The sequence below is a fragment of the Corynebacterium intestinale genome, assembly GCF_023574125.1.
Taxonomy (GTDB): Bacteria; Actinomycetota; Actinomycetes; order Mycobacteriales; family Mycobacteriaceae; genus Corynebacterium; species Corynebacterium hesseae.
In genome coordinates this window covers 57,672-156,149 of sequence record NZ_JAMKFF010000008.1, presented here as the reverse complement: position 1 = coordinate 156,149, position 98,478 = coordinate 57,672, and the positions used below count along the sequence as shown (strand labels likewise).

At 60.9% G+C, this 98,478-nt stretch carries 85 protein-coding genes, 1 tRNA gene and 3 pseudogenes (1 of these 89 cut by a window edge); 39 read left to right on the top strand and 50 right to left on the bottom strand.

Translation table 11 applies throughout. The features are described 5' to 3' along the window. Nucleotides 1–123: 123 nt before the first annotated feature. Nucleotides 124–778, top strand: a pseudogene (locus M5J06_RS09760) (IS3 family transposase); the annotation flags it as partial. 509 nt (nt 779–1,287) lie between these two features. Here M5J06_RS09760 and M5J06_RS09755 read toward each other — a convergent pair. Together M5J06_RS09755 and M5J06_RS09750 are read right to left on the bottom strand one after the other, a co-directional pair. Next, nucleotides 1,288–1,364: transfer RNA gene (locus M5J06_RS09755), tRNA-Met, on the bottom strand. A 157-nt stretch (nt 1,365–1,521) separates the two neighbouring features. Then, nucleotides 1,522–4,503, bottom strand: coding sequence for a UPF0182 family protein (locus tag M5J06_RS09750; RefSeq protein WP_250224541.1), 2,982 nt, complete (start codon nt 4,501–4,503; stop codon nt 1,522–1,524). Nucleotides 4,504–4,626: 123 nt separating this feature from the next. Here M5J06_RS09750 and M5J06_RS09745 point away from each other — a divergent pair, with 123 nt between their 5' ends. Together M5J06_RS09745 and M5J06_RS09740 are read left to right on the top strand one after the other, a co-directional pair. Then, nucleotides 4,627–5,217: a PPA1309 family protein gene (locus tag M5J06_RS09745; RefSeq protein WP_250224540.1), complete on the top strand. Its 591-nt coding sequence runs from the start codon at nt 4,627–4,629 to the stop codon at nt 5,215–5,217. 77 nt (nt 5,218–5,294) lie between these two features. Continuing rightward, nucleotides 5,295–5,975, top strand: coding sequence for a beta-N-acetylglucosaminidase (locus tag M5J06_RS09740; protein WP_250224539.1), 681 nt, complete (start codon nt 5,295–5,297; stop codon nt 5,973–5,975). Between the two features lie 21 nt (nt 5,976–5,996). Here M5J06_RS09740 and M5J06_RS09735 read toward each other — a convergent pair whose 3' ends face one another. Further along, on the bottom strand, nt 5,997–7,073 hold the full coding sequence (locus M5J06_RS09735) for a YlbL family protein (RefSeq protein ID WP_250224538.1): 1,077 nt from the start codon (nt 7,071–7,073) through the stop codon (nt 5,997–5,999). Between the two features lie 93 nt (nt 7,074–7,166). Here M5J06_RS09735 and M5J06_RS09730 point away from each other — a divergent pair, with 93 nt between their 5' ends. Beyond that, the gene (locus M5J06_RS09730) at nt 7,167–8,585 is read left to right on the top strand and encodes a zinc-dependent metalloprotease (protein WP_144014372.1); all 1,419 of its coding nucleotides are present in this window, start codon (nt 7,167–7,169) and stop codon (nt 8,583–8,585) included. Here M5J06_RS09730 and M5J06_RS09725 read toward each other — a convergent pair. Next, entirely contained in the window at nt 8,582–9,079 is a 498-nt protein-coding gene (locus M5J06_RS09725) for a M48 metallopeptidase family protein (protein WP_101735979.1), read from the bottom strand. The two genes, M5J06_RS09730 and M5J06_RS09725, sit on opposite strands and share 4 nt — an antisense overlap. A gap of 73 nt (nt 9,080–9,152) precedes the next feature. Here M5J06_RS09725 and M5J06_RS09720 point away from each other — a divergent pair, with 73 nt between their 5' ends. Beyond that, on the top strand, nt 9,153–9,983 hold the full coding sequence (locus M5J06_RS09720) for a TOMM precursor leader peptide-binding protein (protein ID WP_070564942.1): 831 nt from the start codon (nt 9,153–9,155) through the stop codon (nt 9,981–9,983). Here M5J06_RS09720 and M5J06_RS09715 read toward each other — a convergent pair. From M5J06_RS09715 to M5J06_RS09680, 8 genes are read right to left on the bottom strand one after another with little or no spacing between them, the layout of a single operon-like run. Further along, nucleotides 9,980–12,034, bottom strand: coding sequence for an ATP-dependent DNA helicase UvrD2 (locus tag M5J06_RS09715; protein WP_367615200.1), 2,055 nt, complete (start codon nt 12,032–12,034; stop codon nt 9,980–9,982). The two genes, M5J06_RS09720 and M5J06_RS09715, sit on opposite strands and share 4 nt — an antisense overlap. Then, nucleotides 12,003–12,737, bottom strand: coding sequence for an NAD(+) diphosphatase (locus M5J06_RS09710; protein WP_250224537.1), 735 nt, complete (start codon nt 12,735–12,737; stop codon nt 12,003–12,005). The genes M5J06_RS09715 and M5J06_RS09710 overlap by 32 nt, the downstream gene beginning before the upstream one ends. Then, nucleotides 12,737–13,849: a potassium channel family protein gene (locus tag M5J06_RS09705; protein WP_250224536.1), complete on the bottom strand. Its 1,113-nt coding sequence runs from the start codon at nt 13,847–13,849 to the stop codon at nt 12,737–12,739. The genes M5J06_RS09710 and M5J06_RS09705 overlap by 1 nt, the downstream gene beginning before the upstream one ends. 42 nt (nt 13,850–13,891) lie before the next feature. Next, nucleotides 13,892–17,104 carry an ATP-dependent helicase gene (locus tag M5J06_RS09700; protein WP_250224535.1) on the bottom strand — a complete coding sequence of 1,071 codons (3,213 nt, stop codon included), beginning with the start codon at nt 17,102–17,104 and terminating at the stop codon, nt 13,892–13,894. Then, the gene (locus M5J06_RS09695) at nt 17,097–20,273 is read right to left on the bottom strand and encodes an ATP-dependent helicase (protein ID WP_250224534.1); all 3,177 of its coding nucleotides are present in this window, start codon (nt 20,271–20,273) and stop codon (nt 17,097–17,099) included. Before M5J06_RS09695 ends, M5J06_RS09700 begins: the two co-directional genes overlap by 8 nt. A gap of 3 nt (nt 20,274–20,276) precedes the next feature. Beyond that, complete coding sequence (locus M5J06_RS09690) at nt 20,277–21,050, bottom strand: hypothetical protein (protein ID WP_143334752.1); 774 nt, start codon at nt 21,048–21,050, stop codon at nt 20,277–20,279. 32 nt (nt 21,051–21,082) lie between these two features. Continuing rightward, on the bottom strand, nt 21,083–22,024 hold the full coding sequence (locus tag M5J06_RS09685) for a DUF3152 domain-containing protein (protein ID WP_250224533.1): 942 nt from the start codon (nt 22,022–22,024) through the stop codon (nt 21,083–21,085). 32 nt (nt 22,025–22,056) lie between these two features. Next, on the bottom strand, nt 22,057–22,278 hold the full coding sequence (locus tag M5J06_RS09680; RefSeq protein ID WP_070520196.1) for a DUF3107 domain-containing protein: 222 nt from the start codon (nt 22,276–22,278) through the stop codon (nt 22,057–22,059). Nucleotides 22,279–22,382: 104 nt separating this feature from the next. Here M5J06_RS09680 and M5J06_RS09675 point away from each other — a divergent pair, with 104 nt between their 5' ends. Both M5J06_RS09675 and M5J06_RS09670 read left to right on the top strand, forming a co-directional pair. Beyond that, complete coding sequence (locus M5J06_RS09675; RefSeq protein WP_250224532.1) at nt 22,383–23,771, top strand: DEAD/DEAH box helicase; 1,389 nt, start codon at nt 22,383–22,385, stop codon at nt 23,769–23,771. Next, the gene (locus tag M5J06_RS09670) at nt 23,768–25,069 is read left to right on the top strand and encodes an Rv3212 family protein (RefSeq protein ID WP_143334754.1); all 1,302 of its coding nucleotides are present in this window, start codon (nt 23,768–23,770) and stop codon (nt 25,067–25,069) included. The genes M5J06_RS09675 and M5J06_RS09670 overlap by 4 nt, the downstream gene beginning before the upstream one ends. A gap of 10 nt (nt 25,070–25,079) precedes the next feature. On the opposite strand, the gene M5J06_RS09665 is transcribed toward M5J06_RS09670, so the two are convergent. Then, nucleotides 25,080–25,535: a hypothetical protein gene (locus tag M5J06_RS09665; protein WP_250224531.1), complete on the bottom strand. Its 456-nt coding sequence runs from the start codon at nt 25,533–25,535 to the stop codon at nt 25,080–25,082. A 577-nt stretch (nt 25,536–26,112) separates the two neighbouring features. On the opposite strand from M5J06_RS09665, the gene M5J06_RS09660 reads away from it, so the two are divergent. Both M5J06_RS09660 and M5J06_RS12545 read left to right on the top strand, forming a co-directional pair. Then, nucleotides 26,113–26,370, top strand: a complete 258-nt coding sequence (locus M5J06_RS09660) for a WhiB family transcriptional regulator (protein ID WP_010189168.1) — start codon at nt 26,113–26,115, stop codon at nt 26,368–26,370. An 85-nt stretch (nt 26,371–26,455) separates the two neighbouring features. After that, nucleotides 26,456–26,530: a 50S ribosomal protein bL37 gene (locus M5J06_RS12545; RefSeq protein ID WP_100227335.1), complete on the top strand. Its 75-nt coding sequence runs from the start codon at nt 26,456–26,458 to the stop codon at nt 26,528–26,530. A 78-nt stretch (nt 26,531–26,608) separates the two neighbouring features. On the opposite strand, the gene rsrA is transcribed toward M5J06_RS12545, so the two are convergent. After that, nucleotides 26,609–26,881: a mycothiol system anti-sigma-R factor gene (rsrA, locus tag M5J06_RS09655; protein ID WP_070520186.1), complete on the bottom strand. Its 273-nt coding sequence runs from the start codon at nt 26,879–26,881 to the stop codon at nt 26,609–26,611. Beyond that, nucleotides 26,881–27,486, bottom strand: a complete 606-nt coding sequence (locus M5J06_RS09650) for a sigma-70 family RNA polymerase sigma factor (protein ID WP_070564913.1) — start codon at nt 27,484–27,486, stop codon at nt 26,881–26,883. The genes rsrA and M5J06_RS09650 overlap by 1 nt, the downstream gene beginning before the upstream one ends. A 37-nt stretch (nt 27,487–27,523) precedes the next feature. Here M5J06_RS09650 and ybaK point away from each other — a divergent pair, with 37 nt between their 5' ends. Next, a complete protein-coding gene (ybaK, locus tag M5J06_RS09645) occupies nt 27,524–28,027 on the top strand; it encodes a Cys-tRNA(Pro) deacylase (RefSeq protein ID WP_250224530.1) in 504 nt (167 codons plus the stop codon). Between the two features lie 935 nt (nt 28,028–28,962). Here ybaK and M5J06_RS09640 read toward each other — a convergent pair. Next, nucleotides 28,963–29,544, bottom strand: coding sequence for a hypothetical protein (locus M5J06_RS09640; RefSeq protein WP_080986250.1), 582 nt, complete (start codon nt 29,542–29,544; stop codon nt 28,963–28,965). 574 nt (nt 29,545–30,118) lie between these two features. Between M5J06_RS09640 and M5J06_RS09635 the strand changes: the two genes are divergently transcribed. Beyond that, nucleotides 30,119–30,382, top strand: a complete 264-nt coding sequence (locus M5J06_RS09635; protein ID WP_101735968.1) for a hypothetical protein — start codon at nt 30,119–30,121, stop codon at nt 30,380–30,382. A 703-nt stretch (nt 30,383–31,085) separates the two neighbouring features. On the opposite strand, the gene M5J06_RS12540 is transcribed toward M5J06_RS09635, so the two are convergent. Continuing rightward, a complete protein-coding gene (locus tag M5J06_RS12540) occupies nt 31,086–31,172 on the bottom strand; it encodes a helix-turn-helix domain-containing protein (protein ID WP_238996185.1) in 87 nt (28 codons plus the stop codon). A gap of 119 nt (nt 31,173–31,291) precedes the next feature. Between M5J06_RS12540 and M5J06_RS12535 the strand changes: the two are divergent. Beyond that, nucleotides 31,292–31,587: pseudogene (locus M5J06_RS12535) on the top strand (transposase); the annotation flags it as partial. A gap of 89 nt (nt 31,588–31,676) precedes the next feature. On the opposite strand, the gene M5J06_RS09625 reads toward M5J06_RS12535, so the two are convergent. Beyond that, nucleotides 31,677–32,339, bottom strand: a complete 663-nt coding sequence (locus M5J06_RS09625) for an SOS response-associated peptidase (RefSeq protein WP_250224529.1) — start codon at nt 32,337–32,339, stop codon at nt 31,677–31,679. Between M5J06_RS09625 and aroA the strand changes: the two genes are divergently transcribed. Next, entirely contained in the window at nt 32,338–33,642 is a 1,305-nt protein-coding gene (gene aroA / locus M5J06_RS09620) for a 3-phosphoshikimate 1-carboxyvinyltransferase (protein ID WP_250224528.1), read from the top strand. The genes M5J06_RS09625 and aroA overlap by 2 nt on opposite strands. Beyond that, on the top strand, nt 33,635–34,657 hold the full coding sequence (rsgA, locus tag M5J06_RS09615) for a ribosome small subunit-dependent GTPase A (protein ID WP_250224527.1): 1,023 nt from the start codon (nt 33,635–33,637) through the stop codon (nt 34,655–34,657). The genes aroA and rsgA overlap by 8 nt, the downstream gene beginning before the upstream one ends. A gap of 69 nt (nt 34,658–34,726) precedes the next feature. Here the strand turns inward: rsgA and M5J06_RS09610 are convergent, their stop codons facing one another. From M5J06_RS09610 to M5J06_RS09595, 4 genes are all read right to left on the bottom strand, one after another. Continuing rightward, on the bottom strand, nt 34,727–35,332 hold the full coding sequence (locus tag M5J06_RS09610) for a hypothetical protein (RefSeq protein WP_250224526.1): 606 nt from the start codon (nt 35,330–35,332) through the stop codon (nt 34,727–34,729). Nucleotides 35,333–35,385: 53 nt separating this feature from the next. After that, nucleotides 35,386–35,727 (bottom strand): hypothetical protein, encoded by a 342-nt coding sequence (locus tag M5J06_RS09605; RefSeq protein WP_250224525.1) that lies wholly within the window; start codon nt 35,725–35,727, stop codon nt 35,386–35,388. Between the two features lie 85 nt (nt 35,728–35,812). Beyond that, nucleotides 35,813–36,319 carry a DUF6912 family protein gene (locus tag M5J06_RS09600; RefSeq protein WP_186312152.1) on the bottom strand — a complete coding sequence of 169 codons (507 nt, stop codon included), beginning with the start codon at nt 36,317–36,319 and terminating at the stop codon, nt 35,813–35,815. 12 nt (nt 36,320–36,331) lie between these two features. Continuing rightward, a complete protein-coding gene (locus tag M5J06_RS09595; protein ID WP_070522579.1) occupies nt 36,332–36,742 on the bottom strand; it encodes an HAD-IA family hydrolase in 411 nt (136 codons plus the stop codon). A gap of 123 nt (nt 36,743–36,865) precedes the next feature. Here M5J06_RS09595 and M5J06_RS09590 point away from each other — a divergent pair, with 123 nt between their 5' ends. Beyond that, nucleotides 36,866–37,387, top strand: coding sequence for a hypothetical protein (locus M5J06_RS09590; RefSeq protein ID WP_246818414.1), 522 nt, complete (start codon nt 36,866–36,868; stop codon nt 37,385–37,387). On the opposite strand, the gene M5J06_RS09585 is transcribed toward M5J06_RS09590, so the two are convergent. The 9 genes from M5J06_RS09585 to M5J06_RS09545 all read right to left on the bottom strand — a co-directional run bounded on the left by M5J06_RS09585 (nt 37,384) and on the right by M5J06_RS09545 (nt 47,380). Next, a complete protein-coding gene (locus M5J06_RS09585) occupies nt 37,384–37,710 on the bottom strand; it encodes a hypothetical protein (RefSeq protein WP_232748448.1) in 327 nt (108 codons plus the stop codon). The two genes, M5J06_RS09590 and M5J06_RS09585, sit on opposite strands and share 4 nt — an antisense overlap. Before the next feature lie 179 nt (nt 37,711–37,889). Beyond that, nucleotides 37,890–40,442, bottom strand: a complete 2,553-nt coding sequence (gene secA, locus M5J06_RS09580) for a preprotein translocase subunit SecA (protein ID WP_250224524.1) — start codon at nt 40,440–40,442, stop codon at nt 37,890–37,892. A gap of 275 nt (nt 40,443–40,717) precedes the next feature. Beyond that, nucleotides 40,718–41,362, bottom strand: coding sequence for a ribosome hibernation-promoting factor, HPF/YfiA family (gene hpf / locus M5J06_RS09575; RefSeq protein WP_070522571.1), 645 nt, complete (start codon nt 41,360–41,362; stop codon nt 40,718–40,720). A gap of 171 nt (nt 41,363–41,533) precedes the next feature. Beyond that, entirely contained in the window at nt 41,534–42,214 is a 681-nt protein-coding gene (locus tag M5J06_RS09570; RefSeq protein ID WP_250224523.1) for a ComF family protein, read from the bottom strand. Nucleotides 42,215–42,235: 21 nt separating this feature from the next. Then, a complete protein-coding gene (gene lpqB / locus M5J06_RS09565; RefSeq protein ID WP_250224522.1) occupies nt 42,236–43,945 on the bottom strand; it encodes an MtrAB system accessory lipoprotein LpqB in 1,710 nt (569 codons plus the stop codon). Continuing rightward, nucleotides 43,942–45,615, bottom strand: a complete 1,674-nt coding sequence (mtrB, locus tag M5J06_RS09560; RefSeq protein WP_256485939.1) for an MtrAB system histidine kinase MtrB — start codon at nt 45,613–45,615, stop codon at nt 43,942–43,944. The genes lpqB and mtrB overlap by 4 nt, the downstream gene beginning before the upstream one ends. Before the next feature lie 69 nt (nt 45,616–45,684). Beyond that, nucleotides 45,685–46,371, bottom strand: a complete 687-nt coding sequence (gene mtrA, locus M5J06_RS09555) for an MtrAB system response regulator MtrA (RefSeq protein ID WP_070522560.1) — start codon at nt 46,369–46,371, stop codon at nt 45,685–45,687. Nucleotide 46,372: 1 nt separating this feature from the next. Further along, nucleotides 46,373–46,993 carry a dTMP kinase gene (locus M5J06_RS09550; protein WP_070530849.1) on the bottom strand — a complete coding sequence of 207 codons (621 nt, stop codon included), beginning with the start codon at nt 46,991–46,993 and terminating at the stop codon, nt 46,373–46,375. A gap of 33 nt (nt 46,994–47,026) precedes the next feature. Beyond that, nucleotides 47,027–47,380 (bottom strand): DUF4259 domain-containing protein, encoded by a 354-nt coding sequence (locus tag M5J06_RS09545; RefSeq protein WP_070522555.1) that lies wholly within the window; start codon nt 47,378–47,380, stop codon nt 47,027–47,029. Between the two features lie 377 nt (nt 47,381–47,757). Between M5J06_RS09545 and M5J06_RS09540 the strand changes: the two genes are divergently transcribed. Beyond that, nucleotides 47,758–48,690, top strand: coding sequence for a DNA-directed RNA polymerase II (locus tag M5J06_RS09540; protein ID WP_070564893.1), 933 nt, complete (start codon nt 47,758–47,760; stop codon nt 48,688–48,690). A 50-nt stretch (nt 48,691–48,740) separates the two neighbouring features. On the opposite strand, the gene manA is transcribed toward M5J06_RS09540, so the two are convergent. Both manA and M5J06_RS09530 read right to left on the bottom strand, forming a co-directional pair. Continuing rightward, nucleotides 48,741–49,970 carry a mannose-6-phosphate isomerase, class I gene (gene manA, locus M5J06_RS09535; protein WP_250224520.1) on the bottom strand — a complete coding sequence of 410 codons (1,230 nt, stop codon included), beginning with the start codon at nt 49,968–49,970 and terminating at the stop codon, nt 48,741–48,743. Between the two features lie 9 nt (nt 49,971–49,979). After that, nucleotides 49,980–50,933 (bottom strand): exopolyphosphatase, encoded by a 954-nt coding sequence (locus M5J06_RS09530; protein WP_250224519.1) that lies wholly within the window; start codon nt 50,931–50,933, stop codon nt 49,980–49,982. A gap of 29 nt (nt 50,934–50,962) precedes the next feature. Here M5J06_RS09530 and cobA point away from each other — a divergent pair, with 29 nt between their 5' ends. Continuing rightward, nucleotides 50,963–51,691: a uroporphyrinogen-III C-methyltransferase gene (gene cobA / locus M5J06_RS09525; protein WP_250224518.1), complete on the top strand. Its 729-nt coding sequence runs from the start codon at nt 50,963–50,965 to the stop codon at nt 51,689–51,691. A gap of 22 nt (nt 51,692–51,713) precedes the next feature. Here the strand turns inward: cobA and M5J06_RS09520 are convergent, their stop codons facing one another. Genes M5J06_RS09520 through M5J06_RS09505 form a run of 4 tightly spaced genes read right to left on the bottom strand, consistent with a single transcriptional unit; the run spans nt 51,714 to nt 55,351 of the window. Then, entirely contained in the window at nt 51,714–52,730 is a 1,017-nt protein-coding gene (locus M5J06_RS09520; RefSeq protein ID WP_250224517.1) for a sulfite exporter TauE/SafE family protein, read from the bottom strand. Further along, the gene (locus M5J06_RS09515; protein WP_250224516.1) at nt 52,723–53,415 is read right to left on the bottom strand and encodes a sirohydrochlorin chelatase; all 693 of its coding nucleotides are present in this window, start codon (nt 53,413–53,415) and stop codon (nt 52,723–52,725) included. Before M5J06_RS09515 ends, M5J06_RS09520 begins: the two co-directional genes overlap by 8 nt. 20 nt (nt 53,416–53,435) lie before the next feature. Next, nucleotides 53,436–53,684 carry a hypothetical protein gene (locus tag M5J06_RS09510; RefSeq protein ID WP_250224515.1) on the bottom strand — a complete coding sequence of 83 codons (249 nt, stop codon included), beginning with the start codon at nt 53,682–53,684 and terminating at the stop codon, nt 53,436–53,438. Next, a complete protein-coding gene (locus M5J06_RS09505; protein ID WP_250224514.1) occupies nt 53,681–55,351 on the bottom strand; it encodes a nitrite/sulfite reductase in 1,671 nt (556 codons plus the stop codon). Before M5J06_RS09505 ends, M5J06_RS09510 begins: the two co-directional genes overlap by 4 nt. A 229-nt stretch (nt 55,352–55,580) precedes the next feature. Here M5J06_RS09505 and M5J06_RS09500 point away from each other — a divergent pair, with 229 nt between their 5' ends. The 3 genes from M5J06_RS09500 to M5J06_RS09490 all read left to right on the top strand — a co-directional run bounded on the left by M5J06_RS09500 (nt 55,581) and on the right by M5J06_RS09490 (nt 58,413). Next, on the top strand, nt 55,581–56,933 hold the full coding sequence (locus M5J06_RS09500; RefSeq protein ID WP_250224513.1) for an FAD-dependent oxidoreductase: 1,353 nt from the start codon (nt 55,581–55,583) through the stop codon (nt 56,931–56,933). 182 nt (nt 56,934–57,115) lie between these two features. Beyond that, on the top strand, nt 57,116–57,700 hold the full coding sequence (locus M5J06_RS09495) for a hypothetical protein (RefSeq protein WP_250224512.1): 585 nt from the start codon (nt 57,116–57,118) through the stop codon (nt 57,698–57,700). A gap of 41 nt (nt 57,701–57,741) precedes the next feature. Beyond that, nucleotides 57,742–58,413 carry a hypothetical protein gene (locus M5J06_RS09490; protein ID WP_250224511.1) on the top strand — a complete coding sequence of 224 codons (672 nt, stop codon included), beginning with the start codon at nt 57,742–57,744 and terminating at the stop codon, nt 58,411–58,413. 82 nt (nt 58,414–58,495) lie between these two features. Here M5J06_RS09490 and M5J06_RS09485 read toward each other — a convergent pair whose 3' ends face one another. Genes M5J06_RS09485 through M5J06_RS09475 form a run of 3 tightly spaced genes read right to left on the bottom strand, consistent with a single transcriptional unit; the run spans nt 58,496 to nt 61,042 of the window. Then, nucleotides 58,496–59,125 carry a DUF2625 family protein gene (locus M5J06_RS09485; RefSeq protein WP_250224510.1) on the bottom strand — a complete coding sequence of 210 codons (630 nt, stop codon included), beginning with the start codon at nt 59,123–59,125 and terminating at the stop codon, nt 58,496–58,498. A gap of 57 nt (nt 59,126–59,182) precedes the next feature. Next, nucleotides 59,183–60,550: a phosphomannomutase/phosphoglucomutase gene (locus tag M5J06_RS09480; protein WP_070530873.1), complete on the bottom strand. Its 1,368-nt coding sequence runs from the start codon at nt 60,548–60,550 to the stop codon at nt 59,183–59,185. Nucleotides 60,551–60,598: 48 nt separating this feature from the next. Then, the gene (locus M5J06_RS09475; protein ID WP_083299235.1) at nt 60,599–61,042 is read right to left on the bottom strand and encodes a DUF3499 domain-containing protein; all 444 of its coding nucleotides are present in this window, start codon (nt 61,040–61,042) and stop codon (nt 60,599–60,601) included. A gap of 93 nt (nt 61,043–61,135) precedes the next feature. On the opposite strand from M5J06_RS09475, the gene M5J06_RS09470 reads away from it, so the two are divergent. Then, nucleotides 61,136–61,606 (top strand): metallopeptidase family protein, encoded by a 471-nt coding sequence (locus M5J06_RS09470; protein ID WP_070564863.1) that lies wholly within the window; start codon nt 61,136–61,138, stop codon nt 61,604–61,606. Between the two features lie 127 nt (nt 61,607–61,733). Here M5J06_RS09470 and M5J06_RS09465 read toward each other — a convergent pair whose 3' ends face one another. The 3 genes from M5J06_RS09465 to M5J06_RS09455 all read right to left on the bottom strand — a co-directional run bounded on the left by M5J06_RS09465 (nt 61,734) and on the right by M5J06_RS09455 (nt 64,498). Next, complete coding sequence (locus M5J06_RS09465) at nt 61,734–61,982, bottom strand: WhiB family transcriptional regulator (RefSeq protein WP_005528147.1); 249 nt, start codon at nt 61,980–61,982, stop codon at nt 61,734–61,736. Nucleotides 61,983–62,471: 489 nt separating this feature from the next. Then, the gene (manB, locus tag M5J06_RS09460; RefSeq protein WP_250224509.1) at nt 62,472–63,566 is read right to left on the bottom strand and encodes a mannose-1-phosphate guanylyltransferase; all 1,095 of its coding nucleotides are present in this window, start codon (nt 63,564–63,566) and stop codon (nt 62,472–62,474) included. Nucleotides 63,567–63,622: 56 nt separating this feature from the next. Next, complete coding sequence (locus tag M5J06_RS09455; protein ID WP_250224508.1) at nt 63,623–64,498, bottom strand: glycosyltransferase family 2 protein; 876 nt, start codon at nt 64,496–64,498, stop codon at nt 63,623–63,625. Nucleotides 64,499–64,587: 89 nt separating this feature from the next. On the opposite strand from M5J06_RS09455, the gene M5J06_RS09450 reads away from it, so the two are divergent. The 3 genes from M5J06_RS09450 to M5J06_RS09440 are packed head-to-tail and all read left to right on the top strand — an operon-like array spanning nt 64,588 to nt 67,731. Next, nucleotides 64,588–66,240: an LCP family protein gene (locus tag M5J06_RS09450; RefSeq protein WP_250224507.1), complete on the top strand. Its 1,653-nt coding sequence runs from the start codon at nt 64,588–64,590 to the stop codon at nt 66,238–66,240. 45 nt (nt 66,241–66,285) lie between these two features. Then, nucleotides 66,286–66,984: a TIGR03089 family protein gene (locus M5J06_RS09445; protein ID WP_250224506.1), complete on the top strand. Its 699-nt coding sequence runs from the start codon at nt 66,286–66,288 to the stop codon at nt 66,982–66,984. Between the two features lie 24 nt (nt 66,985–67,008). Further along, the gene (locus M5J06_RS09440; RefSeq protein WP_250224505.1) at nt 67,009–67,731 is read left to right on the top strand and encodes a sulfite exporter TauE/SafE family protein; all 723 of its coding nucleotides are present in this window, start codon (nt 67,009–67,011) and stop codon (nt 67,729–67,731) included. An 88-nt stretch (nt 67,732–67,819) separates the two neighbouring features. On the opposite strand, the gene M5J06_RS09435 is transcribed toward M5J06_RS09440, so the two are convergent. Further along, nucleotides 67,820–68,770, bottom strand: coding sequence for an endonuclease domain-containing protein (locus tag M5J06_RS09435; protein ID WP_250224504.1), 951 nt, complete (start codon nt 68,768–68,770; stop codon nt 67,820–67,822). A gap of 155 nt (nt 68,771–68,925) precedes the next feature. Continuing rightward, nucleotides 68,926–69,807, bottom strand: coding sequence for a LysR family transcriptional regulator (locus tag M5J06_RS09430; protein WP_230308014.1), 882 nt, complete (start codon nt 69,805–69,807; stop codon nt 68,926–68,928). 130 nt (nt 69,808–69,937) lie between these two features. Between M5J06_RS09430 and M5J06_RS09425 the strand changes: the two genes are divergently transcribed. From M5J06_RS09425 to M5J06_RS09415, 3 genes are read left to right on the top strand one after another with little or no spacing between them, the layout of a single operon-like run. Then, nucleotides 69,938–71,584, top strand: a complete 1,647-nt coding sequence (locus M5J06_RS09425) for a thiamine pyrophosphate-dependent enzyme (protein WP_250224503.1) — start codon at nt 69,938–69,940, stop codon at nt 71,582–71,584. 12 nt (nt 71,585–71,596) lie between these two features. Continuing rightward, nucleotides 71,597–72,931 carry an aromatic amino acid transport family protein gene (locus M5J06_RS09420; protein WP_250224502.1) on the top strand — a complete coding sequence of 445 codons (1,335 nt, stop codon included), beginning with the start codon at nt 71,597–71,599 and terminating at the stop codon, nt 72,929–72,931. A 13-nt stretch (nt 72,932–72,944) separates the two neighbouring features. Beyond that, nucleotides 72,945–73,985 carry a histidinol-phosphate transaminase gene (locus M5J06_RS09415; protein ID WP_070523317.1) on the top strand — a complete coding sequence of 347 codons (1,041 nt, stop codon included), beginning with the start codon at nt 72,945–72,947 and terminating at the stop codon, nt 73,983–73,985. Here the strand turns inward: M5J06_RS09415 and M5J06_RS09410 are convergent. Continuing rightward, nucleotides 73,982–74,749: a TetR/AcrR family transcriptional regulator gene (locus M5J06_RS09410; protein ID WP_083304516.1), complete on the bottom strand. Its 768-nt coding sequence runs from the start codon at nt 74,747–74,749 to the stop codon at nt 73,982–73,984. The genes M5J06_RS09415 and M5J06_RS09410 overlap by 4 nt on opposite strands. Nucleotides 74,750–74,797: 48 nt before the next feature. On the opposite strand from M5J06_RS09410, the gene M5J06_RS09405 reads away from it, so the two are divergent. The 6 genes and pseudogenes from M5J06_RS09405 (at nt 74,798) to M5J06_RS09380 (ending at nt 83,445) form a co-directional block, all read left to right on the top strand. Continuing rightward, complete coding sequence (locus tag M5J06_RS09405; protein WP_250224501.1) at nt 74,798–76,309, top strand: flavin monoamine oxidase family protein; 1,512 nt, start codon at nt 74,798–74,800, stop codon at nt 76,307–76,309. 2 nt (nt 76,310–76,311) lie between these two features. Further along, entirely contained in the window at nt 76,312–77,256 is a 945-nt protein-coding gene (locus tag M5J06_RS09400) for a universal stress protein (protein WP_070523323.1), read from the top strand. Beyond that, nucleotides 77,253–78,807: pseudogene (locus M5J06_RS09395) on the top strand (APC family permease). Before M5J06_RS09400 ends, M5J06_RS09395 begins: the two are co-directional and overlap by 4 nt. Nucleotides 78,808–78,832: 25 nt before the next feature. After that, a complete protein-coding gene (locus M5J06_RS09390; protein WP_193629798.1) occupies nt 78,833–80,209 on the top strand; it encodes an NAD-dependent succinate-semialdehyde dehydrogenase in 1,377 nt (458 codons plus the stop codon). 549 nt (nt 80,210–80,758) lie between these two features. Further along, complete coding sequence (locus M5J06_RS09385) at nt 80,759–81,943, top strand: class II histone deacetylase (protein ID WP_250224500.1); 1,185 nt, start codon at nt 80,759–80,761, stop codon at nt 81,941–81,943. Next, nucleotides 81,940–83,445, top strand: a complete 1,506-nt coding sequence (locus M5J06_RS09380) for an APC family permease (RefSeq protein ID WP_070530906.1) — start codon at nt 81,940–81,942, stop codon at nt 83,443–83,445. The genes M5J06_RS09385 and M5J06_RS09380 overlap by 4 nt, the downstream gene beginning before the upstream one ends. Nucleotides 83,446–83,647: 202 nt before the next feature. Here the strand turns inward: M5J06_RS09380 and M5J06_RS09375 are convergent, their stop codons facing one another. Together M5J06_RS09375 and gabT (M5J06_RS09370) are read right to left on the bottom strand one after the other, a co-directional pair. Then, complete coding sequence (locus M5J06_RS09375) at nt 83,648–84,877, bottom strand: aromatic amino acid transport family protein (protein ID WP_420869340.1); 1,230 nt, start codon at nt 84,875–84,877, stop codon at nt 83,648–83,650. A 78-nt stretch (nt 84,878–84,955) separates the two neighbouring features. Continuing rightward, nucleotides 84,956–86,284 (bottom strand): 4-aminobutyrate--2-oxoglutarate transaminase, encoded by a 1,329-nt coding sequence (gabT, locus tag M5J06_RS09370; RefSeq protein WP_250224499.1) that lies wholly within the window; start codon nt 86,282–86,284, stop codon nt 84,956–84,958. Nucleotides 86,285–86,402: 118 nt separating this feature from the next. On the opposite strand from gabT (M5J06_RS09370), the gene M5J06_RS09365 reads away from it, so the two are divergent. Beyond that, the gene (locus tag M5J06_RS09365; RefSeq protein WP_250224498.1) at nt 86,403–87,848 is read left to right on the top strand and encodes a PucR family transcriptional regulator; all 1,446 of its coding nucleotides are present in this window, start codon (nt 86,403–86,405) and stop codon (nt 87,846–87,848) included. Between the two features lie 4 nt (nt 87,849–87,852). Here M5J06_RS09365 and M5J06_RS09360 read toward each other — a convergent pair whose 3' ends face one another. After that, nucleotides 87,853–89,262: a helix-turn-helix domain-containing protein gene (locus M5J06_RS09360; protein ID WP_250224543.1), complete on the bottom strand. Its 1,410-nt coding sequence runs from the start codon at nt 89,260–89,262 to the stop codon at nt 87,853–87,855. A gap of 228 nt (nt 89,263–89,490) precedes the next feature. Between M5J06_RS09360 and gabT (M5J06_RS09355) the strand changes: the two genes are divergently transcribed. From gabT (M5J06_RS09355) to M5J06_RS09340, 4 genes are all read left to right on the top strand, one after another. Further along, nucleotides 89,491–90,816 carry a 4-aminobutyrate--2-oxoglutarate transaminase gene (gene gabT / locus M5J06_RS09355; protein ID WP_070530915.1) on the top strand — a complete coding sequence of 442 codons (1,326 nt, stop codon included), beginning with the start codon at nt 89,491–89,493 and terminating at the stop codon, nt 90,814–90,816. 35 nt (nt 90,817–90,851) lie between these two features. Further along, on the top strand, nt 90,852–92,300 hold the full coding sequence (locus M5J06_RS09350; protein ID WP_250224497.1) for a flavin-containing monooxygenase: 1,449 nt from the start codon (nt 90,852–90,854) through the stop codon (nt 92,298–92,300). Nucleotides 92,301–92,315: 15 nt separating this feature from the next. Continuing rightward, nucleotides 92,316–93,296, top strand: coding sequence for an alpha/beta hydrolase (locus tag M5J06_RS09345; protein WP_070530920.1), 981 nt, complete (start codon nt 92,316–92,318; stop codon nt 93,294–93,296). A 99-nt stretch (nt 93,297–93,395) separates the two neighbouring features. Then, nucleotides 93,396–94,706, top strand: coding sequence for a YkvI family membrane protein (locus tag M5J06_RS09340; RefSeq protein WP_070530923.1), 1,311 nt, complete (start codon nt 93,396–93,398; stop codon nt 94,704–94,706). Nucleotides 94,707–94,766: 60 nt separating this feature from the next. Here the strand turns inward: M5J06_RS09340 and M5J06_RS09335 are convergent, their stop codons facing one another. Next, complete coding sequence (locus tag M5J06_RS09335) at nt 94,767–96,233, bottom strand: helix-turn-helix domain-containing protein (RefSeq protein ID WP_250224496.1); 1,467 nt, start codon at nt 96,231–96,233, stop codon at nt 94,767–94,769. 191 nt (nt 96,234–96,424) lie between these two features. On the opposite strand from M5J06_RS09335, the gene M5J06_RS09330 reads away from it, so the two are divergent. Further along, on the top strand, nt 96,425–98,478 hold the 5' portion of the coding sequence (locus M5J06_RS09330; RefSeq protein ID WP_250224495.1) for a hydantoinase/oxoprolinase family protein. Its footprint extends 4 nt past the window's final position; only the first 2,054 of its 2,058 coding nucleotides appear in the window; it begins with the start codon at nt 96,425–96,427; its stop codon lies beyond the right edge, outside the window.

Here is a 98,478-nt window from a genome sequence, read left to right as displayed (position 1 = left end):
GCGCCGCACCCGAGTGGTGCGGCTACCGGAAGTATCACCCCGAGCGCCGCGAGCTGCTACCAGATACTCACTGAAGCGCTACCAGATAGTCACGACACTGCTACCAAATAGCCGGTCGCAACAATTACCGCAGAACTTGCCGAGCGCTACCAGATCACCTTGAATCACAAGACTGTGGCTAAGCGGATGCGTGTGATGGGCATTGAAGGGATTTCACCGCGTGCCTTTGTCCCAGTGACAACAATCCAAGCCAAGCGTAAATCCACGCTTCCTGACCTAGTCAAGCGCATGTTTGATACCGGTGAGCTCAACCGAATGTGGATGTCGGATATTACCTACCTGCGCACCGGTGAAGGCTGGTTGTACTTGTGCGCGGTCCGCGATGGCCATTCCCGCAGGGTATTAGGCTGGGCTATGGATAGCGTTCAAGATACCTACCTGGTCGAACGGGCCCTGCGGATGGCACATACACTGCGTGGAGACGTTCCTGAAGGCCTGGTGTTTCACGCTGACCGTGGAACACAATTTACCAGTGAGAAGCTCTGGGAGGTCTGCCGCAGCCTGGGCATTGCTCAGTCCGTGGGGCGTACTGGTGTGTGCTTCGATAACGCGATGGCCGAGTCGTTCTGGTCGACGCTTAAAACTTAAGTTCTACGACCGCAAGCGCTGGGCGACCCGTGATGCCGCACGCAAGGCCGTTGCCTACTGGATTGAAGTCGTCTACAACCGTCGGCGCCGGCACTCCGCACTGGGGATGGTTAGCCCCGTCGACTTCGAGAACCACACAGGTTCAACCATCAGCAGAAAAGAAATAGCTGCCTAACCACTAGGTAGCTCCACTACGTGTCCACGATTTGCGGGCAACCCCATGATGAGATTCCGCTATTTATAATTATTGTTGAATGCATATAATTTTGATGGAGGAATGTCTATGACCTAGTACGGCAACCTTTCAATCCCCTCGGTCAGATCCCAGTATCTGACATGTTGATTGCCTGCTGTGTGCCACAACAGTGTGATTCCCCCTTTTTAAAAGGCCCTTCCATACTCTTTCGCAATTAGGCTACCTTTGTTGCAATTGTGGTGACTCGCAAGCACTTACCTTCTTCCGCAGTACGTTCCACCCCCACGAGCGAATTTCTACCCCCGCCCCTGAAAATCCGGCTTAAGGGCTTAAGGGACACGCTGCAAATCCACACGAACCCTTAACCCCTTACCCCTGGCCGCCCCGAGGACAGCAAAGCAAAGCCCCCCACCAGCCGAAAGGGCTGGTGGGGGTTTGGAAGTTGGTAGCGGGGGCAGGATTCGAACCTACGACCTCTGGGTTATGAGCCCAGCGAGCTACCGAGCTGCTCCACCCCGCGTCGAGATGTACTTCCGAACATCAAGCGCTTCAGCACACTGTGGTTAATCACTAGGATTGTTACCCCGTGTGCCGGCGACTCATGTAACTATACAGACGCCATGGCGCCTACCCAAATCCCCTGGGCAGGCGCCATTTCTCTGGACTACGTGGAGCTACTACTGAGACTGCAGCGAGCGGTACTCCTCCACTGCCTTATCCAACTCGTCCAAGGCCTTGCCGTACTCCTCAAAGGAACCGTTCTTTGCCTTGTCGACGCCATCGAGAGCCTTGTTGATGGCGTCGATAGCTTCGCCTTCACTCGATGCCTTCGGAGCGGAGGCCGGTGCGGAAGCGTCGGAGTCCTTAGCGTCCTCTGTATCCTTCTTCTCGCCATCGGTGGATTGCTCATCCTTCTCCGTCTGCTTGCCGGAGTCACCCTCAATTTCGGTGATGTCCTGGGCGGCCTTCGGGTCAATGCCGACCTGCTCTAGGGCCTCACCGATGGTCGGGGCATAGCCCACACGGCCCTTGTAGGAGACCAGCACGCGCAGCAGCTTCGGGAACGCGGACTCTTGACCCTTGCGCTGCGAGTAAATCGGCTCGAGGTAGAGGATCTCCCCATCCCCCACCGGCAGCGCCAAGAGGTTACCGTTCTTCAGGTCATTCGACCCCTGCCACAGCGTGCGGTCACGCGCCACCTGGTCGGAAGACATCATCGCGTCCTGTGCCTGCTTCGGGCCCTGGGTCTGGGTATTCGTCGGCAGCACGCGCACGGTGATGTTGCCGTAATTGTCCGGGTCCGAGGACACCGCCATGTGTGCGGAGAGGAACTGACGGTTCAGGCCACGGTAGGAGGTGATGAGCTGGAAGCTCGGCTTCTTGGTCTCCGGGTCGGCTGCCAACACGTAGTACGGCGGCTGGTTCAGTCCCTGAGATTCACCGGCGGTGGGGTCCTCCGGCACGGACCAGAAGGCATCGTTGTTGAAGAAGACGCCCGGGTCATCCACGTGGTACTTGGCCAGCAGATTGCGCTGCACCTTGAACATGTCCTCCGGGTAGCGCAGGTGCTGGCGCAGTTCGTCGGAGATCTCCGACTCTGGCTTGACGACGCCCGGGAACACACCCTCCCACGCCTTGAGCACGGGGTCTTCGGTGTCGAACTCATAGAGTTCGACGGTGCCATCGTAGGCGTCGACAGTCGCCTTGACCGAGTTACGAATGTAGCCCACCTGGTCGTTGACCAAGCGCTGCGTCGTGCCCGTCGGGTTCTGCGTGTCCTGAGTGGTCTCCGTCAGGGAGGTGCGCTGCGAGTACGGCAAGGAATCCAGCGTGGTGTATCCGTCCACGATCCACTTGACGCGGCCGTCGATAACCGCCGGGTAGGTGGAGGAATCCGTGGTCAGCCACGGGGCGACCTTCTCCACGCGCTCGCGCGGGTCGCGGTCATAGAGCAGCTTGGACTCCGGCCCCACACGGTCCGACAGCAGGAAGTTGAGTTCCTGGTACTTCAGCGCAAAGGCAGTGCGGTCAACAATGTTGCCGATGTCGACGCCACCCTTGCCGTCATAGGTGTAGGTGGAGGTATCGGTGTCATATTCGACGTCCTCATCACCGGTCTTGCCCACGATGGCGTAGTCCATCCCGTCCTGGGCGCTGGCGATAACCGGGCCGAAGTAGGTTCGCGGCTGGTCCACCTTGATACCGAGGGATTCTTCAGCGTTCTTGGTCTCACCCTCGCCTTCGGCGTCCTTGCCCGCCTGGGTCTGCAGGTCCGCCACCGTGAAGATGGGGAAACCACCACGGGCGGAACCGGCATCACGAGCCACCTCATCGACGGTGTTGGCCTGCGCGGCAATAAAGCCATTGCCGTGGGTGTACACGGTATGGCGGTTGATCCAGTTCTGCTGGTTCTCCTGCAGCTCATTCGGATCCAGCTCGCGGGCAGCGACCACGAAGTCACGCAGCTCGCCGTCGATCTCGTAGCGATCCATCGCCAGCGTCTCCGGGAAGCCGTAGAAGTTCTTCAGCTGCTGCATCTGGGTAAACGTCGGCGCCAAAATGTCCGGGTCCAGCAGGCGCAGGTTGGAAATGGTGGAATCATCGGAGGCGACCTTGTCATCGGAGACGTCGTCAGCACCCCAGTTCTCCTCGTAGGTCACCTTGTCATCGGTGAGGCCATAAGCAAAACGGGTGGACTCAATGTTGCGAGAGATGGACTCCGCCTCTTTAGCCTGGCGGTTCGGGTTAACGGAGAAGCGCTCCATAATGAGAGGCCAGCCCTGACCAATAACCAAGGAGGACAGCACCATGAGCACCACAGCGAGGCCCGGGATGCGCAGGTCCTTGATCACGACCGCCGAGAAAATTGCCACGGCCACGAACACGCCGATGATCATGAGAATGATCTTCGCCGGCAGGTAGGCGTTGATATCCGTGTAGGAACCACCCGTAAACAGCGAGTGCTCGGTGTAGAGCAGCTGGTAGCGGCCCAACCAGTAACCAGCCACCTGCAGCAGCATCCACAGGCCGGCGGTCACGGCAAGTTGAGTACGCGCCGACTTCGATAGCGAACCACGCACACCCGCAGCGCGGTTGCCCAGGCGGATACCGCCGAGAATGTAATGCCCCACGAGTGCGATGAGGAAGCACACGGCGACCAGCATGGAGCCAGCGCTGACCAACATCGTCCACACCGGCAGGCTGAAGGCGTAGAAGCCGAGGTCGTGGTTGAACTGCGGATCCGTCACCCCAAAATCGTGGGAGTTGAGGAAGAGCATGATGGTCCGCCAGTTTGCTTGCCCCAGCAGGCCCGAGACGACGCCAACGAGGACCGGGATGACCTTGAGGAAGACCCTCATCGTGCTCTCAATGGATTTGCGATATTGATAAACCGGGGAATTGAAGTCCGCCATGTCCATCGAGTCCCCGCGCCCCCGCCACACAATCAGGCCCGCAACGTACGTAATAGCCGCTGCTACGAGGCCGAAGAGGATGAAGAGGACGATGCGCGTGATCAAGGTCTTGGTGAAGACCCCGCGGTACTCAATCGCGCCGAACCACTTCCAATCTGTATAGAAGCCCACCAACATGGGGCCAATGAACAAGAGGACCGCGATGATGGCGACAACCCACGAGAGAAATTTGGGCGGACGTTTCATCGGGGCGGTGGGTCGGTTGAGTCCGGAAGCCAACTCCAGCTCCAATCAAGTGTCGTGCGAATATAGAGGTATCAAGCTTCTAGTCTAGAGAAGCACTATGACCGTCAACGAACAAGGACGCTTATGAGTTCCCAACCTTCCTCCCAGCCCGCTGTACACCGCGCGCTCAACAAGGCCATGCGCGAAGCCGTGGACTTCATCCACGCCGAGGGTTGGGATGCACCTCCTACCCTTTTTGCTCTCGTCCCCACTGAGCTGGTGGCCGCCCAGCTTGGGGACGTGGACGACTCCTCTCCCCTCACCCTCGTGGTGCAAGAGTTGCCGGAAGGCATCGAACCGGGATCGGAGCACCTCGCGGACTACGTCTCGCGCCTGGCCTGGCCACAGGAGATCGCCGGCGTCATCCTGGCCCAGGAGATCATGTTTAAGGACACCTCGGACGCCGCGCTTGGCGACGCCCGCCCCGCCCGCCTCTTCTCAGGAGTCCTGCGAGCTACCGCCATGGACGGAAGCTCCACAGTCGATGCCGAGGAGCTCGACGAGAACGGCGCCGAGCTCACCCTGCTGCAATTGCGTCCGACCGAGGAGGAACTCGCTGAGGCCGGCCCCTTCGCGGAAGATGATATTCAGCTGCGCGGTGGTCCGAATGTGGCACCGGGGGTCATCGCTGCCCTACGCTACGGGTTGGAGCAGGATCCGGAAGAGATACTCTAATCGACTAAACTCAGAATGCAGTGGCCATTAGTGCTCAGCTCTCCGGGCTGGGCACGCAATTGATAGAGGAGTCTCTCGTGCGCTTGACATCCCGCTTCACCGCCGCAGCTTCGGCCGTGCTTGCCACCGGCTGCCTGCTCACCGCATGTGGGAAGGACGATGCGCCCTCCCCTGAGCCGGCACCTGCGAGCGAAGCAACCACCGCCGCGGAGAAGACCAGCGTGCCGGCCCCGGCCACCTCCGCCGAGGAATCCGAGACGACCACTCCCGCTGCGTCCGAGTCTGCAGACAGCTCGGAAGCAGAAGATGAATCCTCGACAGCAGGAAGCTCCGCTGCTCGGAAGGACAAAGACAAGGACGCCAGCGAGTCCGCTGAGCCCAGCGGCAAGTTCACCGACTCTGTGGAGCAGGCTTATGAGATCTTTGGCGGCCTCGTCCCAGAGGAGATCTTCGCTCAATTCGACCGCTGCGATCCCAACGGCGTGACGGATTCCTTCAACTGCTCCGGTTCCGAGGTGGGACAGTTCCAGTTCTTCAAGTCCAAGACCAAGGCTTCCCAGACCACTCAAGTTCTCACCGAGCTGCGCAGCTCCCGTGTCATCGAGGACAGCGGCAACCGCGTGGTGGGCTGGTCCATGCTGGGTAATACGGCCATCCTCACCGTCGTGGACAACGACGAAGGCCTCATCATGCAGCAGATGATCTCCACGGACCAGGACGATCCGGAAAAGCGCCTCAAGGAGCTCGGCCTGGTCTAAGGGCTGCAAATTCCTTTAGGTCTAGCCTTCGCAGGTCTCGACGGGCTTGCCCTCCGCAAAGTCGTGCATGGCCGTGATGGCGTCATCCAGCGTGTGGACCTTGGCCACCACCATGTCGCCGGTGCCACGGCTGACCGCCTCCGCGCAATTATCTGCAGGTGCGAGGAAGAGCTCGGCGCCCGCTTCCTGCGCGGCGTGCACCTTGTGGACGATGCCACCGATGGGGCCAACCTCGCCGTCCTCACCGATGGTGCCCGTGCCGGCAACAAACCGGCCGCCGGTGAGATCCTCATCAGACAATTTGTCAATCACCGCCAACGTAAACATCATTCCGGCCGACGGCCCACCGATGTCCTGTAGGTTGTAATCCACGGTGATGTCTTCGGTGGGCACTGAGGTCATGAGGATACCTAGCAAAGCTACGTCGTCGTGCTCTGGGTGTGCACCGAGGGTCACCGAGACTGTCTTTTCCTCGCCCTTGCGAATAATCCCCAGCTTCACCTCATCGCCGGGCTTAAGAGCGCGGATCTTCTCCTGTACCTGGCCAGGCTCCGTGACCTTGTCGCCGTTGACGGCGGTGATGATGTCGGCGTCGTCAAGCGCGCCCGCAGCGGGGCTGTCCTCAAGCACCTGTGCTACCTCGATACGCACGGGCTTGTGCAGGTAGTCCATGGCGGCGACGGTAGCCGCCGACTCAGACTGGGTAAAAGCCTGTTGATTGGCTTCCTGAACTTCCTCATCCGTCTTGCCTTGCGGGATGACGCTGCCGATGGGGACGATGGTGTCATCGGTGAAAAGCCACCGCCCCAAAGCTTGAGCCAACGTCATGTTGGTGCGAACAGAGACCGTCGTCATGTTGAGATGCCCCTGCGGCTGGAACGTTTCCGGGGCCTCGACGTTGACCACCGGCTCCCCTTCCACTTCACCCAATGTGTCCACGGTAGGGCCTGGTCCTTCGGCGGCGTACGGCACCGACAGGGTGATGTCGGTGCCGGGGATGTGGTCGACGCTGAGCAGGGCTCCCGTCAACACCACCGGAATGGCTCCCCACGTCAGGGTGGACAGGCGGCGGGATCGGGGGTTCTGCGAAGATTTCACGGAGGATCAGCCTACAGCCTCGTGATGCTTGTTCGCTCTCAGCGTTGCCGTGGTCCTAGAATCCGCGCTAGGAAACCTAGTAGATTAGGCCCCATGAGCAACGGATTCGGTTTTTCCTTCCCCAATAACGACGATGACGATGATAACGATCGTCGCGACCAGAACCCGTTCGGCGCCTTCGGCTTCAGCGCGGGCAACGGTGGCCTAGGAGACTTGTTGAATCAGTTTGGCCAGATGCTCTCCGGTATGGGTTCTTCCATGAATTCCCCGGAGGGTGCCGGCCCGGTCAACTATGACCTGGCCAAGCGCATCGCGCACCAGCAGATCTCCGGCGATAAAGAGATCAATGATAAAGACCGCACTGCAGTGCAGGAAGCCGTGCGGTTGGCGGAACTGTGGCTGGATGATGCCACGATTCTGCCCACCGCATCCGGCACCGTGACCGCGTGGAATTCTGCGCAATGGTTGGATGAGACTCTGCCGATGTGGCAGCGCATGGTCACCCCGGTGGCGGAGCACATGAACTCCGCGCAGCTGGAATCCCTGCCGGAAGAAGCTCGCGAGATGATGGGGCCGATGACCTCGATGATGAACTCGATGTCCGGCATGAATTTCGGCATGAAGCTGGGCCATGCCCTGGGTGACTTGGCCGCGCAGGCGCTCACCGGTTCTGACTTCGGCTTGCCGGTTTCCCCCGCGGGCACCACCGCACTCTTGCCACACAATATTCAGGCCATCGCACGCGATCTCAATGTTCCGGGCCAAGAAGTGTTGGTCTATATCGGCGCCCGCGAGGCTGCCCGCCAGCGCCTGTTCAAGCATGTGCCGTGGTTGGTTGAGCGCCTCGTCTCCTCCGTGGAGGAATACGCCATGGGCTTGGTCATCGACACTTCTCACATCGAGGAAGCCACACGCGAGCTCAACCTGGAGTCCGGTGACCCGCAGGCCATCCAGGATGCGATGAACAAGCTGCAGGGCATGGACCTGTCCCCGCGGATCACCTCCCGCAATGCGGGCGCGGCTTCCCGCTTGGAGACTCTCCTGGCGCTCGTCGAGGGCTGGGTCGAGCACGTAGTGACCGAGGCCCTGGGTGAGCGCATCCCGTCCACGAAGGCGATGAATGAGGCGTGGGCTCACCGCCGCTCCACCGGTGGTTCCGCAGAAAAGGCCTTCTCCCAGGTCGTTGGCATTGAGCTAAACGCGCCGAAGGTAGAGGCGGCAGCTGAGCTGTGGCGCCGCGCCACCGTCGCAGTGGGCGCCGATAAGCGTGACTCCGCCTGGGACCACCCGGACCTGCTGCCTACCGCAGAGCACCTGGAGAACCCGGCTTCCTTCATCGACGGATTGCTCGATGACACCCCCGACGAGGGCTTTGAAGAAGAGTTTTCCAAGCTGGAGGAGATGCTCCGCCAGCAGGACGCCAGCGCCAGCGATACCGCTGACGAGGACAAGAACACGGACGCCGGCGAGGATAAAGAAAACAAAAAGGACAAGCCGGAAGACGAGAACTAGCGGAAGCGCTGGTAGGCCTCGAGGTATCCCTTCGCGCGCTCGGCTTTGGGGGCTCGATCGGCCCACTCCCAAAATTCCGGGCCATGGCCCGGGATGAAGGTGTGCGTTAGCTCGTGGATAATGACAGCGTCGAGGACGTAGTCGGGAACATCCTGCAGCCGGTCAGAAATCCGAATATCTCCCGTTGAGGTAGTGCAACTACCCCAGCGGGATTTTTGGTTACTCACCCACCGGATGGATCCCACCGTGGCGCGGCCCTCTAGGAAACGAGCATTTAGAGTGCGGGCGCGGGCGGTCAGGGAGTCGTCGGAAAGCTGCGAAGAACTGTGCTTCTTGCGGACCTTCGCCACGATGCCATCCACTGCTTCGCGCTCCTCCGCCGCCGACATCCAGGCGGGGATGCGCACCTCCACGACGCCATCAACGACGCGGGCTTGGACAGTGCGGCGGCGCCGGGCGGAGCGGATGACGCGTACCTCGGGATTGCTCGACATGACAGGGCATTCTACCTGTGGTGCAATGGTGGCTAAACACAACTGGGGTGGGTTAAAGAACGGGGAGGAAAACATGAATGCTAAGACGTACATGTTGGCGCCAGAAACCGTGGTCATTGAACGCGAGCCTGGAATCCTCCAGTGTGGGATGGATGCCACGCGCGTTGGGGTCTTCGAAGCCCACCCGCAGCTGGCGGGGCTGCTCAACCGGCTGCGCACTCCGCTGACCCGGCAGACCATTGAAAAGTCCATCGAGAACACAGGCGTTAGCGCCTCCGCTGCTCGCAGTCTGGTCGATGATCTGATTAGCTACCGCGTTCTGTGGCCGGCTCCCCGTCCCCAGCGCGTGGCGGTTTTGGGAACCTCGGCCCTGGCCAATGAGCTGCGCGACGTCCTGCTTAGCGATTCCTTCCAACCCCGTTCCCCTCTCCACAGCGAAACCCCCGCCGAGTACATCGCGAACGTGGCCGGGCACCTGCCTATCGTGGCCGTCGATATGTTGGATGGCGCCACGGAATGGGCACAGGCACTGAGTAATTCCCCAGCGACCTGGCTGCCAGTGTCCATGCTCGATGCCCGCGGCATCATCGGACCGGTCCGCGTAGCTGGAGCCGGTCCCTGTCCGATGTGCGCGCACCTGCACCGCATCGAAGCTGACGAGCAGTGGCACGAGGTGGCTCACCGCGCCGCGGCGGTGGAGCCACCGGGTGATCCCATCGTGCGCACGGCGATAGTGATGCATGCGGTGGTGACCATTCGCCGGCTCTTGGGAAGACCCGCCCCACCTGGGGCACCCGGCGGTAAACCGCTAGCTGGTGAGCTCACGGAGATAGACCTCTACGGCATGGAGCAACGCCGCCTGCTCATTGAACACCCGCGCTGCGCGTATTGCGCCGGTGTTTAAGCGCGGGCAGACGCGATGATCTGCAGCACTTCCGCGCCATAGCGCTCCAGTTTGGAAGGGCCCACCCCGGAGATATCGAGCAGCTCCGCTTCGTTTGTGGGAAGCGCCTCCGAGATCGCTTGCAGGGTGGCGTCGGAGAACACGACATAAGCAGGTACCTGAGAGTCCTTCGCCACGGACGCGCGCCACGCGCGCAGTGCGTTGAAGACATCCTCATCGCCCTCGTATTCACACCACTCGTGGCGGCCTAAGACCTTTTCCGCTGGGCTGCTGAGCTGGCCCGAGCACACCCGGCAGCGGCGCGGGCGATAGCGGCGGTTGGAGGATTGGCTTTCTTCGATTCCTGGCACCACGCCATCCAAGAAACGAGTGCGCTCACGCGAAGCCCGCGAGCCGGTGGTCTTTGCCAGAGCCCACGACAAAGCTAGGTGCTCGCGCGCACGAGTAATGCCGACATAAAACAGCCGGCGCTCCTCCTCCACGTGCTCATCGCCGGCCTTGATGGCGTGGTTGATGGGTAGCAGTTTTTCGGTGAGACCAACGAGGAAGACCGCATCCCACTCCAAGCCCTTGGCTGCGTGGATGGTGGCCAAGGTGACGCCCTCCATCGTGGGGTTGTGCTTGTTTTCGGAACGGCGGTGTAGCTCACCGAGCACGCCGGGAAGATCGATGCCCTCGTGGTCCTCCACGATTTGTGCGATGAGATCCACCAGTGCGGTGAGCGACTGCCAGCGCTCACGGGCCTGCGCGCCCTGCGGCTCCGTGGCGGACAGTCCCAGCTCCACGAAGGCCGCGCGCGCCACGGCCACCGGATCGTTCGGCAGATCATCGCGGCGCGTGGCGGCGATGAGCACGCGGATGGCCTCCAAGATCTCTGGGCGGCGGAAGAAGCCTTCGCCGCCGCGGACCTGGTAGACCACTCCGGCGTCGGCAAGCGCCTGCTCAAACTGCTCCGACTGCGCGTTGATGCGGTAGAGGATCGCAATCTCCGAGGCCTTAACTCCCTGGTTGAGCAAGGTCAGAACCTGGCCCGCGACCTCCTTGGCCTCAATCTCCTCAGACTCATAGGCCTTAAACGTGGGCTCGGGGCCGGGCTCGCGCATACCCTGCAGCTCCAGACGGGTTCCCGCAGCGCGGCCCGAAGCCTTTGAGATAACGTCGTTGGCCAAGTCCGTCACCTGCGGGGTGGAGCGGTAGTCTCGCTGCAGCTTCACCACAGTGGCCTGCGGATAGGTACGGGAAAAATTCAGCAAGTACTCCGGTGAAGCCCCGTTGAAGGAATAAATGGTCTGGTTAGCATCGCCCACAACCGTCAGATCATCGCGCTCTCCCAACCAGGCTTCTAAGACGCGTTGTTGCAGCGGCGTGACGTCCTGGTACTCATCCACCACGAAGGTCCGGTACTGCTCGCGGAATACCTCCGCCACCGAAGGAACGTTCTCGATGGCACCGGCGATGTGCATGAGCAAATCATCGAAATCGAGGTACATGAGATCCGGGGTGGCCTTCATGTCCTCATAGCGACGGAAGACCTCCGCCACCTTGGCTGGGTCCCCCGGTGCCTCGCGGTCCGTGGATTCGATGATGCCGGGATAGCCCTCGGGGCTGATCAGCGAGGACTTTGCCCACTCGATTTCCCCCAGGAAGTCACGGATGGTGTCCTTGTTGTTGTCCAAGCCAAGCGAGCGCACCGCGCGGCCGACCAGGCTGAACTTGTTGTCGATGAGCTGCCAGGGCAGATCCCCCGCAACCTGCGGCCAAAAGTACTTCAGCTGGCGGCGCGCCGCGGCGTGGAAGGTTTGGGCCTGTACTCCCCCGACGCCCATGTGATTGAGACGCTCGCGCATTTCGCTTGCGGCACGAGTAGTAAACGTGACGGCCAGAACGCGTTGTGGGTTGACAAAGCCCTGGTCCACCATGTGGGCGATGCGATAGGTAATCGTGCGTGTTTTTCCCGTACCGGCACCCGCCAGGATGCAGACCGGACCGCGCGGCGCCGTGGCTGCGGCCCGCTGGTCTTCATCGAGCAGGGACAGATCCGGTCTCATCACCGTGGAACCACTCCATAATCATCGTGTGTGCAATTGAGCCCTTGCGGGCAATGGTCAGTTCTGGCAGCTCAGCGCGGGACACCCACCGCACCTCCGCGAGCTCCCCGTCAGTATCGCACACGGGCCGGACATCCTCCGTGACCGCGGAAAAGCCCACCATCAGCGAACCACTCGGTGGCCAGGGTTGCGAGCCCCAATAGGAAACTGACTCAACGCGACGGCCGGTTTCCTCAAGTGCCTCGCGGATCATCGCTTCTTCGAGGGTTTCGCCGGGATCAACATAGCCGGCGATGAGTGAAAAGAACCCTGAACGGTGCCGGTTGCGAGCCAGAAGAATACGGTCCGTTTCTGGGTGGCGGATGATGCCGATGACGGCCGGATCGAGGCGCGGGAAAACGAGGCGCTCGCCATCGTGGCCCACGGCCCCCGGGGCAGGATAGGACAGCTCACGTCCAGTTCGCGGATCAAAGCGCGCTTCACGACGGTTACGAATCAGGTGCAGTGCTTTGAGGATATCGCGCTGCCCGTTGAAGAAGGTGGCATCGCGCAACGTCCCGAGCCGCTCGGCGGACTCAGTGTCCACGAGGAAAGCGTGGATGGACCCGGCTGTCACCACGATATCTCCCGCCGGCTCAGCCAGGTAAACAGGTTGCCCTTGTGGCGTTACCGGAACGCGGCCGGCTTCGGTGACGGGCAGGAACATTAGTTGCCTTCGTCCTCGTCTTCATCGGTATCTTCCGCGGCTTGCTGCATCTCGTGCTTGATGTAGAGCAGGCGGTCACCGGGCTTGAGCGCGTAGGCATCTGCCGTGTCGACGCGGTGCAGCTCGTTATTACGCAGGACTGCCAAGACGATGTCCGCGAGGTGACGCGGGTTGGAGCCCACCTCGAATTCGCGTACCGCGCGCTCAGCCACGGAGAAGCCCTCATTCGGAGAGAGGAGATCCTCCATCATCTCCACCACCGTCGGCGTCACGGTGGCAAGCCCCAAAAGGCGGCCGGCAGTCTCCGCGGAGGTAACCACCGAGTCGGCACCGGACTGCAGGAGAAGGTGGCGGTTTTCGGATTCGCGCACGGAAGCGACCACCTTGGCCTTGGGGTTGAGCTCGCGCACGGACAAGGTACACAGCACCGCGGTATCGTCCGTGGACGGCGTCACCACCACGGAAGAGGCGTGCTGCGCACCGGCGATGCGCAAAACGTCCTGCTTAGTTCCGGAGCCGTAAATGGTGACGAGGCCGTGATGCTCGGCGCTGGCTAGGGCCGCACGGTTATTGTCTACGACCACGATTTGGGATGCGGGAACGTCATCGGCCATGAGCGCGGCGACCGCACCGGCGCCCTTGGTGCCATAGCCGATGACAACGGTGTGGTTACGCAATTGCTTTCTCCAATTCTGGATTTCAAAGGTGCGGCGGGCTCGATCCGTCAGAACCGACAAGGTAGCACCGACCAACAAAACAAGGAAGAGCAGGCGGGCCGGGGTAACGATAACGAGGTTGATGAAGCGCGCGGTGGGGGTGACGGGGACGATATCGCCATAGCCCACAGTGGTCAACGACACCGCTGAATAGTAGGCGGCATCGAGGAAGGACAGGTCTTCGCTGTAGCCATCGCCGTCGAAAAAGACAATGATGGTGACAAAGACCATCAGCCCCATAGCCCAGATAACTCGGCGCGCCAGTTGCTTCCACGGGCTGGTGCTCTGCGTGCGCGGAATCGTGATGACGTCGATCAGCGCATGATCTGGCTGCGAGGTCAGCTCAACCTGCGACAAGAAACGCGACGTAATGCGTTTGCCTATGTGCTTGGGCACGAAGCGCCAACCTCCCTAGATGATGCGGATTTCCTCGTGAGACTACCTTAGACTCAACCCCGGTGGCGTGGAAACTGCAGAGCTTAATAGCTCAGCCAACCGTGCGCCAGTGGGCAAGTTCTCCGGCTCCAAGAGATAGTTCTCATGCACGTAGAAAAACGCCGCGCGGACGGTCTCCACGCCGTGGATGCGCCGCCATGCTTCTGCGTAGACAGCCAGCTGAATCTGCGCCGAGGCCAATGCGGCGCCCTGTGGACGGCGGCCGGTCTTCCAGTCCACGATGAGCCAGGAGCCATCCGGCTGCTGGAATACCGCGTCCATGCGGCCGCGGACGACGGAGTCCCCAATGGTGATCTCGAAGGGCGCCTCGACATAAGCGGGAGTGCGCTGTGCCCACTCGGAGGCCAGGAAAGAATCCTTGAGGGATTCCAAGTCATGGTCCGGTTCGTCGTGAGAGCCTGGCAGCTCATCCTCCCCCAGCAAGGCTGGGGAACCGAAACGATCCTCCAGCCAGGCGTGGAAAGCTGTACCGCGCTTGGCATAGGAGTTGGGCTTGAAGGGAATGGGGCGACGCTGGCGGCGCGCGAATTGGGTGGGATCCGCCGACATAGCCACCATGTCGGAGGCCGTCAGCTCGCCGGGTAGTTCAACATCGACTACGGGAGCTTGAAGGGCCTTGTGCTCTTCGATGAGCGCACTCGCCTCCTGCTCCCAGAGCCCGAAGACTTCGCCATCACGCAGCGACGGTAAGTCCTCCATCGCCGCGCGCACCGCGTCTGCTGCTTTCAGCGCTTCCGCTTGCGGGGTCAGCGAGGGGAAAGACGCCTCTGCAACCGCGCCTTCTGCTTCTTCTTCCGGAACCTCGGGGACCTCCCAATGGACCACCAGATCTGGGTGTTTATCCGCCAGCAACTGCAGGTAGGAATAAGGGCCTTTCTTGCTCTTGCCCTTCTTCTTATTGGTCCCGGAGCCTGTCACCGTCAGCGTGGACTCGGTGCGGGTCATCGCCACATAGAACAGACGGGCCGCTTCCTCTGCCTGGAACTCGCGGTTTTGTTCTTTGAATGCCGTGCACGCCTTGTCGAAGTCGGTGCGTGTCACCGCATCCTCGGGGACATCAATGACGTCCTCATCGCCTGGGGCTTTCTCGATCTTGGTCAGGAAGGTTTCCGCCTGCGCCTTGTAGCTCGAGGAATCCGCATGTGCCACGCAGACGTGCTCCCATTCCAAGCCCTTGGCCTTGTGCACCGTCATGATCTGCACGCGGTTGCGCACGAGCGGGACCTCTCCCAGCTCGAGTCCATCTTCCTTCTCCTTAGCCAGCTCAAGGTAGTCCAAGAGGCCGGCCAGGCCATCCCCGTGGAAGCCCGCGACGAAGTCAGCGAAAGCGTCGAGGTGCGTAGTCCCACCAGCCTTGCCGGAAGCGAGGACTTCGGTGCGCAGGCCGAAGAGTAGCTCAATGTCGGCGATGATGTCATTCAATGACTTACCCAGGGAATAGGTGCGCAAGTAACGCAGCTTGGAGGAGACCTCCTCCATGCGTTCCAATCCTTCGGCGCTGTAGCGATCGCGTTCGCCGAGGTCTGCGAGGGCGTCGGCAAGCCCCAGCACCTGGTCCGGGCCCTCCGCAGTGATCTCCTCGACCTGGATAGCCAGGTGCTCCAAAGGATCACCGCCCTCCCACCGCGTGCGGCCCTCGGTGGCGCCAGCCAGGTTGCGCTGACGCGAATGCAGCGCCTGGATATCGGCGATCCCCAAGCCGCACATCGGACCGGTCAGCACACGCAGTGCCGCCGCGCTGTCCTGTGGACGCACCAAGAGCGTAGCCACCGCCACGAGGTCTTGGATCTCTGGTTGCCAGAGCAGGCCACCCAGGCCGAAGATCTCATTGGGCACGCCAGCCTCATCCAAGGCGGCGGAGATCAATGGCGATTGCCTATTGGTGCGCACGAGCACGGCGGCGCTGAAATCCTCGCCTTCCGGCGTGGACTCATAGAGCTGACGAAGGTGCTCAGCGATGAAGGCGCGCTCCCCGTCCTCAGATGCGAAGTAACCCAGCTCAACCGTGCCAGCCGGTGCCGTGGGCTTGGGCGACAGCTCATCCACGGGGCGCTCGCCGGGGCTTGAGGAGAAGAGCTCCGAAGCCACGTCATTGGCCAGCCCCAGCACCGTCGAAGGGTTGCGCCAAGAGGTAGTGAGCTGATCCTTCGGCGCCGGGGTGCCATCAGGCTGCGGAAAGTCCGTGACAAAAGCCTCCAGGTTTTCGGCCGTCGCGCCACGCCAGCCATAGATGGACTGCATGGGATCACCAACCGCTGTAACAGATAGTCCCTCGCGCTCGCCACCAAAGAGGGAGCGCAATAGGATGCGCTGCGCGTGGGAGGTGTCCTGGTACTCATCCAGCATGATGACGCGGTAGCGCGCGCTTTGTTGCTCACCCAAAAGCGGGAAGTTTTTGGCCAGGGTGGCGGCGATGGACATCTGCTCACCGAAGGTGATCACCCCGCGCTCCGCCTGTTCTTTCTTGAGTGCTTCCACCAAGGGCAGGTACTCCAAGCGCAGGCGCTGGATATCCAAGTACTTCTGCAAGTCTTTACCGAACTCGCCTTTAGTCCGCTTGCTCTTTTCTAGATCCTCAGCGGTCTTTCGGAAGATGTCCTCGTGCTCATAGAGATCCTGCGGATCCTTGAGCTCCCCGTCCATCGTTTCCGCGAGCTTGAGCAAGGTCGCGGTCACCGTGGCCACCGCGTTATCGGTGCTCAGCGAGCCCGTGTAGTTGCTGACCACCTCGTGGGCAATGGCATAGCGTTCCGCCTCCGTGATGATGCGGGCATTCGGCTCCACTGGCATGAGCAAGCCATACTCGCGGACGAGATCGCCTGCATAGGAGTCGTACGTGGACACGTTGGGGGCGATATTCTCCACCGCCTCAGCCGCCGGGCTGCCCGGGGCAAGAATTCCAGAAGATCGCAGCGTCAACAGCTGGCGGCGGATGCGCTGCTCCAGTTGCTGGGCCGCCTTGCGGGTAAAAGTGAGGCCGAGGACCTGCTCGGGCCTCACCAGACCATTCGCCACGAGTGAGACCACGCGGGAGGCCATCGTCTCCGTCTTACCGGCGCCGGCGCCGGCCACGACGAGTTTCGGACCGAGCGGGCCATTGATAACAGCGGCCTGTTCCGGGGTGGGAGGAAAAGGCTTGCCCAGCGCGGCAGCAAGCTCCTCAGGGCTGAAGTGTTGAGCCGGATTCTTAGGCATTGGTCACCAGACCTCCTTCATTCATCACGGGGCAAATAGAGCGGATTGGGCAGCGATCACAATCGGCATTCTCGCGCGCGGTCAGATCCGGTCCGCGCAGCTCAGCCACGAGTGCGGGCAGCATTTGTGCAAATTCCGCAAGCTCTTCTGGGGGCTTGGTGGCTTGTTCTCGGGTGGGCACGGAGGCAGCGCTCGACCGCGGGAACACCAGAACACCACCGCCGCGCGGCAGGCCATCACCGGTCCGGATGGACACGTCATGAGATTCGCTACCTGGTTCTGCTGCAGCCCCGACGAGCTGGCCGTGTGCTAGCGCCAGCTGATACGTCATGAGCTGAGTGTTGTCCTGAGCGCTGGTCGCCGACGGGACTTTTGTCCCCGTCTTGAGATCCACCACAACATAGTCCTCGCCGGCTTTTGCCAGCCGGTCGATGAACCCACGGATGGTGACATCAGGACCGATATCCACGGTGACGGGAACCTCGACGCCCACGGGCTCGAGCGAGACTGAACTCGAGAGCACCCAGCCATGGGTGCGGTCGATGAGGCGTTCAAAGTCCGCGCGTTCAGCTTCCCGGTGCCACGCGGGGCCTTCGAGGAGCGAGTCGAAGGCATCCAGCACCAGCTGCTTTGCAGGCTCAGCGGCCGCGCCGCGGCCTAAAGCCTCCAGGAAGGCATGCGCCAGGTTACCCCGCACGAGGTTGATGTTCGAGGAATCATCTTCCACCAGCTGCCCCAACACGGCGTTGAGCGGGCACGTGAGCAGGGCATCGACCCGGGACGGCGATACTGTGCTCGAACCACGCAGCGGAAGCTCGGAGGCCACGCCGCGCGCGGCCCACCAGTGATCCGGATGCGCCCCTGGGACCCCAGCCTTTGCCAAACGTGCCAACTGCCGTACCGCTTGGGAGCGCTCCGCCTCTCCGGTTTCCGGATCGGTAGCGCAGCGGCGTAGCTGCGCCACGAAGGAAGGCACTGACAACACCGAGACATCGAGGGGATCCACTTCCTCATCGCCACGTGAACCGCTATGCAGTGTGACCGGGCTCGGATCCGGAACCTCGAGGCCCAACTCGCGCGGCCAGGCCTGGCGCGCCAAGCGCTTGCCGGCTTCCCGGCGCGCTTGTGCACCGGGAACATCGACTCCGCGTGCAGAAAGGAATTCGTCGATGAAGCGGGAGGGCTCCTCCACCACATCGCCCTCCGGTGAATCCACGGCCACGATGAGCAGGCGGCTCAAGTGGCGGGTGGTAGCCACGTGGAAGAGGCGGCGCTCCTCCGCTAAGCGCCCGGACACGTGGCTCACCGGTGTGCCAGGCGTGATGTCGCGGTCGATGAGATCGATGAGGTCTTCTTGCCCAAAGAGGGAGCCGGTCTCCCCCACCGAGGGCCATGTGCCCTCTTGAACGCCCGCCACAATGACGGTGTCCCACTCGCGCCCCACCGCGCCGTGCGCAGTGAGGATCTCTACAGCATCGGGCAAGGCAGCGCGGCGATCGCGCACGCCGGTAGGCAGCTCCTGCTCCGTGATGTGCAGGATGAAGGATTCCAACGATGCCGCCGGACGGCGCTCGGCGTAATCACCGGCAGCGTCGAACAACGCCATCATTGCATCCAGGTCGCGGTCTGCCTGCGAGCCCGCGGCACCACCGCGCAGAGCCGCTGCCTGCAGGCGCGTGTCCAAACCGGTGGCCTGCCACACCTCCCAGAGGACTTCCTCAACGGCAGCTCCCGCGCGCAGGGCCGCACGCCCAGCAGACAGCACCCCGCGAATGCGCGCCAGAATCGCTTCTTCGCGCTCCGTGAGGAGGTTGTTGAAGTCCGGCAACTCACCGTCCAGCAGCTCACGCAGCGATTCCATTCCGCGCTGCTCCGGCTTCCAACGGCGCAGGCCGCGGATGAGTCGGCGCAATGTTACCGGGTCAGCTCCACCGACAGGCCCGGTAATTAGGTCCTCGAGCTCTGCAGGATCGAGTTCGTTCTCCAAGGCGCGCAATGCCAGGAGCACTGCTTTGACCAAGCGCTGCTCTGCAAGCACAACGTCCGTGGGATTGATATGTACCGGCACGCCAGCGCTAAGCAGTGTGCGACGGGCGGGACCAATATCCCCGGTGGAGCGCACTATCACCGCGATATCGCGCCATTGCACCCCGTCTTCGAGGTGGCGGCGGCGAACCGTATTAGCCAATACATCACGCAAAGTACCGCGGGAATCCACAACGCTGACGCACGCCGGGGAAGGCGTGCGGTGCGTAGAGCTCAGACGCAGCTCGTTCTCTGCCTCCCAGGTGGTGAGGAATTCCGAGTTGGCACCGCGGAAGGCAAAGACCGCTTGGTCGGGGTCACCACCAATCACTGTGAGGCGAGCGGTCTTTGCCAGCTCAGCAATCAATTGCCCTGAGGTCGGGTCCAGCAGCTGGGCATCATCGACCACGATGGTGTGCCATGGATGCTCACGCAGCAGCTCCGGGCGCAAAAGAACCTGGCTAACCAGCTCCGCAGCGGAATAGGAATGCGAACCCGCCAGCGCCTGGGTGCGCTCATATTCGCGCAGGAACTCGCCCGCGGCCGCCCACATGGGCCGGGAGTAGCGCTGTCCCAACTCCTCCAAATCTGAAGGCCCCAGGCCGCGTTCGATGGAGCGCAGCAACAGGTCACGCAGTTGGCGCGCAAACCCCACGTACTCAAGGGCTGGGCGCATCTCCTCCGGCCACGCGCCCCTGCCATCGGCAGCATGCCCCTGGAGCAATTCACGGATCACCGCATCCTGCTCAGCACCGGTAATGAGGCGCAGCTCTTCCTCGCTGCCTTGGCGCAGGAGCGCAAAAGCCAGCGAGTGTACCGAGCGCACCATCGAGGTCTGTGCGGCGTAGTCATCGAGGTTTTCAGCTAACTCGCGGCGCAGCAACGAGCCGGATTCCTTGGACGGGGCAACGACAAGGATGCCGGAGGCATCGGCGCCGGCGTTCAGTTGTGCCAAGACAACGTCGATAAGCAGGCTCGATACTCCCGACCCCGCCGCTCCCAGGACTCGCCACGTGCCCTGTTGCGGCAATGGCACGTCCCACGTGCGCGTGGCGGCACGACGTCTTCGGGGAATAAGGCGGACATCCGGCGAGGGGGGAAGCGTGACGCCGGTACGTGTGGGGGATTCGCTGCTGTACTTCACGCCCTACAGTCTGTCAGATGTTGCGGACACGAGGGCCGCTTCTACCCTTTCGATGTTCGAACGCACGGTCGCCTTTGACCGCGGGTGCAGGATATTGACGTAACGGCGGTATGCCACAGCACGCAAGAGCAACTGCTGTATACCGGGCACTGACGCAAAGCGAGCACAAATCTCATCGTCCACCGCCCCCGCAATGAGGCCATCCACCATGACCACCGCGGCGGACCAGCCCACCGGGCGCGGGGCCGCGGAAGGCACAATATCAGTCAGCGCCGGCGGGTTAGCCCCGGAGAACACCGTGGTCCCCAGGACATCCACGTGCGCGGTGACCAGCGGAAGCCCTGCAAGCTCAGTATCGGAATAGGCCTCACCGCTCTCCTCCCAGGCAGCCCTCTCCGCCCGCGCAAAAACATCTTCGCGCCTATCCAGCGTGGGCAATGGCGCCAGCGCTAGGGCCTCATCGAGCCGCAGCGCCAACTGGGCAGTCTCATCAATGCGCCCGCGCAACTGCCCCTCCACGAACTGCGTGGCCTTCCACCCGGCAGCCGTGTAGCGCCCATCCGCCGTCAGCACCGGGCGGGCAATGCGCGCTCCCGGCAGGCTTAGCTTCTCGCGCACCTTGGCGGACCAGCCAGTCCACGGCCGAGCCTCGGCAAAGACAATATCCCCGACGCGAATCCCGTTATCCCAGGCAGGCCCCACGAGCTCTCCCTGCGTTCTGCGGGGATGGAACTCAGCGTTAAAGGCTGCAAGAACGGGCTCAGGAGGCAGTGGCATTGGGGAAACAGTCCTTTTAGCTTCGGGCCGATTTACTCGGGTTTAGTGTGATCGGAACTTGCGGGAGTCGGATAGGGCCAGGGGTTCGGCTCACAGGCGACATCCTCATCCGGATAGATCTCGTTTGGCTCTTTCTCAAAGAGCTGCGCGTTATTCAAGCTCAGCGTCTGCTGCATCATGACCGGTGCGAGTTTACCGGCGCCGCCACAGGGCTGGTGCGCGGCGAATCCGATGGCGTGACCAAACTCGTGGTTGATCAAGTACTGGCGGTAATTGCCCACATCCCCCTCAAATGGTGCAGCGCCCCGGACCCAGCGGGACTCGTTGAGGTTCACCGTGGACTCCCCGGTAATGGTGGTATGGCACGAGGTTTCTGATTCCAACTGCGCGCCGCACAACTTCGCCGTGGTCCCCAGCGAGGTCAGGCGGATGTGCGTATCGGGATTGTCATCAGCCTTGACGTGGATGAACTCAAAGTCGCCGTTGGCGGTCCACCCGCGGGGGTCGGCCAGGGTGGCGTCGACCAGCGCTACGACGGCCCTATCGCCGCCATAGGCGGAGGTGTCCACACCATTTTCGATTTCGACTGAGAACCGGATGGTTTGCTTCCCGCCTTTACCCGCATGCATAGAGGATGGGCCCGCGTCGCGGTAGCTTTCGTCTCCTTGTTCAGTGAAATCACCGCCGGCGGGCAAGCCATCCTTGGCTGCGGCAACTGCGCTGGCATTGGCGGGATCAGGCCCCTTGCGCGAGGATGCGTCGGCAGCCGCAGTGCTTGCCGACGTCTCCCCTGCCGCCGAGACCTCCGCTTCCTGGGCCGGCGAACGAAAAACATCAACCACCACCCACACCGTGATGACGACCATGACGGGGATCGCCACCACTCGCCACCAGCCGTACTCGCGAGCGAAACGCTCCACCGCCGAGACGAACTGTGGGCGCTGCTTAAGTTCCGCGGGATTATCCATGGCCATTTAGGCTACCCGCTGAGGCAGCGAGCGCGTACTTAGCCTGCGAATCCAACGGTGTGGGCGCGCACGGTGCCGATTTCCACGTAGACCACACGCTCGGTCCGCACGATATAGGTGCGGCCCTTGGTGTCCTTCAATTCGAGAGTGGAGTTCTCCCCCAAGGCGTTGTTGATGGTCTGGGTCAGCTCTTCTCGCTCACCATCCGCGTGAATGACCAGTTCGCGGGCGGTATCGGCGAAGCCAAATTTGATGTCCATGTGGTGTCTACTCCCTTAGATCGTGTTCTTTAGTCTGTGCCGTGAGGCCTGCGCCCCCGGCGCTCTAATGGCCCCACTATAGCCACGTCCTCTACTATCAAGGTGTGCTTGCCCCGAAATCATCCCGCGATTCCCGCGAATCCCCTACCTTTGCCGAGCTCGGCGTCGCCGTAGAGATCTGTGATGCCCTCGCTGAGAACGGGATTACGCACACCTTCGCCATCCAGGAGCTCACCCTGCCCATCGCCCTGAATGGCCACGACCTCATTGGCCAAGCGCGCACCGGCATGGGCAAAACCTATGGTTTCGGTGTGCCGTTGCTGGATCGCGTTTTCGATGACGCCGACATCCCGGAGCTCGACGGCACTCCCCGCGCGCTGGTCATCGCGCCGACCCGTGAGCTGGCCATCCAGGTCAGCGGGGACCTCAAGGTTGCTGCCGCCAATCTTCCGCTCAGCATCGTCACCCTGTGCGGCGGGCGCCCCTATGAAGAGCAAATCACACAAATCAAGAGGGGCGCGGACGTCGTCGTGGGCACTCCGGGCCGCCTGCTCGATCTCTGCCAGAAGAAGCACCTGTCCTTCGAGCAGGTCAGCGTTCTGGTTCTGGATGAGGCCGATGAGATGCTGGACTTGGGCTTCCTGCCGGATATTGAGAAGATTCTCTCCCTCCTGCACGGCAACCCGCACCAGACCATGCTCTTTTCCGCCACCATGCCCGGGCCCATCGTGACGCTGGCCCGCACCTTCCTCACCAAGCCGGTCCACATTCGCGCCGAGTCCGGCGACGCCCAACAGACCCACTCCTCCACGCGCAAGGTCACCTTCCAGGCACACCGCATGGACAAAATCGCGGTCTTGGGAAAGATCCTGCAGGCAGAAGGCCGCGGGCGCACCATCATTTTCACGCGCACCAAGCGCTCGGCAGCCGCCGTCGCAGACGAGCTAGCGCAGCGCGGCTTTAGCGTGGGCGCGGTCCACGGCGATTTGGATCAAAAGGCTCGCGAGCGCTCGCTCTCCGCCTTCCGCGAAGGCACCGTGGAGATTCTGGTGGCCACGGATGTCGCCGCTCGCGGCATCGACGTCGATGATGTCACCCATGTCATCAACTATCAGGTGCCGGATGACCCCATGACCTTTGTCCACCGCATTGGCCGCACCGGTCGCGCTGGCCACACCGGCACGGCGGTAACGCTCGTTGGCTACGATGAGCTGAGCAAATGGCAGGTTATCAACGATGAGCTTTCTCTGGACCAGCCCGAGCCGCCACAGTGGTTCAGCACCTCTCCTGAGCTTGCGCAAGCGCTCGATATTCCCGAGGACGTTTCTGACACCGTTGGTCCGCCCACCAAGGTGCTGGGCGCAGCGAAGCGTTCGGGCTCGCGCAGGGAATCGCCGCGTGGAAGCTCCTCGCGTTCCTCTGCGGCTTCCGCCCGCGCCTCTCGCCGCACCCGTTCCCGCAAACGCAATCCCCATCAAGGAGGGCATCGATGAGCACCGAGCACACCCAGGAAACCCAGCTGGATAAGGCCCGGGCAAAGGTCGACTCGTCGAAGAAGGCTCCCATCCTGCGCTCCACGAAGGCGGACTGGATTGCCGTGGGCGCGATCAGTGCGGTCTGTGCCATCGCCATCGGCGGCGCGGTCATCACCGCACCTATCCACAAAGCAGAACTGACCCCGGCGGTGGACGCCGCGTCCGGCGATGAGCCGCCGCTTATCGACGCCACCCCGAGCTCCCTCACCGAAGCCTTCAGCCTTCCCAACACTCTCGTGCCGGGACAGGCTCGCGCGGTATCCTCCAACGGCCTGTTGATCACCCATGACGGCGATATGCTCAGCGCCTCGAACGCCTCCGGCGACGAAGTGTGGACCTACCAACGCCGCGATGCCGACCTGTGTTCGCTCACCACTGCGTGGAACAAAATTGTGGCTTCCTATGACGCAGGCAATGGTTGCGGCGATGTAGTGGCGATCGATGCTGCCACTGGCCAATACTCCGATACCCGCAGCGCCCGCAATTCCGAGGAGGTGGTCCCCATCATGTCGAATGACCGCGTGGGCACCGTTTCCGCAGAGCGCGTCGAGCTCTGGCGCTCGGATCTTGTGCGCTCGGTTGAGTACGGTGATGTCGACGCCAAACAGGAGCCAAACCTCCAGCCCCACGAGGACTGCGCCATCACCTCAGCGCTGACCCGCACCGAAACACTGGGTGTCACCGAAACCTGCCCAGATTCCCCGGACTCCACGTGGCTGCGCATTCAAAATACCACCCCTGAGGATTCCCGTTCTCCGGAAATTTCAAAGGACATCGATATTGAGGATCCCGGTGCGCGCCTCATCGCCTACGGCCAAGAGGCAGCCGCGGTCTTCCTCCCCGGCGATTCACCGCGCATCGTCTCCTATAGCTTTGAAGGTGAAACACTGTCGTCCACGGACGTTGAGCCTTCGAAGTCCATCACCAACGCCGCGTCCCCCTTTGCGCCCGCGATTGCGGATCTGCCGCACCACATGTCGTGGTTCGACGGCGAGCGTCTCTACCTCTTTACCCCTACAGAGCTCAAGGTGGATCACATTCTCGAGCAAGCGGTGGGAACCGGCGTCGCAGTCGACGAACGCCTACTCGTCCCCACTGAGGAGGGGATCGACGTGGTGAACTGGTCTACCGGGAAAACCGAGAAAACCATCCCCGTTGACCGTGACGGCTATTCCGGCCCGATTTCGCTAACGCTAGCGGGCACGGTCATTGTTGAGCAGCGCGGCGACACGGCTGTGGCGCTCACCGCCGCCTAGGCATGCCCTACTAAAAGTGGCTTTCAGCCCACTGCGCCGCCTCGGGCCGCGCCATAAGCAGGTATAGGACAAGCCCTGCGCTTGCCAAGGTCACGATGCCAAGCAGCACTGAGCCGCCACTAAACATCTGAAAAGCCATGGCGCCAAGAATGAATTCCACCAGCACGATGGCTCCGCGGCCCCAGCGTTTGCCTTTGACGAAGGCCCACGAGCCGACGATGACAAAGCCGAACACGGTAAAGATGAAGATGGCAGTGCCCAGGCCCACAAAGCTCGATGCGCCGGAATCGGACACCATGGAGCCATTCTCAGCGCCAGCAATCTCACGGACAATGAGGAAGATGCCGAAAATAATAACCGCGATGGATTGGACCACGGCGATGCCGGCAGCCGCCATCACCGTTCGCGGTGCACGGTTTCCGGCAGCTCGGTCAGGTGTAGTCGAGGGCTGGTTCTTCTTATTCACGGGCGTTTAGTCTACTTCCCTGCCCCATGGTTTAGGCAGTCTCCACGCCAAAGCTTCACCCACTGCCAATTCAGTTACCGCGGTACTCGTACTTCCTGTACTCAGCTTCGGCTTTCCTCCTGCTGTGTTTTCGGGGGCAGCGAGGAGGTTCTGGATTTGACGCGATCCAGGTCACCACACTCACCCCAATCTCCCTGTCGCCGCAGGTAGAGGAACTACTGACAGGCTTCTTACAGCCGCCCACCCATTAGAAAAGTGCAAATTGGAAGAATTTATTTAGTGACGTTGGACACTTTTACCCCTTTACCCCTAGCGGACTTTGAGTAAACGTGTCATTATTCTCAGGTAGCAAAAACAACGAGCTGTTAAATCAGTTCTTAACCCGGAGAATCCTTCGGGTTAACAGAAAGTGAACCACGGCGGCGTCGACGCTGGCCCTAACTCGAGACAGGGCCCCACTGACCGCAGACCAGTCCACTTACACCCAGTAGCACTCAGTTCAGTTCACCACCGTGGACTGCCCTTAGTGCGCCTACTTCGCCCACTGCTGTCAAAAATTTGTTAGGAGATTTCAATCATGGATTGGCGCCACGAAGCCGTTTGCCGCGACGAGGACCCAGAACTCTTCTTCCCTGTCGGTAACTCCGGCCCCGCACTCACCCAGATCGCTAAGGCCAAGCTGGTCTGCAACCGCTGCCCAGTTGCCTCTTCCTGCCTCAAGTGGGCCCTCGAGTCCGGCCAGGATGCCGGCGTGTGGGGCGGCCTTTCTGAGGAGGAGCGCCGCGCTATCAAGCGCCGCAACCGCAGCCGCGGCCGTGCCCGCGTATCTGCCTAAACAGACACACCCCCGATTAACACCCAGGCATACCCTGCCGCTACAGTTGAATAAGTTCATTTACCCTTAACAGAAGGAGTACGCGATGAGCAAGCGTGGCCGTAAGCGCAAGGATCGCCGCAAGAAGTCCGCTAACCGCGGCAAGCGTCCTAACGCATAACGTCAGCATTCAGGGCTCGTTCCTCACCCCAACACCGTGGGCGGGAACGAGCCCTTTGCTTATCCCCAGGTAATTTACCTATCCCCAGGTAATTTCAGTCCTCGTAATCTGCACGCTAATGCGCTGGCGCAGCGACTGCGGCGCAGCCTGTCCCCCACAGCACTTGCGTACGAGTGCCCGAACTACTTCCTCGCTCTCAAGGCGTTGCTGGCAGGCATCGCACTGCGCGAGATGCTCGCGGATTGCCATAGCTCGCGCGTAGCTCGTCGACTCATCGAACAGTTCCCTAAAGAGCGCTTCAACCTCCGGAGAGTTACACGCACCGCAATTGCGTCCTGTTGCGCGTTCCATTACTTCTCCTCCATCTCTGGGTGGTTGCGACCAATGCCTTTTTCTCGTGCTACGTCCTTCAACGCCGCGCGGAGCAATTTTCTTCCGCGGTGGAGGCGACTCATCACCGTTCCCAACGGTGTGCCCATCACGTCCGCAATTTCCTTATAGGCCAGACCCACTACATCCGCGTAGTACACCACCATGCGGTAGTCCTCCGGCAGGTCATTCATGGCCTCGGAAATCTCCGAATCCGGCATCTGCTTGAGGGCCTCCACCTCCGCCGATTCCAGGCCCGTGGAGTCATGTCCGGCCGTGGTGTAGAGCTGAAAATCGCTCAGCTCATCCGCTGAGGATTCCAGCGGACGGCGCTTGGCCTTCCGATAGGAGTTGATGTAGGTATTCGTCATGATGCGATACAGCCAGGCCTTGAGATTCGTCCCCTGTTTGAAGGAATCAAAATTGCTATAGGCCTTGAGGTAGGTCTCCTGGATGAGATCCTCTGCATCCTGGGGGTTGCGCGTTAGGCGCATCGCTCCGCCATACAGTTGATCCAGCAAGGGCAAGGCTTGCTCCTCAAACAATCGCTGTTTCTGAAGCGTCTCGCTCGTCGTTTCGGTGGCCATGCTCACCATCCTAGCGCTCCGGACTAGGGTGGATTCTATGGCCAAGAAGACCCCGCACGCCGCTACCCCCGCTCTCAAAATCCTCGAAGAGGCAGGAATCGGCCACAGTGTCTCCACCTTCGACGGTGGCCGCGAGCACTTTGGCGACGCAGCCGCGGCGGCGCTCGACGTCGAGCCTGAGCGCATCTTCAAAACCCTCGTCATCGACCTGAGCGCCGGCAAAGGCCCCAAACGCCAGCTCGCCGTGTGCGTCCTTCCGGTTACCAACCAGCTCAGCCTCAAGAAGGCCGCCGCTGCCTTCGGCGCTTCCAAGGCCACGATGGCCGCGCCTGCCGACGCCTCCAAATCCTCCGGCTACATCCCCGGCGGCATCTCCCCGCTGGGGCACAAGCACATCCTCCCGACAGTGGTTGATGAAACGGCACTACTTTTCGACACCATCTTTTTCTCCGGCGGCAAACGGGGACTCGACATCGAGATGAACCCGGAGGATCTCCCCCGCGTGCTCGACCTTTCCTTCGCTGACGTGCTCGCCGAATAGAACTCACACGCTAGGACTGTGATGTCTAGTGGCTTTTTGGACGTTTACGGCAGTGAAATAGCCGTACTAGTCAAAAATCTTGACATCACGGGGACGTGCCACCTATAGTCAGAGTCAGAAAGTAAGGACATGGTCCCTTGCTATGACTAAAAAGGGTCTTCTGGACGTATGCGCCAGATGGCTCTTTTTTATTGACCAGGACGCTTATTAAATAGGCCGGGGCTTAAGGGGGAAAGACGGGCGGCGTTCTTGCCAGCGGGGCACACAGGGAGCAATCCAGGGGTGTCGATTTGGGGTAGTTGGTACCGCGAGTCCGCGTAGTTGGTACCGGTGTTCCGTGTATCCGGTACTACAAGGGGTTTTCTTTCATAGTTGATGTTGGCGACACCACAATCCGCTGGTGTTGCGTCAACTTCTACTTGGAAGGAGCTGGTCCTTGTGGCCAACTTCAAGCAGATCATTGCGATGTGCCTTGATGATGCTAGCTAGGCGCAGATCACACACGCATTGGGGTGTTCACGACGGGAAGTATCCCGTGCAAAGAAAGTCATCTCTGATGAGGGTTTGACTTCAGAGATTTTCCGTCAGCTCCCGCCGGGGTGGTTTGATGATCGATTCAGTGATGGCCGGAGTAAGAGGTCTTTGTCCTATGACCTGCTGTATCTCGGCGGGGCATGTCGGCGTCAACGTCTAGGGGTATTGAGCAGAGTGATATTTAGCCCGCTGCGTTCGGCTTGGTCGATGTGGATTTGGTCAGGAAACCAGGATGAGGCCGCCGATCCAGCTAAGGAAACGGACGGGGCCTATCGGTGCCAAATGGTGCTAAATGGTGCCAAATGGTGCTACCCTAGTGTTATTGCCACCTGTTACGACAGGATCGGAAGAAGACCCTGGGACCCCAGCCGGACGACTGGACTCAGGGTCTTCGCCTGCCTCTAGAGGGAATCCGGGGTGGGACGGTTGAGGACCACTTTCTCGTGCAGCTTCTCCCAGTACTGCTCTTCCCCTAGATGGACGGAGTTCAGTGCTCCCAGAACGGCATCTGGAATCCAGAGCAGGGGATCATCGCCACCGCGTACGTGTCGCAGTCGGATGCCAGCACTTTGTCCTTGGCCCTGCAGGGCAACTATATGGGCGACGTCTCGCCTGTTTTGTGCTTCTTGCCGGCTTTCCAAAGTGACGTTGTGGACGTGCATCTCGGAGAGCTCGAAGTACATCTGCTCCAAGCATTTCCTGCGGTGTCTCTCCGTCTTCTTGCTCACTTCACTCTGGTGGGTGATGATCGCTTGCATGGAGTCGATCTCAGAAAGGGTGTCCACGATTTTTCGGCGTCGGCTATTACGTTCGTCGGTCCAGTGAAGTTTGACCTGGCCAGGAAGTCGTAGTGGACGCAGCTCCTCGCGTATTTTTTCCAAGTCTTGAGTGTCGATGATGGCTGCACACACCATGTACTCCTGCCGGTCTGGGGGTCTAAGGGCGGAGGACTCATCGATGTAGGCGACTAGCTGTGATTCCACCCTGAAATTGTAGCCCGTCCGGGCCGACGCACCCCTCGGCCCGGTACCAACTACCCGGAACACGGCAGTACCGAGTCCCCAGAACACCGGTACCAAAAACTCGCATCTGACAAGGGGTACATAATTCTCTCCCCCCTTGCCAGCACTACTGACTAGTTAAGAGCGTAGCGTTGCACTCACTATCCCGCAGGCCTACTGATTCGAGATGAGCTTCTCATAGTTGGCGAACAACAGCTCCTGGCGCTGACGCTCAGTAGTCAGCTTGCGGGGCGCACCAAACGCTTTGTCTACTTCTCGATTTTCCATTGCTCAATGTGGGCTAGCCACCGGAGTTTGAATTCGGTGAGGTTGTGGCGAATGGTAGCGCGGTCAAAAGCAGTCGTCGGGGCGATAACCGCTAAGCATATAAGCCCACACACTGTCTGCCCGCCCAGGCAAGCACTGTAGACCTCTTCCCTACTCGGGAGGCTAAATATCGCTTACGGAATTCGCCCCCTAATTTCTGAAAAATGCAGCACATAGGCTGTGCACACCCTCCCGATAAGATCAATCCCCACCCATAGAAAGGAGAAAAATGTACATAGTCATCATCCTGGCTGCGCTAATGTGCGCCACTGCTCTAGCCATCCAGACACTACGCTATGAAGACCCGCACGATCGTATGCAAGTGGCCCTGATTGGAGGCGGAATAAGCCTGGCAATGATCCTGGGTGCCGCTGTCATCTTCTCGCTCGCCGGACTCCGAGTAGTTTTTTCGGCCCTAATTATTTCCCTCGGTTTGCTCGCCCTGTGGACGCTCATTTTCGTAGCCTGCCTAACCGAAAAATCAAGCAGATAAAAGACTTTTACCAGTAGACACGCAACCGGGATCGTGGGTACGCGTAAGCCATGGCACACGACTACATAAACCTTCCGCCCGCAGCGGAGGGAAAGGGGGCTACGGCCCCAGTGCGGGAGTATTGCGAAACATTTGTGCGCGCATTAGCCTGAAATATGACAGCATGGTTCGTCCTTGAATTATCGCTGCACAATAAAAAGGGCCCCAACGAGTGCCAGCTCGTTGAGACCCTCGGGCCTTAGAGACCCTGGTGAAGCATCACCGCAATGAGCTTCACTGATGCGGTCGCAACGTTGAGGACTCCGCTCACCAGGTTAAGGATTACCGTTCCTTTGGTGGCGGGGTCTTTTCTTTTGCGACCGGGTGTATCCAATGAGTGTTTACCCATTGTCTACCTCCTTGTCTTGGAGTTGTCCCTTGCCAAACAAGATGCAACAGGACAGCCCGCACGTGACGCGCGGACCGCCGCGCACCGACAGAGGGAGCCACGCCCATACCCCACCACGACTGATGGGGCATGATTGTGAACCAGCCGTTACGTTAGCAGTAGCACAGGGCTGAAAGGGGGCCGGTGGTCTCCGCAGAGGAGTAAAAGGCAGGCAGCATCGAATTCCCATGCGGCCAGCCCAATCTGCGCATATTTACGCATACACACATTTCACCAGGTAAAGATGTGCATATTTACCCTCACGGCTGCGCTGCTTTAGGCGTTTTTCAATGCTCGATACACGGTAGGCCGGGTGACTCCAAACTCTCGCGCTAGTGCGGCTTTCGACTCCCCTGCCAGCACACGCTGCTTAATCTCCGTCACCTGCTGCGGGCTTAGGGCGGGTTTGCGGCCTTTGTACTTATTGGCCTTTTTCGCCAGCGCGGCGCGATCCCCTCTGCCTGGCGCTCACGGATAATGGCCCGCTCAAACTCCGCGTGAGCAAAGATGGCGTTGTACGCGTGTGCAACTTTGGTCTCTGCATTGGCCTGAGGTTTAAAACCGCAGGCTCTACTCCACGGTCACAGCCAATAACGTTGCGGAGTTCTACACGGCCCATGACGGGGGATTCCTCTTCAGCGTGCCACTGCCGATCACACTCAGCCACAGGCCACCAGGCGGTCAGATCAACATCAACCTCGTTGAAGGAATGAAACACCGCCAACCATCACGGATGAACCCAAAACTATCCAAACCACGGCCGAAACGCAGGCCATAACCATAAACCGCTAGAAATGTCCACAAACACCACGGACTCCGTGTCCAAAACCCTATGGACATAACACTCACACGCTAAAACAGGGTGAGTTAGAACAAGGTGGTCGACGGTGGTTCGTCGATAAGCTCTGCGTAGTCGTTGCGCACATTGCCCACTGCCGGGTCCGCGGGGCGTGCCTGAAAGCCCCGCACGGTGCTCGGCTCCAGAAGCGCCTCCCCCGCCAGCCAGGGCGCGATTTCCTCCGTGGCCAAAAACTTGGGCAGCCGGTGGTGCAGCCATGCCATCTCCTCCGTGGCATCCGTGGTCACCATCGTGGCCGACAGCCTATCCATACCCGTGGCCCACAGCCCTGCTGCCCACAGCAGGCCATCAGGGCTGGTGACGTAATAGGGCTGCTTCTTGGATTTCTTGTCCTCCCCAGCCTTCCACTCGTAATAGCCGTCCAGCGGGATGACGCAGCGCTGTGCTTTGAAGGCATCGCGGAAGGAGGGCTTCTCCGCCACGGTCTCCGCGCGTGCGTTGAATAGCGGCGGGCCGTCCAGATCTTTCTTCCAGTGCGGAATAAGCCCCCAGCGCGCAGGTTCCACGCGAGCGGTATGCTCCTCAACTCGGACGATGGCGATGGTCTGGGTTGGGGCGATGTTATACCGCGCCGGTGGCAGACCTTCCGGTGCGTGGACCTCCGTGATGGACTCCCACGCGCCTACTTGTTCCAGTAGGGACTCGGTGAACAGAACAAATCTTCCGCACATGCCCTTTATTATGGACTACATGTCTGATTTCTGGAGCGCACCCCAACCGTCTGGGCCCTTGTCCTGGACGCAAAACCTCCCCGGGTCAAAATCGATGACCAACCGCGCCCTCATCCTTGCTGCGCTGGCTGACTCCCCGTCTATCATCTATAACCCGCTGGTCTCCCGCGATACCAACCTGATGAAGGAGGCCTTGCAGGCCATGGGCGTGGGTATCTCCGAACAAGGCCCGCATCTTCATGTGACTCCCGGAAAGCTGCATGGAGCGAAGGTAGATTGCGGCCTGGCCGGCACAATTATGCGCTTTTTACCACCGGTGGCAGCGCTAGCGGATGGCCCCGTTGTCATCGACGGTGACCCTTATGCCCGCAATCGCCCCATGTCCACGATGACCGCGGCTCTGCGTGAGCTGGGCGTGGACATTGAGGGCGACAGCCTGCCGCTGACCATCACCCCCCACGGCGTTCCGGAGGGCGGCGAGGTCACCATCGATGCGTCCGCCTCCTCCCAGTTCGTCTCCGGTCTTCTCCTGGCCGGCGCACGCTACCGCAATGGACTGATCGTGCGCCACGAAGGCGGCACAGTGCCCTCCCAGCCACACATCCTGATGACCGTCGGTATGCTGCGCGAAGCCGGTGTCCACGTCGAGGTGGGCGAGGACACCTGGGACGTGCGCCATGGTGAGATTGAGGGCCGCGAGTGGCGTATTGAACCGGATCTTTCCAATGCCGCTCCGTTCCTTGCCGCTGCCGCCGTCTCTGGCGGCAGCGTGAGCATTCCGAACTGGCCGGAGGAAACCCACCAGCCGGGTGATGCCTTCCGAGGCATTCTGGAGCAGATGGGCGCGAAGGTCGAGTATGTCCCGCAGGCTCCCGGCGAAGAGTCTTACCTAAAGGTGACCGGCCCGCAGGAAGGCCCGCGCAGCCTGCGCGGCATCGACCTCGACATGGGCGATATCGGTGAGCTCACCCCCACTGTGGCTGCGCTGTGTGCTCTGGCCTCAACGCCGTCGACGCTGACTGGCATCGCACACCTGCGTGGCCACGAGACGGACCGCCTGGCGGCTCTCGCTGCGGAGATCAACGCCCTTGGTGGCAACGTCACCGAGCTTGACGACGGCCTCCGCATCACCCCTGCCCCACTCCACGGCGGGGTATGGCATTCCTACGCGGATCACCGCATGGCGACAGCCGGAGCCATTATCGGGTTGGCCGTTGACGGCGTCCAGGTCGAGGATATTGACACCACGTCCAAAACTCTGCCTGGCTTTGCTGATATGTGGGAGGCCATGATCCGTGGCTAGGCGCGCAAGCAGCTACGACGAATCCGATGTCCGCATCCGGCCTGGAAAGGGGTCACGACCGCGCACGAAGGACCGCCCGAAGCACAAGGATGCCAAGTTTGGCATGGTCATCACCAAAGACCGCGGGCGCTGGGGTGTCGCGCTTGATAACAACGGCCCCGTGGTTACCGCTATGCGCGCCCGCGAGATGGGCCGCACCCCCGTCGAGGTTGGTGATCGGGTCGGCGTCGTGGGCGATACCTCGGGTAAGAAGGACACCCTCGCGCGCATCGTGAAGCTCGAGGAGCGCCGCTCCGTCCTCCGGCGCACCGCAGATGACACCGACCCTTATGAGCGCATCGTGGTGGCAAACGCCGACCGCCTGCTCATCGTGAGCGCCGTGGCCGATCCGCCGCCGCGCTCCGGGTTCGTGGAACGCGCCTTGATCGCTGCCTTTGCCGGAAATATCCAGCCGGTGCTGTGTCTGACGAAGACAGACCTCACTGATCCCACCCCGTTTGCACAGGAGTTTGCGGATCTGGATGTCACCGTGGTGGAGGCTGGCGTCGACGACGGGCTGGAGCACGTCTGTGCAGCAATCGACGGCCACGTCACCGCCCTCATCGGCCACTCGGGCGTGGGAAAGTCCACCCTCGTGAACCGGCTTGTCCCCGATGCCAACCGGGAGACCGGCGAGGTTTCCGCCGTGGGCAAGGGGCGGCACACGTCGACACAGTCGGTGGCGCTGCGTTTACCCGCTGAAGGAAGCACACCACACGGCGGCTGGATCATTGATACCCCCGGCATCCGCTCCTTCGGCTTAGCCCACATTGACGCGGAGAACGTTATTGAGGTCTTCGACGATCTTGTCGAAGCCATCGAGGACTGCCCGCGTGGCTGCACGCATGCCGGGCCACCCGCGGACCCCGAATGCGGGCTCGACCTAAACATCGAAGAGGGCACGGCTTCTGCGCGCCGTCGCGATGCAGTGCGCACCCTGCTGGCGTCCCTGCGCACCAATGTTGACTGGGCTTAAGGCCCAAAGAGCCTTAAACCCGAAGCTTCCTAAAGGAAGGGGCTTGCGCGTTCTTAAGGCACCAAAGCTTTAGATCGGGAGCATTGCCGTCAGCTGCGGCGGCAGGACGGTCTTCAGGTAGGGGCCTGCCGCGCGAAGAGCCATGAGGAGCACGGCCAAGCCACCGGAAACCCCGAGGATGATAGCGCCGCCCGTGTCAATGTTGGAAGAGGTGTTGCCGCCGCCTTCCTGTTCCTTATTGAGCTCTTCTTTCTTCGCACACGCGTTGAGAGCTTTAACGTAATCAGGTGCAATCTTGCGGAAGGTCTCCACCACCGCAATGTTGTTCTTGGCGCGCTTGGCGGATTCTTCACCACCGAGTTCAGCATCTACCTCATAGCCAGCTAGGGCACGGTAGAGCTCTTCCGACTGATTCTCCACGTCACGTGCACGCTTTTCGGCGTCCTTGGGAAGAATCTTAAGGCCATCCTTCAACAGGCTGCTATCGACATCGTTGTCTTTCGACTCCGCGTTCTTAAGATCGCTCGCCTCCTCCTCGCTCAAGGTAATGGTGCACTTCTCATCCTTGATGGACGTGGTTACGGCTCCGGCCGTGGGGGCAACGACACCGCTGGCTAGGACAGCAACAGACACGGTAGAGGCGGCAACTACCCGGCGAAGACGAGAGGAAGACATGCTGAAGGGACCTTTCGATCAGGCTGACTCTTACCCCTGCAGGCTATCAGCATTTAGCCCAGCTTGGGCAGGTAATCACCGAACTCCTTGTACGCGGCCAGACCGATGCTCACGATGCCGAAAAGGATGGCGATAATAACGCCTGCCGGCCCCTGCGAAGAGCCCTCAAGAATTCGCAACCACGGAGTCTTAGGCATCACGGCCATGTCGGGGTCAGGATTGCTGGGATCCGGCTCGTTGTGAGCCGTTCCCTGAGCAGAGCTCCCCTGCGCAGTCTGAGTAGTCTGCGCTGTCGGCGCTACTGCTTCCTCAGCTCCGGCAGCTGGCGCTGAGACGAGAGATGCGGTGCTCAGGGCCGCAGCGGTGACAAGGCTAGCAAAGCGAGTTGCCTTCATGATGGTGCTCCTTTTCTGGCGACGACAATAAAGTCTCAGATTAGCACCATGCTTGAACCCACGGCGATGAAAGCCCAGAAAATACTTAGAGAAGCTCCACGAGGATAGGCAGTTCAGTCGGGTCATAGAAGGCCATGAAATTATCCAGGGCATCACCGACGGCGAGCTCAGCATCTTCGTCACCAAGGTCGGCGTTATCGATGGCGTCGATAGCCTTGGCAGTAGTGGCTTCGGACTCTTCGATGTCCACGTGGATGGCCTGAAGATTGTCCTTCGTGATGGTCGCGGGATCCAGCGCCACGACCGGTTCCCCCATGTCCGGCTTCGGGGTCACCACGGACTCGTCCACGTCGACGGAAATGACGACTCGGCGGTGCGGAAACTTCTCCTCATCACCGATAGCCAAGAGCCTCAGCGAAGCCATAGATGCTTCGAGGAAAGCGGAGTATTCGATCTCTTCCTCGTCACCCTCGGTGTAGAACTCGCGCAGCGCGGGGGTTAGCGCAAAACCCCAGCCGCTGCGGGCAGTAAGCTGGCCGGTTTCCTCGAGCTCAGCCAACATGGAAAAGGTTGCCGGCAGGAAGACGCGCACATCCTTCGACACTTAGAACTCACCTTCAATGTCGAAGACTGCCTGAACCTCTACGCTCGTGCGGTCGAAGACGGTGTAGAGCATGCCGACCATGCCGTTTTCCACCGCCGCACGTACGTTAACGATGGAGTCATCCACCATGACACAGTCATTAATCGGCAGATCAATGGCATCCGCTGCGGCTTGGAAAGCAGCGCGCTCCGGCTTCTCAGCGCCGACCTCACCAGAAAGCACAACGGCATCAACGATGCCGCGGTATTCCCACTCACGAATGTGCTCAGCGCCCGGGCCGCCCGGATCGTTGGAAAGGATTGCGGTGGCAACTCCGTTTGATTTCGCGGCGGCGAACAGATCCCGCCAGCGCTTGACGTCTTCTTCGGTGCCGTCAAGAACGCCTACAAAATCGACGATGAGTCCACGCATATTATCTACCCTTCGCATTGAACTGTGTTTATCGTCCGAAAGTATAGCGAACATACCGCCCGCCCGCTCTCACCGGCTTATGCACTGCAGTGCTCTGGCCGCATATAGGCCTACCGTGGCACAATGAACGTGCGTCCACCTTCCTTCACCGCGCCCGCCCCGAACCTAGCCTTCGCGCACTCCTCCGCCCCGCTTATCGCGGAAGAGGACGCGATCCCCATGTACACCCCCATCCCTGGGATGAGCCATTTGCAGCTGTATGTTGCCCCACAGCGTATCCGTTACGAGCGTCAACCTACTGCGGGTGACCTCGCTACGCGGAAAGAGATCCACGGGCTTGTAGTCATAGTTCTAGAAGTTGCCGCCGCGCTGCGGCCTTTAAGCCACCTCAACAACCCACGTTTTGCACCGGAAATTGCAAACCATGTCCGCGCTTGGCGGAAGGCCCAGGCGTCCTCGGAGTGGCGCGGAGGGATGGCGCTGCGTAGCTTGCATGCGCGCTCGAATGGCGAGTTCTTCGGCTCGGTGCTCATGGGATCGACGCGACGCGCCTTTACCGGCGCCGCCGTTGGACGGCACCTGAGTTCCTTCCGGTTGCTTTCAGTCGGCATACATCCCCACGGCAACGGGGAGCCGGAAGTTTAGAAAAGCGACCCCAGCTTGATCAAGATTGGCGTCCAGTCGATGCCCGCGAATGCAGCGGAAGCACTCACCAAAGCCAAACTGATACCGCCGAACATCGTGGCCCCCACTACCGGTGATTTCTTGGTGGTTTCTTCCGCACTTTCCGGCGTGGCCACTGCGCCACACTCGGTGGGAACAATGTCCTGGGAGCTGAGGACCGTGTCCTTGGCGGATTCATCTCCCTGCGAGCTCAAGACAGAAGAGAGCTGGCACTGTTCTTCGGGAGCAAGCTCCACAGCAGATGCAGCCGCGCCGCCACCCAGCAGGGTGGCAGATGCGAACACGGATAGACCTACTCGCACAGACAAGCGGCGCATACTCACTCAACCTCCGAAGAATAATAATTACTAATTTGCCAGTATATACCTAAGTGCCTCCAATAAAAAAGACGCCGCGGGGAGTACTTCCCACACGGCGCCTCGCTGCACCTCAGCGCTCAATAACGCTGTGGCGTTGGCATTTACTAGGCTTCCGCCTCGTCCGCGGCGTTCGCCTCTTCCTGAGCCTTGAACTGCTTACGCAACATAAACAGCTGGCGCACAGTTTCTTCCTTCACAGCTTCGTTCATGGCGTTGAACATGTCGCCGCCCTCCTTCTGGTATTCCACCAGAGGATCACGTTGTGCCATTGCACGCAGACCAATGCCCTCCTTGAGGTAGTCCATCTCATAGAGGTGCTCACGCCACTTCTGATCAATGATCGGCAAGATGATCATGCGCTCTGCATTGCGCATCTGGCTCTCGCCGCCGATGGCGCTGACAGACTCTTCAAGTTTGTCGTACTCGGAGTTGGCATCAGCCACCAGTGCATCGCGCAGCTGATCGGCGGAGATTTCGCCGGCGGAGCCGTACTCGGTACCGTCGACAAGCTCCTCATGCGTCTTGGTCGGCCCATACAGGGACTCCAAGGCATTCCACAGCTCGTCCAGGTTCCAATCCTCCACATAGCCGGTGGCCGTAGCACCCGCCACGTAGGCAGACACGGTGTCGTCGATCATCTCGCGGATGTTGTCCTTGATGTCGCTGGCCTCAAGGATGTCGTGGCGGGTAGCGTAAACCACCTTGCGCTGTTCGTTCAGCACCTCGTCGTACTTGAGCACGTTCTTACGCATCTCAAAGTTCTGGTTCTCAACCTGCGCCTGTGCGCCCTTAATGGAGTTGGACACCATCTTGGCCTCAATTGGCACATCATCTGGCACGTTGAGGCGGTTCATCATGTTCTCCATGGACTGGCCCACGAAGCGCACCATGAGCTCATCACGCATGGACAGGTAGAAGCGGGTCTCGCCCGGGTCACCCTGGCGTCCGGTACGGCCGCGCAGCTGGTTATCAATACGACGCGACTCGTGGCGCTCGGTGCCCAGCACGTACAGTCCGCCGGCCTCGCGGACCTGGTCACCCAGCTTCTTGGAGTGTTCCTTTTCGCGATCGATTTCGGCGTCCCAGGCCTCCTGGTACTTCTCTTCATCTTCGAAGGGATCGAGGCCGCGATCGCGCAGCTTTTCATCCAGGATGACCTCGGGGTTACCGCCGAGCACGATATCGGTACCACGGCCGGCCATGTTGGTGGCTACGGTAACGGTGCCGGGGCGGCCGGCACGGGCGACGATCTGGCCCTCTTCCTCGTGGTGCTTGGCGTTAAGCACCGAGTGCTTGATTCCGCGCTTGCTCAACAACTGGGAGAGGTATTCGGAGCGCTCCACCGAGGTTGTACCCACCAGCACCGGCTGGCCTGCGGCGACGTGTTCCTCAATGTCATCAACCACCGCGGCGAACTTCGCCTCCTGGGTCTTGTAGATACGGTCGGAGTGGTCGATACGTTGGTTCGGCTTGTTGGTCGGAATGGGCACCACATCGAGACCATAGATGGAGTGCAGCTCGGCTGCCTCGGTCTCTGCGGTACCGGTCATGCCGGAAATCTTCTCGTACAGGCGGAAGTAGTTCTGGAGCGTAACGGTGGCCAGAGTCTGGTTCTCGTTCTTAATCTCCACATTTTCCTTAGCCTCAATGGCCTGGTGCATGCCCTCGTTATAGCGACGGCCAGCAAGCACGCGGCCGGTGAAGCTATCCACGATGAGAACCTCGCCGTTGCGGACGATGTAGTCCTTATCGCGGGTGAAAAGCTCCTTGGCCTTCAGGGCGTTGTTGAGGTAGGACACCAGCTGGGAATGCTCTGGGGCGTAGAGGTTCTCAATGCCCAGCTGGTCCTCAACGAATTCCACGCCTTCCTCCAGCACACCGATGGTGCGCTTCTTGTGGTCCACCTCGTAGTGGATACCTTCGCGCATCTTCGGCGCCAGCTGGGAGAAGACGCCGTAGAACTGGGAGGAGCCGTCAACCGGACCGGAAATGATGAGCGGGGTACGGGCCTCATCGATAAGGATGGAGTCAACCTCATCCACGATGCAGAAATTATGGCCGCGCTGGACCGTGTCATTGAGCGAGCGGACCATGTTGTCGCGGAGGTAGTCAAAGCCCAGCTCGTTGTTGGTGCCGTACGTAATATCGCACGCATATGCTTCCTTGCGATCCGCAGGGCGCATCTCAGAAAGGATGACGCCCACGGTAAGGCCCAGCCAGCGGTGGACACGGCCCATCATCTCGGCGTCACGCTTGGCCAGGTAATCGTTGACCGTCACGATGTGCACGCCCTTGCCCTCCAGCGCGTTGAGGTAGGCCGGCAGCAAGGAGGTCAGGGTCTTGCCCTCACCGGTGCGCATTTCGGCGACGTTGCCGAAGTGCAGGGCTGCACCGCCCATGATCTGCACCTTGTAGTGCTTCTGGTCGAGCACTCGCCAGGCTGCCTCACGCACGGTGGCAAATGCTTCGAGAAGAATGTCATTCATCTTCTCGCCGTCCGCCAGGCGCTTCTTAAACTCGTCGGTCTTAGCCTTTAGCTCATCATCCGACAGCGCCGCGAATTTATCTTCTAGGGCAATAACATCATCTGCAATTTTAGCCAGGCGCTTGACGGTGCGTCCCTCACCGGCACGGAGCAGCTTGGAAAGTCCAAACACGTCTAGATAATCCTTCTTGTCGCGACAAATAAGTTAACTCGTCGCCATTGTACTCACTAGCTTTTCTGTAACGATTCGACACCCAACCCAAAGTGCGAATCCGGCCACTGCCCCGCGCCCCTCTTGCGGCCGCCTCCTCCCCACGCAGAGCGCGGGAGATGGGGATTAATGGATGTTAATAGAGACTTAAGAAAGCTCCCTGCCCCGCTGCGCGCGTGCGCTGCGGGGCAGGGAGCCTGTGGGCCGGAGAGCTAAGGCCCTTGAAGGATTAGGCCTTAAGCATCAGCATCCGTCAGGGAGATGAGACCGTAGTCGAATGCGTGGCGGCGGTAAACCACGGAAGGCTTGTTGTTCTCTTCGTTGATGAAGAGGTAGAAGTCGTGGCCAACCAGCTCCATCTCGCTGAGTGCATCATCAACAGACATCGGGGTGGCTGGGTGCTCCTTGAAGCGCACAACCTGGCCCGGGCGAACGTCCTCGACGGTCTCTGCGTAGGGGTCGATGTAGCGCTCTTCCTTGGCCGGCTTGGCTGCTTCAGCCTCGGCGACCAGCTCAGCAGCAATCTCACCAGTACCCTTCTGAGCGCGGTGGCCGGACTTCACGTTCTCGCGACGTACCTTGACCTTGCGCAGGGAGCGCTCCATCTTGCCCAGGGCTGTTTCGAGCGCCGCGTAGAAGGAATCTTCCTTGGCCTCGGCGCGTGCGATGTGGCCCTTACCAGTGGCGGTGATCTGCAGGCGCTCAGCCTCGGACTCGCGGCGCGGGTTCGGCTCGTGCTGCAGCTCCACGTGGAAGAACGTCAGGGTCGGATCAAGACGCTCGATCTTGGCCAGCTTTTCAGTGACGCGATCCTGGAAGTGCTCCGGAACCTCCACGTTGCGGCCGGTGATGGTGACCTGAGCGTTGGTCTGCTGGGACATTAAATGCCTCCCTATTCTCGTGGGGACTGAATGACTGCACATTCTGCGGACGCTCACAATCCTGTGATGAGGGGCTTGGCGCCCGCTTCCCTGTGACACCCCTCATGCTACCACTGGTCATAACCAACCCGGTCAGTGGCCCCCTCTGTGCATGCTTGGCGACGCCCCGCCCTACGCGTCTGCCAGCACAATCGCGCCGGCCACGTCACCCCCGATGGCCCACACGCGAGCGGCGCTGGCGCGAAGAGTCGCTCCGGTCGTGATGACGTCGTCGACAAGCAGCACACTGCGTCCCACCAGCTCGCGGGCGCAGGGCCGCAAGAGCACAGCATTGCGCATATTGTCGGCGCGTTCCACCGCGCCGAGCTGCGACTGGTCCGCACTACCTTCGGCCGTGCTCAAGGCATTGACCACGTCCCAGCCCGGAAGCCGGGCGGACGCCGCCTGGCACAGCGCAGCGACGGGATCACCACCGCGCTGGCGGGCCGACGACGCGCGTGTGGGCGCCGGCACGAGCAGCGCGGTCTCCGGAATATCGCCGCGTGCGCGCAGGTACTCGACGCCGGCAGCCAACACCGCACCGAGGTGAGCTCGCACCGCCTGGTGCCCGCGTTCCTTCATAGCGATGATGACCCCACGGCGAGTATCGGAATAGGGGCCAAGGGCCCAGGCCGGAAAACCTAGGGGTTGCGGGCGTTCCACGCGGCGTGGCACCTGTCGAAGGTGTTCCTGGCAGGCCGTGCACAGCACCCCGCCTGCGGTGGTCTCACCGCCACACCCCGCGCACGGGCGCGGCAGAAACAGTTCCAGAAGTGCGGCGGCGGCCTCCCCTATCCCCCGGTTTTTCGGCATGCTCCCCACTCTAGCGCGACTCTAGCGCGCGATGATGGGTGAGGAGCGCACGCCCTGCAGACCTTCGACCTCACGCCAATAGGAGCGCTCGGACCCGCCCGCAGGAAGCTGCAACAGGGCGTGCGCATCGGTGACGTAGTGCGTCGACAGTGAGGACGCCACCGCCACCACGGGCGCGGTGATGTTTCCGGTAGGCAGTGTTGTTGCCGAAGAACCATCTTGCTCGATGCGCCACACCGGAGAATTCGAAGCGGAGGTACCCACGAGCAGGGAGCCGTCCGTCTGCCACTCCACCGACAGCGCCGAACCGGTCAGCTCCGGGCCCACCTGGTGGACGTTGACTATGCGGCGCTCTCCCGACGTCGCGCGGGCAACCACGCCGGTGTACACGCTGCCGTCGATAATCATGGCGATGCGTGCTCCCGTGAGTGACAGACGGATGACCGAAATCTCTCCCTCCACGTTCTCCAACGCGGAGGTGTCAACCTCGGCGGTGCTCAGCTCTCCGGTGGCCGGAGAACGCGTCACGCGGACCACGTGTTTGCCGTCGACGACGGTCCACGCCACCTGGCCGCCCACCTCAAAAGTGGGGCGGGCCAAAGTCTCGCCCTTGATCGAATTCTCGAGCTCGTGGCCAAGCTCGCCCATCGTTAGCTGCGACTCCTTCTCGGAGCGCTTGCGCACGGCGGCCACCATCCCCTCATCGGAGATATCGGCGGACTGAATGTCATGAATCTGCCCGGCCATGCCCGGCACCTCGGCGCTGCCTTCACCCTTAACCTCAAGCAGCGAACCATCGTTGACTGCATAAAGCTTGGGCACCGATTGGGCGGCTACCTCGGGGTTAAACTCCGCGAAATCATCAATGGTCATCTCCTCCATGCCATCCACAAGCGGGCTGCCATCGATGGTGGCGCGGACGGAGTTCGTGATCTCGGCGTTGTTGAGGGTCCACACCAGTTGGGCGGCGAACTTAAGGCGCTCCTCCTGAGTCATCGAGGCCATGCCGCTGAACTCATAGACTCCATCATTGATTCCCAAGAAGGTGGCGTCCTTGGGGATCAGGCTGGAGGTTGCTGGCGCGATATCGGAAGATGGTCCCTGCAGCAAAAGCGTGACCAGCTCCGAGGCAATCGAATCCTTTCCCGAATAAAGCCAGCGACGATCCGCCACAAGCAGGCGTTGAGTCGTATCGAAAAAGTACAGCGACTGCGGCCGATAGCGATTGCGCAATTCGGTGCGCTCAATCACGGCACCGGTAGGCAGATCCGTAATGCGCCATTGCCCATTGAATTGGCGCAGTCGAACGGTCGCCTCAAGACGCGAGTTATCGGGGACATAGGCCCCGCCATTGGCCAGACGGCCGATGATATTGCCGCGCACCGAATACTCCAGGGCACCGTCCTCCATGTTCGAGGTCACCAGATCGATGGAATCCACCACGAGAACGGTGTCAGTAGGGTCCCACGAGTTGGCTATCTCAGAGGAAAGGAAGGTGCGTGCGGCAGCGTAGTTGCCGGTGGGAATCGCCACGGCCGAATAGAAGTCACGGACAAGCAAGTCAGGTTCGCTATCGGCGCGCGGCTCGACGACGGCATCGTCGGCCCGGTCATGCGGTTCGAAGGTACTAATAACCTGTGGATCGGTGTTATGCGGCAACGTCGAACAACCAACGAGAGCGGTGAGTGCGACGCAACTGAGTACTGCGAGCGGGCGGCGGGCTGAAATCATCGCTGAGCCTCCTCCTCGAAGTCGGGCACGCTGTCTTGGTTAAAAGGCGGCTCCACAGCGCGGGCCTCACGCTCGGAGGGCCACACAATCCCGTTGTCCGTTTCTGCTTTAACCGCAGGAGCCTCCGGATCAGCGCTCAGCTCAAGAGCGGATTGTTCCTCTGCTTCTATGGGCTTCGGTGCCCCCGGCACTTCCAGAGCAATGGGCTCGGACTCCACCTGCTGCCCCGGAGTGCGTGGAAGGATCAATCGGAAGCGCGAACCGACGCCGTAGTAGCCGATGGCGTCGAGCGTGCCGCCATGGAGCACGGCATCCTCGCGAGCGATGGCAAGGCCCAAGCCGGTTCCACCAGAATGGCGCTTGCGCGAAGAATCCGCGCGCCAGAAGCGGTTGAACACCAGCTCTTCTTGGCCTTCCTTGAGACCCACGCCGGAGTCGGTGACGGCGATGCCGACGGCATCCTCAGTCGCGCCGACGTCCACGATGACGGGATTGCCCTCAGAGTGGTCGATGGCGTTCGCAAGCAGGTTGCGCAGGATGCGCTCGACGCGACGCGAATCGCATTCCACGGCGACGGGTTCCTCCGGCACATGAACGACGACCTCCACTCCGAGCTCCGAGGCGAGGTGCTCCACTTGGCTTAGCGCGGAGTCCACGCAGGAGCGAATGTCGATGGATGCCGTGGAGAGGTCAGCCACGCCGGCATCGTGGCGAGAGATCTCCAACAGGTCCGCGAGCAAGTCCTCGAAGCGGTCCAGCTCCTTGATGAGCAGCTCCGCCGAGCGCTTGGTGTAGGGGTTGAATTCATCCGCATCTTCCGCGATGACATCCGCCGCCATGCGCACCGTTGTCAATGGCGTGCGCAGCTCGTGGGACACGTCAGAAGTGAACTGCCGCTGGAGATCGCCATACTCCTCCAGTTGGGTGATCTGCTTAGACAGCTTATCTGCCATGTCGTTAAAGGAGGAGGCGAGGCGGCCCATTTCATCGTCTGAGTTGACCACCATGCGCTCACGCAGGTGGCCGGCAGCAAAGCGCTGCGCAATACGCGAGGCGGAGCGAATCGGGACGATCACCTGCTGGGTGGCCAGCCAGGCGATGCCGACGAGGAGGACAACCACCACCACTCCGGCAGCCGAGAGCAAACCACGCATGAGCGCCATCGCGGATTCCTCAGATTCCATGGACAACACGAGGTAGACCTGGGTATTCGGGATGTCGCTTTCAATGGGCGTGCCCACCATCAGCGCGTTGTAGGTTGCTCCCGATTGCTGGTCCACCGTGGCGTATTGCTGCACGACTTGGCCCCGGCCAACGAGCTCGCGCATCCCGTCGGGGATGCGGTAGCCCTCCGGGGACGTCGTGGCCGTGCCGTCGGAATTCTCCACGACGATGACTGGTTCATACACGGCCTGGGCGTCGAGTTGTTGCGCCGATAATTGGCCCAAGGCGGCGCGTGCAGAATTGATGCGCACCTGCGTTGAGTTTGCCGTACCGGTGGCATCGATCTGCTGTTCCACGGCCACACGGGCGCGATCGAGCTCCTGTAGCGCCGTGTCCTCCTTCTGGCTCACTAGTTGCTGCGTCAGCACTGACACCAGCGCGTAGGCCAGGATGATCATGACCACCGTGGAAGCCACCAGCATCATGCCCAGGACACGTGTCTGCAGGGAGGTGCGCCAGCGCTCGACGACGCCATCCCGGACTCGCCTTAACCAACCAAAAATAGCGGCAGTCCTTTACTCGGCGGTTTTCCCGGTCTTATACCCCACGCCGCGCACGGTGAGGACGATACGCGGATCCTCGGGGTCGTGCTCAATCTTCGCGCGCAGGCGCTGGACGTGCACATTGACGAGGCGCGTATCGGACGCGTGGCGGTAACCCCAGACAGATTCAAGCAGCGCCTCGCGAGTATGCACCTGGCCGGGCTTGCGCGCCATCTCCAGAAGAAGGTCGAACTCCAGCGGAGTCAGCGAGATCTCCTCGCCGCCCTTGCGGGTAACGGTGTGCTCGGGGACGTCGATAAGCAGGTCCCCCACCTCAATAATTTCTCCCGTGCCCCCATCGATTCGACGCAGGCGCGCGCGGATACGGGCGATGAGCTCCTTCGGCTTGAAGGGCTTGGTGATGTAATCATCCGCACCCGATTCGAGGCCGAGAACCACATCAACGGTGTCTGTCTTCGCCGTCAGCATGACGATGGGCACCGAGGACTCAGTACGAATGGCGCGGCAAATATCCACGCCATTCATGCCCGGAAGCATGAGATCCAACAGGATCAGATCCGGGTCATGCTCGCGGAAGGCCGGGATCGCCTCATTTCCATCGTTAACGGCAATAGGCTCCAGCCCTTCTGCCTCGAGCACGATGGTGAGCATTTCGGCGATTGCCGGGTCATCATCCACGACCAAGATTTTCGGTGCCACTTTATTGTTCTCCTACAAGCTCCTTGACAGCTTGGATAATCATATCGGCATCCGCGGTGGCGATCCACCGCCCTGCCCACTGCTGCTCTGCTAAGCGACGGTAGGCGGCCGCCGTGCGAGACTGCAACGCGGCATCGCGCTCATAGCGGTCGCGGTTGCGCCCTTCATCCTCTGCTGCACGGGCCACGGCACGCTGACCGGCAAGGGCGACGTCGGTATCCAAAAAGATCTGCAGCTGCGGCACCGGCAGGCCGAAGCGTTCAAACTCGAGCTCATAGATCCAATCGACGATGAGCTCACCGCCGACCCGCGCGGCGGAATACGCAGCGTTGGACGCCACATAGCGATCCAAGATGAGCAGGCTATCCGTGGACTCAGCGGCGGCAAGGAGCTGCTCTTTGGCTCCGTGCCGATCCAGCGCAAAGAGCGTAGCCATTCCATAGACCGAATCGGTCAGATCCCCCATACGCCCATACAGGGCCTCCTGCGCGAGCTGCGCATGGATGGACTCTTCGTAGCGGGGAAAGCTCAAGACTTCGACATCGCAGGCTAGTTCTTCCCGCAGGCGCTGGGTAATGGTGTTTTTACCCGCGCCATCGATTCCTTCAATACTGATCAGCATGCTGTTATATCTAGCGTGTACCTAGTGCTGCCGTTAGGACAAGGCCTCGATGAAGGGCTCGAGGTCGTAGTCTTCCTCGACCTCTTCGAGCAACTCCAGGGCATGTTCGTTGAGGTTTTCGCTGCCGGATCCGGCGAGATCCCGGATGAAGGGATAGTCTTCGACGACTTCTCCGGCGCTGAACGGGGCGCCTGCCCAGATCGCGGCTATCGTGGCCGCCGCCAAGGCGTTACGCTGCTCCTCCTCGGTCTGTTCTTCGCCCGAGACCGCAAGCGCGCAGGCATCATCTACCGCGGCAACGATTTCTTCATCCTCAAGGTCTGCCAGTTCATCCAGGAAGTCGACGTTGACCTCGTCGGCGAAGATGTCCTCATCCCATGAGCTCATTGCTTTCTCCTTCATCCTTAAGTGAATTAGGGGTCTGTGTTTTTATCCGCGTTCGTGTATCCACGGTGGGCCGGTGCAGCTTCGCGGGCGGGCGCTCCGCGCAGCCGGTATCTAATCCAATTTCTACCATTCTTTAGATGCCCTCATGCAAGGCTTCGGTCAAGAGCGCGGTTTTATTACGGTCACATCGCTCCGTGCCGTCTTCCGACTGCCTCTCCTCCTGTCCTCCTCCATATGCTGCATTTCGCCCACTGCCCTATGCCACGCCTAAACGGGGAATTTTGCCCAGGCCATTTACTATCTCCGGATTCGTGTTATCGTTGTTACCGACTTGTGACATTTACGCAGGCTTTTGTGCAGGAAGGAGAGCACCCCGCATGACGAGCAGTTCACGCCGCATCTTGGTCTTTGTCGCGGCCGGCCTCCTCTGTGCCGTCGCCGTAGGCGTCGCAGTGTGGCGCATGAGCGCGCCCGAATCCGTCGTGTCTAAGCCCTCCGCTGCCACCGCCGTGTCGAGCACCGCGTCTTCCGCTCCCTCGACAACGCATTCCTATACCACCACGGCTGCCCCGACATCCACGCAACCGAAGCAATCGAAAACTAATGTCGCCGCGCCGGCGGAGGATCCCTACCTGGCACCGAATGCCGTGGTGAACCGCACGGAGCCGGTTGGCCCCACGGCCGTCTACCGCCCGGACAATGTTTCCTCACTGCAGAACCAGCAGCCGCAGGCAACTCCGAACAATCCGTACCCGCAGGCGCCGGTCAGCACGGCCCCTGCCGTGCCGCCAACGGACGGCTCTACTCCGGCCTCCGAAACACCGATTCCGGGTACTCCTCAGCAAAGCTCCGAGCCCACTCAGCCGTCGGCCACGCCGGAATCTCAGACCGCCGTGCCGCAAGAGGGCCCAGTGGAGGACCAGGACGGCAACCAGCCCGCTGAGCAGCCGCAACCCAAGGAACCTACGCCCTCGCAGAACACTGGAGTTCCTGAACCGCTTGGCTCCTTCATCCCGCACCCCGCCGGGTTCACTCAGAACGCGCCCGCGCCTGATGCGGAGCCGAAAGCGCAACAGGGCGAGCCTATCGATGCCGCTCCACAGGGCGGCGAGGTACAAGGCGCCGATGTAGTGGAAGCAGTGGAGCGCGAATCCGCGGCTTACCGCACCAACGAGGCCGCCCCGACTCCCGCCGCGCCGACGGATGATGCTCCCGCGGCGGAAGAGCCTTCCGCAGCGACCCCCACCGCTGCTCATTTAGCCGACAACGGCGAAACTACCGCCGCATCAGCATTGACGCAGTCCGCCTAATACCCGCGCCGTTAACTCAACGGCAGCAGAGTTAACGAAACAGCCGCAGACTAAACGCGGGCGATAAACACCTCGGCGTCTTCGCCACCGGTGGAACGAACGATGGCGGCCGGGTCGCTAGCGGGAATCCACGCCGCGTGACCCGCGCCAAGGCTGACGTTTTCTGCCTCGGCATTGCTCAGTGCCACCGAGCCGGAGGTGCACAACACAATCATGGGGCCATCGCTGTCGACCTCGACACTCTCCTCACCAGAAAGCTCGACGCGATCCAGCAGGAACTCCTCAATCGGCACTGGGTAGGACCATGCCTCTGCACCCTTTATGCCTCCTGTCTCGGCTGCGTCTTTCAGGTCCACGCGCGGATCTTCTGCCGCCTGGTAGGTGAGGACTTTAACCAGCTCGGGGACGTCAACAAACTTCGGGGTCAGGCCACCGCGCAGCACGTTATCGGAGTTAGCCATGATCTCTACACCCAGGCCAGAGACATAGGCATGCAGCTGCCCAGCGTCAAGGTAAATCGCCTCCCCCGGCTGCAGGACGATGTGATTGAGCAGCAACGCGCCCAACACGCCGATATCCCCCGGATATTGCTCGTTGAGCTTGGCCACGGTTGCCATCACGGTGGCCATCCACGGCTCGCCCACCTGGTTGCCGCGCAGGCGCTCGCCCGCCGCTACCACCGCGCTGATCAGCTCCTTGCGCTTGGCACCCGGGATCGTAATCCACGTGGTAAACAGCGCGCGGAGGCTGTCGCCTTCAGCGGCAGGATCGGTGTCGAGCATGCCCTCGTAGTGAGCCAGTTCTTCGCAGTCCAAGGCCGCAAAGAGGCTGCGGGTCTGCGCTAGCGGACGGAAACCCGCCATGGCGTAGAACTCCGTGAGCGCCACGATGAGCTCTGGCTTGTGGTTGTCATCCTTGTAGTTGCGGTTTGACGCCGTGAGGTCGATTCCCGCCGCGTTCTCGCGGGCGAAACCTTCCTCGGCCTGCTGCTTCGAAGGGTGCGCCTGCAGCGACAGCGGCTCTGCAGCCGCCAAAATCTTCAGCAAGAAGGGAAGGCCGGCGCCATACTTGTCAGCCACCCGCTGCCCCAGCTGGCCTTGCGGATCCGCCGCGATGATCTCATCCAGCTTTTCTCCCTCAATCGTTGAGGGATCCGCCGGGTGCGCACCAAACCACAGCTCAGCAACCGGGCTTTGAGCCTCGGGCTCGCCGAGCAGCGTCGGAATCAGCGTGCGCGAGCCCCACGAGTAATTGCGGGCAGCACTGGTGAGCAACTTCATTGACTTCCTCTATTTCACGTCGTAGGCGGTCGCGGCATAACTGCGCGTAATCAACTGCAGCGCGCGGGCCAATTCCCCACAGGAGGTATCGGCGCTCGCCGCTGCGAACGAGTGGGGAAGGTTCGCCTCTTCCTGTCCCCATAAAACAACTTTCAAGGGTACCAAAGGCTCCTCCGATTCAAACGGGTCATAGAAGATGTCCGTCGGATTTGTCTGCAGAATCGGCCCTAAGCCTTCCGCGTCGACGACGGTCCCGCCTAGCCCATGGACTGCCCACAGCGCGCCCGCCATGCGGGCAACGAGAGCGTCGAGGTGCACCCGCGTGCGCTCCTCCGAGAACGCATAGGGATCGGGTCCACAGCTGTGGATGATTCGTCCGCCTTCCACAAATTCACGCAACGCGCGCCCGGGGTTCGTCGTGGAATCGCGCTGCTGTGACAGCGCTTCCAGCTCGCGGTCCACGGCATCGGCAACGTCCTCCAACCGGCGGGAGACCAACACCGGGTCTTCGCTTAACACCGCGCTCACCGCATGCACGGCTGTGATGGCGCGCACCGGTGAAATCCCTTCGGCCGTGGGAAGGGTGTCGATGACAACGGTGTCCTCAGGAGCATCCTCGATTTCATTCAGCAGAATCGTCGTCGCACCTCGGCGCGCGGCGTCGTGCAGCGCGCGCTCTGCCCATGGGCTATCCCCCGCCACCACCACGACGTCGAGGGCACCGACAAAGAGCGGCAGCGATTCGCTGACCATGATGGGAACCTCAGCGGGCTCGGCTAGGCCCACGGCGACGTGGGCAGCGGCGCGGGAAACCTGGTCAGCGGCAAGGACGACGATGCTGCGCGGGCGCAGCCCACCCAGCACGCGAGCCAGCTCCGGTACGGCGGCGGCCACCACGCGAGCTTGCGCACCTTCGTGGGCGATGTCAAAGAAGCTCACGGATTCGGGGTCATAGGAAGTCATAAGCCCGAGCATAGCTAGGATGAGTGGCCATGAGCATTCATCCGGTAGTCCTTGTCGGCGGCGGCCCTGGCGCGTGGGATCTCATCACCGTGCGCGGCATGCGGGCGCTGCAGGAAGCCGAGGTCATCGTGGCTGATCACCTCGGCCCCACCGCCCAGCTGGATAAGCTGTGTGATGTTGACGCCAAGGAGCTTATCGACGTCTCCAAGATCCCCTACCGCGCCCAAGTGGCCCAGGAGCGCATCAACGAGATCCTCATCGAGCACGCCCAGGCAGGCCGCCGCGTGGTGCGTCTGAAGGGCGGCGATCCTTATGTATTTGGTCGCGGCTTCGAAGAGCTCACCGCACTTACCGCCGCGGGTCTCCCGGTGGAGGTCATCCCCGGAGTGACCTCGGCGGTGGCCGTCCCTGCGCTGGCAGGAACGCCGGTGACCCATCGTGGTGTCGTCCATGCCTTCACGGTGGTCTCTGGGCACCTGCCGCCAGGCCACCCCAAGTCCTTGGTGGATTGGGCAGCACTAGCGCGGTCTGGAGCCACGCTTTCGGTCATCATGGGCGTGAAGAACGCGGCGGCCATTGCCACCGCGCTGATCGACGCCTCCCTCTCACCCCACACCCCCGTGCACATCATCCAGGAGGGCACCCTCGACGGTGAGCGGGCCTTCCACTGCGAGCTCGCCGAACTAGGACCCACAATGGAGGAAAACTCGGTGGCTCCACCAGCGGTCATTGTTATCGGCAAGGTCGCCGGGCTCTAATCAGCGCCAATACGGCACGTTCCTAGGATCGCGGCGAGCTCGCGCCGACGGGTTCTGAATCCTCCGCAGGAGTGCCGACCGGAAAGCCATCGCGTCCGGTCGGCTCCGTGGTTTCGACAACGCGGCTGCCGCCCCGCTGGGGCGCGGTGCTGGCACCGCTGTGCTCGTTTTCCTTGCCGCCAGCGCGGCGCGCACGGCGGGCGTTTCCCCACACAGTCACCGCCACGCCCAGAACGAGCGCGATGAACTGCACGATGAGGGTCTGCGGATGCTGCAGGGCCCACCCCAAAGCTTTGGGGATGTTGAGCGCCACGATGGCAGTTCCGACGAATCCACCGAGGAGTGTGGGATTGATGCGGGAAATGAGCCACGCCGCAACCGGCGCAGTGATCGCCCCGCCGACAAGCAGGGCCACGACCGCGGCAGCGTTGGCCACGATTTCTTCCCAGAGGCCAACGATGAAGCCTGCCGTCGCGCCAAAGGTAACAAGGAATTCTGCGGTGTTGACGGTGCCGACAATGCGCCGCGGTTGTTCGCGGCCAACCGCCATGAGCGTCGAGGTGGAAATCGGCCCCCATCCGCCGCCACCCGAGGCGTCGACGAAGCCTCCCACCACGCCGAGGCCTGCGAGGAACGGTGTCGAATGCGGGCGGGATTCCCGGGGTGCGGCGCTTGGCGTTCGCGAAAAGCGCCACACCAGATTGATCCCCAAGGCGATGAGGATGGCGGCGGTCACCGGTGCGGCGGCTTCCAAGGAAAGGTTCGACAAAACCGTCGCCCCGACGAAGGCAGACAAGCCTCCCGGCACACCGAGCTTGAGCACCGTGGGCCAATGCACGTTTCCGAAGCGCCAGTGGCTAATTCCGGAGACCAGGGTGGTGCCGAGCTCCGAGGTGTGCACCACCGCAGAGGCTGTTGCCGGCCCCAGACCAGCCAGCAACAGGATGGTGGTAGAGGTTACGCCAAAGCCCATCCCGATGCCGCCGTCGACAAGCTGCGCGGCAGCACCCGCCAGCGCGATAAGGATGAGGCTACGCATGGGCCACCTCCGCATAGCGATGGGACACAATGCCGGCGAGGGCCTCCCCTAGTGGAGGGAGCACACGCCTGGGCTGCTCGCTGGTATGGCCAGAAAACCCTTGGAGGCGCTCCAAGAGCAGGCCGGGACTCACGAAGAGCGGCACGACGACCTGCTGGCTCCCCTCCGGCCCCACGGGCCGGCGCTCGCCGCGCGTAGCAAAAGAGACCTCCGCCGCGCAGCCGGTGAGCTCGCCCACACGCCTTGCTAGGTCAGCCACCGCGGCATTGGCGCGCTCATCGGAGGAACCGACGGAATACACCACGACGGTATCCGTTCCTTCCGGCACCTGCTGCGCGAGCAGCCTTGCCATATCCTCCCCGGTGCCGAGGCCGCGTGCTTGGCGGAGGGTGACTCCGGAGGCCGCGGAGGCCTGGGCCAGTGCAGCGGGGACGTCGACGCGCTGGTGGTAGCCCTCTGTAAAAAGCAAGGGCACAACAATCGCCTCGCGCACGCCTTGTTCAGCAAGGTTGTGCGCGGCCTCTTCGAGGGGAGGATCGTTGAACTCGAGGTGCGCGGCGGTGGCTGGCGCACCGGCAAGCTCGCCGGCAGCGCGGGTCAGGGCCGCCACGCTCGCTGCGGCCGCGGGATGGCGCGAGCCGTGCGAGAGGGTCAGCAGTGCGGTGGTGGAATTCGGGGCTGTCATGACTGGGCGGTGTCCTTTTCCTAGGCGGTGGCGGTGGAGTGGCCGCGGCGAGCGAGGGAGCGCTGCAAAGCCTCCGTTGAGGACACCGCCGGCGCGGGCGCTACGGGGGCATCATCTTGGCCATGGAAACGCACGGAAAAGATCCGGAGGCACTCTTCGCACTTCCACGCGAAGTCATCTTCTTCATCGGGAAACAGATTCGTCCCCGCGCAATAGGGGCAATAAGCGGGATGATTGCGGTTCGGGTTCGGTTGGCGGCGGAAATTCATTGCAAGTCCTCCTCGTCCGCGCGCAACACCCAGTGGCGGAACTGCTCGCCGTCTTCGCGCTGCTCCTTGTATTTATTGACCAGGCGGATGACATAGTCGGGGACTTCATCAGCCACCACCTTGTGCCCGCGCAGCTTGCGGCCCCAGTCCGGGGATAGGCCGAGGGCACCGCCGAGGTGGACCTGGAATCCTTCGACGCGATTGCCGTCGGCATCGGTCACGATCTGTCCTTTAAGTCCGATGTCAGATACCTGCGAGCGCGCGCAGGCATTGGGGCAGCCGTTGAGGGCGATGGACAGCGGCACGTCGAGGTCACCGAGGGTATCTTCCAGGATGTCGACGAGCTCGATGGCGCGGGCCTTGGTGGTCACGTGGGCGAGCTTACAAAATTCCAGGCCGGTGCAGGAGATGACGCCGCGGCGGAACTCCGAGGGCTGGGAGTACAAGCCCGTCTCATCCAAAGCGCGGGACAGGGCGGGGACATCCTCTTCCTCAACGTCGAGGAAGAGAAGCTCCTTCATCGGGGTGGTACGGATGCGGCTAATGCCGAACTTCTCCGCCACGTCGGCGATGGCGATGAGCTGCTCGCCGGTGGCATGCCCCACGGTGGGCTTGACGCCCACGTAGAACTTGCCGTCCCGCTGGCGGTGCACGCCGAGGTGATCGCGGTTGCCGGGGGCGATGGGGAGCGGGAGGCCGTCGAGAAGCGGCGCGTCCAGATACTCCTCTTCTAGGACCCTGCGGAACTTCTCAATGCCCCACTGCGCCACGAGGAACTTCAGGCGCGCGCGGTTGCGGTTGCGGCGGAAGCCATAGTCACGGAAGATGCGCGCAACACCGGCCCACACCTCCGGGACGCGCTCAAGCGGGATCCACGCGCCGAGGGATTGCGAGAGCATCGGGTTGGTGGACAGACCGCCACCCACGAAGCAATCGAAGCCCGGCCCGTACTCAGGGTGCTCGGTGCCAACAAAAGCGATGTCCTGGATTTCGTGCGTGACATCTTGCCGGGAGTTGCCGGAAATGGCGGTCTTGAACTTGCGCGGAAGGTTGTGAAACTCCTCGCGCGGGAGATAGCTGTTCTTAATCTCCTCGATGGCCGGGGTGGCGTCGATAATCTCGTCGGCCGCCACACCCGCTACCGGTGAGCCTAGGATGACGCGGGGCACGTCGCCGCAGCCCAGCAAGGTATCCAAGCCGACAGAGCGCAGCTTCTCCCAGATGGCGGGAACGTTTTCAATCTCAATCCAGTGCAGCTGGATGTTCTGGCGGTCCGTAAAGTCCGCGGTGGAACGGGCATAATCGCGGGAAATCTCTCCTACCGCGCGCAGCTTGGCAGGATCCGCGCGGCCTCCGTCGAAGCGCACGCGCATCATGAAGTACTCATCCTGCAGCTCGGCGTTGGTGAGCTTGGAGGTCATCTCACCGCCCAGGTTCTGGTTGCGCTGGGTATACAGGCCCAACCACTTGAAGCGCGGGGCAAGATCCTCGGCGGGGATGGAGGAGAAGCCCTGCTTCGAGTAGATATCGATGACGCGCTGGCGCACGGCGAGGGCGTCGTCGGCCTGCTTAATCTCCTCGTCAGCGTTAAGCGGGGCGGTGCCGTCGATCTTCCACTGGCCTTCCGGTTTCTTCGTGCGTGGCTTTCGCTGTGTGGCGGTGGTCATAATCTGCTGCCTTTCGTCGGTTACTGAAAACCTACCGGTCTAGCTAAAACAGACAAAGCAGTCTTTTTTATTTTCTCCCGAATATGCAAAGCACGCTGGGTTTATGCCACAATGTTCTCCGAATGTAATTAGGCCCAGTTGCCCTACAGCAGACAAGCCGGTTCAATGAAACCCACGCTTGTTTAGACCTAAGCTTTCGTTAGTTACTACAACATTCCGAAAGGCCATCATGACCCAGCAGCCCCTGAAAGTAGCCGTCATCGGCGCCGGCCCAGCCGGCATTTACGCCTCCGACATCCTGGTGAAGAAGACCGGCGGCAACGTTCAGATCGATCTCATCGAGCAGATGCCAGCCCCCTTCGGGCTCATCCGCTACGGTGTGGCTCCAGACCACCCGCGCATTAAGGGAATCGTCAACTCCCTGCACCGAGTGCTCGACACCGAACAGATCCGCCTTCTGTCCAACATCACTGTGGGCCGCGATGTCACCGTCTCTGAACTCGAGGAATACTACGACGCCGTCGTCTTCGCCACCGGCGCCGTTGGTGACCGGGGCATGCAGATCCCGGGCTCCGATCTCGAGGGCGTCCACGGCGCCGGCGAATTCGTCGGCTTCTACGACGGCAACCCACGCTTCGAGCGCTCCTGGGATCTCTCTGCCACCGACGTCGCGGTGATTGGCGTGGGCAACGTGGGCCTCGACGTGGCCCGCATCCTGGCCAAGACTGGCGATGAGCTTAAGGAAGCCACCGAGATCCCCGATAACGTCTACGAGTCCCTGGCTAAGAACCAGGCCACCACCGTGCGCGTCTTCGGCCGCCGCGGCCCGGCACAGGCTAAGTTCACCCCGCTGGAGCTTAAGGAGCTCGACCACTCCCCCACCATCAACGTGGTGGTGGACCCAGAGGACATCGACTACGACGAGGCCTCCCTCAAGGCCCGCGAAGAGGCCAAGTCCTGCGATCTGGTCTGCCAGACCTTGGAGGGCTACGCCATCCGCGAGCCCAAGGAAGCTCCGCACACCCTGCAGATCCACCTCTTCGAGCAGCCGGTGGAGTTCATCGGTGAGAACGGCAAGGTCACGGCAGTGAAGACTGAGCGCACCGCCCTCAACGGCGATGGCTCCGTCACCGGCACCGGCAAGTTCACCGAGTGGCCGGCACAGGCCGTCTACCTGGCCGTGGGGTACCGCTCCGATGCCATCGAGGGCGTTCCCTTCAACAAGCAGAAGAACGTCATCAATAACGACGGCGGCCACGTTGTCGACCTCGACGGTGACGTCGTGCCGGGCCTCTACACCACCGGCTGGATCAAGCGCGGTCCGGTGGGGCTCATCGGCAACACCAAGTCCGATGCCACGGAGACCATTGGCATGCTGCTTGCCGACGCCGATGCGGGCAACCTCTCCCACTCCCGCGAGGAGGACATCGTGGAACTCTTCAAGTCCAAGGGTCTGGAGCACCTGACCTGGGAGGGCTGGAAGAAGCTCGACGCCGCCGAGCGCGCACTGGGTGAGGCAGAGGGCCGCGAGCGCAAGAAGTTCGTCGAGTGGGAAGAGATGGTCACCCACTCGCGCGACTAAGGCGCACGCGCCGAGCACCTAACCGTGCATGTCTAAGACAAACACAGCGGGCGCGGGGAGGAAGCACACACGCTTCTCCCTGCGCCCGCTGTGCGTTTCGGGAGGCCCGTGCAGCCAATCATTACGATGGTGGCGCACGCGTCCTTAGAATGGAGCCCACCCTCATCCAAGGCGGATAAGATTTGACTTTCGAGATTGCATATAACCAGCCCACAGCGTTTTTCTGGCAAGACCTTGAATCCACCATCGCCACAGTCAAAAGCGACTTTGATCCGCTTTTCCTCAACTTCGTTGAAATTGACAAACCCACTAAGCCACTATCAAATCTCGATCGAGTCTGGATCTTCCAAGAACAAAACGGAATAACCGCGGTGAGCTATTCGCTCAACGAGTCAGATCGCCTTTTCCAGCTCCTCATTCACGTCCATGAAGAACTCGAACATCCGCCCCTAGGGATGGCGATTACGAAGACCGAGGTTTCCCAGCAATGGGTACTCATTACTTACTCGAATCAGCTAGATGCAATGACGCGTTCCTACTCCCAACATTGGCTCGGGAAAAAGACCACCGAAGAATCAATGGCTCCCGACTTTCCAGTAAAAGCTCAAGATATGAACGAACAGCGCCTTCTCGAATTCCTTGAAGAAAACGGCCTCGACGTTGCCATGTCTTCAGCTTCACCAAGAAATGCCCGATATTTCCTCGTCACAAACCGAGAACCGACTCTAGAGGAGTGGGAGGAATACTACTCCCGCATGGGAAACTGAGTTACTCTACAACCAACAATGGCACCAGCGACGGAGCAACAATGAGCACAGAACGAGTAATCATCCACCTCCCAACCACTCCAGCCGCGCCAGATGAGATCTATAATCTTGTGATCTCCGCTAGCCAGGCAGAAAACCACTTCTCGCAACAAGCTCTGCAGCTCTACCAATACCTCACCAAAGTATTAGCGCCACACAAGATAGCTGTGGAGCTCACCGGATCAAATTGCCTTGCCATCAGCGATTTCGACGACCACATCGCCCAGTTACTCCTATCCGTCAGCCCCATGCTTTCCTACTTCACAACGTTCACCGTCCTCGAGAACGAGCAGTTGGTGTGGACATTTGGTGATGAAAACTCAAACTTCACCACCGAAACGATGGAGTACCAAGCGCCTTGGGCTAGTCTCCGCAGCATTCCTTACTGGATTGATTACATCACTACAAATGCTTGGTCACTAGCGAACCTCAATGTGGGAACCGATCCGCGGGATTTCCTGATCATCAGTGACAACACCAAAATTGAGCATTACATCCAGTGTTACTTCAGCCCAGACAGCAACAACTACCGCGTAGAAATGCGCCTCGGCGATGCTCTGCACCACTACTGGTGCGATAAGAACGACGCCGCAAGTGTTATCCAAGAACTCTCCACCTGGATGTCTGCCCCCAACCACTCCACCGCTGGGTGGAACAAACTAGACATTTCATAGCTCACGTCTCAAGGTTGCGCGTCTGGTGAAGGCAGTTTGAGTAAATTGAGCTGACCCGTGGCCACTCCTAGGCGGTGCAGTGCTACTTGGTGCCCAGCAGTTCCTGGATGCTGACGACCGACTTCGTCGCCTTGCTCACGTCGCTGCCCTCGACAGAGGAGGGCGGCGGGTACAGGAAAATGCCCTGCGTGAGCGCCAAGGACGCCACATCGTCCTGCCAGCCCGGCCAGCGCAGCCCCTCAAAGACCACATCGAGGCCACCACCCAGCGCAGCAAGAAGGAAAGCCGAGTAGCCGCCACCAAGCCTGTCCCATGTGAGGGTGTCCGGCCCGAAATAGCAAACCTCGCCGGGCGCAACACCCAGCGCACCGCCGTCAATGGCGAATAGACCGCCGAGGACGTCGTGCCCGACAATCAGCTCGCCGGGCGGCGCCGACATGTCGCCTCCCAACCCGTTGGCTTCGGCAATGCTCGGCAAGTGTTCGCTGCCGCCGCCGTACAAACGTATCCAGCCGTGGTCGACGACAATGCCGCCGGTGTGCAAAGCGACAGCTCCCATCGTCGACGCGGCGGTAACCTGCAGCTCCCACAGCGAGCGCCGCCCTCGCTCTGAGTCAATGGGCAGCACGACTGCATCAGATTCGGCCAGCGGCTTCTGCAGGTGGGGCCAGGCCGGTTCGTCGACGGCAATGAGACTTTCGATGTCACGCACGGAGGCTCCTTCGCTTGTCATGTTCATGCCTTCAGCTGGAGGGGCGGCGGCGGTTTTCTAGGCGCGGATGATGCCGAGGACCTCGTCGACGATGGCCTGCACCTCGTCGGCAGTCTTGGCCTCAACGTTGAGGCGCAACAGCGGCTCAGTGTTGGAGGCGCGAACGTTGAACCAGGCATCGGTGCCCTTCAGCTGTACGGTAACGCCATCGAGCTCGTCGACGGACTCAATCTTGTCCGCCAACTCATCGAGCACACGCTGCGTCGTAGCCTTCTGGTCATCCACGGTGGAGTTGATCTCACCCGAGGCCTCGTAGCGCGAGTACTGCGCCATGAGCTCGCTCAGCGGCTTGTCCTGCTCACCCAGAGCAGCCAGCACGTGCATGGCAGCGAGCATGCCGGAGTCCGCGTTCCAGAACTCCTGGAAGTAGTAGTGCGCGGAGTGCTCGCCACCAAAGACCGCCTTCTCCTTGGCCATCTGGGCCTTGATGAAGGAGTGACCCACGCGGGTACGCACGGCCTTGCCGCCCTTCTCCGCGATGAGCTCCGGAACGGTCTTGGACGTAATCAGGTTATGGATGACGGTGGCACCAGGGAACTTGTCCAGGTAGCGCTCCGCCACCAGCGCACAAATAGCAGAAGGCGAGACCGGCTGGCCCTTCTCATCCACCACGAAGCAGCGATCCGCATCGCCGTCGAAAGCAAGGCCGATATCCGCCTTCTGTTCGACGGTGAACTTCTGCAGGTCCACCAAGTTCTTCGGATCCAGCGGGTTAGCCTCGTGGTTGGGGAAGGTGCCGTCGAGCTCAAAGTAGAGATCCCGAACGTCGAAAGGCAGGCCCTCAAAAACCGCCGGGACGGTGTGGCCACCCATGCCATTCGCGGCGTCGACAGCCACGACCAATGGGCGGGAGTTCTCCAGCGGCACCAGGCCGCGAAGGAATGCCGCGTAGTCCGGAAGAACCTCACGCTCAGTGACGGTGCCCGGCTCACCGTCGAAGGCCGGGGTGCCGTCGATCAGCATGTCCTTGATCTGCTCCAGCCCCGTCTCCTGCCCCACCGGAACAGCGCCCGCGCGGCAGAGCTTGATGCCGTTGTACTTAGCCGGGTTGTGGGAGGCGGTGAACATAGCGCCCGCGCAATTGAGGTGGCCGGCGGCAAAGTACAGCTCATCGGTGGACGTGAGGCCGAGCTGGATAACATCAAGGCCCTGCGCGGCAGCGCCCTCAGCAAAGGCGGCTGCCAGCTGCGGGGAGGACGGACGCATGTCGTGGCCCACTGCCACGGTGGTCTCCCCTTCCCCGCGGAGGATGGCGGCGTAGGCCGCGCCAGTATCGCGCACGAGGGTTTCGTCGATGTCCTCACCCACGACGCCACGGACGTCATAGGCCTTGATCACTGCATTGAGCTGTTCACGAGTTCGCATAGCCCACAAGCATACCCCCGTCAGTCGCGGTAATCCGCGTGCGACGAACTAGTCGGCGTCCGGAACCACCGTCAGGTGAGCGCGGCGGCGCTGGCGGGCATCGTGGACGCGGCGGGTTCGGAACACGGGGTGGTTCGAATTCCGCGGATCCGCGCCGTCGAAAGTAGCGGAATAGTCAATGGGATCGGCGCCGGAACCAGCAGTGGAATCATCCACCAGGCCAGTGGTCACGCGCCCAGCCTCACGGACCGCCTCGGCGAGAGCTGTAAGGTCATCATCCTCATCGAGCTCGATGCGGTCAACGCGCACCATTTCCCATCCTTGCGGGGCGGTAATTCGTGCGCTGTGCTTTTCGCACAGATCCCAAGCGTGGGGATCGGTTTCTTCGGAGAGCGGGCCCACGACGGCGGTTTGCTGCGCATAGGCGTAGGTCAACGTCGCCACGGCGGGACGGCCGCAGCCGGGGCGGGAGCAATGGCGAGAGCTATTCACGGGCCCAAGTCTAAACCCTAACTTGAGATTTAGATAGTTCAGCGCGGCGCGTCTCGCCACGAGCCCGCCTCGATGCGGCTTAGACTAAGCCGCATGACCACGCCTCGCCCGCATATTCGCCCGGCCCGCCACCGCCATGGCCGTGGTGCCCGCGGGCCGCTGTTGCCGCAGAATACGCCGCGCTACCGCAGCAGCGCCGAGCGCTTCGACATGGCCGTGCTCGAGGCCTACTCCCCCATTCACAATGCCTTTGCCGAGCAGCTCACCGGGCTCGATCTCGCCGTTGATACCGTGCCCCGCATGCGCCTCTCAGTTGATATGACTGTGTTGCCGGATGAAATCATCGCGGATGGCCCCGTTCCGCTCGGGCGCATTGTCCCGGCGGGCGTTGATTCCGAAGGGCAGCCCACGCGCGCCCGGCTAGTCATTTTCCGCATGCCCGTGGAGGAGCGCGTGCACTCCGCGCAGGAGCGTGAAGAGCTACTGTCCACGGTGCTAACCGCTCTGGTGGCCAATTACCTCAACGTCGATCCCGGTGATATCGATCCGCGTTTTACTTGGTAAAGGCTAGGGGTGCGGAGCGACCCTGCCCTAAAACCACTACTCCCCTCACCGCCGAGACCCGAGCCGAATGACATAGGACTGTGCAGTGAGGGGGAGTACTGGTGCTGGTTAGTAGCTGCTTTGAGCTCTAACCAATCTCACGCTTGAGGCGGCGACGCTCACGGTCCGAAAGCCCGCCCCAGATGCCGAAGCGCTCGTCATGCTCCAAGGCATACTCGAGGCATTCATCGCGCACCGCGCAGGCCTGGCAGATGCGCTTGGCCTCGCGGGTAGATCCTCCCTTTTCCGGGAAGAATGCTTCTGGATCCGTCTGGGCGCACAGCGCCTGGTCTTGCCACTCCTGCTCGACGGCACCAAAGAGTTCATCGAGCGACATCTCTGCAGCAGCACCGCCACGGAGAATAGCGCTGTTATTCGTTGTATTGTCCACGCCGCTTCCTTTCTCCGAGGTCGTTTCTCTCTTGATTCGATGACACCGACCCTACACCGAAAAGATTTTTCGGTGCCGTGCCCGCCGTGCCGTTGATTACACTGATGTCATTTCACACCGAATCACTAAATATCGTCAACCTGTCGCGGGAGATTTTTCGGCGGCTCCAGCGAAAACGCTGTACAGCATCCCCAACTTTCACATCCGTCACAGATTACCTATCTAGGGGGCAATCATCGGGGGTACTACATGTAGTGGCCGCCCCCAACCCTGTGAACAATTCTAAGGTTGCTTCGGCGTGTCGCCACCCAGTTGGGCAAAACACATGGATCTCATTCGCACCATGAAAACCATGCGTCACGCCCAAAAGATACGGAAAGCACCGAGAAGGTTCCTTCCTTCCCGGTGCCTTTTCTTCTTTTTACGGCGCAGCGCTTAGGCGTCGGAGCTGAAACGCACGCCAGCGTCCGGAATGCTCACACCCGGGAAGACGCGCATGCCGCCCTGCAGTTCGCAGCGCGCGCCAATGGTGGCGCCTTCACCAATAACGCAGCCATCGATATGCGCGTTGGCACCGATGTGCGCGCCCGAGGCAATGATGGAGTTATTAATGATGGCACCCGGTTCAATGGTCACGCCGTCAAAGACCACCGTGCCGTCCAAACGCGAACCCGCCCCAATGACAGACCCGCGGCCCACAGCCGTACCCGACAGCAACAGCACGCCACCGGCAATACCCGCGGACTCATCCACCACGGACTCGCCCGTGCGGCCCACCAGCAACGGTGAATGCGCAATGCCGCGCACCAGATCGGAGGAACCGCGGACGAAATCATCCGGGCGGCCCATGTCGCGCCAATAGGAGTTGTCCACGTGCCCAACCACTAGGCGGCCGGACTCCAGCAGCTGCGGGAAGGTCTCGCGCTCCACGGAAACCACACGGCCCTCCGGGATGGTCGCAATAACATCCTTCTTAAACACGTAGCAGCCAGCGTTAATCTGGTTCGTCGGCGGATCCTCGGTCTTCTCCAAGAAAGCGGTCACCCGCCCGTTGGAATCCGTCGGGACGCAGCCAAACGCGCGGGGATCGGCAACGTTGAGCAGGTGCATCGTCACGTCGGCATCCTTCGAGTGGTGAGTATCGAGGATGCCGTTGAGGTCCATACCGGACAAAACGTCACCGTTGAACACCATGACCGTATCCTGGCGCAGCTTGTCGTAGACATTGCGGATACCGCCGCCCGTACCCAGCGCGGTTTCCTCCACGACGTACTCGATCTCCAGACCCAGATCTGAGCCGTCCCCGAAGTACTCCTCAAAAACCTCCGCCTTATACGAGGTGGAGAGCACCACGTGCTCAATCCCCGCGTCCTTGATGCGGGCGAGGAGGTGCTGAAGGAATGGGTAGTTGGCCGTGGGCAGCATCGGCTTCGGTGTGCCAATCGTCAGCGGGCGCAGGCGAGTGCCGCGACCTCCCACCAGAATGACGGCATCGGCCGTCGATCCCCACTGGGGCGCTGATTCAGTCATATCGTTCCTTAATCTCTTTTCAGATAAGCCACCGTTAGTGTATAGGCGCACCTAGCTCAGGAGCCGTCGCGGCACGCGCTTAATACCAGCCCACGTACTCGCAGCCCCAGCCACAAGGCCACGCGCAGGGGCGCTTGGTACCAGTGCGGGTGCCTGTCCGCCTGGAAGCGATAGGCCGAATCATGGTGCGCGCGCAGCATTGCGCCGCGGTGCGCCTGCGTCGAATGGCCTTTGGCGTGGGTAATCACCGCCGTGGGGCAGAAGATATTGTGCCAGCCGGCGCGGACGAAGCGGTCACCTAAGTCCACGTCCTCCAAATACATGAAGTAACGCTCATCAAAGCCGCCAATCTGTTCAAAAGCCTCCCAGCGCACCAGCAGGCAGGAGCCGGACAACCACCCGGCGGGGCGCTCGCTGTCCATATCGGCGTCATCGCGGTAGGCGCGCGACCACGGGTTGGAGGGCCAGATCGTTCCGAACAGCGCATGGCCAATTCCCGTGAGCAACGTCGGCACTGCGCGCGCCGAAGGATAGTTACTGCCATCCGGCTCCACGATGCGCGGCCCCACCGCCGCGGCATCCGGGTGGCGGCGCGCGCACGCGATCAGCTCATCCAGGGAGCCTTCGCTAAAGGTCACGTCTGGGTTGGCGATGAGGAAAAATTCGTCATCGACCCCACGCGCACGCACAAAGCGCGCGCCGGCGTTCATCCCCGCGCCGTAACCGATGTTGCCGCCGGTATCGAGGAATTCCACGTCCACGTGTTCCCGCGCGGCGGCTTCCGGCACCCCGTCGGTCGAGCCGTTGTCGGCAAGGATGGTGAGGGTAGGGCGGGACGTCGCCAAGCGCAGCGATGCCAAGAAGTCGCTGAGGTAACGGCCGGGAGAAAAGGTCACGGTGACCACGGCCAGGGGTTTCTGTAAATTCTTCACGATGAATCTGAGCGTACCCAACGCCAACGCGCGCACGCGCCCGCGACACTGCTTCACGTTTTTGCAGCGAGCTCACCTAAACTAGTCCCGTGACTTCCCCGAATTCCCCGCGCGCCGCCCGCCATATCCAGGCCGCGCCCTCGCAGTCCGCGCCCACCGCCCAACGAGGATCGACGCCGGTGAAAGCCATAGTCGCTTTCTTGTCCGCCGTCGTCCTCGTGGTCTCCGGCGTGGGTTACTTCACCGTGGGCAAGCTGGGAAATGACATCTCCTCTGCGTCGAACCTGGCGCTGGGCAACCAGGGCGGTTTCAAGGACAGCAGTCTCGATGGCGCGGTCGACATCTTGCTCGTAGGCAAGGACTCCCGCACCGATGCCAAGGGGAATCCGCTTTCAGAACAGGAGCTGGCAGATTTGCATGCCGGTGTGGACGAAGGAGAGGAAAACACGGACACCATCATGGTGATCCGTATCCCGAACGATGGCTCGCGCGCGACTGCCGTGTCCATCCCGCGCGATACCTATGTCCACGACAGCGAGTTCGGAAACACCAAGATCAATGCCGTCTTCGCGCTCCACAAGTCCGCCAAGATGGAGGAGCTCCAGCAGGAGAACGCGGAAGCTGAGGCAGCAGGTAAGAAGCCTCCCCACACGGAGAAGGAGATGGAGAAGGAGAGCACGGAGGCCGGCCGTGCGGGTCTCATCTCGATGGTGCGCACGCTCACGGATGTCAGCGTTGATCACTACGCTGAGGTGGGGCTCTTGGGCTTCGTGCTACTTACCGACGCCGTCGGGGGCGTCGATGTCTGCCTCAACAATGACGTGGATGATCCGATGTCCGGTGCAAAGTTCCCGAAGGGGCGCCAGACCCTCAAGGGCTCCGAGGGCTTGTCCTTCGTGCGCCAGCGCTATGACCTGCCGCGCGGCGACCTTGACCGCATCGTGCGCCAGCAGGCCTACATGGCATCGCTGACCTCGAAGGTTTTGGATTCGGGAACGCTGACGTCCCCGGGCAAGCTCAACAAGATCGCCGATGCCGTGGAGCGCTCCGTGGTCATCGATGATGACTGGGACATCATGGGATTCGTCACCCAGCTGGCCGGGCTGGCCGGCGGCAACGTGACCTTTACGACGATCCCGGTGACCTCCATTACCGGCGTGGGCGATTATGGCGAATCGGTGGTGACCATCGATACCGCGGAGGTCCACCGTTTCATGGATGATTTGGCCAAGTCCCAAGAGAAGGCTGAGGAAGAAAAGAAGTCTGAGGATGCCCCAACCGACCAGGAAGGCGAAGACGGCGAAAAGCCCGTGGCCGAGGACCTCAACCTCCACGTCCTCAACGCCGGCACCGTCGACGGCATGGCCGGCGGAATCGGTGCGTGGTTGAAGAACGTGGGCTACACCGTTGAGCGCACCGCCAACGCGCAGTCGGGCCTGTATACCGAGTCCCAGATTGTGGCCGCGGATGCCAACGATGAGCGCGCCCAGGCCTTGGCTGAGCAGCTCGGCGGCCTGCCGGTCACGGCCAACGAGGAGCTCGAGCCGGATACCTTCATCGTGGTGGCTACGGATGATTACTCTGGCCCGAAGGATGACTCCGCGCAGGAAGAGGAGGCTTCCGCCGAGACGAGCGAAGGCGGCGACACCCAGCAGGTGGGTACTCCGGGCGATGACTTCGGTACCGCGGAGGTGGCACCGGAAATCGACGCCGGCGGCGACGGCCCGCGCTGCGTGAATTAACAGCGTCGTGGCGGGCTGAGCGCCCGCCACCTACGATGGGCGGACATGGAACTCCTTCAGCATCTCTTGACCGCCGATGCCTCCGCTCCCCGCCTCAGCGTCTACAACGAAGCTGACGGCACCCGCATGGACTTCTCGGCGCAGACGCTGGAGAACTGGACCTCCAAGATTGCCAACATGCTGCTGGAAGAGCTCGACCTTGAGCCCGGCACCGATTCCCGCATCCTCATCGGCCTTCCGGTGTCGTGGCAGGCAGCGGTCATTGCGCTTGGGGCACTAGCCGCGGGCATCCCCTTTGACATTACGGATGGTGCGGCTGCCACAGAGCCGCACGCCGATGATGTCGCCGTAGTTTTCACCTCCCCGGAGTCCTACCTCGAGGCCACCGCCGACTCGGCTTCTACCCCACTGGTCGACACGGTGCTGGTCACACAGGATCCTTTTGGCCGCGGCGTGGTTGAAAGCGGCGGCGAGTTGCCGCTCGGCACCATCGACTTCGGCCCCACGGTGCGCTTTTATGGCGATCACTTCTATGGTTCTACCACTCCGCTTCCGGAGCTTTTCCCCACGGATTTGGGCGCTGAGCGCGTGTTGTCTCCAGGGTGGAGCGACACCGCCTCCTTCCAACGTGCTGTGTTAGAGCCACTGGCTGCGGGTGGCTCGGCCGTCATCGTGTCCGGATTGTGCTCGGCGGACCGCTTGGAGGAAATCGCGGCCAACGAGAAGGTCACTGTCCGCGCTTAAAGCTTGTCGTGAGATAGTAGAGCGATGTTCAGCTGGCTCTACGTCTTCATCGGTCTGCTCATCCTCGTGGGCACAATCTGCCAGGGAACCATCGGATTCGGCCTAGGCACCATCGCCACCCCAATCTTGGCGCTGATTAAGCCGGAGCTCGTTCCCACGCTCATCTTGTTGCTGGCCTTCGTCATTTCAACCACGACAATGCTCAAGTCACGCTCAGCGGTGTCGTGGGACATCGTGGCCATTTCCTCCATTGCGCGAATACCCGGCTCCCTGCTCGGTGCATGGGCCATTGCCTCCCTCTCCCACCGCGGGCTCTCCCTTTTCATCGGCTGCGCCGTCATCTTTGCCATGACCTTGTCCAGCCTCGGCTGGTCGCCGAAGCGAACCACCACCAACATCGCGGTGGCGGGCGTTGCCTCTGGGTTCCTGGGTACGTCCACCTCCATCGTTGGTCCGCCGATGGCGTTGGTCTTAAAGGGCTACGACCCCGCCCGCATACGCGGCACCCTGTCGGGCACGTTCATCATTGGCTGCGCCATCTCGCTGGCGATCTTGGCCTTAAGCGGGCAAATCACCAGCCTGCAGCTCACCGCGGCCGCGGCCTACCTTCCGGTAGCCATCGTAGGCCTCATCGCTGCCGGATACCTCAACCGATTCATCAACGCCACGGTGCTCAACCGCATCGTCATCATCGTGGCCATCAGCGCGGCTGTGGCGCTCATTGTTGAGGGGCTGGTTGCTGCCTAGCGTCCGCGGCCTACTACCAAGACCACGCTCCGCACTGCCCGTTCTGCCAAAGTTCTCGCCTCCGACTCAAGATCTGTCAATAACTTCGTCATCTAGGGCAGTTGGGTGGCTCCGGGAAATCTGGCGGTTCCGGGTAATCGGGTGGCTCAGGCAAGTCGGGCGGCAGATACCCTAAGTGCTCGCTGTATTCCCAGGGCTTTGGCTTGGGCGGCAACACTCCCTCATGCCAGAAGCCGATGAATTTGAAGTAGCGCTTCTCAAAGTCCGGATTCCTGGCATTGGCTATCTGGTCGATGACATAGTCCAGATGATGTGCCACGCAATGACCTGTGTAGCGCAACGTGAGCCACCCAATCAGCGCACCCTCGTTGTTCTTCCAATGGTCCCGCAGCCATGCCTCTCGCTGGGAATGGAATTTCATCCCGTTGATTTCTACCGCAACCTTGAGCTCTGGGAGCACGATGTCCCAAGTGTAGTGGCCGATAACAACGTTGCACTCAACTTTGAGTCCGCGCCTTTTCAGCCCCTTGGCCACCTTGACCTCCGCACCGGAATCCGTGAACAGGGCGGCTTGCTCCAGCATCCGTTGGCTTGCAACAGGGATGACATTGAGTGCTTCGCGGTGGCTGTCCAAGCGAGCACGCCCCGCCTTCGAAGAATAAATAGATTCGAAGACACGAATCCCCAACTCAGGATTAACGGACTTCATAGCGACAAGAGGATTAAGAATCCGGATCCCCGACAAAGTGACAAAACTAGTGACGCTCACCCGCGAGTGCACATAGAAGGTTGATTTCGGCATTCTCTCCACGCTGGCGAGCCTCAGTGGAAAGGTGACAGGCTCGCCAAGAAGTACCTGGGCTGCTGTTGTACCTGTTGCCTTGAGGAATGGCCGGTGCTCCTGCAACAGCTTCAAAAGCTCTAAAGGCTCGGGCCTGCCCCAGACGTAGATTCCCTTGGCGATTCTCGTAATCTCCCCACGGCTCACGCGAGTTGCAAGCGCACCTTTAGATAGGTCGCGCACAACGCCATGGTTCATGCCATTTCCCCCGGAAAGTAGGACTCCACGCTAACATGACGCCCTACCACGTGCCGAGCAACTGCCCGTTCTGCCAAAGTTATAGCCTCTGATTCAAGATCTGGCCTGATCTTTGGCAACAACGACAGTTATGCCCAATGCAAACTAAGCAAACCCTAGCGAAGCGACCCCTCAATAAAACTGCGGAACCGCCGAGCAATCTGCTCTATCTCCTGCCCCGCGAAGTGGCCCGGGGACCATGCCGCCACCAGTGGCACACCGCCCAGCGCGCGCTCGCCATCAACGACATCAAAGCCCACCAGCCGCGCCGGCTGCAGCTCCGTCATTAAAGCTACAGCTCGCCCGGCACGCGCCAAGGCGCATAACGTCGCCGTATCATCGCACTCCACGTGCGAGCCCAGGGCATAGCCAGCCGTGCCCACGAAGGAATCCACCACCCCGCGGGACACGCTGCGCCGCGAGGGCAGCGCCACATTTTCCTGCAGCAAGCGCTCAACCTCCACGCTTGTCGAACCCGCGCATTCCAGCGCCAGCGGGTGCGTCGGCGGCGCCCAGGCGCGCACCGGAATCGTGCCCAGCGGCAAGGAAGCCACGTCATTGCCCGGCGGGATGGTAGCAATCACCATGTCGGCGGTTCCTTCCAGCGCATCGAAGACGTCGTAGTGCGAGACCGGAGTCGTCGTAAGCAGAGGAATCGACGAGCCGGCGGCCTCTATAAACGGAGCGAGAAGCGTCGACATCGTCGTCGGCGTGGCCGCCACGCGCAGCGCCGGAATTCTGCCAGCCCGAAGCGCCTCCACCGCCTGCCCGGCGCGCGCGGATGCAGCGAGGAGGCGGCGGCAGGTGGGAATGAGGGCATGCGCTGCGTCGCTCAGCACAAGCGCAGATCCAGCCCGCACGAAGAGCTCAAGGTCCAGCTCTTTTTCAAAACGCCGCAGTTGGCGGCTCAGCGCCGGCTGGGTAATTCCGAGGCGTGAGGCGGCAGCGGTCACCGTCCCGGCCTCAGCCACCGCGAGGAAATATTTGGCCTTCACCATGTCCATTCCCCTACTTTTACCAGCACCCATGCCCTATATGCATGGCTTTAGAGCTTTAGCAGCATTAGACAACATGACATCACCAAAGAATAATGAGACCACTACCACAACGAAGTCAGTGAGGTTCTCCATGTCACATGTCGGCGCTGCCATTGCCGCATCACTTGCCGCGCACAATGTGCCCCGCGCATTCCTCGTACCCGGCGAAAGCTTCCTTCCCGTGTTGGACGGACTCTACGATTCCCCCGTCGAAGCCATCGTCTGCCGCCACGAAGGCGGTGCCACCTACATGGCTGAGGCCCACGGCAAAGCCACCGGCCAGCCCGGCGTAGCCATGGTCACGCGCGGGCCTGGCGCGGCCAACGCTTACGTGGGTATCCACACAGCTTGGCAGGACGCCACCCCGCTCGTCCTCTTCGTCGGCCTCATCCCTACCTCGGACCGCGACCGCGAATCCTTCCAGGAATTCGATCCCAAGGCATGGTTCGGCACCCAGGCCAAGCAGGTCTTCGTCCTCGATGATCCGGAGCGCGCCTCCCGCGTCGTGGCCGAAGCCTTCTTCCAAGCCCAGCAGGGCCGCCCCGGCCCCGTCATCGTGGGCCTGCCGGAAGATGTTCTCCACCAGGAGTTCACCGGCACCATCCACCCGCCCATCCCGGTTGCGGAAGGCGCGCTTTCCGACGATCACCTGGACCTCCTCTCCCGCGAACTGAGCCGCGCAGAGCGGCCACTCATTTTTGCCGGCGGCCCGCGCTGGACTCCGGAAACCGCGGAGAAGATCACTCGCTTCGCCGAAGAGCACCGTATCCCGATCATTCAAGACTTCCGCGCCGCCGACCGCGTGCCTTTCGACTCCCCCGCCAACGCCGGCTGGCTCGGCTACGGCCGCGACCCCCGCGCGGCGCAACTTTTGGAAGCCGCCTCCCTCGTCATCGAAGTTGGTGCCGTTCTCGGTGATGTTCCTACCGACGGCTATACCCTGCGCCAGTCACCGCAGGCGCGCAACATCGCCATCAATCCTGACACCAGCCTGCGCGGCCACTCGGTGGCGCTGCTAGAACACATCGTGGCAAGCCCCGTGGCCTTCGCTAACACGCTGGACCGCCTCAGCGTGGAGGGCAAGGATAAGCGCGGCGAGTGGTTCGATACCGCTCACGCGAACCACCTCGACTTCGCCACCCTTCCCGAGCCCGCGGACTACCGCCCGGGCAACGAGGGCACCGCCCACATGGAGGCCATCCTCGCAGCACTCCACGAACAGCTGCCCAAGGATTCCATCTACACCTTTGGCGCCGGCAACCACTGCATCTGGGCCCAGCAGTTCCTGCGCTCCTCTGTCTACCCCTCCCAGTTCAGCGTGCGCAACGGCTCGATGGGATATTCCATCCCGGCGGCCGTGTCCACCAAGCTGCAGTTTCCCGAGCGCACTGTGCTCACCATCGCTGGCGATGGCGAATACCTCATGAACGGCCAAGAACTGGCCACCGCACTGCAATATGGCGCGCCCTTCCTCATCATCGTCATGTCCAATGGCGAATTCGGAACCATCCGCGACCACCAGAAGAAACACTTCCCCGATCGCGTCTCCGGCACGCAGCTGGTGAACCCGGATTTCGCGGCAGTAGCCCGCGGCTTCGGCGCTCACGGCGAGCTCGTCACTGATGACGCACAGGCACCGGAGGCCGTCGCCCGTGCTCTAGCCGCCATCAAGGAAGAAGGTATCCCCGCACTCATCAACGTCATCACTGACCAAGACCACTCCCTGCCCATCGAATAGAGGAGGCTCACCATGAGCTCTACCAACACTCCCCCAACAACCACGCCACCTACCACTGAGCTGAAGGAGGGCGAGCACATTGTGGGCGATGGGGTCGTCGCCAAGCAGCGTCCCGCCGCCTCCACCGCATCGTGGATCATTACGCTCTTCGGTACCGCCGTGGGTGCCGGCATCCTCTTCCTGCCGCTCAACGCCGGTGGTTTCGGGTTCTGGCCGCTGGTCTTCGCCACGGTCTTCATTTTCCCGCTGGTGTATTTTTCACACCGCACCTACGCGCGCATCGTCGCGGGCGCGCCCAAAGAGGACCACGGCAAGGACATCCTCGAGCTGGTCTCGCAGTACCTGGGCAAGGGTCAAGGAATCGTCTTCGCGGTGCTGTATTGGATCACGGTCTTTTCCACCGTCCTGATTTACGGTGTCTCCATCACTAACGCGGTGGATAGCTTCATCGTCAACCAGCTGGGCGGGCCTTCGCTCGACCGGTGGCTACTGGCCATGCTCTGCGTCGGCGTCATGACCGGCGCCTTCGCCATCGGCCGCAAGCCCATGATTTGGCTAGCCCAGGTGCTGGTGTACCCGCTGATTATTGCGCTGGCAGTTACCTCCATTTACCTCATCCCGCGTTGGGACTTGGAGAGCTTCCTTCACTTTGACGACGGCTCGGATGGCTACGGCGGCATTTTCAAGGGTATTTTCCTCATCCTACCGGTGCTGGTCTTCTCCTTCTCCCACATGGCAGCGCTGTCGCAATTCGCCCTCGACATGCAGCCGCAGTACGGCGAGAAGACCGAAAAGCGCGTCTCTCGCACGGAGTTCTACACCTCCATCCTTCTGGTTGTCTTCACCATGTTCTTCGTCTGGTCCTGCGTCCTCGCGCTCGGCGCCGACGGCATGAATGAGGCCCTCGAGCAAAACATTCCGGTGCTCTCCTACTTCGCCAACGTCACCGGCACGCCGTTCATGGCCTACATGGTGCCCATCGTGGTCATCTGCGCCATCGTCTCCTCCTACTTCGGCCACATGCTCGGCACAGAAGAAGGCACGGAGTACCTGCTGAAGAACGCCGCGCCACAGCTGGCAGAGAAGGTCTCGCACCGCACGCTGCTCAACATCATCTACGTCATCGTCTTCGTGTGCACCACGCTGGTTGCCATCTTTAACCCCTCCATTATTTCGATGATTTCCGTGGTCTCCGGCGTCTTCGTGGCGTTCATCGTCTACCTGGTTCCGGTGTACATGTTCAAGAAGCTGGACGTGTACAAGCACTTCCGCAATGACCCGTGGAACTACTTCGTCTTCGGCATGGGCCTGCTGATTATGGCCGTTACCATCTGGGACATGATTTAGAAAGGACGTGATTATGCTTCGCAATGATCTCTCGAGCTTCCCCGAATACAAGGTGGGCAAGGACTTCCCCAACGCGCTCAAGCTCTCATCCAATGAGGTCCCCTTCCCGCCCGCTGAGGACATCATCGCCGCGGTTGCCGACGCCGCCCGCACCACCAACCGCTACCAACAGCCCGGCAGCCTAGAGCTCACCAACGCCTTGTGCAATTACCTGGGAATTCCGGCGGATAATATCTTCGTCTCGGCGGGTTCCACACCCATCCTGCAGGCCACCATCTTGGCTTCTTGTCAGACGGGTGATGAGGTCATCGTGCCCTGGCGCAGCTTTGAGGCCTATCCCCTGTACGTGCGCATGGCCGGCGCGGAGCCGGTTCTGGTCCCACTCACGGAGGATTACCGCGTCGATCTGGAAGCAGTACTCGAGGCGCTAACGGAGAAGACCAAGCTCATCATCCTGTGCAACCCCAATAACCCGACGGGCACCGTGATTACCCGCGGTGAATTCCGCGCCTTCATGGACCGGGTGCCCAAGGATGTCGTCGTGCTGTTGGATGAAGCCTATTGGGAATACAACGACGCCCCCGATACCCCGGATTCAGTGGAGGAATACCAGCGCTACCCCAACCTGCTCGGCGTGCGCACCTTCTCCAAGGCGTGGGGTTTGGCCGGCATGCGCGTGGGCTACGCGGTGGCAGGCGAAGAGATCATCAATGCGCTGCGTCTGCTCTCCCTGCCGCTGACGGTGACTGCCATGGCGGAAACCGCCGCCGTGGAGGTGCTCAAGCGCCACGACGAGCTTGCCGACGCCGTCGAGATCACCAAAGCACAGCGCGACCGCGTCTGCGCGGAGCTGGGGGCTGAGAAGTCCTACGGCAATTTCGTGTGGCTGCCGCGTGCGGATGCCTCGGAGGTAGAGACGAAGATGCTCGATGAGGGCGTGGTCATCCGCCGCTACCTCGACGAAGGCGTGCGCGTGTCCATCACCGATGAGGCCGAGACCACCCAGTTCTTGGAGGCCTGGCGACGCGCGGGCATTGAGCCTTGGAGGGGCTAGCCATTCTTCTCGTCGGGGAGATCTGACAGGAGGGCTTCAAGGCCTAAGCGGAACGGCTCGTCGGCGTAGGGATTCCTCTGATCCTGACTGTCTGCGATGGAGGCGTCCGGTGAAAAAGCGCCGCGCGCATCGGCCAGTGCCGGTGCGCGCGCCTCACTATCCACCGGAAGGTCAAAGATGTCTTCGGGGGCGTGGACATCGTAAGCACTGCCATAAATGAAAGATTCCAATGCCACGATGCGTGGCATGATGGCCGAGCTCGGAAGACCGGTCAGCTTCAAAACTCGGGCTAGCACTTCGTACATTTCAACCGTACGAGGTGCTCCAGAAATAGGTGTCAACGCAATAATCCGCACGAGCGGAACATGCCGTGCGCAGACATCACGGTAGGACGTTGCCCAACGTATGAGTGCATCGCGGGGTGAGAGTGTCGGGGTGGCCTCCAATGCGGCATACAAGGAACTGCATTCCACTTGCTCCATGACTGCATCTTCGATCAGCGCGAGCAAGTCATCTTTCCCCGAAAGGTGGTTGTACAACGCGCTGGTTCCCACGTTTAGACGGCGGGCAATGCGCGCCATTGTGAGTTTTTCATATCCTTCTTCCCCCACAATGGTGAGCGCAGCCTTAGCGATCTTTTCGCGCGTAACCAGCGCTTTATGGGGGCGACCTTTAGGCCGATGCGAATTCACAGCTCCGAAACCTTGTCTCACGTTACGTTCCTTCTGTACAGTGATACGAGACACAAAATGAATGATGTTCATTTTGCCACACCTGCCCCTTCATCGTCCCATAGGAACGGAGACACCTTCATGACTTCACTCGTCAATCCAGACAATCCCGTTATCGAGCGCGATGTCGTCGTTATCGGCGCCGGCCCCGCTGGCCTCATGGCCGCACATACCCTAAAGAAGAAGGGCCTGAGCGTAGCCGTCCTCGAAGCTCGCGAGCGCGTCGGCGGCCGTACCTGGAACGGCAAGGTCAAGGATGCAAAGGGGGTCGAGCACTTTGTCGAGCTCGGAGGCCAGTGGATCTCCCCCGACCAGACCCGCCTCATCGAGCTCGTTGATGAACTCGGCCTCGAAGCTTTCTCCCGCTACCGCGAGGGCAAGTCGATCTACGTCTCCCCTGATGGCACCCGCCACGAGTACGAAGGCACCGTATTCCCAGCCGATGAGAAGACCATTGCTGAGATGGACCGCCTCATCAAGATCATGGATGAACTCGCAGCGGAAATGGACCCGGCAAACCCTTGGTCCCACCCGCGCGCCAAAGAGCTAGACTCCATCTCTTTCCGCTCTTGGCTTGAGGAGCTTTCCGACGACACTGAGGCCATCGACAACGTTTCGATTTATGTGGCGTCCGGCATGCTGACCAAGCCCTCCTACACGTTCTCCACTCTTCAAGCAGTGCTCATGGCTTGCTCCGCAGGCTCCTTCAGCAACCTTGTGGATGAGGACTTCATCCTGGATAAGCGCGTCGTCGGCGGTATGCAGTCCGTTTCCTTAACTCTTGCCAAGGGCTTGGGCGACGATGTCCACCTCGGCACTCCAGTGCGCGAGCTTCACTGGGCGGAGCCGGATGCATCTACCGCGGACGAACTCAACAACATCAAGGCAGATGTTCGCAATGGTGTCGCCGGCAATGGCGAAGCCGGAAATGTTACCGCCATTTCGGAGAAGGTCACTGTAAAGGCCCGTTTCGCCGTTCTGGCTGTTCCGCCAAACCTGTACAACCGCATCTCCTTCGTCCCGCCGATGCCGCGCGACCAGCAGATTGCGCACCAGCACATCTCCATGGGACTGGTTATCAAGGTCCATGCCATCTACGACACCCCGTTCTGGCGCGAAGAAGGACTCTCCGGCACCGGCTTTGGTGGCGGTCGCCTCGTTCAGGAGGTTTACGACAACACCAATTACGGCAAGAATTTTGCCGAATCGACCGCAGATAAGGAAGACACCTACGGCACCCTCGTGGGCTTTGTCTCCGACGTTTATGCAGAGGAGATGTGGCACCTGCCGGCTGAAGAGCGCAAAGAACGCATTCTCGACGCCATGGCAGATTACCTTGGCCCAAAGACCAAAGAGCCCATCGCTTTCTACTTGTCTGACATGGCAGCCGAAGAGTGGACGCGTGGTGCCTACGCTACCTCCTATGATCTCGGTGGACTCTCGCGCTGGGGGCACCTCCAGAATCAGCCGACCGGCCCCATCTACTACGCATGCTCCGACATCGCTGCGGAAGGTTACCAGCACGTCGACGGCGCAGTACGCCAGGGCGAGATCGCCGCACTGGCTATCGCAGAGCAAGCAGCGAAGGCTTAAACATGGCTCCCGCAAGTTTCCCTCGCCGCAGCACTAGTGGTTGCATCCTCGTGGGCTACGTCGCTACCGATTTCGGCAAAGACGCGTTGCGCTTAGGAATTGCTCTCGCAAAAGAGCGCAACGTGCACCTCGAACTCGTTATGGTAGCCCCCGCGCATAGCTCCTTCTCGGGCGTTTACCCGCACGACCGTGGCTATGACTCCATTGTGGAGGAACAAATCGCTGGATGGCTGGAGGAGGCTCTCGCGGAGGTTCCTGAAGAAATCACTGCAACCGCACGCATCGTGACGGGAGATTCCGAAGCTGCCGCGCTCTGCGAAACTGCGGAGACCCTTGGTGCTGACTTGCTCGTCGTTGGTGCCCGGAAGGGCGGCCTCTTCGGACGTTTCCAGATGGGTTCCGCGGTCAATGCGCTCTTGCACTCTGCCCCCGTTCCTGTCGCGCTCGCGCCGCGCGGATACTCCTACCCAGGCCCTATCACTCGAGTCACGACCTTCTTTGGCCCTCGCCGTGGCACCTCCGATGTCATTGCAATCGGCCTTGATCGTGCGCGTCGCCGTGAGATTCCCTTGCGCCTCGTCTCGCTCGTCCTAAGCGGTGAGTCTGACATGCATGGGCTCGGAACCGACGTGCCCAGTGCGCTCAATGCTTATGCCAACCGAAAACTGGCTGACTCCGCTCAACACATGCTTGACGCCGGACACGCCACCACCGAGGTGGCGTCTGGCAAGGACGTCAGCACAGCCCTAGAAAAGTTGAGCTGGCAAGACGGCGAAATCGCCGTTGTCGGTTCCTCCCGTATGGCCGTTCCTGGACGGCTCTTCTTAGGCTCAACAGCGTCTCGAATGCTCCGCTTGATCCCAGTCCCCATGATTGTTGTGCCCGCCGGCTACATGCAAGCCGGCGAAGAAAACAATCTTCTATCGAAAGGTGGTGACAACACATGACCACCACGACCCCTTCGACGCCAACCACCCACTCGGTAAATGAGACAGCGTCGGACAAAGGCCTAGCTACGGGCCGCGTCGGATTACTTGGCGCAGTCGTCATTGGCGTCAGTTGCATCGCCCCCTACCTATACGCTGACCTCCGGTATTGGCCCAACGATTTCAGCTGTGGGTCAATACGTCCCGGCAGTGCTGTTGCTGGGCTTCATCCCCATGCTGCTTGTAGCGTTTGCCTACCGCGAGCTCAACAACGCAGTCCCTGATTCAGGTACTTCCTTCACGTGGGCTACAAAGGCCTTCGGCCCGTGGGCCGGCTGGATGGGAGGATGGGGGCTTATCACCGCCACGATTCTGGTGCTATCAAACCTGGCGGCGGTGGCCGTCGATTTCTTCTACCTACTTCTTGGTCAGCTCTTCAATAACCCGGCTATTAGTGATCTGACCCGGAACCTGTGGGTTAATATCCCGACTACCTTCGTCTTTATCGCTATCGCGGGCTACATTTCTTACCGCGGACTCGACTCAACTCAAAAGCTGCAGTATGTACTCGTTGCGATTCAGATTGCTGCCATTGTGCTTTTCGACGTCGTCGCAATCCACAACGCCTATAACAACGGCGGATTCGACTTCACACCGATTTCGCTCGAATGGTTCAATCCGGTTGGCATCGGTAGCTTTTCCCTCATTGCAGCGGGCATCTCACTGTCCATCTTCATGTTCTGGGGATGGGACGTAACCCTCACGATGAACGAGGAAACGAAGAACCCCGAAAAAACACCGGGTCGTGCAGCTACGATCACGGTGCTCATCATCATCGCGCTGTACATCCTCACCGCGCTGGCAGTCATCACTTGGGCCGGCACAGGTGACACGGGCCTGGGAGCCGGTAATCCAGAAAACCAGGAATCGATTTTCGCGGCGCTTTCAGAGCCCGTCTTAGGCAAGGCCTCGATCCTGATTTATATCGCGGTCCTGTCCTCTTCCTTCGCCTCCCTGCAGTCCACGATGGTGGGCCCCGCCCGCACCTTGCTGGCCATGGGCTACTACCGCGCATTGCCGCCGGTGTTCGCAAAGATCAGCCCCCGCTTCCGTTCACCTTCGACGGCCACCATTGTTTCCGCTGCAGCGGCAGCCGTGTTCTACGCAGTAACCCGGCTTATTTCGGAAAACGCGCTATGGGACACCATCGCTACGATGGGCCTCATGGTCTGTTTCTACTATGGAATTACGGCCGTGGCCTGCATCTGGTACTTCCGAACCGAACTGTTTAGCTCGATGCATAACATCGTGTTCAAGTTCCTCTTCCCCACTGTGGGCGGCGGATTCTTGCTCATGATGTTCTTCATCACTGCATTCGATTCCATGGATCCGTCCTACGGATCCGGGTCTGAAATCGGTGGTATCGGCATGGTCTTCATTTTGAGCGTCGCTGTCTTAGGGCTCGGCGTATTCATCATGCTGTTCACTCGCTTTGCCCATCCAGGATTCTTCAAGGGCGAAACCCTCACGCGAATTTCCTCGCGCGACGACGACCAGCAACCGCTGGTCTAACTACACACGAGAAAAGGAGTAATCAATGTCCAACACCTATCGCGTACAGAACCCCGTAACCAATGAGGTAGTCGAAACCTTCGATACCGCTACCGACGCTGAGATCGAAGCAGCACTGGCAAAATCTGCCGCGGCTTATAAAGAGTGGTCTGCACGCCCCATCTCTGAGCGCGCAGAAATCATGACCCGCGTCAGCGAGCTCTTCGAGGAGCGCAAGGTAGAACTAGCCCAGATCGCCGGCGAGGAGATGGGCAAGTTCCACTCCGAAGGCATCGAGGAAGCTGAGTTCTCTTCCGCCATTATCAAGTACTACGCCGATAACGGCGCAGACTTCACCAAGGACCAAGAGATCCCAACTGCCTCCAACGGCACGGCAGTCATCCGCCGCCTGCCTATCGGCCCACTGCTCGGCATCATGCCGTGGAATTTCCCCTACTATCAGATCGCCCGTTTCGTGGCGCCCAACCTGATGCTGGGCAACACCATCATTCTCAAGGATGCGGAAATCTGTCCGCGCTCGGCCCTCGCCGTTCAGAAGATCATGGATGACGCTGGCGTTCCTGAAGGCGTGTACAACAACGTCTTTGCTTCCCACGACCAGATTTCCACCATCATCGCGGACTCTCGCATCCAAGGTGTATCTCTTACCGGTTCTGAGCGCGCAGGCTCCATCATCGGCGCGCAGGCCGGCGAAAACCTCAAGAAGGCTGTTCTCGAGCTCGGCGGCTCTGACCCGTATGTCCTGCTCGATACTGACGACGTCAAGGCAGCTGCGGAGCTGGCATGGGGCACGCGTATGTACAACACCGGCCAGGCCTGCAACTCGAACAAGCGCATGATTGTCATGGAAGACATCTACGACGAGTTCGTCGCTGAGCTCGAGCGCCTCGCCAACGCTGCAGTAAAGTCCACTCCGGACAACCAACCCGAAGGCGCATACTCTGCACTGTCCTCCCGTGAGGCAGCTGAAAAGCTGCGTGACCAGCTGGACCGTGCCGTTTCTGCCGGTGCTAACTTGCGTGCTGGTGGCGAGCTCTCTGCGGAAGGCGCTTACGTCTCCCCTGCTGTCATCACCGATATCCCGGTTGGCTCCGATATCTACTACGAGGAGTTCTTCGGCCCAGTCGCGACCGTTTACAAAGTAAGCAGCGACGAAGAAGCCCTCGATTTGGCTAATAACACCCAGTACGGCCTCGGCGGCACCGTGTTCTCCCAGGACCCCGAACGCGCCGCCGCTGTCTCCCGCCGTCTCGAGTGCGGCATGGCTAACGTGAACACCCCCGCTGGCGAAGGCGAAGAAATGCCATTCGGTGGCGTGAAGCGCTCCGGCTTTGGCCGCGAGCTCGGCCCGCTTGGCATGGATGAGTTCGTTAACAAGCAGCTCTACTACGTGGAGAAGTAGCCCGAAATAGATCACTAAAAGGGTGTTGGATTATCGACGGATAATCCAACACCCTTTTGGTTTTCGTACGCCCCAATTGAAGTAAAACCTGTTTCATCAAACTCAATACGAGTCCACCCGTAAACGGAATGAACGCATCCATCGAGGTTGGATTAATTCCTATAACAAATTACAATCCAACAATCCTTCCCGCGAGCCAATATTGCCGCAAATATCGCCAGTAAAACATTGCAAAAGCTTTCACTTCCATGAGATAGCCTGCATGTATACAAATATTTACGCACGATAGATGGACTAACTCGCAACCAATTCACCCTCACAAAGGGGTAGGCAGCCGTTAGCTTTATTCGATTCAAAATGGCTATACCACCATTAGCCAATACCTCTAATAGCAGTTCAAAAACAACGGACTCCACTGCCAATATTAAAAAGCATAATGGCACCTTAGAGAAATTAACCTTCCCCGCAATTAAGGCGAAAACAGTCTCTCAAATCACACTCGACAAGTACTATGGTCTGCAACACCACAGCCGAAAGGAAGGATTGTAAATGTCAACCAAAAAGCAAGATAAAGTCTCTGTGGGTTATCTCTGGGACACGCTCTACGGATGGCACGACACAGGCACGGGTGGCAATGCGCCGGCGAACCCAGCCCTTGGCCTACAACCCGTGAACCGCCACTTCTCTTCGCCGGAACCAAAGCGACGCCTAAACGAATTAGTGCAGGCCTCGCAGCTCCGCAAACACCTCACCAATCTTTCGGCAAAGCCGGCGACGAAGGAGCAACTCGAAAGAACTCACTCCAAAGAACACATCGAGTCGATGCTCCAACAGTCTCAACTACCGAAAGGTGGCGATTGTGGAGATGGAGGATCACCGTTCGGACAAGGAGGCGCAGACATTGCGAAGCTCTCAGCTGGCGGCGCAATTGAAATGACTCGAGCTGTACTAGACGGAGAGGTTGACCGTGGGTATGCCTTGATTAATCCTCCGGGACACCATGCTGAGAGGAACCGTGGCTTAGGCTTCTGCCTTTTCAATAACGCGTCGGCTGCAGCGTCTTTTGCTCTCGAGGAACGCGGTCTAGAAAGAGTCGCAATCGTAGATTGGGATGTTCACCATGGCAACGGAACCCAAGACATCTGGTGGGAAGACAACCGTGTTCTCACAGTATCCATCCACCAAGATAGAAATTTCCCGGTCGACAGTGGTTTCGTCGAAGAACGAGGCTCCGGAAAAGGCAAGGATTTCAACCTGAATATCCCCCTTCCTCCAGGAAGTGGCGACCTAGTGTATGAAACCGCGCTTAATGAGATCGTCATTCCAGCGCTCGAGGAATTCAAGCCAGAATTAATCATCCTTAGTACAGGCTACGATGCCGCGATGATGGACCCTCTAGGCCGCATGATGGTAACAACCTCGGGTTACTACAACATGACTCAGGCTCTTGCAGCTGCTGCAGACAGCCTTTCTGAAGGAAATCTAGTCGTGGTCCAAGAAGGCGGCTATTGCCAGTACTACGTTCCTTTCTGCGGTCTTGCAGTGTTTGAAAGCCTGACCGGTGAAGAGTCCGGTTTCAAGGATGAATACGCCGAAATCGTGGAAGGACAGATTCGAAAGACGTTCACAGATGAACAAATCGAGTATCTAAGAAAGGCATATACCGCTCACTTCAAAGAAGACAGCCCCGCGCTTGAAAGTCTCTCCCCTGCTACAAGTGATGGTGCCGTATGAGCGAAAAGATTCGTACCCTCAAGACGCACAACATTGTCTTTCTAGTAATTGCAGCAGCTGCACCTTTAACGGTGGTTTCCGCCGGAGTAACGGCAGCATACGCCACATCTGGAATGCCAGGAGTTCCTCTCGGCTACCTGCTTTGCGGAGCACTCGTGGCATTCTTTTCAGTCGGCTTCTGCGCTATGGCCAAGGAGATACCCAATACTGCTGCATTCTTTTCCTACGTCTCCGCCGGCCTCGGGAAAAGTCACGGTTTAGCAGCTTCTTCACTGGCTATCGTTTCTTACACTGCTATGCAGATCGCACTTTACTGTCTTCTCGGATACACAGCATCTAGCTTATTTGAATCGATAGTAGGCACCTATATCCACTGGGCGGTGTGGGCACTCATAGCTTTAAGCCTAGTGGCATTTCTAGGCATTAAATCTGCCGATGCCACTTCGAGAATTCTAGGAGTTCTTCTCTTCTTGGAGTCTTGTGCCATCGTGTTCTTCTGTGTTCTCGCAATCCGCAACCCTGCAGATGGGCTCTCGATTGGCACCTTATCTCCGTCCGCGCTCATTGGAACTGGCACAGGAACTCTCCTCGCGTTCACTATCGCCGGGTTCATGGGAATTGAAAGCAGTGCTATGTACTCTGAGGAGGCAATCAATCCGGAGAAAACCATCCCAAACGCGACGCTTATATCAATTCTGATTATTTCCGGCTTTTATGGATTCTCTTCATGGTCAATTGCCCAAAGCACTGGAGAGTCTCAGGTAGTTGATTCTGCGCAAGAATCTGGTTCGGATCTGTTCTTCAACTTTATTGCCAGCCAGGGATACGAGTCCATCGTTCCGCTAATTCAGCTTCTCTTGGTCACCTCCCTCTTCGCAGCCGTTACAGCCTTCCACAATTCTATTTCCCGCTACCTCATGGCGCTGGGGCGAGAACAGGTTATTTGGAAGAACCTCGGCACGACTAGCGAAAATGGTGCCCCTGTTGCGGCATCGCTTTTCCAATCTTGCTTCGGTTTGTTTGCCATCGCCACGGCACTGCTTGCTCAAAAGCTCTCAGGATATGACGAAAGCTTTCCATCAGCAATCGTGTTCTCTTGGATGAGTAACGCTGGTGGTTTCGGACTCGTCTTCTTGCTTCTAACCACTTCGGTCTCGGTTTACTTCTATTTTAGGAAGCACAAAGGGCTTTACCCAGTGTTCGTCACAAAAGTGGCGCCAACTATCGCCATCATTGGGTTCGGCACAATGTTCGTGCTGATCTTGGCCAACTTCGAGAACCTCATTGGCGATGCCGAGCTGTGGTATTTGGTTTTCGTGATTCCAACCATCATCCTCTTGTGTGGAGTAGCTGGCTTTGTTCGCGGCGAGCTGCTCAAGCGCTCCCATCCTCACATCTATAGCAACATCGGTTCTGGACATCCCCCAGGCGAAAGCCGCGTGCAGAGTAGGGCAACCGCTGAGCCGAAAAACTCTCAACTAGTCACATCAGCACAAGATTGATCCAAAGCACGAAAACGTGAACACGGTATTGAACGCTTATGGGAAACCTCGGGGACGTACGCCCCGATTGTGCAGAGCTAACGAAATCTACCGGTAACGACAAGAGCGGCGGTGGGCTACTTCGCAGTAGCCCACCGCCGCTCAAGAACATCGCTCGCCTGAGTCTACGATCTCGTACCTTTCTCAGGGCTAATCGCTTGTACTAAGCCCAACCCGCCGGCACCAGCCCGACGATCGAAATGATCGAATAAATGAAAGCCAAGAAATACACCACGATGATGGTTGCCTGAATAGCCGGGTGCGCAAGACCGCCCACGGTCCAGCCGGGATCGCGGTCGCCCTTCTTGCGGGAGGCGTGCAGCAGCATCACCGGGATGACGGACATGATGGCACCCGCAAAGCCGCCCGCATAGGACAGCGCCGCAACGAAGCCACCGAGGCCTGCAATCGAGATCACCAGTGGCGGTACCACCGTCAGCGCCACCGCGATGATGCGCTGCCCCTTCACGCCTTCCCAGTGGAAGATGTCGAGGACGTTGCGCATGGTGGTGAAGCCAATCGCCAGGAATGACGTCAGCATGGCCGCCAGGGCAAAAATGTTGGCCAGGTAGTAGGCAACCGGGCCAAGTGCCTCACCCCAGGCGATGGTCACCACTTCGGTGACCTCCATGCCGAGAAGGCCGAGGGCTGCAAAAGGCACCAGCGCCAGGGTAAAGCCCGTGATGACCATGCCCACGACGATCGCACGCGCGGTCTCCTGCGGCTTCGACGGATCCATGCCTTGGACCAGCTCCGGAACCACATACTGCGCCAGGAAAGAAAACACTGCCAGGTTCAGAATCGGGACGATGAAGAAGGGGTGAAGAACCAAAAGGTTTTCCACCTTGATGCCTGGGCCCAGGATGGTCCATCCGCAGAGGACAGCGATGATGATGGCCATACCTGCGGTAATGGCGCCCTCGGTGGCACCAGTGGTGTGCAGACCGCGGTACATCACCCACGAGCCAAACCCAAAGAAGATCAACGTGCCCAGAAGCGGCGGCAGGCCGAAAATGTTGTTGATCAAGTCACCGGAGCCGGCAGCATAGGCAATAAGTGCGCCGATACCGTTGACGATGATGGCGACGAAGACCAGCCACCGCCCCCACTGCCCCAGGTAATGCTCGGCCAGTCCCGAGACCTGCAGCGTGGCTTTGGTGCGCATGGCGGACTCCGCCACGTACAACATGGAAATGGTCGTGAGTGTGCCAGCCACGAGCAGGGCGATGACGAGCGCGAGGAATCCACCGTTGCGAGCGGCATAAGGAATGGAGAGAACTCCAGCGCCGATGTTGGTGCCGAAGATGAGGGCGATGCCCTGCACGAAGGACAGCGCGGGCTTGAATTCCTTCGTGGATTCATCCTTCTGCGGCACAGAAATGTTGTTGGACAAAGACTTCTCCGATGACTACTAAATGGCTATTAAAACGTGAACTCACCCGGCCATCGCCGGGTGAGAACTGCATTGGCCTTACTTGTATTCGTTGAACTGCTTGACGACGACCTGCAGCGCCTCACGCCACAAGTCCTCCGGGATAGCCAAGGAAGGTAGGAAGCGAATGACGTTGTGGTCCAGGCCGCAGGTCAGCAACAGGACGCCCTCGGCCTTGGCACCGTCAGCAATGTTGTGCACCAGCTCGGAGTCCGGCTCGCCCTCAGCGGTCACGAACTCGAGTGCGAGCATGGCGCCGCGGCCACGGAATTCTGCGACGCGCTCATCGCCCAGGATGGGCTCCAGCTCCTCGCGGGCGACCTTCTCTAGGTTCTGAGCACGCGCACCGAAGTCCTTCTCCTCAAACTCCTTGAAGGTTGCCAGCGCAGCCGCGCACGCCACCGGGTTACCGGTGTAGGTGCCGCCCAGGCCACCAGGCTGCGGGGTATCCATGATTTCCGCGCGGCCGGTCACTGCGGACAGCGGCATGCCGGAGGCAATGCCCTTGGCAATGGTCACCATGTCCGGCACGATGCCCTCGTGGTCGGAGGCGAACCAGGTACCGGTGCGCATCATGCCCGCCTGGATCTCGTCGATGATGAAGACCACGTCATTGTCGTTGCACCATTTCTGGATTGCTGCGAGGTAGCCCTCAGCCGGGACGACGAATCCGCCCTCACCCTGAATCGGCTCGGCAACGACGCAGGCCAGGTTGGTCGCGCCGACTTCCTGCTCGATCATGGTGATGGTCTTCTTGGCTGCCTCGGCACCACTCAGACCATCGCGCAGCGGGTAGGACATCGGCGCGCGGTAGATCTCCGGGGCGAAGGGGCCGAAGCCGTTCTTGTAGGGCGACTGCTTAGCGGTCATCGCCATGGTCAGGTTGGTGCGGCCATGGAAGGCGCGGTCCATGACCACCACACCACGCTTACCGGTGTAGTTGCGGGCAATCTTTACTGCGTTCTCGACGGCCTCCGCGCCGGAGTTGAACAGCGCAGTCTTCTTCGGGTGGTCACCCGGGGTGACCTCGTTAAGCTTTTCGGCCACGGCCACGTAGGACTCATAAGGAGAAACGGTGAAGGAGGTGTGAGTGAAGTGCGCGACGGCCTCCTGGACCGCGGCCACGACGGCCGGGTTCGAAGCGCCAGCGGAGGTCACGGCGATGCCGGAGGCAAGGTCGATGAAGTGGTTGCCGTCGGCGTCGGCAAGAATGCCGCCGTCGGCATCCACTACGTAACCCGGAAGCGACGGCGCCATGCCCGCGGGCAGCGCGTTCTTGCGGCGCTCATCCAGGGCGGCGCTCTTCGGGCCCGGGACCTGCTGGCCCAGGTGGCGAGACTGCTCAATGTGGTACTGAAGTTCCTGCATGGTCTTCCTTTTTGTGCTCGGATGAATAGTGTGCCCCTTAGTGTGGTCTCCACCACCCTCCGCACACTATGGACGAGATGTATAAATTTCCTCCCCATAGCTGTGTACTCTGTCCACCATGCGTGAGATTTCCTTCCGCTGGCTGCTCAACCAGCGCTCATTGAACCTGCGAAGCATCGTCACCGGTAGCGCCACATTCAACACCATCCACGCTTCCGAGCTCGCGGACCCCAGCGAGTTCACCTCCCCCGGCGCGCTCATGCTCACATTGGGGCTTGCCTTCCAGGAGGAACCGGAGGGCTTCGAACGCTATGGCGCAGCTCTGGCCGCGGCCGGCGTGCAGGGCATCGGCTTCGGCACCGGACTGGCCTTTAGCGAGGTCCCCACCGCGCTCATCCATGCCTGCTCCCAGCACAATCTCACCCTCTTTGAGGTCCCACGCGCCACCCGATTCGTCTCCATCACCACGGCCGTGGCTCAAGAACAGGCCCGCTTGGACAACAACGCGCACTTTGCACTCCACCGCCAGCAGGAGCGCCTCAACCAGGCCGCGGCCACGAGCATCGGGGCGCTCGTCATGCAAGCCAGCAAAGAACTCGGCGCCGCAGTGGCGGTGGCCAGTTCCTCCGGAGCGGTGGTCAGCCGCAGCGATCGCGGTCAGCTCAGTGCGGCCGACGCCGCGGTGGAGGCCGCGGAGCAGACGGGGCGCGGAACGGGGACGTCGACAAGCACAGGCGCAACCATCACCAGCATCTTCGGCTCGGCGGGACGGCGCTGGGCCATCGCGGTAACGCGTGCAGAGAAGTTCGATTCCTACTCCCGCGCGCTCATCCGGCACCTCGCGGGCCTGGCCAGCCTGCTCTTAGATCATCCCGACACCACTGCGCACACGATCCTCGGGGCGTTGGCGCTTGACGCCCAACTGGCCGGGGTTGACTCCCCTGCCTTACAGGCGGCCTTCCATACGGTCGATAGCCACGACCTCGTGGATGTTCTGTTTCTCACGGCACCATCACCCTCCCGCCTCGCGCGGGCATTAAGCGAGATTGGAAAAGCCGAGCCCCTCAGCCTCATCCGCCCGGAGCACGATTCGGCACTTATCGCGCTTCCCCCGGGCACCACGCACCCGAACTTGAGCGGTAAACACACCCGCTACCTCCGAACGTCCATCCTGCAGCGCATCCAATGGCAAGCGTTGACCCCGGCGCTCTTGTCCTCTCTCCAGAGCCACGCGCGCAGCCTGCCCCTCGGTACTGTGGCGACCTTCGATTCGGCTGCCCCTACCTGGCTGGCAGAACCCGGCGTACCCGAGGCCCTCGCTGCCCGGCGCGCGGCCACAGTCAGCCTTCTCGCCGAGCACGATGCGCAGCACAACACAGAGCTGTGCGCCACGCTGCGTTCCTTCCTCGTGGGCAACGCCAACTTGGCCACCGCCGCCGCGGAACTCGGCGTTCACCGCCACACGGTGCGCGCCCGCTTGGACAAGATCGAGCAACTCTGCGGCGTGGACCTGAGCAATCCCGTCACCCGCGCGGAACTGCTCTTGCTCAGCCTTGATTCTTAAGAATTCAGTCCGGAACGCTCACGCCCAGGATGAGAAGTTCCGCCGCCACGAGAGGATCCTTAAGATCAACCTCCAATAATTCCTCCAAGTCCGCGATGCGCTTGCGCACGGTGTGGCGGTGCGAATGCAGCTCCTCAGCGGTGCGGCTTACATGCCCGCCGGCGCGCAAGTAAACCTCCAGTGTTTCCGCCAAGTCGGTGCCGTGCTCGGCGTCAAAGGAACGCACCTTGCCCCAGGTCTCCTTCGCGCGGTTGTGCACCGCTCCTTTAACCCGAGGGTCCCTAGTCCAGCTCAAGGTGCGCGATTCCGGCCCCGCGAGCATCCCCGGCTGCAGCCCGAAAGCGAAAGACTCCAGCTCGTGGACAATCCCCACCCCCAGCTCGGCCCACGGCATGGGTTGGCCCACGACGATGCGCTTGCTCCCGCGAATATCGCGCAGCAAATCCTGCAGATTTTTCATCGTTCGGCTTCCCCTAAAGAGCAGGAGGCTGGAGGACTTATCCAGCGCGTACTCGAAGAGCAAACGCCCGTGGTCTTGGAGTCGGGCGTCCAGGGCCTGGATGAAGCGCTGGTGAGCCCGCTCCCCCTCGGATTTCACCAAGACCGGGCGCACCCTCCCCTGCGCATCACCCACGAGGTGGAAGATGCGCCGCATGGGATCTTCGGGTTCGTCCAACCCCAGCTGAATGGCCAAAGCCATGGAGTTGAGCTCATTCTGTGTGCGCCGCAGCTCTTGTGGGCGCTTCACGCTAAGCTCCGCTAGGCCCGCGGCCTGCTTGAGTAGCGCGCGCTCGTTCACGCCGAAACCATCACGCGCCACTGCCAAGAGCCCGAAGGAGCGCGCACCGTGGTCGGCCAAGCGCTGGGCCAAGACATTCCACCCGCCCACGCGGCGCGCGGCGTAGAAGTTCTGGGCGCGGGTATCGGCGATCACCGGTGCCCAATCCACCGGAGGCAGCCCCGGGTAGCTCGACTGTGCAAAGACGCGCCCGTCTTTATCGACGAGACAGGAATGCGCGCCCAGGAGGCGACTGGTCTTGTCCACGAGGGCATCGAGGCCGGCCACGGCGGCGTCGTTGAGCGCACCCTGCTGGGCGATGAAACGCTCCAACCCTTCCTCGCGCTGGCGCTGCAACTCGTCGTGCAAACGCGCGAGCACCGAAACGAAAGGGACGCGCCGCGCCACAGTGAAGAGCGAAATATTGCATTCCCGAGCGGCCTCCAGCATTCCGGGCGGAACCTCGGCAAAGGCCAGCCCAACGCCGAAACCCACCCCCGTTACCCCACCCGCGGACACCTTGCGGATGTACTCTGCCAGTTCCTCAGGCTGTCCTTCAAATGCCATGCCGGTGAGCAAAATGACGGCCCCGGATCCCACAAATTCGCGCGGATCGCGCAGTTCACACGGGTGCATCACGGAAAAGGACCGCTTGCAATCGTGCAGAATCCTTATCCCCAGATCGGGTTGATTGGCCAACCAGGTGAGGGATACGCTCCCCTCTTCCAGCCCGGCCGCTACCCCCTTATCCACTGTGGACAATTTCTCACCATTCTTTCACCAATACGTCTGTGGCCCTCCTAAAGTTTAGCCGCCAGAATGAGCTACGTCATACAAAACCCCGAGCATTAAGGAGCAGACAGCATGCAGGATCTCAAGCACCGTCTCCCCCAGGAGCGGAACGTTTCCACCGCAATCCCTGGCCCCCGCAGCCAGGAGCTGAATGCCGCCCGTGAAGCAGACGTCGCCGCTGGCGTCATCCCGGGCTACCCCTCCTACATCACTGACGGCGACGGTGGCGTGCTTGTCGACGTCGACGGCAACACCATCGTCGACTTCGCATCCGGCATCGCCGTGACTTCCGTCGGCGCCTCCAACCAGCGCGTTGCCAAAGCCGTCGCCGAGGCTGCTAGCCACCTCACCCACACCTGCTTCCTCAACGCTCCTTACGAGGGCTTTGTCCAGGTAGCCAAGAAGCTCAACGAGTTGACCCCGGGCACCCACGAGAAGAAGTCCTGCCTCTTCTCCACCGGTGCTGAGGCAGTGGAGAACGCCATCAAGATCGCTCGCCGCTACACAGGCAAGAACCGCGTCGTGGTTTTCGACGGTGCCTTCCACGGCCGCACCAACCTGACCATGACCATGACCGCCAAGAACAAGCCGTACAAGTCCGGCTTTGGCACCCTGGCCGCTGACATCTACCGCGCGCCGATGTCCTACCCGCTGCGCGACGGCCTCGATGGCAAGCAGGCAGCAGCGCGCACCCTGCGCTACATCGAGCAGTACGTCGGCACCGAAGAGTTGGCTGCCGTCATCATCGAGCCGGTTCAGGGCGAGGGCGGCTTCGTCGAGCCGGCCAAGGGCTTCCTCCCGGCTCTGCAGGAATGGTGCACCGACAACGGCGTTGTCTTCATCGCCGATGAGATCCAGGCCGGCATCTGCCGCACCGGCTCCTGGTTCGCCTGTGAAGACGAGGGCATCATCCCGGACCTCATCACCACCGCCAAGGGCGTGGGCGGCGGCATGCCGCTCTCCGCTGTGACCGGCCGCGCCGAAATCATGGATGCCCCGGACCCGGGCTCCCTGGGAGGCACCTACGCCGGTAACCCGGTGGCCTGCGCTGCTTCCCTGGCAGCCTTCGAGGAGATGGAGGAGCTGGACCTCAACTCCCGCGCCCGCGAAATCGAGGCGATCATCCGCGAAGAGCTGGAGCCGCTACTTGAACTCACCACCGTTGCTGAGGTCCGCGGCCGCGGAGCCATGATCGCCATCGAGCTGGTCGATGACAACAACCAGCCAAACGCCGACCTCACCGCCAAGGTAGCCAAGACCTGCCGCGAGCAGGGCGTGCTCATCCTCACCTGTGGCCTTGACGGCAACGTCATCCGCCTCCTTCCGCCCCTGGTCATCAACGAGTCCACCCTGCGTGACGGCCTCCAGGTTCTGGCTGAAGCTATCCGCGCGAACTAATCCGAAACACCAACACCTCAAGGAGACACACCACTATGAAGATCTACGACTGCATCATCCTCGGCACCGGCTACGGCGGACTGGGCATGGGCGCCCAACTTGTTCGCGACGAGCAGCAGGACTTCCTCATCCTCGAAGCAGCCGACGAGGTCGGCGGCGTCTGGCGCGACAACACCTACCCGGGCGCTGCCTGCGATACCCAGGCTCTTATCTACTGCTACTCCTACTTCCTCAACCTCGGCGTCTCCCGCATGTTCGCCGGTCAGGACGAGATGCAGGGCTACCTCAAGGCCCTTGCCGAGGAGTTCAACCTCTACGATCACATCAAGTTCAACCACCGCATCACCCGCGCCGAGTGGAAGGAAGACCTCAAGGCATGGGAGATCGAGGCCAACGGTGAGACCTACTACGGCCGCGTCTTCGTCGGCGCCTGGGGCCAGCTCTCCAAGCCGAAAATCCCGAACTTCCCGAACCGCGAGGCATTCCAGGGCGTGCAGTTCCACTCCGCCGAGTGGAACCACGACGTCGACCTGAACGGCAAGAAGGTCGCCGTCATCGGCAACGCGGCCTCCGCTGTCCAGCTGGTTCCGGAGGTTGCAAAGGTTGCGGAGAAGCTCTCCGTGTTCCAGCGCTCCGCAAACTACATCCTGCCGCGCAACCAGGTCATCTTCACCGAGGAGGAGACCAAGGAATTCCAGGAGAACCCGGATTCCTACCGCGCCATCCGCCAGGAAATCCACGAGGTCCGCGAGGAGGGCTTCGACCGCACCCGCAAGGGCACCGACTCCGCCGCCGAGGGTGTCGAGCAGGCCATGGAGCACCTGCGCTCCCAGGTCAACGACCCGGAGCTGGTGGAAAAGCTCACCCCGACCTTCGCTTTCGGCTGCAAGCGCATCCTGCGCTCCGATGACTTCTACCCCACCTTCAACCGTGACAACGTGGAGCTTGTCACCGCTGGCATCGAGAAGTTCACCGAAACCGGCATCCGCACCGAGGACGGCGTCGAGCACGACTTCGACGTTGTCATCTACGCCACCGGCTTCCACTCCCAGGAGTTCCAGGGCGACCTGCCGATTGCCGGCCGCGACGGCATCGACCTGCGCGAGCGCTGGGGCAACTCCCCGGAGGCTTACCTGGGCATGACCGTGGATGGCTTCCCGAACTTCTTCATGCTCTACGGCCCGAACACCAACCTCAACCACCACTCCGTGGTGGCCATGCTCGAGGCGCAGGACCGCTACATCTCCCAGGCTGTTGCTTACCTGCGCGAGAACCCGGAGGCAGCCCTCGACGTGAAGAAGAACGTCATCGACGAGTTCAACACCCGCATCCAGAAGGAACTCGAGGCATCTGCGTTCTCCGCCGATTGCTCCTCTTGGTACAAGAACGAGGAAGGCCGCGTCATCAACAACTGGTCCGGCAACGTTGCTGAGTACTACGAGCTCACCGACAAGCTGGAGATCAACGACTACGAGCTGGTCTAGAAGGTAGTGATCACGATGCACACTCTGCACGACGAATACTCCGGGCGCCCCGTCGCTGAGGATGCGTGGAAGGCGCTGAAGCCTTTCCGCGATGGTGGAGCGAAGTCCTTCCACAACTTCCCCATCCCGCAGGTGCGTGAGAACTACGTAGCCTCGGCCCACGCCAACCCGCTCCACGAGGAGAAGGAACCTGCGACCACAGATTTCCAGGTCGACCAGTTCCAGGTTCGCCTTTATGACCCCCGCCCGGAGGCAGAACGCGGCCAGGAGACCCCCGCGGTGCTCTACATGCACGGCGGCGGCTGGCTCATGGGCAACCTGGAGACCCACCACTCCTCGGTACGCCGTATCGCGGTGCTGACCGGCCTCCCGGTCGTCGCGGTGGATTATCGCCTCGCCCCGGAGCACACCTACCCGGCGGCAATCGACGATTGCCGCGCCGCCTACCGCTGGCTGTCCAACCCCGAGGCAGAACACGGACTGACCGTGACCTCCATCGCGGTCGCCGGTGATTCAGCCGGCGGCCAGCTGGCTGCCACGTTGGCGAATGAGTTTGTGGGTGAAGATGACGTCGCCAAGCTCAGCGCCCAGATCCTGCTCTACCCGATCACGGATTGCTCCCGCGAGCGCACCGAGAACGGTGCCTCCTACAAACGCCTGGAGGAAGGCTTCCCTCTCGCCTCCGACACCATGCGGTGGTTCATCGATACCTTCGTCACGGAGGAATCCCAGCGCACCGCCACGGATCTCTCCCCACTGTTGCTGGAAGAGCTGCCGGAAGGCCTGCCCCCGTCGCTCGTCATCACGGTGGATAACGATCCGCTGGCGGATGAGGGCATCGAGTATGCCGGGAAGCTAGCAAAAGCGGGCGTCGACGTCACGCACAAGCACCTCCTGGGCTACCACCACGGGCTCTTTACCTCCGCCGCGATCATTGACCGCGGCGAGGAGGAGCTTGCTGGAATCGCCGAGTTCATCAAGGCGGTGACGAGCTAACAGCTTTCGCTCCATCACACACGGGGCAGGCACCTTTCCTAGGCGGCCTGCCCCGTCTGCATAAGTAGAAGCATTTATCCATCCACAGTTAGGTTCACCATGCTTAAACGCTCATTCGGCATCGCGATGGCCTTCATCGGCGTGCTCGCGGGAGCCTCCTTCGCGTCCGGCCGTGAGGCCCTCCAATACTTCGTTGCCTTCGGCAACATGGGCATCGTCGGTGCCATCGTCACCGCACTGGCCATGACCATTTCCGGAATCACCATTCTCCAATTGGGTTCTTATCACCGCGCAAAAGAACACACTTCTGTGTTCAACGCGGTGTCCACGCCAATTGTGTCGAAGATCCTTGACTTCGCCACGCTGACCTGTCTTTTCTGCATCGGCTTCGCCATGTTCGCCGGCGCCGGCACCAACCTCAACCAGCAGTGGGGCTGGCCGGTGTGGATCGGTGCGATCCTCATGCTCATTCTCACGCTGCTGACTGGGTTGCTCGATGTGGACAAGGTGACCATCGCCATTGGCGCCATCACCCCGTTCATCATCATCCTGTTGACCATCGGCACCGTGTATACCGTGTTGACGTCCAGCCCCGATTGGTCACACCTCAACGAGCAGGCGCAGACCATTCCCACCACGCTGCCCAACTGGTGGGTCTCCGCCATCAATAACTTGGGCCTCAACGTCATCGTGGTGGTCTCAATGATGATCGTCATCGGCGGCAACTTCCTCGATGCCAAGGAAGTGGGCTATGGCGGCATCCTCGGCGGCCTGTGCTTCCTGTTCCTGCTTGCGGTCCTGGTGGGCGGCCTTTACGTTTCGGTGGGCCCGATTACCGACGCCGAAATGCCAACCTTGGCCATGATTGAGCAGATTCATCCAGCGCTCGGAGTCGCCATGTCCATTGCTATCTACGGCATGATTTATAACACCGCCATCGGCATGTTCTATGCCTTTGCCAAGCGCCTGACCCGTGGCAAGCCACAACACTTCTACAAGGTTTATGTCATCTCGGTGCTCATCGGATTCGTGCTCTCCTTCGTCGGCTTCTCTAACCTCATCGGCTGGGTATATCCGATTCTGGGCTACATGGGTATCGCCATCATGTTCATCATCGGCTTTGCTTGGATGAAGAACCGCAAGGACCTGCAGTCTGAGGCCGATCTGCGCCGCCGTGCGCGCGAACTACTCAAGAAGCGTTTTGAGAATGACAACCACCTCTCTGAGGAGGAAATGCGCGAGCTTTCCGCTATCGCCCGCAATTCCTCCATTCCCGAATCTGACTTCATCAGAGAAATCATGACTGAGGTCGATTCCGAGGACGTGCCCGAAGAGCTGCAGATTGGTGATGGCAAGCTCCACGCGCTCATCACTGGCAAGCCCATTCCGCGCACTAAGAAGAAGGTGTAGTTCTCACTATTCCCCCATCACCACCTACCCTCATTCTCTCCGCCCCCGCGTCTCAAGCGCCTAGCGCTGCATGCGGGGGCGAAGTGCTTTCCACAGCACCCACAAAACTAAGTCGGCATCCGAGAAACGAATGCGCTCCTCCAGTGCCTCCAGCCGGTGCCGCACCGTATTGGCATGTACACCCACGACCTTTGCCGCGCGGGCAACGGAAAACCCTTCAGCCTCATAGGCCTGAAAGATCTCTTCACCATCCTTGATCGAGCCGATCGCTCGGTCGAGCTCCCCCACGGCATCTTCTAAACCGCGCTGACCCAGGTACGCCGCCGCCTTCTCGATGGCGCTGCACTGAGAAAACTCCATGCTCTGCACGTGCAGGGAGTGTTGCCGGTCCACCACTACGGCAGCAACCAGAGCCTGCAGCCACGCCTGCGGGCCCTCCTCGACGGCATCGAAGGCATCGGAAAGCCCAACCGAGCCGAAGAGCACATCCGCAATTTTTGCTTCGGCTCCCGACTGGGTCGTCAGCACGCAAGTACGGCCAGCCACATAGCCCAGCACCAATGGCACGCCCGCGTCCTGCGCCACCGCAAAAGCCTTATCCCGCACATCGCTGCGGTAGGAATCCTTGACGGAGTCCGAGACTATGAGCCGCATTGTCGCGTGTTCCGAAAACCCTCTCCTGCGCAAGGTGGTGGCCACCTCCTCCCTGTCCGAACTGTCGTCGCACAACGCCATCAATAAGGCGCTTGATTCCGCGACGTGGTTCCGCTGGATGTTTCGCTGCGCCAACAAGGAAGCGGTGAGCAGCTCCTCCAGTGCTGCAAAGGCGGGGTCATCGAAGTCCGCATCCCGGCTGGTCTGCCGCCCCCGGATCAACCAATAGCCGTGATCAAAGGACGGGCTTTCGCCGGCAATGTCGAGCCACCGGGCAAAGACCTTCCACCGCCCCACGTGCAAAGTAGTCGTGCTGTGGTTGCTAACAACCGACAAGGAGCGCGCAATGCTTCGCGCGGGCAGCTCGCCGGCCGCGGCGATGACCCGGCCATCGACGGCCAAAAGAAGTAAGGAATCCCCGCTAAACCTGGCAAAGCGGGAGAGGATTTCGGATTCGGGGGCAGGGTTGACCAGCCCGGGGCTTAATTGACCAATGGTGCTGAGCTTGCGCCATGAGGTGAGGTTGGGCTGGCGGCGCAGCAGCTCATCCACCGCGCGCCGAATGTCTTGACGTGTGAGCCCCTCGGTGCCGTATAGGAGGGACACGGTGCCGTCCACGGAGTCCAGGATTTCCTGCTCAGTGAATTCAGATTCGAGGAATACCACGCCGGCGGCATCGGCTAAGCGGCGTTGAATGGCGCGGGGTGTTCCCTCTACCCGGGGCAGGACCAACCAGCCGCTCACGTCGCCGTCACCCTCAGCGCACAACCCCACAAACTCTTCATTTTCGAGGGCCTTGTTGATGCGGCGCAACCGCGGTTCCATCACGACGAGATCCGCGATGTGCAACTCCGGGTTTTCTTGTGACGCCACTTAACCCTCCGAAAAATAGTGTCCTATCTTACTTTTAATCAGGTAATTCTAGTGGCCGGCAGCCTGGCTTTTTGGAGTTTCCTCCATTCGTTTTCCCCTCAATTCACTTTTCCTCCATTGCTTGCCTGCCCGGAGCATATGAAGATTCCTTCCAACCGAATTCACGAGCCTTTGAAAGAGAGGTCCACACCATGACGGAGACCAAGCCATTTCGCGTATCCGTTGATGTCGGCGGAACGTTCACCGACGTCGCGATTGTTAACACCGACACCCACGAGCTGTCAGTAGCGAAGGTCCCCTCCACCCCTGATGACCCCATGAAGGCAGTGATGAACGGCCTCAAGCAGGCCGACGTCCAGCTCAACCAGGTCGACGTTTTCTCCCACGGCACCACGGTGGCCACCAACGCGCTGATCCAGCGCCGCTTCCCGCCGGCAGCGCTCATCACCACGAAGGGCTTCCGCGATGTCCTGGAGATTCGTGATGGTACGAAGGACGAGCTGTGGGATGCCTACCACGATGTTCCGGAGCCCTATATCCGCCGCCGCGACCGCTACGAGGTCGAGGAGCGCATCGACTTCGATGGTGCAGAGGTCACCCCGCTCGATGAGGCAGAAGCTCGCCGCATCGCCGGCATCCTGCGCCGCAAGAAGATTGAGACCGTGGCGGTCTGCTTCATCAACTCCCACGCTAACGCCTCCCACGAGGAGCGAATGGCGGAGATCCTGCGCGAGGAGCTTCCCGACGCCGCCATCTCCACCTCCTCCGAAATCCTCCCGGAGATCTTCGAGCACGACCGCTTCTCCACGACCGTCGCCAATGCGGTCCTGGCTCCGCTCGTCTCCGGCTACGTCAACCGCCTGTCCCGCCAGCTGGAGGAAGGCGGCTACGACGGTGACCTGCTGCTGCTGCACTCCGGCGGCGGTTCCATGACCCCGGAGATGGTTTCCCGCTACCCGGTCCGCCTGGCCGCCTCCGGCATTGCCGCCGGCGCCATCGCGGTGCAGGATATTGCGACGCGCTGCGGCTACTCCAACGCGATCGGCTTGGAGATGGGCGGTACCTCCACCGACATCGCCTTGGTCTACGAAGGCGATATCCGCATTACCAAGCAGTGGCAGGTCGAGTACGGCTTCCCCATCTGCTTCCCATCCATTGAGGTGGGCACCATCGGTGCCGGTGGCGGTTCGGAGGCCTGGATCGATGAGGCAGGCTCCCTGCGCAATGGTCCGCAGTCGGCCGGTGCGGATCCGGGACCGGTCTGCTACGAGCGCGGCGGCACCGAAGCCACGAATACCGATGCCAACGTCACCCTCGGCCGCCTCGGCACCGAGCTCATCGGCGGCGCGCTGAAGCTGAACCCAGATGCCGCGCGTGAAGCCGTCAACAAGACCGTCGCCGATCCTCTGGGTCTCGATACCGAAACCGCCGCGGAAAACATCGTCCAGGTGGCCAACGCCAACATGGCCGACGCCGTTCGCCTGCTGTCCATCCGCCGCGGCTACGACCCGCGCGATTTCGTCCTCGTCGTCGGCGGCGGCGCCGGCGCACTGCATGGAGCAGAGGTGGCCCGCGACCTCTCCATCCCCACCGTCGTGGTGCCGCCGCACCCAGGCGTGACTTCCGCTCAGGGCTGCCTGCTCGTGGACATCCGCCACGACATCACCAAGATGTACCAAGCAGCCGTGGACGAGGTGGACACCGCGGAACTGCGCAAGGAATTCCAGGCACTCATCTCCGAGGCCCGCGAGCGTCTCCACAAGGAGCACGTGCCGGAGGAACGCATGAAGTTTAAGCTGACCGCCTCCATGCGCTACCGCGGCCAGTGGCGCTCGCTGACCGTGGAGATCCCGGAATCCGATAACCCGCTAGATGATGCCGTCGCCATGTTCCACGATGAGCACGAGCGCGAATACTCCTTCGCCGACCGCGACGGTGCCGTAGAGTTCTACCAGATTGGCCTCATCGCCATCGGTGAGCTGGAGAACCCGCCCTTCAAGCACTATGAGGTCGAAGAGCACGAGGCAGAGCTCCCGGAGACCACCCGTCCGGTGTACTTCTCCGCGCACGGCGGCTGGGCCGATGTCCCGATTTACCACCGCCCGGATCTGAAGGCCGGTGCGAAACTCAACGGCCCCGCCATCATCGATCAGTTCGACGCCACCACCGTCATTCCGCCAGGAGACCGCGCAGAAATCGATGAGTGGTCCAACATCCGCATCCACATCGGCAAGGCCACCAACGC

Excerpts from the sequence above, each read along its gene's own strand:
- M5J06_RS09635 (WP_101735968.1), top strand. The coding sequence starts at position 30,119 with ATGTACATAGTCATCATCCTGGCTGCGCTAATGTGCGCCACTGCTCTA.
- gabT (WP_070530915.1), top strand. The coding sequence starts at position 89,491 with ATGCAGGATCTCAAGCACCGTCTCCCCCAGGAGCGGAACGTTTCCACC.
- M5J06_RS09650 (WP_070564913.1), bottom strand. The coding sequence starts at position 27,486 with ATGGCCACCGAAACGACGAGCGAGACGCTTCAGAAACAGCGATTGTTT.
- M5J06_RS09400 (WP_070523323.1), top strand. The coding sequence starts at position 76,312 with ATGGCTCCCGCAAGTTTCCCTCGCCGCAGCACTAGTGGTTGCATCCTC.
- M5J06_RS09405 (WP_250224501.1), top strand. The coding sequence starts at position 74,798 with ATGACTTCACTCGTCAATCCAGACAATCCCGTTATCGAGCGCGATGTC.
- M5J06_RS09605 (WP_250224525.1), bottom strand. The coding sequence starts at position 35,727 with ATGAAGGCAACTCGCTTTGCTAGCCTTGTCACCGCTGCGGCCCTGAGC.
- M5J06_RS09415 (WP_070523317.1), top strand. The coding sequence starts at position 72,945 with ATGCTTCGCAATGATCTCTCGAGCTTCCCCGAATACAAGGTGGGCAAG.
- M5J06_RS09725 (WP_101735979.1), bottom strand. The coding sequence starts at position 9,079 with ATGTCGAGCAATCCCGAGGTACGCGTCATCCGCTCCGCCCGGCGCCGC.
- hpf (WP_070522571.1), bottom strand. The coding sequence starts at position 41,362 with ATGTCCCAGCAGACCAACGCTCAGGTCACCATCACCGGCCGCAACGTG.
- M5J06_RS09745 (WP_250224540.1), top strand. The coding sequence starts at position 4,627 with ATGAGTTCCCAACCTTCCTCCCAGCCCGCTGTACACCGCGCGCTCAAC.
- M5J06_RS09710 (WP_250224537.1), bottom strand. The coding sequence starts at position 12,737 with ATGTTCCTGCCCGTCACCGAAGCCGGCCGCGTTCCGGTAACGCCACAA.
- M5J06_RS09385 (WP_250224500.1), top strand. The coding sequence starts at position 80,759 with ATGTCAACCAAAAAGCAAGATAAAGTCTCTGTGGGTTATCTCTGGGAC.
- M5J06_RS09440 (WP_250224505.1), top strand. The coding sequence starts at position 67,009 with ATGTTCAGCTGGCTCTACGTCTTCATCGGTCTGCTCATCCTCGTGGGC.
- M5J06_RS09750 (WP_250224541.1), bottom strand. The coding sequence starts at position 4,503 with ATGAAACGTCCGCCCAAATTTCTCTCGTGGGTTGTCGCCATCATCGCG.
- M5J06_RS09470 (WP_070564863.1), top strand. The coding sequence starts at position 61,136 with ATGACCACGCCTCGCCCGCATATTCGCCCGGCCCGCCACCGCCATGGC.
- M5J06_RS09435 (WP_250224504.1), bottom strand. The coding sequence starts at position 68,770 with ATGAACCATGGCGTTGTGCGCGACCTATCTAAAGGTGCGCTTGCAACT.
- M5J06_RS09365 (WP_250224498.1), top strand. The coding sequence starts at position 86,403 with ATGCGTGAGATTTCCTTCCGCTGGCTGCTCAACCAGCGCTCATTGAAC.
- M5J06_RS09490 (WP_250224511.1), top strand. The coding sequence starts at position 57,742 with ATGAGCACAGAACGAGTAATCATCCACCTCCCAACCACTCCAGCCGCG.
- M5J06_RS09345 (WP_070530920.1), top strand. The coding sequence starts at position 92,316 with ATGCACACTCTGCACGACGAATACTCCGGGCGCCCCGTCGCTGAGGAT.
- M5J06_RS09660 (WP_010189168.1), top strand. The coding sequence starts at position 26,113 with ATGGATTGGCGCCACGAAGCCGTTTGCCGCGACGAGGACCCAGAACTC.
- M5J06_RS09430 (WP_230308014.1), bottom strand. The coding sequence starts at position 69,807 with ATGGTGAAGGCCAAATATTTCCTCGCGGTGGCTGAGGCCGGGACGGTG.
- rsrA (WP_070520186.1), bottom strand. The coding sequence starts at position 26,881 with ATGGAACGCGCAACAGGACGCAATTGCGGTGCGTGTAACTCTCCGGAG.
- M5J06_RS09730 (WP_144014372.1), top strand. The coding sequence starts at position 7,167 with ATGAGCAACGGATTCGGTTTTTCCTTCCCCAATAACGACGATGACGAT.
- M5J06_RS09700 (WP_250224535.1), bottom strand. The coding sequence starts at position 17,104 with ATGCCTAAGAATCCGGCTCAACACTTCAGCCCTGAGGAGCTTGCTGCC.
- M5J06_RS09505 (WP_250224514.1), bottom strand. The coding sequence starts at position 55,351 with ATGACCACCGCCACACAGCGAAAGCCACGCACGAAGAAACCGGAAGGC.
- manB (WP_250224509.1), bottom strand. The coding sequence starts at position 63,566 with ATGACTGAATCAGCGCCCCAGTGGGGATCGACGGCCGATGCCGTCATT.
- M5J06_RS09690 (WP_143334752.1), bottom strand. The coding sequence starts at position 21,050 with ATGCCACTGCCTCCTGAGCCCGTTCTTGCAGCCTTTAACGCTGAGTTC.
- M5J06_RS09480 (WP_070530873.1), bottom strand. The coding sequence starts at position 60,550 with ATGCGAACTCGTGAACAGCTCAATGCAGTGATCAAGGCCTATGACGTC.
- M5J06_RS09350 (WP_250224497.1), top strand. The coding sequence starts at position 90,852 with ATGAAGATCTACGACTGCATCATCCTCGGCACCGGCTACGGCGGACTG.
- M5J06_RS09420 (WP_250224502.1), top strand. The coding sequence starts at position 71,597 with ATGAGCTCTACCAACACTCCCCCAACAACCACGCCACCTACCACTGAG.
- M5J06_RS09680 (WP_070520196.1), bottom strand. The coding sequence starts at position 22,278 with ATGGACATCAAATTTGGCTTCGCCGATACCGCCCGCGAACTGGTCATT.
- M5J06_RS09720 (WP_070564942.1), top strand. The coding sequence starts at position 9,153 with ATGAATGCTAAGACGTACATGTTGGCGCCAGAAACCGTGGTCATTGAA.
- M5J06_RS09550 (WP_070530849.1), bottom strand. The coding sequence starts at position 46,993 with ATGCTGATCAGTATTGAAGGAATCGATGGCGCGGGTAAAAACACCATT.
- M5J06_RS09595 (WP_070522579.1), bottom strand. The coding sequence starts at position 36,742 with ATGCGTGGACTCATCGTCGATTTTGTAGGCGTTCTTGACGGCACCGAA.
- M5J06_RS09540 (WP_070564893.1), top strand. The coding sequence starts at position 47,758 with ATGACGAGCAGTTCACGCCGCATCTTGGTCTTTGTCGCGGCCGGCCTC.
- M5J06_RS09570 (WP_250224523.1), bottom strand. The coding sequence starts at position 42,214 with ATGCCGAAAAACCGGGGGATAGGGGAGGCCGCCGCCGCACTTCTGGAA.
- manA (WP_250224520.1), bottom strand. The coding sequence starts at position 49,970 with ATGAAGTTGCTCACCAGTGCTGCCCGCAATTACTCGTGGGGCTCGCGC.
- M5J06_RS09625 (WP_250224529.1), bottom strand. The coding sequence starts at position 32,339 with ATGTGCGGAAGATTTGTTCTGTTCACCGAGTCCCTACTGGAACAAGTA.
- M5J06_RS09425 (WP_250224503.1), top strand. The coding sequence starts at position 69,938 with ATGTCACATGTCGGCGCTGCCATTGCCGCATCACTTGCCGCGCACAAT.
- M5J06_RS09530 (WP_250224519.1), bottom strand. The coding sequence starts at position 50,933 with ATGACTTCCTATGACCCCGAATCCGTGAGCTTCTTTGACATCGCCCAC.
- M5J06_RS09510 (WP_250224515.1), bottom strand. The coding sequence starts at position 53,684 with ATGAATTTCCGCCGCCAACCGAACCCGAACCGCAATCATCCCGCTTAT.
- M5J06_RS09445 (WP_250224506.1), top strand. The coding sequence starts at position 66,286 with ATGGAACTCCTTCAGCATCTCTTGACCGCCGATGCCTCCGCTCCCCGC.
- M5J06_RS09465 (WP_005528147.1), bottom strand. The coding sequence starts at position 61,982 with ATGTCGCTCGATGAACTCTTTGGTGCCGTCGAGCAGGAGTGGCAAGAC.
- M5J06_RS09380 (WP_070530906.1), top strand. The coding sequence starts at position 81,940 with ATGAGCGAAAAGATTCGTACCCTCAAGACGCACAACATTGTCTTTCTA.
- aroA (WP_250224528.1), top strand. The coding sequence starts at position 32,338 with ATGCCCTTTATTATGGACTACATGTCTGATTTCTGGAGCGCACCCCAA.
- cobA (WP_250224518.1), top strand. The coding sequence starts at position 50,963 with ATGAGCATTCATCCGGTAGTCCTTGTCGGCGGCGGCCCTGGCGCGTGG.
- M5J06_RS09610 (WP_250224526.1), bottom strand. The coding sequence starts at position 35,332 with ATGTCTTCCTCTCGTCTTCGCCGGGTAGTTGCCGCCTCTACCGTGTCT.
- M5J06_RS09340 (WP_070530923.1), top strand. The coding sequence starts at position 93,396 with ATGCTTAAACGCTCATTCGGCATCGCGATGGCCTTCATCGGCGTGCTC.
- M5J06_RS09360 (WP_250224543.1), bottom strand. The coding sequence starts at position 89,262 with ATGCACCCGTGTGAACTGCGCGATCCGCGCGAATTTGTGGGATCCGGG.
- M5J06_RS09590 (WP_246818414.1), top strand. The coding sequence starts at position 36,866 with ATGAACGTGCGTCCACCTTCCTTCACCGCGCCCGCCCCGAACCTAGCC.
- ybaK (WP_250224530.1), top strand. The coding sequence starts at position 27,524 with ATGGCCAAGAAGACCCCGCACGCCGCTACCCCCGCTCTCAAAATCCTC.
- M5J06_RS09500 (WP_250224513.1), top strand. The coding sequence starts at position 55,581 with ATGACCCAGCAGCCCCTGAAAGTAGCCGTCATCGGCGCCGGCCCAGCC.
- gabT (WP_250224499.1), bottom strand. The coding sequence starts at position 86,284 with ATGCAGGAACTTCAGTACCACATTGAGCAGTCTCGCCACCTGGGCCAG.
- lpqB (WP_250224522.1), bottom strand. The coding sequence starts at position 43,945 with ATGATTTCAGCCCGCCGCCCGCTCGCAGTACTCAGTTGCGTCGCACTC.
- M5J06_RS09685 (WP_250224533.1), bottom strand. The coding sequence starts at position 22,024 with ATGGCCATGGATAATCCCGCGGAACTTAAGCAGCGCCCACAGTTCGTC.
- M5J06_RS09670 (WP_143334754.1), top strand. The coding sequence starts at position 23,768 with ATGAGCACCGAGCACACCCAGGAAACCCAGCTGGATAAGGCCCGGGCA.
- M5J06_RS09410 (WP_083304516.1), bottom strand. The coding sequence starts at position 74,749 with ATGAACATCATTCATTTTGTGTCTCGTATCACTGTACAGAAGGAACGT.
- M5J06_RS09390 (WP_193629798.1), top strand. The coding sequence starts at position 78,833 with ATGTCCAACACCTATCGCGTACAGAACCCCGTAACCAATGAGGTAGTC.
- M5J06_RS09515 (WP_250224516.1), bottom strand. The coding sequence starts at position 53,415 with ATGACAGCCCCGAATTCCACCACCGCACTGCTGACCCTCTCGCACGGC.
- M5J06_RS09520 (WP_250224517.1), bottom strand. The coding sequence starts at position 52,730 with ATGCGTAGCCTCATCCTTATCGCGCTGGCGGGTGCTGCCGCGCAGCTT.
- M5J06_RS09545 (WP_070522555.1), bottom strand. The coding sequence starts at position 47,380 with ATGAGCTCATGGGATGAGGACATCTTCGCCGACGAGGTCAACGTCGAC.